Annotated in this window: 74 protein-coding genes (1 of these 74 cut by a window edge); 29 read left to right on the forward strand and 45 right to left on the reverse strand. The window is 62.4% G+C overall.

The features are described from left to right. The 11 genes from FHX03_RS24575 to FHX03_RS24625 all read right to left on the reverse strand — a co-directional run. Positions 1-524: the 5' portion of a fumarylacetoacetate hydrolase family protein gene (locus FHX03_RS24575; protein ID WP_183855866.1), read on the reverse strand. It extends 349 nt beyond the left edge of the window; only the first 524 of its 873 coding nucleotides appear in the window; its start codon is at positions 522-524; the stop codon falls past the left edge of the window. Between the two features lie 25 nt (positions 525-549). Next, positions 550-2,001: an NADP-dependent succinate-semialdehyde dehydrogenase gene (gabD, locus tag FHX03_RS24580; protein WP_097626232.1), complete on the reverse strand. Its 1,452-nt coding sequence runs from the start codon at positions 1,999-2,001 to the stop codon at positions 550-552. Positions 2,002-2,059: 58 nt separating this feature from the next. Continuing rightward, positions 2,060-3,040, reverse strand: coding sequence for a 3,4-dihydroxyphenylacetate 2,3-dioxygenase (hpaD, locus tag FHX03_RS24585; RefSeq protein WP_183855868.1), 981 nt, complete (start codon positions 3,038-3,040; stop codon positions 2,060-2,062). 133 nt (positions 3,041-3,173) lie between these two features. Then, complete coding sequence (gene hpaE / locus FHX03_RS24590; RefSeq protein ID WP_183855870.1) at positions 3,174-4,691, reverse strand: 5-carboxymethyl-2-hydroxymuconate semialdehyde dehydrogenase; 1,518 nt, start codon at positions 4,689-4,691, stop codon at positions 3,174-3,176. 45 nt (positions 4,692-4,736) lie between these two features. Further along, on the reverse strand, positions 4,737-5,123 hold the full coding sequence (locus FHX03_RS24595) for a 5-carboxymethyl-2-hydroxymuconate Delta-isomerase (protein WP_097626235.1): 387 nt from the start codon (positions 5,121-5,123) through the stop codon (positions 4,737-4,739). Positions 5,124-5,175: 52 nt separating this feature from the next. After that, positions 5,176-6,195 carry a phosphotransferase gene (locus FHX03_RS24600; protein WP_097626236.1) on the reverse strand — a complete coding sequence of 340 codons (1,020 nt, stop codon included), beginning with the start codon at positions 6,193-6,195 and terminating at the stop codon, positions 5,176-5,178. 7 nt (positions 6,196-6,202) lie between these two features. Beyond that, a complete protein-coding gene (locus tag FHX03_RS24605) occupies positions 6,203-7,477 on the reverse strand; it encodes an aspartate aminotransferase family protein (protein ID WP_097626237.1) in 1,275 nt (424 codons plus the stop codon). A gap of 2 nt (positions 7,478-7,479) precedes the next feature. Next, a complete protein-coding gene (locus tag FHX03_RS24610) occupies positions 7,480-8,835 on the reverse strand; it encodes an aspartate aminotransferase family protein (RefSeq protein ID WP_183855872.1) in 1,356 nt (451 codons plus the stop codon). Positions 8,836-8,850: 15 nt separating this feature from the next. Beyond that, the gene (locus tag FHX03_RS24615) at positions 8,851-9,501 is read right to left on the reverse strand and encodes an HAD family hydrolase (protein WP_097626239.1); all 651 of its coding nucleotides are present in this window, start codon (positions 9,499-9,501) and stop codon (positions 8,851-8,853) included. Then, a complete protein-coding gene (locus FHX03_RS24620) occupies positions 9,498-10,751 on the reverse strand; it encodes a Tm-1-like ATP-binding domain-containing protein (RefSeq protein ID WP_183855874.1) in 1,254 nt (417 codons plus the stop codon). The genes FHX03_RS24615 and FHX03_RS24620 overlap by 4 nt, the downstream gene beginning before the upstream one ends. Next, positions 10,751-11,536 (reverse strand): IclR family transcriptional regulator, encoded by a 786-nt coding sequence (locus tag FHX03_RS24625; RefSeq protein ID WP_183780182.1) that lies wholly within the window; start codon positions 11,534-11,536, stop codon positions 10,751-10,753. Before FHX03_RS24625 ends, FHX03_RS24620 begins: the two co-directional genes overlap by 1 nt. A gap of 324 nt (positions 11,537-11,860) precedes the next feature. On the opposite strand from FHX03_RS24625, the gene FHX03_RS24630 reads away from it, so the two are divergent. Both FHX03_RS24630 and FHX03_RS24635 read left to right on the forward strand, forming a co-directional pair. After that, entirely contained in the window at positions 11,861-13,315 is a 1,455-nt protein-coding gene (locus FHX03_RS24630; protein WP_183780185.1) for an APC family permease, read from the forward strand. 58 nt (positions 13,316-13,373) lie between these two features. Then, positions 13,374-14,852: an aldehyde dehydrogenase gene (locus FHX03_RS24635; protein WP_097626243.1), complete on the forward strand. Its 1,479-nt coding sequence runs from the start codon at positions 13,374-13,376 to the stop codon at positions 14,850-14,852. Positions 14,853-15,119: 267 nt separating this feature from the next. Here the strand turns inward: FHX03_RS24635 and FHX03_RS24640 are convergent, their stop codons facing one another. Beyond that, a complete protein-coding gene (locus FHX03_RS24640) occupies positions 15,120-15,632 on the reverse strand; it encodes a flavin reductase (RefSeq protein ID WP_183855876.1) in 513 nt (170 codons plus the stop codon). Between the two features lie 10 nt (positions 15,633-15,642). Next, a complete protein-coding gene (locus FHX03_RS24645; RefSeq protein ID WP_183780188.1) occupies positions 15,643-17,205 on the reverse strand; it encodes a 4-hydroxyphenylacetate 3-hydroxylase N-terminal domain-containing protein in 1,563 nt (520 codons plus the stop codon). Between the two features lie 95 nt (positions 17,206-17,300). Here FHX03_RS24645 and FHX03_RS24650 point away from each other — a divergent pair, with 95 nt between their 5' ends. After that, positions 17,301-18,176, forward strand: coding sequence for a helix-turn-helix domain-containing protein (locus tag FHX03_RS24650; protein WP_097626245.1), 876 nt, complete (start codon positions 17,301-17,303; stop codon positions 18,174-18,176). 25 nt (positions 18,177-18,201) lie between these two features. Here the strand turns inward: FHX03_RS24650 and FHX03_RS24655 are convergent, their stop codons facing one another. Both FHX03_RS24655 and FHX03_RS24660 read right to left on the reverse strand, forming a co-directional pair. Beyond that, positions 18,202-19,095, reverse strand: a complete 894-nt coding sequence (locus FHX03_RS24655) for a DMT family transporter (protein ID WP_097626246.1) — start codon at positions 19,093-19,095, stop codon at positions 18,202-18,204. Between the two features lie 247 nt (positions 19,096-19,342). Beyond that, positions 19,343-20,218 (reverse strand): GNAT family N-acetyltransferase, encoded by an 876-nt coding sequence (locus FHX03_RS24660; RefSeq protein WP_183780191.1) that lies wholly within the window; start codon positions 20,216-20,218, stop codon positions 19,343-19,345. A 239-nt stretch (positions 20,219-20,457) separates the two neighbouring features. On the opposite strand from FHX03_RS24660, the gene argE reads away from it, so the two are divergent. The 3 genes from argE to FHX03_RS24675 are packed head-to-tail and all read left to right on the forward strand — an operon-like array spanning position 20,458 to position 22,895. Continuing rightward, positions 20,458-21,585, forward strand: coding sequence for an acetylornithine deacetylase (gene argE / locus FHX03_RS24665; protein ID WP_183855878.1), 1,128 nt, complete (start codon positions 20,458-20,460; stop codon positions 21,583-21,585). 15 nt (positions 21,586-21,600) lie between these two features. Next, positions 21,601-22,524, forward strand: coding sequence for a 2-hydroxyacid dehydrogenase (locus FHX03_RS24670; RefSeq protein WP_097626249.1), 924 nt, complete (start codon positions 21,601-21,603; stop codon positions 22,522-22,524). 14 nt (positions 22,525-22,538) lie between these two features. Next, positions 22,539-22,895, forward strand: a complete 357-nt coding sequence (locus FHX03_RS24675) for a cupin domain-containing protein (protein ID WP_097626250.1) — start codon at positions 22,539-22,541, stop codon at positions 22,893-22,895. 106 nt (positions 22,896-23,001) lie between these two features. Here the strand turns inward: FHX03_RS24675 and FHX03_RS24680 are convergent, their stop codons facing one another. Beyond that, positions 23,002-23,712, reverse strand: a complete 711-nt coding sequence (locus FHX03_RS24680) for a cupin domain-containing protein (RefSeq protein WP_131711255.1) — start codon at positions 23,710-23,712, stop codon at positions 23,002-23,004. A gap of 278 nt (positions 23,713-23,990) precedes the next feature. Here FHX03_RS24680 and FHX03_RS24685 point away from each other — a divergent pair, with 278 nt between their 5' ends. The 3 genes from FHX03_RS24685 to FHX03_RS24695 all read left to right on the forward strand — a co-directional run bounded on the left by FHX03_RS24685 (position 23,991) and on the right by FHX03_RS24695 (position 28,668). Further along, positions 23,991-25,268, forward strand: a complete 1,278-nt coding sequence (locus FHX03_RS24685) for an NAD(P)/FAD-dependent oxidoreductase (RefSeq protein ID WP_183855880.1) — start codon at positions 23,991-23,993, stop codon at positions 25,266-25,268. Between the two features lie 107 nt (positions 25,269-25,375). Next, positions 25,376-26,830 carry an aldehyde dehydrogenase family protein gene (locus FHX03_RS24690; protein ID WP_183780197.1) on the forward strand — a complete coding sequence of 485 codons (1,455 nt, stop codon included), beginning with the start codon at positions 25,376-25,378 and terminating at the stop codon, positions 26,828-26,830. Between the two features lie 380 nt (positions 26,831-27,210). Beyond that, on the forward strand, positions 27,211-28,668 hold the full coding sequence (locus FHX03_RS24695; RefSeq protein WP_183780200.1) for an NAD-dependent succinate-semialdehyde dehydrogenase: 1,458 nt from the start codon (positions 27,211-27,213) through the stop codon (positions 28,666-28,668). 180 nt (positions 28,669-28,848) lie between these two features. On the opposite strand, the gene FHX03_RS24700 is transcribed toward FHX03_RS24695, so the two are convergent. Then, entirely contained in the window at positions 28,849-29,517 is a 669-nt protein-coding gene (locus FHX03_RS24700) for a haloacid dehalogenase type II (protein WP_183855882.1), read from the reverse strand. A gap of 409 nt (positions 29,518-29,926) precedes the next feature. On the opposite strand from FHX03_RS24700, the gene FHX03_RS24705 reads away from it, so the two are divergent. Continuing rightward, a complete protein-coding gene (locus FHX03_RS24705; protein ID WP_183855884.1) occupies positions 29,927-30,763 on the forward strand; it encodes a GNAT family N-acetyltransferase in 837 nt (278 codons plus the stop codon). A 13-nt stretch (positions 30,764-30,776) separates the two neighbouring features. Beyond that, positions 30,777-32,153, forward strand: a complete 1,377-nt coding sequence (locus tag FHX03_RS24710) for an aspartate aminotransferase family protein (protein ID WP_183855885.1) — start codon at positions 30,777-30,779, stop codon at positions 32,151-32,153. Positions 32,154-32,248: 95 nt separating this feature from the next. Here the strand turns inward: FHX03_RS24710 and FHX03_RS24715 are convergent, their stop codons facing one another. After that, the gene (locus FHX03_RS24715) at positions 32,249-32,725 is read right to left on the reverse strand and encodes an Lrp/AsnC family transcriptional regulator (protein ID WP_003577877.1); all 477 of its coding nucleotides are present in this window, start codon (positions 32,723-32,725) and stop codon (positions 32,249-32,251) included. A 198-nt stretch (positions 32,726-32,923) separates the two neighbouring features. Beyond that, positions 32,924-33,997, reverse strand: coding sequence for a tartrate dehydrogenase (locus tag FHX03_RS24720; protein ID WP_097626257.1), 1,074 nt, complete (start codon positions 33,995-33,997; stop codon positions 32,924-32,926). 138 nt (positions 33,998-34,135) lie between these two features. Here FHX03_RS24720 and FHX03_RS24725 point away from each other — a divergent pair, with 138 nt between their 5' ends. Further along, complete coding sequence (locus FHX03_RS24725; protein ID WP_097626258.1) at positions 34,136-35,050, forward strand: LysR family transcriptional regulator; 915 nt, start codon at positions 34,136-34,138, stop codon at positions 35,048-35,050. Between the two features lie 435 nt (positions 35,051-35,485). Here FHX03_RS24725 and lpdA read toward each other — a convergent pair whose 3' ends face one another. The 7 genes from lpdA to FHX03_RS24760 all read right to left on the reverse strand — a co-directional run bounded on the left by lpdA (position 35,486) and on the right by FHX03_RS24760 (position 43,556). Then, a complete protein-coding gene (gene lpdA, locus FHX03_RS24730; RefSeq protein ID WP_183855887.1) occupies positions 35,486-36,883 on the reverse strand; it encodes a dihydrolipoyl dehydrogenase in 1,398 nt (465 codons plus the stop codon). Positions 36,884-36,886: 3 nt separating this feature from the next. After that, positions 36,887-38,122, reverse strand: a complete 1,236-nt coding sequence (locus FHX03_RS24735; protein WP_183855889.1) for a dihydrolipoamide acetyltransferase family protein — start codon at positions 38,120-38,122, stop codon at positions 36,887-36,889. 3 nt (positions 38,123-38,125) lie between these two features. Next, entirely contained in the window at positions 38,126-39,139 is a 1,014-nt protein-coding gene (locus FHX03_RS24740) for an alpha-ketoacid dehydrogenase subunit beta (protein ID WP_131711263.1), read from the reverse strand. Between the two features lies 1 nt (position 39,140). Beyond that, entirely contained in the window at positions 39,141-40,373 is a 1,233-nt protein-coding gene (locus tag FHX03_RS24745) for a 3-methyl-2-oxobutanoate dehydrogenase (2-methylpropanoyl-transferring) subunit alpha (RefSeq protein ID WP_183855891.1), read from the reverse strand. Positions 40,374-40,435: 62 nt separating this feature from the next. Next, positions 40,436-41,563: an acyl-CoA dehydrogenase family protein gene (locus FHX03_RS24750; RefSeq protein ID WP_097626263.1), complete on the reverse strand. Its 1,128-nt coding sequence runs from the start codon at positions 41,561-41,563 to the stop codon at positions 40,436-40,438. Between the two features lie 14 nt (positions 41,564-41,577). Next, on the reverse strand, positions 41,578-42,765 hold the full coding sequence (locus tag FHX03_RS24755) for an acetyl-CoA C-acyltransferase (protein ID WP_183855893.1): 1,188 nt from the start codon (positions 42,763-42,765) through the stop codon (positions 41,578-41,580). A gap of 23 nt (positions 42,766-42,788) precedes the next feature. Then, on the reverse strand, positions 42,789-43,556 hold the full coding sequence (locus FHX03_RS24760; protein WP_018246760.1) for a 3-hydroxyacyl-CoA dehydrogenase: 768 nt from the start codon (positions 43,554-43,556) through the stop codon (positions 42,789-42,791). A gap of 130 nt (positions 43,557-43,686) precedes the next feature. On the opposite strand from FHX03_RS24760, the gene FHX03_RS24765 reads away from it, so the two are divergent. The 6 genes from FHX03_RS24765 to FHX03_RS24790 are packed head-to-tail and all read left to right on the forward strand — an operon-like array spanning position 43,687 to position 50,676. Beyond that, the gene (locus tag FHX03_RS24765; RefSeq protein WP_183855895.1) at positions 43,687-44,721 is read left to right on the forward strand and encodes an AraC family transcriptional regulator; all 1,035 of its coding nucleotides are present in this window, start codon (positions 43,687-43,689) and stop codon (positions 44,719-44,721) included. 43 nt (positions 44,722-44,764) lie between these two features. Beyond that, positions 44,765-45,910: an isovaleryl-CoA dehydrogenase gene (locus tag FHX03_RS24770; protein WP_183855896.1), complete on the forward strand. Its 1,146-nt coding sequence runs from the start codon at positions 44,765-44,767 to the stop codon at positions 45,908-45,910. Continuing rightward, positions 45,907-47,517, forward strand: coding sequence for a carboxyl transferase domain-containing protein (locus FHX03_RS24775; protein WP_183780229.1), 1,611 nt, complete (start codon positions 45,907-45,909; stop codon positions 47,515-47,517). Before FHX03_RS24770 ends, FHX03_RS24775 begins: the two co-directional genes overlap by 4 nt. An 8-nt stretch (positions 47,518-47,525) precedes the next feature. Continuing rightward, complete coding sequence (locus FHX03_RS24780; RefSeq protein ID WP_183855898.1) at positions 47,526-49,391, forward strand: acetyl/propionyl/methylcrotonyl-CoA carboxylase subunit alpha; 1,866 nt, start codon at positions 47,526-47,528, stop codon at positions 49,389-49,391. Next, entirely contained in the window at positions 49,391-49,843 is a 453-nt protein-coding gene (locus tag FHX03_RS24785; protein ID WP_183780233.1) for a MaoC family dehydratase, read from the forward strand. Before FHX03_RS24780 ends, FHX03_RS24785 begins: the two co-directional genes overlap by 1 nt. Continuing rightward, positions 49,840-50,676 carry an HpcH/HpaI aldolase/citrate lyase family protein gene (locus tag FHX03_RS24790; RefSeq protein WP_183780235.1) on the forward strand — a complete coding sequence of 279 codons (837 nt, stop codon included), beginning with the start codon at positions 49,840-49,842 and terminating at the stop codon, positions 50,674-50,676. Before FHX03_RS24785 ends, FHX03_RS24790 begins: the two co-directional genes overlap by 4 nt. A gap of 10 nt (positions 50,677-50,686) precedes the next feature. Here FHX03_RS24790 and FHX03_RS24795 read toward each other — a convergent pair whose 3' ends face one another. The 3 genes from FHX03_RS24795 to FHX03_RS24805 all read right to left on the reverse strand — a co-directional run bounded on the left by FHX03_RS24795 (position 50,687) and on the right by FHX03_RS24805 (position 54,232). After that, positions 50,687-52,138 carry an efflux transporter outer membrane subunit gene (locus FHX03_RS24795; RefSeq protein ID WP_183855900.1) on the reverse strand — a complete coding sequence of 484 codons (1,452 nt, stop codon included), beginning with the start codon at positions 52,136-52,138 and terminating at the stop codon, positions 50,687-50,689. Between the two features lie 115 nt (positions 52,139-52,253). Further along, positions 52,254-53,543: an ATP-binding protein gene (locus tag FHX03_RS24800; protein WP_097626272.1), complete on the reverse strand. Its 1,290-nt coding sequence runs from the start codon at positions 53,541-53,543 to the stop codon at positions 52,254-52,256. 2 nt (positions 53,544-53,545) lie between these two features. Continuing rightward, positions 53,546-54,232: a response regulator gene (locus FHX03_RS24805; RefSeq protein WP_183855902.1), complete on the reverse strand. Its 687-nt coding sequence runs from the start codon at positions 54,230-54,232 to the stop codon at positions 53,546-53,548. A 320-nt stretch (positions 54,233-54,552) separates the two neighbouring features. Between FHX03_RS24805 and FHX03_RS24810 the strand changes: the two genes are divergently transcribed. Further along, a complete protein-coding gene (locus tag FHX03_RS24810) occupies positions 54,553-55,653 on the forward strand; it encodes an efflux RND transporter periplasmic adaptor subunit (RefSeq protein ID WP_183855904.1) in 1,101 nt (366 codons plus the stop codon). Then, on the forward strand, positions 55,653-58,805 hold the full coding sequence (locus tag FHX03_RS24815) for an efflux RND transporter permease subunit (RefSeq protein WP_183855905.1): 3,153 nt from the start codon (positions 55,653-55,655) through the stop codon (positions 58,803-58,805). The genes FHX03_RS24810 and FHX03_RS24815 overlap by 1 nt, the downstream gene beginning before the upstream one ends. Positions 58,806-59,404: 599 nt before the next feature. On the opposite strand, the gene FHX03_RS24820 is transcribed toward FHX03_RS24815, so the two are convergent. From FHX03_RS24820 to FHX03_RS24865, 10 genes are all read right to left on the reverse strand, one after another. Then, a complete protein-coding gene (locus tag FHX03_RS24820) occupies positions 59,405-60,826 on the reverse strand; it encodes a mandelate racemase (RefSeq protein WP_183780247.1) in 1,422 nt (473 codons plus the stop codon). Next, positions 60,823-61,839: a hydroxyacid dehydrogenase gene (locus tag FHX03_RS24825; RefSeq protein ID WP_183780250.1), complete on the reverse strand. Its 1,017-nt coding sequence runs from the start codon at positions 61,837-61,839 to the stop codon at positions 60,823-60,825. Before FHX03_RS24825 ends, FHX03_RS24820 begins: the two co-directional genes overlap by 4 nt. Before the next feature lie 4 nt (positions 61,840-61,843). Continuing rightward, positions 61,844-62,662: a sugar phosphate isomerase/epimerase family protein gene (locus tag FHX03_RS24830; RefSeq protein WP_183780329.1), complete on the reverse strand. Its 819-nt coding sequence runs from the start codon at positions 62,660-62,662 to the stop codon at positions 61,844-61,846. Between the two features lie 11 nt (positions 62,663-62,673). Beyond that, positions 62,674-64,542: a GH39 family glycosyl hydrolase gene (locus tag FHX03_RS24835; protein ID WP_183855907.1), complete on the reverse strand. Its 1,869-nt coding sequence runs from the start codon at positions 64,540-64,542 to the stop codon at positions 62,674-62,676. Between the two features lie 69 nt (positions 64,543-64,611). Then, complete coding sequence (locus FHX03_RS24840; RefSeq protein ID WP_183780255.1) at positions 64,612-65,445, reverse strand: 5-deoxy-glucuronate isomerase; 834 nt, start codon at positions 65,443-65,445, stop codon at positions 64,612-64,614. Further along, positions 65,445-66,503: an ABC transporter ATP-binding protein gene (locus FHX03_RS24845; RefSeq protein ID WP_183855909.1), complete on the reverse strand. Its 1,059-nt coding sequence runs from the start codon at positions 66,501-66,503 to the stop codon at positions 65,445-65,447. Before FHX03_RS24845 ends, FHX03_RS24840 begins: the two co-directional genes overlap by 1 nt. Then, positions 66,503-67,567: an ABC transporter ATP-binding protein gene (locus tag FHX03_RS24850; RefSeq protein WP_183855911.1), complete on the reverse strand. Its 1,065-nt coding sequence runs from the start codon at positions 67,565-67,567 to the stop codon at positions 66,503-66,505. Before FHX03_RS24850 ends, FHX03_RS24845 begins: the two co-directional genes overlap by 1 nt. Further along, positions 67,542-68,675 (reverse strand): ABC transporter permease, encoded by a 1,134-nt coding sequence (locus FHX03_RS24855; protein ID WP_183855913.1) that lies wholly within the window; start codon positions 68,673-68,675, stop codon positions 67,542-67,544. Before FHX03_RS24855 ends, FHX03_RS24850 begins: the two co-directional genes overlap by 26 nt. A gap of 12 nt (positions 68,676-68,687) precedes the next feature. Continuing rightward, the gene (locus FHX03_RS24860) at positions 68,688-69,674 is read right to left on the reverse strand and encodes an ABC transporter permease (protein WP_064841534.1); all 987 of its coding nucleotides are present in this window, start codon (positions 69,672-69,674) and stop codon (positions 68,688-68,690) included. 103 nt (positions 69,675-69,777) lie between these two features. Continuing rightward, positions 69,778-71,703 carry an ABC transporter substrate-binding protein gene (locus FHX03_RS24865; protein ID WP_183855915.1) on the reverse strand — a complete coding sequence of 642 codons (1,926 nt, stop codon included), beginning with the start codon at positions 71,701-71,703 and terminating at the stop codon, positions 69,778-69,780. Between the two features lie 188 nt (positions 71,704-71,891). Here FHX03_RS24865 and FHX03_RS24870 point away from each other — a divergent pair, with 188 nt between their 5' ends. Both FHX03_RS24870 and FHX03_RS24875 read left to right on the forward strand, forming a co-directional pair. After that, positions 71,892-72,899 (forward strand): LacI family DNA-binding transcriptional regulator, encoded by a 1,008-nt coding sequence (locus FHX03_RS24870; protein ID WP_183780273.1) that lies wholly within the window; start codon positions 71,892-71,894, stop codon positions 72,897-72,899. Positions 72,900-72,925: 26 nt separating this feature from the next. Next, positions 72,926-74,263 carry an alpha-L-fucosidase gene (locus tag FHX03_RS24875; protein WP_183855917.1) on the forward strand — a complete coding sequence of 446 codons (1,338 nt, stop codon included), beginning with the start codon at positions 72,926-72,928 and terminating at the stop codon, positions 74,261-74,263. Between the two features lie 60 nt (positions 74,264-74,323). Here the strand turns inward: FHX03_RS24875 and FHX03_RS24880 are convergent, their stop codons facing one another. Continuing rightward, entirely contained in the window at positions 74,324-75,382 is a 1,059-nt protein-coding gene (locus tag FHX03_RS24880) for a LacI family DNA-binding transcriptional regulator (RefSeq protein ID WP_183780279.1), read from the reverse strand. 144 nt (positions 75,383-75,526) lie between these two features. On the opposite strand from FHX03_RS24880, the gene FHX03_RS24885 reads away from it, so the two are divergent. From FHX03_RS24885 to FHX03_RS24905, 5 genes are all read left to right on the forward strand, one after another. Beyond that, positions 75,527-77,845 (forward strand): alpha-L-rhamnosidase, encoded by a 2,319-nt coding sequence (locus tag FHX03_RS24885; RefSeq protein ID WP_183855919.1) that lies wholly within the window; start codon positions 75,527-75,529, stop codon positions 77,843-77,845. A gap of 37 nt (positions 77,846-77,882) precedes the next feature. Then, complete coding sequence (locus FHX03_RS24890; protein ID WP_183855920.1) at positions 77,883-79,166, forward strand: ABC transporter substrate-binding protein; 1,284 nt, start codon at positions 77,883-77,885, stop codon at positions 79,164-79,166. A gap of 67 nt (positions 79,167-79,233) precedes the next feature. Further along, positions 79,234-80,112 (forward strand): carbohydrate ABC transporter permease, encoded by an 879-nt coding sequence (locus FHX03_RS24895; protein WP_183855922.1) that lies wholly within the window; start codon positions 79,234-79,236, stop codon positions 80,110-80,112. After that, positions 80,109-80,936, forward strand: a complete 828-nt coding sequence (locus FHX03_RS24900) for a carbohydrate ABC transporter permease (protein WP_183855924.1) — start codon at positions 80,109-80,111, stop codon at positions 80,934-80,936. The genes FHX03_RS24895 and FHX03_RS24900 overlap by 4 nt, the downstream gene beginning before the upstream one ends. Before the next feature lie 3 nt (positions 80,937-80,939). Beyond that, entirely contained in the window at positions 80,940-81,917 is a 978-nt protein-coding gene (locus FHX03_RS24905; RefSeq protein WP_183855926.1) for an ABC transporter ATP-binding protein, read from the forward strand. A 36-nt stretch (positions 81,918-81,953) separates the two neighbouring features. On the opposite strand, the gene FHX03_RS24910 is transcribed toward FHX03_RS24905, so the two are convergent. The 5 genes from FHX03_RS24910 to FHX03_RS24930 all read right to left on the reverse strand — a co-directional run bounded on the left by FHX03_RS24910 (position 81,954) and on the right by FHX03_RS24930 (position 96,204). After that, positions 81,954-83,102, reverse strand: a complete 1,149-nt coding sequence (locus tag FHX03_RS24910) for a UDP-galactopyranose mutase (protein ID WP_183855928.1) — start codon at positions 83,100-83,102, stop codon at positions 81,954-81,956. A 6-nt stretch (positions 83,103-83,108) separates the two neighbouring features. Continuing rightward, positions 83,109-85,178 carry a glycosyl transferase gene (locus tag FHX03_RS24915; RefSeq protein ID WP_409565153.1) on the reverse strand — a complete coding sequence of 690 codons (2,070 nt, stop codon included), beginning with the start codon at positions 85,176-85,178 and terminating at the stop codon, positions 83,109-83,111. Positions 85,179-85,360: 182 nt separating this feature from the next. Continuing rightward, entirely contained in the window at positions 85,361-93,253 is a 7,893-nt protein-coding gene (locus FHX03_RS24920) for a beta strand repeat-containing protein (RefSeq protein ID WP_183855931.1), read from the reverse strand. A gap of 259 nt (positions 93,254-93,512) precedes the next feature. Next, on the reverse strand, positions 93,513-94,805 hold the full coding sequence (locus FHX03_RS24925) for an NAD(P)/FAD-dependent oxidoreductase (protein WP_183855934.1): 1,293 nt from the start codon (positions 94,803-94,805) through the stop codon (positions 93,513-93,515). 1 nt (position 94,806) lies between these two features. Further along, complete coding sequence (locus FHX03_RS24930; RefSeq protein ID WP_183855936.1) at positions 94,807-96,204, reverse strand: PLP-dependent aminotransferase family protein; 1,398 nt, start codon at positions 96,202-96,204, stop codon at positions 94,807-94,809. Positions 96,205-96,442: 238 nt separating this feature from the next. On the opposite strand from FHX03_RS24930, the gene FHX03_RS24935 reads away from it, so the two are divergent. Both FHX03_RS24935 and FHX03_RS24940 read left to right on the forward strand, forming a co-directional pair. Next, positions 96,443-97,525 (forward strand): ABC transporter ATP-binding protein, encoded by a 1,083-nt coding sequence (locus tag FHX03_RS24935; protein WP_183855938.1) that lies wholly within the window; start codon positions 96,443-96,445, stop codon positions 97,523-97,525. A gap of 47 nt (positions 97,526-97,572) precedes the next feature. After that, the coding region (locus tag FHX03_RS24940) for an extracellular solute-binding protein (protein ID WP_409565155.1) at positions 97,573-98,148 on the forward strand (576 nt) is incomplete at its 3' end.

The following is a 98,148-nucleotide window of genomic DNA, read 5'->3' on the forward strand; positions in this document are numbered from 1 at the left end:
AACTTGGCATGGCGCACCCAGTCGCGAATCGTGCCCTCGTTGCAGAGCGACAGGGCGGCGATGTGGGAGAAGGCGTCCGCCTCGGCAATCCGCCGGCCGCCCTTGCCGATGACGATGACGATCTCGCCTTCATAGTCGAGCTGCGGGCTTTCCGGCGGCCGGATCAGCGGTTCGCCATGGCCGGTGAAGGAACGGGGAAAACGGATGAACAGCGAGGGGTTGGAGGGTGCTGCCTGACCGTCCTTATATTCCTCGTTGCGGTCGGGGAAGTTGACCCCGACGCAGATAATCTTTTCCGGCGACGGAATAGGAATTTCGAAGCGGATGTCGTCGAGCGCGAAATCCGGCTTTAATGATCTGCTCTCCTCGGCGAGCTGAACGAGGCGGCCCGCCTCGATCACTTCGCGAAGGCTCGCCCAGCTTGCGCCGTGGCGAGCCGACAGGTCGATGACGCCGTTCTCGACGGCAAGCCCATAGCCATGATGGCCGTTTCTGGAAAAGGACAGGAATCGTGGATGGGTCATGCTTGTCTCGGGCCTTCTCTTGGCCTCAGGCGATACCGCCGAGGCAGACATATTTGATTTCGGTGAATTCCTCGATGCCGTATTTCGAGCCTTCGCGGCCGAGGCCAGAAAGTTTGACGCCGCCGAATGGGGCTTCGGCCGTCGAGATCAGCCCGGTATTGACGCCGACCATGCCGTATTCCAGCGCCTCGGCGACCCGGAAGACCCGGGCGAGATCCTTGGCGTAGAAATAGGAGGCAAGACCGAACTCGGTGTCGTTGGCCTGAGCGATCACATCGGCTTCGTCGTTGAAGCGGAAGAGCGGCGCCACCGGCCCGAACGTCTCTTCCTTGGCGACAGCCATGGCAGGGGTGACGTCGGCCAGCACAGTCGCCTCATAGAAGCGCCCGCCGAGTGGGTGGCGGTGGCCGCCGGCAACGACACGGCCGCCCTTGGACAGCGCATCGGCGACATGCTCCTCGACCTTGGCAAGGGCGGACTCGTCGATCAGCGGGCCGAGATTGATGCCCTCGTCGAAGCCGTTGCCGGTCTTCAACGCGCCGACGGCCTTCGAGAGCTTCTCGGCAAAAGCGTCATAGACGCCCTCCTGCACATAGAGGCGGTTGGCGCAGACGCAGGTCTGGCCGTTGTTGCGGAATTTGGCGATCAGCGCGCCTTCCACGGCCGCATCCAGATCGGCGTCGTCGAAAACGATGAAGGGCGCATTGCCGCCGAGTTCCAGCCCGAGCTTCTTGATGGTCGGTGCGCTCTGCCGGTAGAGTTCGGCGCCGACTTCGGTCGAGCCGGTAAAGGTCAGCTTGCGCACGATGGGGCTTGCGGTCATTTCGCCGCCGATTGCGCGGGCCGAACCTGTGAGAACGCTGAACAGGCCCTTGGGGAAACCGGCGCGCTCGGCGAGGATCGCGATGGCGATCGCCGAAAACGGCGTCTGCGAGGCCGGCTTCAGCACCATGGCGCAGCCGGCGGCAAAGGCGGGTCCAGCCTTGCGGGTGATCATCGCATTGGGGAAATTCCACGGGGTGATGGCGGCAACGACGCCGATCGGCTGCTTCATCACCAGGATGCGCTTATCCTTCTGATGGCCGGGAACGATGTCACCATAGACCCGCCGCGCCTCCTCGGCAAACCATTCGATGAAGCTCGCGCCATAGGCGATCTCACCCTTAGCTTCGGCCAGCGGTTTGCCCTGTTCTGCCGTCAGGATGCGGCCGAGATCGTCCTGATTGTCCATCATCAGCTGGAACCAGCGGCGCAGGATGACCGACCGCTCCTTGGCGGTGCGGGCGGCCCATTCCTTCTGCGCAATCTCGGCCGCGGCAATCGCCGCCTTGGTCTCGGCTGCGCCGAGATTGGGAACGCGGCCAATGATCTCGCCGGTCGCGGGGTTGTCCACCGCGATCCCATTGTCCCCCGCCTCGATCCAATCGCCGCCGACCAATGCAGCCTGCCGGAACAATGTTGCGTCTTTCAATTCCATGACTCTATCCTCGCCAACGTTGAAAAGCGGGCGATTTCGCCCGCTTTCGGGTAAACGTTCAAGGCGCGATGATCGGCTGTGCCTTCAGATCAGGCTCGACCACATTCGCGCCGGCAAACAGGCTACCATGTTCGAACCAGGATTTGGGAGCTGGTGCGCCCCAAAGTGTCTGGCGCTGCGGATCCTTGAGGTCCCACTTGATCGGCTCCAGATCGGGATCGACCGTCTGGTAATCCGAGCAGTAGATCTCGATGCGGTGGCCGTCGGGATCGAGGATATAGAGGAAGAAGGCGTTGGAGATACCGTGGCGGCCTGGGCCGCGTTCGATGTTGGCGACCCAGCCGGTGGTCGCCATCAGGTCGAGCAGGTCGATGATGTTGAGCGGCGTCGGCACCCAGAAGGCGGTATGGTGTAGGCGCGGGCCGCGGCCGTTGGTGAAGGCGATGTCGTGTACGCCGCCCTTGCGGTGCGTCCAGGCGGCCCAGAGGCGGCCGGTCTCGGCATCCTCGGTATATTCGGTGACGCGGAAGCCGAGCTCGTTATAGAAGGCGACGCTCTCGTCGACATTCGGCGAGAAGCAGTTGAAGTGGTCGATCCTGAGCGGCTTGACGCCCTTGTAGAGCGCATATTTCTGATGGATCGGTGGCAGGCGATCCATCTTCGAATAGAATTCGAGCGGAATGCCGTGCGGATCGCGGGTGCGGAAAGTGCGCGCCTGGTAGGGGCGCTCGACCCACTCGACCGGCAGGCCCTTATCCTTGAAGAAATGGGCGGCCTTGTCGAGATCCTCGTCGCCGAAGACCTTGAAACCGAGGTCGCGGGCTTCGGCCTTGCCGGATTTCTTCAGCACGATGCAGTGATGGCCGCGTTCTTCGAGCGCCCTGAGATAGATGATATCGGCGGTCTCATCCGTCACCTGCAAGCCGAGCGTATCGACATAGAAGGCGCGGGACTTGGCGAGATCGGTGACGCCGAGTTCGACATGGCTGAGACGCACGATGTTGAAAGGCGGATAGAGATTGGGTGTCGGCAGGGGCATGGGTTCCTCCTCTTAGAGCAACTTCCAGGAAAAGTGCGAAGCAGTTTTCCGTCCGGAATTGCGTAAAAACGAAATGTAAGAGCGGTTCCATGCTTTCTTGAAAAGCTGACCCGCTCTTATGCGCGCGGTCGGCTCAGCCGCCGAGTTTCTGGATGGCGTGCGACTTGGTGGCAAAGGCGACGTTCTTGGTTTCCATGTAGAAATCGAAGGACCAGTCACCGCCGTCGCGGCCGATGCCTGAGTTCTTGACGCCGCCGAAAGGCGTCGGCAGGTGGCGGACGTTTTCCGAGTTCACCCAGATCATCCCGGCTTCGAGATGGTCGGTGAAACGGAAGGCGCGGGTGACGTCTGATGTCCAGAGGTAACCGGTCAGGCCGTACTGGACGTCGTTGGCGAGCGCCAGCGCATCGGCTTCGTCCTTGAAGGGGATGGCTGTCAGCACCGGCCCGAAGATTTCCTCCTGGGCGATGCGCATCTTGTTGTCGGCGCCGGTAAAGAGGGCGGGGGAGACATAGCAGCCGCCGCCCGGGCCATCGAACTTCTCGCCGCCGGCCGCGAGCGTCGCGCCCTCGGAGCGGCCGATCGCAATATATTCCAGCACCTTCTTTTCGTGCACGGGATGGATAAGCGGGCCGATGACCGTTTCGGGATCGAGGGGATGGCCGACCTTGATGCGCCTGGCCTTTTCGGCGACGAGGGCGGTGAACCTGTCATAGACGCTGTCTTCGACCAGCAGGCGCGAGGACGAGGTGCAGCGCTCGCCGTTCAGCGAATAGATCATGAAGACGGCGGCGTCGGCGGCGCGTTCGAGATCGGCATCGGCGAAGACGACGACCGGGTTCTTGCCGCCGAGTTCGAAATGCACCCGCTTCAGTGTGTCGGCGCCCTGTTTCATGATCATCGAGCCGGTGCGGCTTTCGCCGACGAAGCCGATCGCCTTGATCAGCGGATGCTCCGTCAGCGCCTTGCCGGCGTCCTCGCCGAAGCCGTTGACGAGGTTCCACACGCCCTTGGGCAGGCCGGCCTCTTCGGCGATTTCGACGAGCAGGCGGGCCGTCAGCGGCGAGAATTCGGCCGGCTTGTGGACGATGGTGCAGCCAGCGGCCAAGGCCGGCGCGATCTTCCAGGTCGACAGCATGAAGGGCGTATTCCACGGCGTGATGATGCCGACCGGGCCGATCGGCACGCGCGTCGTCACGTTCACCTGACCGTCGGCGCGCAGCGCCTTGCCGTCACGAGCCTCCGGCGCGCGATCTGCGAAGAAGCGGAAATTTTCCGCACCGCGCAGCGCCGCCTTCGCCATGAATTTCAGCGACTGGCCGGTATCCATGCATTCGACGAAGGCGATTTCCTCGGCGCGCGCGACGATCGCGTCGGCTATTTTGTGCAGCAGCTTCTTGCGCGCATCGCCGGGCATGGCGGCCCATTCGCCAAAGGCTGATTTGGCGGCCTTGGCCGCACGGTCGATATCGGCGGCATTGCCGCGGGCGACGGTGGCGAGCGGCTTCAGATCGACCGGCGAGAGGGTCTCGAAGGTTGCGCCGTCACCGCCCCCCACATCCTCGCCGCCGATGCGGTTGAGGACGCCACGCTCCTTGAAGCGAGCAAGGTAGGTTTCCGCCTTTGCGATGTTTTCCTGCAGTTTGGACATCGTCTGTTTCCCTGATGTTGTCTCGTCCCGCGATACGGGGTTTTGTCACTTGCCGCGCAGCCGCGGATGAATGGCGTTCTTCTTCCAGCTCAGCTCCGCATCGATCTCGCGGATCTCCAGCGACAACGCGAAATGCGGCGTCTCGAAGAGGGGGGCGAGGACTTCCGCCGCACCCGCAAGGATCGCTTCGCCGGTGCGCTTCTTTTCCTCGGTCGTGCGGCCCTTGCCGATGCGGAAGTTCAGGTCGACGAAGGCGTTTTCGGCAAGCCGGTCGGCGATCGCATAATGATCGGCGCGAAGGGCGCGCACCCGCACCGCACCGATCTCGAAAAGCCCAGTCTCGAGCACGGTGTTCAGCAGCGTCTCGCAGAGCGCACCAATGTCGGCGCGGCCGTCGAGATTGGCCGAATATTCGATGGTGAGATGTGGCATCCGTCCTCCCACGGCTTATTTACTTAACACGTTAATCAATTTGTGAGGGATGTCAAGCGTCGATATCGAGCTTTCTTGCAAGCTCCAGACTTTCGGCGACATAACGCGACAGCCGCTCGGGAGCGTTCGGGATCTCGGGCCGCTCGGCAAGCCAGCTGATATAGGTGAGGCTCCTCAGCGCCATGAAAAGCGGCAGGCTTTGCAGCGCCGCATCGGAAAGGCCGCGCCTGTTGCGATAGCCGGCGATCAGGGCGTTTTCGATTTCAGGGTAGGCCGGTTCTTGGCGGTTCTTCAGCAGGGCCGTGGCGAGATCGAAAAGGCGGAAGCCATATCCCGCATCGTCGAAGTCGATGAAGGCGATATCGTCTTCGCTTCCCGTCAGGAAGATGTTCTCGCGCACCAGATCGGCATGGATCAGGCCGTAGTCGAGGCCGTGTCGCTGCGCATTGGCAAGACGGTCCCGCAAGTCGTCGCGCAATGCCGAAAGCGACGAGGCCTCGCCGCGTGAAAGCCCCGGGCAATCCCAGAAGCGGCCCCAGAGAGGCCTTTCTCCGAGGAGACCCTCGGCATCCCATGCCGGGCGGCGGAAGCCTGTTGGCGGCGCCCATGCGTCGGCAAGATCATGCATCGTCGCCATGACATGGCCGATGCGGAAGAAAATATCCGCCTGCGTCTCGGCCGATTCCGACAGCGGCGTGCCGGTCTGCCCGAGCGCCGTGCCGTCGATCCAGCTGACGACGTCGGCATGCTGCTCGGGAAACTTTCGGTTTGCCGGCAGTCGGACAAGGTTGCGCCCGTCGCCTGTTGGTACGGGGCTCGGCACGTCGAGACCTCCGCGCCGCAGTCCTGCCATGAAGGCGAGTTCCGAGTGCAGGCTCGTTTCGTCATGATAGCCCGGCCGATGCAGCCGCAAGGCGGCGGATTGCCCGTCGGCAAGAGTGATGCGGAAGACGGCGTTTTCCCGGTATTTCAGCAGGACCGGTTCATCCGCCCGCACCGCCCAATGGTCGAGCGCTTCCAGCGCCCGTTCCTGCAGGGCATCCCGGATGGTTTGCGGCAATTGATCGGTCATCTCAGCCTCACAGCCCCGACAGGACGTCGTCGAAGACCGACAACATCAGATCGGCATTTTCCCGGGAGAAGGGCATCGGCGGGCGGATCTTGGTGGCGCATTGATGGATGCCGATCTTGCCCATCAGCACGCCGCGCTCTCGCATTTCATTGACGATCCGGCTCGCCTCAGCGACGGCCGGCTCCTTCGTCGCCCGGTCCGCCACGAATTCCATGCCCATGAAGAGACCGCTGCCGCGCACGTCGCCGATGATCGTGTGTTTTTGCGCCAGACTCTTGAAGGCATCGCGCGTATATTCGCCGACGTCGCGGGCATTCTCGACGAGTTTCTCGTCCTCGATCACGTCGAGAACCGCCATGGCGGCCGCGCAGGAGACCGGATTGCCGCCGAACGTATTGAAATAGCGGAAGGCCTTGCGGAAGGCGTTCAGCACATCGGCATTGGCAACGACGCCGCCGACGGGATGGCCGTTCGCCATCGGCTTGCCGAGCGTCACGATATCGGGAACGATGCCGGCGCGCTGATGGCCCCACATATCAGAGCCGGTGCGGCCGAAACCGGGCTGCACCTCGTCGGTGATGACGAGGCCGCCGGCCTTGCGCACCGCCGCCACCGCCTTGTCGAGGAAGCCCCGCGGCAGATCCGGAAAGCCTTCATTAGCAAAGAAAGGATCGATGATCAGTGCGGAAAAACCATGCGGGCTTTCCTGCAGCGAGGCGATCGCCGCCTCGACTGCGGCCGCGAAGGCCGCGGCAAAGGCTTCGCCACCGAGCGGGCGGTAGCTGTCGGGCGCCGGCACGTGCCTGACATGGCCGCCGAAGCCGCCGACCGGCGGCATGCGGGTCGAGAGCTGCGACACGGCGGCGGTATTGCCGTGATAGGTATGGTTGGTGGCGATCACACCGGTCCTGCCGGTGACGGCCTGGGCCATGCGCAGCGCCACGTCGTTCGCCTCGCTGCCGGTGCAGGTCAGGATCGCGGCGTCGAGGCTGCTGTCGAAGGTCGCCGTCAGGCGTTCGACATAGTCGAGAATGCCCTCGTGCAGATAACGCGTGTGGGTGTTCAGCGTCGACGCCTGCCGGGTGATCGCTTCGACCACGCGTGGATGGCAATGGCCGACATGTGGCACATTGTTGTAGCAATCGAGATATCGCCGGCCGTCGGCATCCCAGAGCCAGACGCCTTCGCCGCGGACCAGATGGACCGGATCGTCATAAAAGAGCGACATGTTGCGGCCGAGAAGCCGCTCGCGGCGCGCGATAAGGGCAGCGTTGTCGGACATGATCAGGCTCCCGCGGCGGCAAGGCCGGCATCGAGCGCCGTCAGGATCGTCTGCACATCGCCCGCCGTGACGATCAGCGGCGGCGACATGATGACGTTGGCGCCGGAAGTGCGCACCAGCGCGCCGGCCTCATAGGCGGCATCCTGAACCTTCTGCATGACATCCTTCGATGCGGCGCTCTTCTTCTCCCGGTTGCTGACGAGTTCGAGCGCGCACATCAGGCCCTTGCCGCGCACGTCGCCGATCAGCTCATGCTTGTCCTGCAGCTTTTTCAGGCCGGCAATGAGTTCTTCTCCGCGAGCCGCAGCATTTTCGGCGACGTTGAGCCGCATCGTCTCCTTGAGCGTCGCAAGCGCGGCGGCCGCGCCGGCGGGATGGCCGGAATAGGTATAGCCGTGCCCGATGCTGCCGAAAGCGCCCTTGCCGGCTTCGAACACCTCAGCCACCTTGTCTGAGATCATAACGGCGCCAAAGGGGAAATAGCCGTTGGTGATCGCCTTGGCGGTCGACATCAGATCCGGCTTGACGCCCCAGAGGCGCGACCCCGTCCAGGCGCCGGTGCGGCCGAAGGCGGTGATGACCTCGTCAGCGATCAGCAGGATGCCGTGGCGGTCGCAGATCTCGCGCATCAGCGGCAGGAAGGTCTCGTGCGGGACGATGACGCCGCCGGCCCCCAGCACCGGTTCGACGATCAGCGCGGCGACGGTGTCGGCCCCCTGGAAGGCGATCTCGTCCTCGAAGAGCCGGCCGATCGCGGCGGCAATCTCCGCGCCATCCGTCGTATTGAACGGGTTGCGATAGGCGAACGGCGCCGGCAGATGGATGACGCCGGGCAGCAGCGGTTCGTAATTGCGGCGGAAATTCTGGTTGCCGTTGACGGAGGCGCCGCCGAAATGCGTGCCGTGGTAGCCCTTCTTCAGCGCGACGAATTTGGTGCGCTCCGGCTGCCCGTTGATCTTGTGGTACTGGCGAGCCAGCCGCAGGCAGGTCTCGACCGAATCCGAGCCGCCCGATGTGAAGAAGGAACGGCTCAATCCGTCCGGCTTGAACCATTCGGCAAGCTCGTAGGAGAGTTCGATCAGCGGCGAATTGGTGGTGCCGCGGAATGTCGAATAATAGGGCAGCTCGTCGAGCTGGTCGCGGATCGCTTTCTTCACCGGCTCGCAGGAATAACCGAGATTGACGTTCCACAGGCCGCCCACGGCATCCAGCACCTTCTTGCCCTGGATATCGACGATCTCGACGCCTTCGCCTGAGTTGATGATGCGCGGCGGCTGCGCCTGCATTTCGGCCGGATGGGCCATCGGGTGCCACATGTGGCGGGCGTTGTTTTCGATTATGAAGTTGGTTTCACGCATCTCAATTCCTCTCGTTCAGAGGCCCAGCATCGCAAGGGCGCGGGCATAGCTTTCGGCAGGGCGGGTGACGTCGAAATGCACATGCGGCAGTCCGACGGCTTCGGCGCCTTCGATGTTTTTCTTCTGGTCGTCGACAAAGACGCAAGCCTCGCGCGGCAGGCCGAGTTCGGAAAGCACCTGCTCATAGGCGCGCGGGTCGGGCTTGAGGATCTTGGTGTAGGTGGCATCGACGATGACGTCGAAGAGGTCGATCAGCGGGAAGCGCTTGCGGAATTCGGCTCCGTAGAAAAGGTCGAGTTCGTTCGACAGGATCGCGAGCTTCAAGCCTGCTTCCTTGGCCCGCAGGATGGCGTCGCGGGCCTCAGGGCGCAGCACCAACTCCGGCTCGGCGCCGCGGGCGCGGCGCACGAAAGTCTGCATATCGGTCCAGCTCTCTCTGACCATTCGGCCGATCTCGCCGGCCCGCGTCAGCCAATAATCGCGTTCGCTGATCTCGCGGTTCTGCATCGCCACCCAGAGCGGGTCGGTCGCCGTGTCGAACGGCCCAAGCCAGGTCAGCGAGCCTTGGGGAAGGCCGAGCGTCCGCTCGGTGATGTCATGCGTCTCGAACAGGGTGCGGGTGACCACGCCGCCGAAATCGAGGATGAGGGCGCGTTCTCTTGTCATGGCCGTCCTTCCGGAATGATGCCTTCGGCAACCCAGCTGTCGAAAAGGGCAAGGGCTGCGGCGGAAAAGGAGGGAGAATTGATGTGGGCGTCGACTTCCCGGAAGGTGACGGAGGGCGGAACAGCGCGGCGCATTTCGTCGAGGAAGGCGGCGAGGCCTTCCGGATCATGCAGCGGCTCGTCCGGCTTGTCCCATTCCTGCAACCCTTCGGTCGGCAGCAGGAAGGCGACCTTCGCATCGGCCCGTTCCAGCTTCTGACCGATCAGCCGCGCCACTTCCCGCCGGCCTTCCGGCGAGGTCGTCACCGACCCGATCAGCCGGTTATGGGCATGATAGGGGCGCTCGGCGAAAATGTCAGGCAGGGCCTGCCACGCCTGAAGATCGACCATGTCGACGGCGCCGGGGGCGACGATCTGCGGAATGCCGGCGCGGCCGGCACATTCGAGCCTGTCCGGCCCTGAGGTCACCACCGTGCCATAGCGGTGATTGCTGACCTCCTGGATGCAGAAGTCGAAGACGGCGGCAAAGCCGGATTGCGCGGCGATGGCTTCGAAGGCGCGGCCGCCCATGCCGGTGGAATGAAAGACGGCGACGTCATAACCGCGCTTTTCCAGCTCGGGCCGCAGATACTTCATATATTTCAGGCAGGAGGAACCGAGCGAGGTCATGCCGATCAGCGGGCGGGTGCGATCGGGTTTGGTTCCGTGCCTTGCGGCGCCGACGACCGCGCCGCAGGCCTGCGACAGCACCGAGCGGCAGATGCTGTTGAGGCCGTAGAGGCCGCCGGCCCACAGGATCATCATCAGGTCGGGGGCGATTCGTTCCGGCGGAATCAGGTGGGAATAGGCGATGGTCGAGACCACGAATTTCGGCACGCCGAGCGGCAGAACGGCGGCGACGTCGAGGGCGAGATCCGTACCCATGGAGCCGCCGAGCACGATGATGCCATCGACAAGCCCGTCCTCGTAAAGCCGGCGGGTCAAGGCCGCGGCGCCCCTGGCCATGGCGGCCATCGCACTGTTTTCATCGCCGTTTTCGGTGATCGCCGCAATCGAGGTCGCGGCCGCCTTGGCGATGTCGTGCTTGGAATGGTCGGGAATATAGGGCGGGTCGCCGAGAATGCTGACATCGACCATAACAGGCCGGCCGCCGGCTTCGGTGATGACCGACGCCATGAATTGCAGTTCGTCGCATTTGGTGTCACCGGTTCCGATGACAAGTATCTTTGGCGAGGGAGCCGCAGGGCTCATCAATCTCTCCTCCTGGTTTTTGGACTGGTTCCCGTGAGCCTTTCCGACCCGTAGTATTTTTCTGAAATTCCGTCGGCAGCGGCGATCGCCTGCGCGCCGAATTCGTAAATGGCGGTCTTGGTGGTGCGCGAGAGCGGGGCGGCGACGGCCACGCAGCCGATCGGCCGGCCGTCAGGCGCACGCACGGGTGCGGCGGCACTGATGACGCCGGCCTCGAGACCCTGATGACTGATGGAAAAGCCGCGCGCGGCCGTCTCGTCGAGCAGGCCGCGGACCAGCTGCGGGTCGACGACGGTATGGTCGGTGAATTTTTCGAGCGGCTTTCGCAGCGCCGCGTCGATCTCCGTCGACGGGCAGAAGGCGAGGAAGGCAAGGCCGGACGCGGTGGCGTGAAAGGGCAGGATGCTGCCGACATCGACGATGATGCGGTGCGCCCGCTGTGGATCTTCCACATGGATGGTCGACAGCCGGCCGCCTGAAAATTCGGAAAGATGCACCGTCTCCGCCGAGGATTCGGCAAGTGTCCTGATGAAGGGCACAGCGACCCGCAGGAAGGGATAGCGGGCCTCGCGGATGCGGGCGAGCCGAACTGGCGCCGAACCGATCCGATAGCGGCGGCTGTCAGGGTCCTGCTCGACGAAACCGTGTTTTTCCAGTTCCACCAGAAAGCGCCGTGCCGTCGCCTTGTCGAGCGAACACAGGCGGGCGATGTCGGTCAGACCCACCTCCTTGCCCAGCCGTGACAGGGTGTCCAGCAATGAAAGCGCCTTTCCGATCGTGCTCATCGTTCTTCCTCTCGGGGAGTAGGGTTCATGTCCCGGGCTTGTTGCATCCGGCTTTACGCCATCCGTCAAATCAGCCCGCAAACCCTGTACCGCGGCACGATAGCAGCGACCCAAGATACTTAACATGCGAATTAACTTGACAGAGCCCGGGATTGTTTGCAAGTCTATATTTGAAGCTGCGGTTCAAATAATGAACCATAAGCGCTGACGGCGGCAAAATCAACAAAAGCCAAAAACACCGTTTGTAAGTCCGGTTCTGGTGGAGGTCGCGTGCGCGCATCGCAGCGATGATCGGATGTCCTTAAACAAGGGGAACGAAGGCAGATGAATATGCAAAATTCGCAAAGCGCCGCAGAGAACCAGCTGCGCAAAAACAGTCTCGGCGTCGGCGCCGTGACCTTCCTGGTGGTTTCGGCCGCCGCACCGCTGACGGCGGTTGCCGGCGGCGTGCCGCTGTCGATGATGCTCGGCAACGGAGCGGGCATTCCGCTAACCTTCCTGCTGGTCACCGGCATTCTGTTGCTGTTTGCCGTCGGCTATGTCGCCATGGCGCGCCATATCCGCAATGCCGGCGCCTTCTACGCTTATACGGCTCAAGGCCTCGGCGGCCTGATGGGCGGGGCGGCGGCGCTGATCGCGATCCTCGCATACAACGCCATGCAGGTCGGCGTCCTCGGCCTCTTCGGCGCAGCGACCAGGGGCTTTTTCGCCGAGCAGCTCGGCCTCGACCTTCCCTGGTGGGTCTGGAGTTATATCGGCATCGCCTTTGTCGCCGTCTTCGGCTACCGGCGAGTCGATCTTTCGGCCAAGGTGTTGATGGTTCTCGTCATTCTCGAATATCTCGTCGTCCTCGTCATTGACGCTGCGATCCTGGCCAAGGGCGGTGACAGCGGCCTGTCCGCCACCCCCTTCACGCCCACCGCCTTCTGGAGCGGAACGCCGGCGATCGGCATCCTCTTTTGCTTCGCCGCCTTCATCGGCTTCGAGGCAACGACCATCTACAGCGAGGAAGCCCGCGAACCGCACAAGACCGTGCCGCGCGCCACCTATATCTCGGTTCTGATCATCGGCCTCTTCTACATGCTGACGTCATGGCTAATGGTGAACGGCGCCGGCGCCGACAAGCTCGTGCCCGAACTGCAGGGCCTCGCCGATCCCACGACTTTCCTCTTCGGCCTTGCCGAGCGCTATGTCGGCCACTGGATCACCGTCGTGATGAGCGTTCTCTTCATCACCAGTCTGTTTGCCGGCGTCCTTGCGTTCCACAACGGCGTTGCACGCTACATGTATGTCGCCGGCCGCGAGGGTCTGCTGCCGAAGTCGGTCGGCGTTACGCATCCGGTCTTCCAGAGCCCGCATGTCGGCTCCATCATCCAGACGGTCATCGCGGTTCTTGTCGTCGCGCTCTTTGCTATGACGGGCCAGGATCCGGTGCTCGCATTGTTTTCGTGGCTCACCAATGTGGCGACGCTTGCGATCATCCTGCTGATGGCCTTCACCGCCTTTGCGATCGTCGCCTTTTTCAGCCGCAACCCGGGGCTCGAGCGGAATGTGCTGGCCGTCAAGGTGCTGCCTGTCGTCACCGGCCTGATCTTGCTTGCGCTCGTCTATTATATCTCGGCGAATTTTGGCGCCATCGCCGGCGCCAATGGCGCGCTCGGCGTATTCCTGCCGGGTCTCGTGCTGATCGCCGGGATCGTCGGATTGCTAGCCGCAGCGCGCCTGAAGTCTGCGGATGCCGTCGGTTTTGCCCGGCTTGGCGCCGGGCAGGAAGCCTGACCGAACCCTATCAACGGTGGCGGATCATCTCCGCCACCCTTTTTCGTGAGAGCATGAGATGCAGGACAAGATCGATCAGTTGCGGACGCAGCCCGTTCCTCCCCAATCGCTGTTTATCGACGGTGCCTGGCGCCTGGCCGTCAGCGGAGCGGCGATGGACGTCATCTCCCCGATCGACGGAACCAAGCTAACGACGATCGCCGATGCCGGCGCCGAAGACGTCGATCAGGCGGTCAAAGCCGCGCGGCGCGCCTTCGAAAAAGGCGGCTGGTCGCGGGCAGCCCCTGCCGAGCGCAAGAAGGTGCTGCTGAAGATCGCCGAACTGATCGAGAAGAACGCGCTTGAACTCGCCGTGCTCGGCGTGCGCGACAACGGCACCGAAATCTCCATGGCGCTGAAGGCCGAGCCGGGCAATGCCGCCGGCACCTTCCGCTACTATGCCGAGGCGATCGACAAGGTCTATGGCGAGATCGCCCCGACAGCCGACAACATTCTCGGCCTCGTTCACCGCGAGCCGGTGGGCGTGGTCGCCGCCATCGTGCCGTGGAATTTCCCGATGATGATCGGCGCCTGGAAGATTGCGCCGGCCCTTGCGGCCGGCAATTCGGTGGTGCTGAAACCGGCCGAGGGCGCATCGCTGACCCTGCTGCGGCTCGCCGAACTTTGCACCGAGGCGGGATTACCCGATGGCGTGCTCAACGTCGTCACCGGCCGCGGCGCCGTCAGCGGCGAAGCGCTCGGACTGCATATGGATATCGATGTGCTCGCCTTTACCGGCTCCGGCCCGATCGGCCGCCGGCTGCTGGAATATTCGGCGCGCTCCAACCTGAAGCGCGTCTATCTGGAACTGGGCGGCAAATCGCCGAACATCGTCTTTGCCGATGCGCCGGATCTCGATCAGGCCGCCAAGATTTCCGCCTACGGCATCTTCCGCAATTCCGGTCAGGTCTGCGTCGCGGGTTCCCGCCTGCTGGTGGAAAAATCGATCCATCAGGAATTTTCGGAAAAGGTCGCCGGCATCGCCGCCTCCATGAGGGTCGGCGACCCCTTGCAGCTTTCCACCGAGGCCGGCGCAATCTCAAGCGAGATCCAGCTGCGGAAAGACCTCGGCCATGTCGCCCAGGCGGTGTCGGAAGGCTCTTTGCTGCGCACCGGCGGCACCCGCATCCTGGAGGAGACCGGCGGCTATTACATGCGACCGGCGGTCTTCGACGTGACGCCATCGATGACGCTTGCCCGCGAGGAAGTCTTCGGGCCGATCCTGTCGATCATTCCGTTCGAGACGGAGGCCGAAGCTCTGCAGATCGCCAACGCCACGGAATATGGGCTGGCGTCCGCTGCCTGGACATCGAACCTGTCGCGCGCCCATCGGATGGTCCGCGGCATCCGCGCCGGCGTCGTGCACGTCAACACCTATGGCGGCGCCGACAACAGCGTGCCGCTCGGCGGCGTCAAGCAATCGGGCAACGGCCACGACAAATCGCTGCATGCGCTGGATAAGTATGTCGATCTGAAAACCGCGTGGATCCAGCTCTGAGAGGAACGGCGCCAACCGAACTGCCGGTCAGCCGCTGATCCGCCTGCCGACACCTTCGCCCCGCTAGCGGGGCGAAGGGAGATAGCCGCAACCTCTCCGTTGCTCTCTCACGCCTAGCACCCCTCGTTCTGTTTACGGGGGTCCGAAGGACGAGTCGAGACGAGTGACTCGGCCCGGATCGGTAAGGGGCAGGCCACTGGCCAGAGCCGTTGGGGCGACAACAAGTCGGCTTTCCCATCGGTGGTCGGCAATGGGGAAGCCGACCGCCTATCCCCCGAAACTGCCCACCTGCGTCGGCACGTTGATATAGTTGCGGTCGAAGTATAGCAGTGCATTGCCATCCGCCCGCGCACGAATGCCGATCACCTGGCCGATGAAGATATGATGTGTGCCGACCAGGCGCGCCTCGGTGAGCCGGCAGTCGAAGGAAACCATGGCGCCGGCCAGCGCCTGGCTTCCCGACGGCATGTCGACCCATTCCGCCGCGGCATAGCGTGCTGCCATATCCGCCTGGCGGCCGGCGAAATAGCCGGCGAGCTCCTGATGGTCATCGGCGAGTACGTTGACGCAAAAGCGGTGGTTTTCGAGAAAGATGCCGCATTGGGCCGAGCGACCGTTCATGCAGACCAGCAGCGTCGGCGGTTCGTCGGTGACGCTGCACATGGCGGTGGCGGTGAACCCGCCGCGCCCGGCGGGTCCGTTGGTGGTGATGACGTTGACCGGGGCACAGACCCTGGCCATCGCGTCGCGGAACTCGATTTTCGAGACTTGCTCCTCCATGGCCGTCTCCTCACTCGGCCGCGTTGCGGACGGCGGATGCCTGATCGAGCGGCGGCAGCCAGGTGTCGCCGGTCCAGCCGGTTTCGTCGTAATCGCTCATGCATTGGTCAACGAGCGCTTCCATCTCCCTCAGCCGCCCGCCGCGCTCGGCGCCCTTCAGCACCTGCAGCCGGACCTCCTCAGGCGCACCGGCATAGTTGAGTTCGTAAAGCGCGTGGCGGCCGCCGAATTCGGTGCCGATGGCATCCCACAGCAGTTTCATGATCTTGATGCGCTCGATATGGCCCATGTCGTTGGAGCCGCGCACATATTGGGCGAGATAGCGGTCGATCTCGGGATTGCCGAAATCCTTGGCGGAGGAGGGGAGATAGATCAGCCCCGAGGCGACGACCTTGCGCACCGTCTCGATTACGCGCGGATAGGCCTCCGACATGAAGGTGCGGTAGGAAAGGGCTGCCTCCATGTTGGGCAGCACGGCGCCATTTGCCCATGGCTGGGGATTGTGGGCCATGGCGTTGGAGAAGGACCAGAACATGTGGCGCAGCGCGATGACCTCGCCGAGTGCGGCCTGATTGCCGCGGAAGGCGTCGCCGCCGGTGGCGCGCAGCGCCTTGGCGAGCAGCCCCGCCATAAAGTCGAGCTTGACGGCAAAGCGCGTGCAGCCCTGGAAGCAGTAGCCGTGCATGAAGCCGGAAGCCGGGTGAAACGACAGGATCTTGGCCGCATCGCGCAACACCAGCACGTCCTCCCAGGGCACGAAGACGTTGTCGAGCACCAGGATCGCATCGTTCTCGTCAAAGCGCGACGACAAGGGATAGTCGAAAGGCTGACCGACCGTGTTGGCGGTCTGCTCGTAGGAGACGCGGCAGAACATCTTGATGCCAGGCGCATTCATCGGCACAATGAACATGACCGAGAGCGAGGGATCTTCCGTCACCGTCGCCGAGCTCTGGGCGAGGAAGTTGTAATGTGTCAGCGCCGAGGAAGTCGCCACCACCTTGGCGCCCGAGACGTAGATGCCGGCATCGGTTTCCTTGGTGATGTGAACGAAGACATCCTTGACGGCATCGGCCGGCTTGTGCCGGTCGATCGGCGGATTGACGATCGCATGGTTCATGAACAGCGCTGCTTCCTGGGCGCGTTTGTGCCAGGCGAGCGCATTGTCCTTGAACGGCCCATACCAGTCGGCATTGGCGCCGAGCGTGTTCATCAGAGCCGCCTTGTAGTCGGCGGTGCGGCCCATCCAGCCATAGGACATGCGGGCCCAATCGGCGATGGCGCCTTGCTGGGCGACGAGCTCGGCCGAGGATTTCGCCACCCGGAAATATTTATGCGTATAGCCGCCATTGCCGGTATCGGTCGGCGATGTCAGGCGGTCCTTGGTCTTCTCTGCGTGCAGCGCATCATACATCCGCGCGATCGAACGGGCGGAATTGCGCATCGACGGATGGCTGGTGACGTCGGCGATGCGCTCACCGTTGATATAGACCTCGCGTCCGTCGCGCAGGCTGGCGAGATATTCGGCGCCGGTGAACGGACGGGTCTTGTCGCCGCGGTGGTCTTCAGCTCGCATGTCAGGTTCCTCCCTTGGAATATTGATAGAAGCTAAAACGGGAGCGGCGGGCACACCATGGACAAAGAAGGGAATTCGCTGGTACTTTTTCCGCTATGGCGACACGAAACGATGTTCCGAATTTTTTCGTCTATGGCGAGCCGAGCCGCTCGCTCGATGTGGGATTCCTGCACGTCGAAACGGTGATGGAGCGAAAAAACCTGCATTTCGGCCATGTCTCGCCGCACAAACATCCGCTGATGGGACAGATCACCTATTGGTTTCAAGGGGGCGGAACCTATCGGATTGAAGACGAAACTTGGAATTTTTCCGCTCCCGCCGTGAGCTTCGTGCCGAGCAACGTGGTGCATGGTTTCGATGTCGACGAACAGTCCGACGCGATCGTCGTATCGGTCTCGGACGACATGCTGAAGGCGATCGTGCCGCAGATCGCGCTCAATCTCGACGTGCCGACCTTCCTGACCGGCCAGCCTGCAGATCCGGTATGGACCAAGCTCGCAACACTGCTCGACATGGTCTCCGAGGATTATCGCGATCGAGGTGCGTACGGCGAACAGGTGCTTTGCGGCCTGATTTCGGTCGTGCTGTCGCTGATGGGCCGCATCGGCGGCCGGGTCGCCCTGCCGTCGACCTCGGCGACTGTCTCACTCGGCCTCGCGCTGCGCCGTCTCGTCGATCTTCACTACAGAAAGGATTGGCCGGTGAGAGCCTATGTCGATCTGCTTGCGACCACGCCGCATCTGCTCGACAAGGCCGCCCGCGAAGTCTTCAGATTATCCGTCAAGGAATTGCTGCTGGAGCGGCGCCTGTTGGAAGCCAAACGCCTGCTGATGTTCACCGTCCGCTCGGTGGAAGATATTGCCGGCGAGATCGGTTTCGACGATCCCGCCTATTTCTCTCGCTTCTTCCGCAAACGCACCGGCGAGGCGCCGGCCGCCTGGCGCCGGCGGCATTTGCAGGCGGCATCGTGACGAGCGACGGAACTGTCGCTATCGGTCATCGAAGAAAGATCAAAGCCATCCCGACGACAACAAGAGCGGCGCCGGCCCAGGCGCCGCCGGCCGGGCGTTCGCCGGTTTTCAGCCACAACAGCGGTAGAATAATCGCGGGCGATGTTGCCGACAGTGTCGAAACGATACCGACCTTGCCGCCAGCCAGCGCAAAGAGCAGGAGTGTCATGCCCATGCCGAGGGCGATGATCCCGGTCAGGGCGGTCAATGCCGCGACCTTGAAGGTGAGCGGTCCCTTCGGTTTGACCGACTGGACAGGCAACTGGATCAGGATGCTGAGGCAAAGGGCCGCCATGGCGACACGCAGCAGGGACGCGACGAATGGATCGATACCGCTGACCATGACCGGTCGCGCGATGATGGAACCGACCGCCTGGCCGGTTGCGGCGCCCAGCCCAAGCAGGACGCCGATCCACAGTGGCCCCTTGATCCTCTCCCATTGATGGATCTGCGATCGGCTCTTGCCGAACACGATGGCGAGAAAAACGCCTGCGGCCGTCAAAGCAATCCCCACCACCGCGGAAAACGATAGAACCTCCCCCAGCACCAGCCAGCCGAGCAGTGAGGCAATCGGAGCGTTGAGGGCGAACAGGATGCCGGCACGACGCGGGCCAAGCCGGTTCAGGGCGGCAAAGAGCAGCGTATCGCCGATGAAGATGCCGATCAGTCCGGACAAGAGCAGCGGACCGACGCTTGCCTCGTCCAGTTGGCGCCAGGATCCGGTAAAAATCACATAAAGCGCCAAAAGACCGGTGACGAAAACCTGGCGGACCCTGTTGAAGGCCGGCGCGCCGAGATGGCCGGATGGACCCGCCGCGATCAAACCCGTAAAGGCCCAGCACGTTGCCGCTCCGAGCGCGGCAAGTTCATGAATTGGCATCTTGCTTCGATCCTCAATGCATGTCGTCCGGAATGTGCAGCGGTTCCGGGTAACGACATGCATATAACAAAGGACCAAAGCGCGGCGCATGGATCAAGTTTGATGCGACGCGCTTTGGAATCCGGGCGCGAAGCGTTTAAACGTGATTGAAGAGCAACTGTCGAGGGCTGTTCGATGCGACGCCACGGACGGCTTCTCAGCCACCGTCATCGACAGGACATCGAGCAACATTTGTCAGTGTCATTCTCTAGCTGACGGCATGGCCGGCCAGGCCGTAAACCGCCGGCTCCCCATTCTTCCTGTTCAGGAAACGCCGCCCCTTGGACATGGTCGTCACGGTTTCCGAGACGGCCAGCCGGCTTTGTTGAAGGAACTCGGCGAAGAGGCCTTTTTCCCGCGTATCGACGCGCGCGAAGCGGCCAGCCAGATCCTTGAGATGCACGGCGGTAAGATGGATCGCGTCCTGATCATTGCTTGCCACGATCGGGCCGACCACATGGCCGCGTCCGAACTCGCGGCACATGGAATAGCCGACGATTTCGTCACCCCGCCGGAGTGTGCAAACGGAAGCACCTTCGGCAAGTAAAGCCAGCAATTTGCCGCGATCGGTGCCGAAAGCGCGCGTATCGAGAGCGTTGATCTCCTCGACATTGTCATTTGACAATTCGCTCAATTGCCCGTTCAGCTCCGGCAGGGGAGGGAGCTTGGGCGCGACATCTCCCTGGTATTGATAGACAATCGCTTCCTTGGTGAAGCCGAGCGAAACATAGAGTCTGTAAGCCGCATGGGTTGAATTCAGGCTCAGATCGCGGTCGCCGCACTGCTCGAACACCTGCTCCATGAGCCATCGGCCGGTCCCTTGCGCCTGCGTGCGCGGCGATGTGATCACCAGCCCGATCGTGGCGAAATCGTCCCCATGCGGAAACCACATCGCGCTTCCGAACACGCGTCCGATCCCATCGACGGCAACGATGCCGCGGCCCGCACGCCGCAGGATATCCCAGTCCTTCGGCCGGTGCGGCCAGCCGACGCCGATCGACAATGCGTGAAGCAGGCTGACATCGACACTGTTGATATCCTGCGCAATCAATTCGAACGATTTCAGCCGCACTGATTTTTGCATTTCGGGTATCCGTTCCGTTCGCCAGATCACCAGACTCCACTGGAAGTGAACAGCGTCTTTGATCCTGCGCCGATTGCAACCGAGTCACAATATCGCACACCAAGGCCGGCAGGATTGGCTTGTTCGCCGCAACAATTCGAAATCTTCAGCTGAACCGAGGCCCCACTCAGCAGGCAAAACTCCTGCCTTTGCTTAGGCTAGTTAGCATCTCGACCACTCCAAAGGCAACTTGGTCACCCATGGACGTCATAGATATTCTTGCGAGGCTGATCGCGTTCCCTTCCGTCGTCGGAACGACGAACGGCGCGATTGCCGACTGGATAGCCGACTATTGTCGGAAGGCGGGAGCCGAGGTGACGGTCCACCCCGGCCCGGAAGGTGACCGATACAACCTTTTCGCGACCGTCGGACCACGCGAAGGCCGAGGTTACATTCTGTCCGGACACATGGATGTCGTGCCGGCCGGTGAACGGGAATGGAGTTCGGATCCTTTCGTGCTACGCGCGGCGGGAGACAGGCTTTACGGACGCGGCGCCACCGATATGAAAGGTTTTCTCGCCTGCGCACTGGCCGCATTGCCGAAGCTTGCCGCCATGAATTTGCAGCGGCCAATCCACTTTGCCTTCTCCTATGACGAGGAGGCAGGCAGCCGCGGGGTGCCGCATCTGATCGCGGCGCTGCCGAAGCTGTGCAACGCCCCGCTGGGTGCAATCATCGGCGAACCGAGCCGGATGCAGGCGGTGCGGGGGCATAAGGGCAAGGCAGCGGTCCGGCTGGAGGTGATCGGGCGATCAGGTCATTCCTCTCGTCCTGATCTCGGATTAAACGCCATTCATGCCATGGCCAATCTCATCACAGAGGTCGCCGAATACGGCAGGTCCCTGACGAGCGACCCTTTCCACCACGATTTCGCGCCACCCTACTCGTCATTGCAGGTCGGTGTCATTGCCGGCGGCCAGTCGGTCAACATCATACCGGATCGCTGCACCGCCGATATCGAGGTTCGCGCCGTGCCGGGTATCTCGCCGTCATCGCTGCTCGAGCCGGTAAAAGCCAGGCTCACGGCCCTCAGAGACCAGGGATTCGAGGTCGGCTGGCATGAGTTGAGCGCCTACCCAGGTCTTGCGCTCCCCGAAGGCAGCGAACTCGCAGCGCTGCTGACGGAATTGACGGCGCAGAAGCCGCTGGCCGCGGTCAGCTACGGCACGGAAGCCGGGCTCTATCAGCAAGCCGGCATCGATTCGATCATTTGCGGACCGGGGGATATCGCCCGTGCGCACCGGCCCGACGAGTATATCGAGATCGGCGAGCTCGCCGCATGCCAGACGATGATCGAGAAACTCGGCGCCTCCCTTGCCGAAGGCTGAAAGAAGGCGATTTCCATGGCGTTTCTCTTCAACTCCGATGCCACACGCGGCGCGATTTTCAAGGAAGCTTTTGCCCGCGAGCTTCCGGATCTGGAATTCGTCGGACAGGGCCAACCGGTAGATCCGGACAAGGTGCGCTATCTCCTGACCTGGACGGTCCCCGGCGACATCGCGCGTTACCGCAATTTGGAAGTGCTGTTTTGTATCGGCGCCGGCGTCGATCAGCTCAAACAGGACAGCCTGCCGGACCATGTGGCGCTCGTCCGTATGGTCGAGGATGGCATTATCCGGATGATGCAGGAATACGTCACTCTTGGGGTCCTGACGCTCCACCGGGAGATGCTCGCTTACCGGGACCTGCAGAAACAGTCTGCATGGCAGACGCTGGCCGCCCCGCAGGCCACCGCGCGCAGAATAGGTTTCCTCGGCCTCGGCATTTTGGCGCAGGCGGCGATCGAGCGCTTGAAGCCGTTCCAATTTCCGCTCGCCGGATGGAGCCGCAGCAAAAAGCAAATCGATGGTGTCACCTGCCATCATGGCCCGGATGGACTTGCCGATTTTCTGGCCGAGACGGACATTCTGGTCTGCCTGCTGCCGCTGACCGATGAGACGCGCGGCATTCTCAATGCCGAGCTCTTCTCCCAGCTGCCGGCCGGTGCCAGGCTGCTGCATGTGGGCCGCGGACCGCAGCTCGACCAGACGGCGCTGATCGAGGCGCTCGATAGCGGCCGCTTGGCCGCCGCAATGCTCGACGTCACCGATCCCGAGCCGCTGCCGGCAGACCATCCGCTCTGGCACCATCCAAAAGTGGCGATCACGCCGCACATCGCCTCCGTCACCCAGCCGGAAACGGCGGCGCATTCGGTCATCGAAAATATCCGGCGCCACCGCGCCGGCGAAACCCTGATCGGCCTGGTCGATCGGACACGTGGTTATTAAACGAGGAAAATGACATGTCGCTTCTGCAGACCATCGACACAAATCCGAACTTTACTCCAAAGCAGGCCGTACCGGATGCGGAACGGCTGATTTCAGGAAATCCGGCCTACAAGACCTGGGCACAGGATGCCTCAAAAGGCGAAAAAGTGCTCACCGGCATCTGGGAAGCAACCCCCGGCGAGCACCATTCCATCAAGGGCACGGTCTACGAATTCTGCCACATCATTTCCGGTGTCATTGAGATCGACGAAAAAGACGGCGAGACAAAGATGTATCGCGCCGGCGACAGTTTCGTGATGAAGCCTGGCTTTGTCGGCGTCTGGCGCACCATCGAAACCGTGCGCAAGATCTACGTCTGCGTTTACGACTGAGAAGCCGCCGGCGCGCGCCCGAAGAACGGCACGCCGCTTATATCCGGCAATCACGTGCTGAAAACACGAGGCGGCTGAACCGCCAACTCTCTAAAGCGCGCACGCATTAGCCTTCGGCGATAGCAAAGATCTTCTTGAGGTTGCCCTGAATTGAAAGACGGTTCACCGTCCCCCGGCCGACGAAGATCGCGTCTCCCGGGCCAACCGATGTTTGCGTCCCGTCGCCATCGGTCACATCAGCCTGCCCCTCCAGGATGTACATCAATTCATGGACGGGATGAGAGCGCGACATCCGGATGTGCGGCGTCGTCGCCCAGACACCAGCCCGAAAGCCGGCCTCTTCGTCGGAAAATGCCCTGAAGAGACGGCACTGAGGCGTGTCCCCTTCCACGAACTGCGCCGGAGGCGGCGGGGAGGGGGCAAGCGCCACATCCCTGTCGATCGCCACGACGCCCTGCGCGCTTGATGTCGCCGCGGTCGTTGCGCAGAAGATCCACTGCGTGCCGTTTTCCGCTTCCGCCGTAATGTCCTCGCCCTGGCCGATGACCACGCTGTCGCCGGACGTGAGATGAAACGTCGAGCCGCCCGAATGCAGGACAAGACGGCCTGCCACGACGACCAGGCATTCCGTGTGGGGAAAGCCGGCGATCGAGGCTTTTCCATTCCAATGGACCGATCCGGCGAAAACGCCGCCCGAGGCGCTCCAGACGATATCGCGGCCGACCGCGAATATGTCGTCTGGTCCCAAGGCTTTTCGTTTGCCTTCAGGGGCGGATCCGCTTTTCGCCTCGAAGAGGAGAATGGTTTTACCGGTCATGACGTCACTCCCATTTTTGGTGAGATATTCATAGGCTGATGCTGTTGCCTATGGGCCGAGGGCTAATCTGCCAGGCACTGGCTCGAATTCTGCATAGATCCTAATCGGTGGCTTCAAGGGGCGCGCTGCGGAGTTGGCGCTTAAACAGAATATCCTTTGGTTTGCTGCCCCCAACACAGGCAATTGTTGCGAAACAAAGCCGCCTGCGCCGCACCTCTCCAGCGCAAGCAGGCCTATACTTCCTGCATTGGATCAGACGAGCATAAAGGCATGCGCCAATGAAATTTGCGTCCTACTGGCATGATACCTCGATCCCATTCGCCGCAGGCATCGCCGACCCCGTCTCGGGAGATTTCGACGTTGCGGTGATCGGCGCCGGTTTCACCGGGCTCAACGCCGCGCGCACGTTGGCGCAATCCGGTGTGAAGGTCGCTCTGCTGGAAGCCGAACACGTTGGCTATGGTGCGTCCGGCCGCAATGGCGGGCACCTCAACAGCGGCCATTTCGCAAGCTTCGGCGCCGCCAGGCAGCATCTCGGGGAAGACCGGGCGCGCCGCTTGTGGCGGGCCTATGACGACTCGATCGACATGATCGAACGCATCGTCGAGGAGGAAAAGATCGCCTGCGACTTCCGCAGGAGCGGCAAGCTCAAGCTTGCCTCGAAGCCCTCTCATGTCGGCAAGCTGCAGGCAATGGCCGAAGAAATCCGCCGCGAGGTCGACCCGTCAGCCGAATGGCTGACGCGCGAGGACCTCCGCAACGAGGTGGTATCGGATGCCTTCCATGGCGGGATCCTCTATCCGAAATCCGCCATGATGCACATGGGGCGCTACGCCAACGGCGTGGCGCAGGCGGCCCACCGCCATGGCGCGGCGATCTGGGAACACAACCCGGTGACCGCCCGCGAGCCCGTCCCGAATGGATGGCGGCTAACCACGCCGACCGGCTCGCTGACCGCCCGCCAGGTCATCCTGGCGACCGATGCCTATACGCCAAGCGTCTTTAACTATTTCCGCCGGAGGCTGATGCCGATCGCTTCCTTCATCATTGCGACACGCCCGCTCACCCCGCAGGAGGTCGCGGCGACAGTTCCGGGCAACCGCAACTTCACCAACTCCCTCAACATCGCCAACTACTTCCGCCTGACGCCAGACAACCGCATGCTGTTTGGGGGGCGGGCGAGATTTTCGGCGGTATCGAACCAGAAAACCGACGTCAGCTCCGGGCAGCTTCTGCGCCAGCAGATGCTCGGCATGTTTCCGCAGCTTGCAGACGTCGAGATCGACTATTGCTGGGGCGGCCTCGTCGGCTGCACGCAGGATCGTTATCCCCGCGCAGGCAGCGCCGAGGGTGTGATTTACAGCATGGGCTATTCCGGCCACGGCGCCCAGCTATCGACCTTCATGGGCAGCGCGCTGGCCAATATGGCGATGGGGCGCAAGGACGCCAATCCGCTCGACGGCTTCGCGTGGCCCGCCGTCCCGATGCATACCGGAAACCCGTGGTTTCTGCCCATCGTCGGCACCTATTACCGCATGAAGGACCTGCTGCCCTGACCGATCCTGGCGCCGCGCCCCGCGCGGGCACCGATGGCCTAACGCAGGACGGCCACCCCTGATTCCCTGCCGATCCTCCGTGCCTGTTGCCGCATAAGGACTTTGCAATGATCACACCTCTCGAACATCTGTCCCGCAACGGTCGTCTGGGCAAGTTCTTCATCGACGGTCAATGGCTCGAACCCAAAGGCAGCGCCAAGGGCGTCGTAGTCAATCCTGCCACGGAAGAGACGGTGACCCAGTTTGCGCTCGGCAACGGCGAGGATGTCGACGCGGCGGTTTCCGCCGCCCGGCGGGCCTTCGCGACCTGGAGCCGGACCAGGCCGGAATACCGCGCGGGTCTGCTCGATCGCCTGCGGACGCTGCTCGAAGCGCGCAGCGAACTGTTCGCGCAGTGCCTGAGTCTCGAAATGGGCGCGGCGATCGGATATGCGCGCAGCGCTCAGGTGCCGCTGGCGATCGCCCATGTGAAGGTCGCCCGCGATCTCCTGGAAGCCTTCCCCTTCGTCAAGCAGCGCGGCCACACCGCCGTCGCCCAGGAACCGATCGGAGTCTGCGCACTGATTACGCCCTGGAACTGGCCGCTCTACCAGATCACCGCCAAGGTTTCGCCGGCACTCGCCGCAGGCTGCACGGTCGTGCTGAAGCCCAGCGAGCTTTCGCCTCTCGGCGCGCTGCTGTTTGCAGAAACGATTGAGGAAGCCGGCTTCCCCAACGGCGTCTTCAACCTCGTCAATGGTGACGGCTCCTGCGTCGGTTCGGCTCTCGCGTCCCATCCGGATGTCGACATGATTTCGATTACCGGCTCTACCCGTGCCGGTATCGCTGTGGCCCAGGCAGCCGCGCCGACCGTCAAGCGCGTCGCGCAGGAGCTTGGCGGCAAGTCGCCGAACGTGATCCTGCCGGACGCCGATCTTGACCGCGCCGTTGCCATGGGCGTAGCGGCTGCCTTCCGCAATCTCGGCCAATCATGCAGCGCGCCGACGCGTATGATCGTGCCGCGCGCGATGCTCTCCAACAGCGAGTCCATCGCCAAAAGAACCGCAGATGAGATCGTTGTCGGTGATCCCCTTTCAGAAGCCAGCACCCATGGCGCGATCGCCAACCGGGCCCAGTTCGATCGGATCCAAACCATGATCGGCGTCGGAATTGCGGAAGGCGCGACGCTCGTCACCGGCGGCGAGGGTCGTCCCGCCGGTCTGAATGCCGGCTTCTACGTCAAACCGACAATTTTCTCGGACGTGCGCACGGATATGCGTATCGCCCAGGAGGAAATCTTCGGCCCGGTTCTCTGCCTCATTCCTTACGACACGGTGGAGGAAGCCATCACCATCGCCAACCATACCGTCTACGGTCTGGGTGCACATGTGCAGGGTAAAAATACAGACGTCGTCAGGGACGTCGCGTCACGGATCCGCTGCGGTCAAGTGCATCTCAACTATCCAGCCTGGGATCCACACGCGCCTTTTGGCGGCTTTAAGCAATCTGGAAACGGACGCGAATTCGGCATTGAGGGCATGCTGGAATACCTCGAGGTCAAATCCATCCTTGGCTACTTCTAAAGCAAGTCGCGCAAAAGTGTGCAGCGGCTTTGTGATAACGACATGCGTAAAAACAAAGACCTAAAGCGCGTGGAGCGAAGCTGAAAGATCGCGACGCGCTTTAGCATGACGCCGAAAGGCGTGAGGGGGTGTTGGTATCCGTCGGAAGCGCACCGCCCAGGAGGAAAAAACGCGTCCCTTTCATCAGCCGAAGATGACTGTCTCATCACTCAAAACATTATTTTCCACCGCCCCGGCACCCACTGTCGATGCATGCTGCTTGTTCAGTTTCGGTAGGCTTTGGTCGGGAACACGTCGAGGCCGGCGATAACGACCAAGACGGAATTCATTCCAGACGCTGGCTTTTGCAGCCAGCGACCAATGGTCAGAGAGGAAACGATATGCTCGATTTGAACGACAACGACCTTTTCCAGCAGGCCGGACTGATCGACGGGATCTGGTCGCGTGCGGCGTCGGGCAAGACGGTAAACGTCGTCAATCCCGCCACTCAGGATAATCTCGGCACCGTTCCCGACATGGGCACAGCCGAGACCCGGGCGGCGATCGACGCAGCTAATGCCGCCTTCAGCTCGTGGAAGAAGAAAACGAATGCCGAACGCGCCGTTCTGCTCGAGCGCTGGTATGCCCTGATGATCGAAAATCTCGAGGATCTGGCGCTGCTCATCACTCTTGAACAGGGCAAGCCTCTCGATGAATCGCGTGCCGAAATCCGTTACGGTGCTTCCTTCGTCAAATGGTTTGCCGAAGAAGCTCGCCGCATCGGCGGCCATACCATTCCCTCGCCGACGCCGGATCGCCGCATCGTCGTGCTCAAGGAAGCGGTCGGCGTCTGCGCCATCGTGACACCCTGGAATTTCCCGATCGCCATGATCACCCGAAAGGTGGCGCCCGCCCTGGCGGCCGGCTGTACGGTTGTCGTCAAGCCTTCGGAATTCACCCCCTATTCGGCGCTCGCCATGGGTGTCCTTGCCGAGCGCGCCGGCATTCCGGCAGGTGTGATCAATATCGTCACCGGCATGCCGACGGAGATCGGCAACGAGTTCATGGCAAACGCGACGGTGCGCAAGATCTCCTTCACCGGTTCGACCCGGATCGGCTCGCTTCTGATGCGCGGCGCTGCCGACAGCGTCAAGCGGCTCTCCCTCGAACTCGGCGGCAACGCGCCGTTCATCGTTTTCGACGACGCCGATCTCGATCTCGCTGTCGAGGGCGCAATCCTGTCCAAGTTCCGCAACGGCGGCCAGACCTGCGTCTGCGCCAACCGCATCCTGGTGCAGGCCGGTGTCTATGATGCCTTCGCCGAAAAACTCGGCGCTCGCGTCAACGCCATGAAGGTCGGCCCCGGCACGGAACCCGGCAACGTTATCGGCCCGATGATCAATGCAGCGGCGATCGACAAGATCACCCGCCATGTCGAAGACGCTCTCTCCAAAGGCGCCAAGATCGCCGCACAGGGAAGCTCCGTGGCGGAGGGCTCGCAATACGCCGCGCCGATGGTGCTGACCGGGGCGACGACCGACATGCTGCTTGCCAGCGAAGAAACCTTCGGCCCGGTTGCTCCGCTCTTCCGCTTCGAGACGGAAGACGAGGCGATCGCAATCGCCAACGGCACGCCCTTCGGCCTGGCTGCCTATTTCTACACCGAAAACCTCAAGCGCTCCTGGCGTGTCGGCGAAGCGCTCGAGTTCGGCATGATCGGGCTCAACACCGGCGCGATCTCAACCGAAGTCGCCCCGTTCGGCGGCGTCAAGCAATCCGGCCTCGGGCGCGAGGGCGCGCAGGCGGGCATCGAAGAATATCTCGAGATGAAGAGCTTCCATATCGGCGGACTGAGCTGAGCCGGAAGCGATTACGGGACGAGAACCAGCAATGTGGCGCACGCGGGGTGCGCCATTTTTTTTTACAACCACCGCAACACACGAGGGTTGGCAACCCTTCGGCTTCAGTCGGTCCGCAAGCACAGCCGATCACTTCAAAAGAAGCGCGGGCGGAAACGCCCGCGCTTTTCCTCGTACGGTTCAGAGACCGAAAACGCCCGGCAGGCCGGAAATGTCGGGGATTTCGACATAGCCATAGAACGGGTTGGCGGGTTCATGGCGGCGGTTGACCCACACCTTGTTCTTGATGCCGATATCGTTGGCCGACATATGGTCATAGCGGAATGACGAGGAGCAGTGCACGACATCTTCGGGCGCGCAGCCGAGCATATCGAACATATATTCAAAGGCCTGCAGGCGCGGCTTGTAGGCTTGCGCCTGTTCGGCCGTGTAAACCGCATGGAACGGAGCGCCGAGCTTTTCGACATTCGACATGATCTGCGAAATCATCGCATTCGACAGGATCACCAGCGGGATCTCCTTGGCGACCTTCGCGAGGCCAGCCGGCACATCCGCATGCGGACCCCAGGTCGGCACGCGCTCATAGACCATCCGGGCGTCTTCGTCCCTGAACTTGATGCCGTTGCGTTTGCAGCTGCGCTCGATCGAATTGTGAACGACCTCGGCATAGGGCTTCCAGTCGCCCAGAACCTCATCGAGGCGATAGGCGGCGAAGTTGCGGACGAACTCGGCCATGCGCGGCTCGTCGAGCTGATTGCCGTAAAGGTCGCGGGCCGCCTCCGCCATCTGGAAATTGGTCAGCGTGCCGTAGCAGTCGAAGGTGATGTATTTCGGGCGCATGAGGGTCATGAACATATCCTTTGGAGCGTGGACCGGGGCGTAGTCATGATAGGCGCGGCCCACCCCGCGGCTCGCCTGAATGTAGCTGCGATCGAAGCAGATTATTGCGTATCGAAAGGCGGCTTTGGCAGATGGTAGTAGGTGCCCCGCTCGCTGGCGGTGGCTGAACGACGGCGAGGATGGCTATGTCGGCCTCTATGATGCTTGTTGATTTGATCGGCTCGCCGCACTCACTCACCCGGCTTGCCGACGTGCAGCGAATGTTGCTCGCGATCCGCCCGGTGGCGCCCACATGCCAGCATAAGATGCGGCAGGCGACAAAGGGAAAACGATAAGATACTGCTCAGGGCGCAGCCTTCAGACGATTAGCCAACCCGCACTCCTTCACACTTCCACTCAGGAGAATAAGGGAAGTGTCATGCAGACAAGCCAGATCGACTTTGCCGCGTTCGGCAGCGAACACCTGGGTGCCGCCCTCACGCTGTCGCGGCAGGCGGGCTGGCCCCATCGGCCTGAAGACTGGGAAATGGCGCGTGCCTTGAGCGAGGGTGTCGTCGCCATCGAGGGCGACCGGGTGGTGGGCACCGTGCTCGTCACCCCCTACAAGCAAGACTGCGCCACGATCAACATGGTCATCGTCGATCAAGCCATGCGCGGCCGCGGCCTTGGCCGCAAGCTAATGCATGCCGCAATGGAGCTTGCCGGCGATCGCCCGCTCCGGCTTGTAGCGACCGCCGATGGCCTTCCACTCTACGAGAAGCTCGGCTTCCGCCAGACCGGCCGCATTCTGCAGCATCAAGGCATCGCAGCAGAACGCGCCGCGCCGACGGCAACGTCAGCCGCCGCGATGACCGATTTCTCGGCAATCACCGAACTCGATCGACAGGCCTTCGGCGCCGATCGCGCCGATCTGATCGCATATCTCGCCAAGGTCGGTGAACTCGCCGTGGTACGCCGCCGCAATGGACGCGTCAGCGGTTTCGCGGTCCTTCGCAGCTTCGGCCGGGGCGAGGTCATCGGCCCCGTCATTGCGGGCAACGTGGATGACGCCAAGGCGCTCGTCACGCATTTCATCGCACGGCGCCCCGGCGGGTTCCTCAGGGTCGATACCACGACTGCCGCCGGCCTGTCCGGCTGGCTGGCCGAACAAGGCTTCGCCCATGTCGGCGGCGGCATCGCCATGATGAAGCCATCGATCCCAGCCGTCGATTCCGTCGCCACCATCTTCGCCCTCGCCAACCAGGCACTCGGCTGATCCGGAGAGCATTATGTACAGCAATTCCCTTGTCGAACTCGACCGCGCCCATCTCGTCCACCCCGTCGCCTCCTACCGCAACCATGAAAAGCTCGGTGTGCGTGTGCTCGCTTCGGCAAAAGGGGCGACGGTGACCGATGCTTCGGGCAAGCAGTTGGTCGACGGCTTTGCCGGCCTGTGGTGCGTCAATGCCGGTTACGGTCATGAATCGATCGTCGAGGCGGCGGCGCGGCAGATGCGCGAACTGCCCTATGCCACCACTTATTTCGGTCTCGGTTCGGAACCGGCGATCCGGCTTGCCGCGGAATTGGCCGAACGGGCGCCGGGCGATCTCAATCATGTTTACTTTACCTTGGGCGGATCCGATGCCGTCGACAGCACGATCCGGTTCATCCGCTATTACTGGATCGCCCGCGGCCAGCCGCAACGCGACCAGTTCATCTCCATCGAGCAAGGCTATCACGGTTCATCGACTGTCGGGGCAGGACTGACGGCGCTTCCTCTGTTCCACGCCGGCTTCGGCATTCCCTTCGACTGGCAGCATAAAATCCCCTCGCACTACGCCTACCGCAACCCGGTAGGTGAGGATTCGCAGGCGATCATCAACGCCTCGCTCGCGGCACTGCGCCGCAAGGTTGAAGAGGTCGGCCCCGAACGCGTCGCCGCGTTTTATGCCGAACCCATTCAGGGGTCGGGCGGTGTACTGGTGCCGCCGAAGGGCTGGATGAAGGCGATGCGGGCGCTCTGCGGCGAACTCGGAATCCTCTTTGTCGCCGACGAAGTCATCACCGCTTTCGGCCGCACCGGCCCGCTCTTTGCATGCGAGGACGACGGGATCGTTCCTGATTTCATCACCACCGCAAAGGGTCTGACCTCGGGCTATGTGCCGATGGGCGCGGTTTTCATGGCCGATCATGTCTACCAGGCCATCGCGGATGGCGCCGGAGGCGCAGCCGTCGGTCACGGTTATACCTATTCGGCCCATCCCGTCAGCGCAGCCGTCGGTCTCGAAGTGCTGAACCTTTACGAAACCGGCCTCCTGGAGAACGGCCGGAAAGCCGGTGCACGGCTGATGCAAGGGCTTGAAAGCCTCAAGGACCATCCGCTTGTCGGCGACGTGCGCGGCCGTGGCATGCTGGCCGCCATCGAACTGGTGGTCGACAAGGAAAAAAAGACGCCGTTGCCGTCGACCGCCGATCCGGCGCGCCGGGTCTTCGACCGCGCCTGGGAAAACGGCCTGGTCATCCGTGCCTTCGCCAACGGCGTGCTGGGTTATGCGCCGCCGCTCTGCTGCACCGACGCCGATATCGACGCCATCATCGAGCGCACGCACAAAACGCTTGATGACACCCTGACCGACCCCGATATCCGCGCGACCCTGAAGGGCTGACCGCGGCCCGCTGCGGTTTCATAGCAATGCTATAACAAGGGCGATGCCACGCGCATTCCCACCTTGTTGCCGCCGCGGCCGGGCCGACGATCGAACTAAAGCGGAAACAGGCTCGTCAACGGCATGTGCGATTTGACGATGGGCGATTTCAGGACGACGAAGCTGAAATACTTGTCGATGCCGATCTCCATATCGGAGAGTCGCTCCATGATCGTCTGGTATTCGCCGATCCCGGCCGTCACGAATTTCAAGAGATAGTCATAGCCGCCGGAGACCAGATGGCATTCGATCACCTGGTCGATCTTCTCGACCGTTGTCAAAAACCGGGCGAAATCGATCTGCCGGTGGTTTTTCAGGGTGATCTCCGTGAACACCGTCAGCGTCTGGCCGAGTTTGGCGACGTTGATCTGCGCGGAATAACCCTCGATATAACCTTCAGACTGCAGCTTCTTCACCCGCATCAGGCAGGGGCTCGGCGACAGGTTGACGAGCTCGGCGAGCTCGACATTGGTGACGCGGCCATTCTTCTGCAACTCATGCAGAATTTTTATATCGATCCGGTCGAGTTTCATCGCTTCACTCCGCCTGTCGAACCTGCCAGCGCCGCAGCATATTATGCCGCTACTCTGCCAACACTACCACATCGAAAGCGCGAGTCGATCGCGTTTCTTGGGCTCCTGGCGGGACGAATAGTATACGTCCTGGCCTGCGACAGCATTTTATGCTGTCCGCCGGCGAGGCGATGGTGCGTGACATCACGCAGCCCTGTTCTAAACATTGGAGGAATGGATCGCGTCGCAAACCGCATCGGTAACCTCTTTGGTCGTGGCAGTACCGCCGACGTCGGGGGTGAGGATACCCGCGCCTGTCACCGCTTCGAAGGCGCGCATGAGACGGGCCGAAGCCTCCTGCTCGCCGAGATGGTCGAGCATCTGCGCGGCGGTCCAGATGGTTGCGATGGGGTTGGCGATGCCCTTGCCGGCAATGTCGAAGGCCGAACCATGGATCGGTTCGAACATCGAGGGAAACCGGCGCTGCGGGTCGATATTCGCGGTGGGCGCGACTCCGATGCTGCCGGCGAGCGCGCCGGCAAGGTCGGAGAGGATGTCGGCATGCAGGTTGGTCGCGACGATCGTGTCGAGGCTCTGCGGTTTCAGCGTCATCCGCACCGTCATGGCGTCGACCAGCATCTTGTCACAGGTGACATCAGGGAATTCTGCGGCCACCTCGGCGGCGATCTCGTCCCACATGACCATGCCGTGCCGTTGGGCATTCGATTTCGTCACGACCGTCAGCAATTTGCGCGGCCGCGCCTGCGCCAGCTTAAAGGCGTAACGCATGATGCGGGTGACGCCGACGCGGGTGAAGATGGCAACCTCTGTTCCGACTTCCTCTGGCATGCCGCGATGGGCGCGGCCGCCATGGCCGGAATATTCTCCTTCGGAATTCTCGCGGACGATCACCCAATCGAGATCGCCGACGCCGCAGTTGCACAGCGGAGGAGTAATGCCCGGAAGGATCTTGGTCGGCCGCACATTGGCATATTGATCAAAGCCCTGGCAGATCGGCAGTCTGAGCCCCCAGAGGGTGATATGATCGGGAACATCCGGCGCGCCGACGGCGCCGAAATAGATCGCGTCGAATTTCTTCAGCCGTTCAAGCCCGTCGGAAGGCATCATTACGCCATGTCTTTTGTAGTAGTCGGAGCCCCAGTCGAAGTGTTCGATGGCAAATCTCACATCGCCGAGACGTTTTTCCAGACTTGCGAGCACCGTTCGCCCGGCGGCAATGACTTCGGGCCCGATCCCGTCCGCAGGAATAGCGGCGATAGAATATTCACGCATTGATTTGCTCCGGCAACCTCTTCCGCGCCAGTCCACCCGATGCGGCCTACGCGTTCTACCTTAAGCCTAGTGCCGAGCTCTCGGTTTACTCAACGATGAAAGAATTATATAAATTATGGATATAATAGGAGGCTGCCTGTGGAGCTGGAGCAGTTGAGGTGCTTCGTTGCCGTTGCCGAGGAGCTTCATTTTGGAAGGGCGGCGCAAAGGATCGGGTTGCTTCCGGGATCGCTCGGGCGCCATGTGCGCCTGCTGGAAGAGTCGGTCGGAAGTCAGTTGCTGAGCCGCACGACCCGGAGCGTCTCGTTGACCGAGGATGGAGTAGCGCTGCTGGAGGAGGTCAGGCCGCTTCTCGCCCGGCTCGATGAACTCGGTCAAAAATTTCGTGCCAGGCATCACCGGCGCAGCCGCATCCTTCGGATCGGCGCGATCGATAGCGCCGCCGCCGGCCTCCTTCCGACACTGATCCACGACTTTCGAGCCATCGCCCCCGATGTCAAAATCCAGCTGATGGAGGGCAAATCCATTCGGCTCGTGCCCAAACTGCTGGCCGGCGGGTTGGATCTGGCTTTTATCAGGCCGCGTCCGGGAATGAGCCGTCATCTTGCGGTCGAGGATCTGTTTTCCGAGACGACCGTCGTCGCAGTCCCGGCCTCTCATGAACTCGCTGACCATAAGAACGTCTCCGTCCTCGATCTGGCGAATGCGCCGCTGATCGTACCGGACAGGCGATCCCGGCCCCACAGCTACGATTTGACGATGAACCTGTTTGCCGCAGCCGGCCTGCACCCTGATATCGCCCAGGTCGCCGATGAAAAGCAAACCATCGTCAGCATGGTCGCCGCCGGCCTCGGCCTCGCCATCGTCCCGCGGTGGACATCCTCTCTCGCCTCTGCCGGCGTTCGCTTTCTGCCGGTGCAGGAGGGAGCAGGGCAGACGACGCCGAAACTGCCGCTAGCTGTCGCCTGGATGAAAGCAGTCCGTGATCCCGAACGAGACGCGCTGCTTGATCTCCTGAGGCGGAATCTCGAAATATATTCGGCAGCGGCCTGAGACGCCGGCTCTCGATCGCCCCGGCTTGAATGCCGCTGAAGGCGCTCGGAGGTCTTGCGTCCCGCATTGCAGCGAAAGGCGGTATCAGGGACAAACTGTGTCAAAGATGCCGAAGAAAGCATGCTCCGATTTCAAATGAGCGGGATTCGTTAGTTCCATAATTCAGCTTATGCAAGATTTAAAATTTATAATTGAATATATCAGGTTTCCCTCCTGACGGACTGCCGATTTATCGTTATAATTTTGATTTAATATCCCAATTTTTCCGTTTCAAGGCACAATACTCGGTGCGATCACTTCTTCCCCGGGAATGGTAGATGTTGCTATTTTACCAACTTATGGCTGTTGTATCCAGAAATGCTGCACGTGAAGGTGATGTCCCCTGAGGAGCCGCGACGGCTTCCAGGATCGTCAGAATCCGGATCGGGCTTCGCCTCAGATATGCAGAGCGCTTCCCAACGCTTTCAGCGCCGCCTCCATGACCGCTTCGCTGCGGGTCGGATGCGCGTGGATCGTGCCGGCGATGTCTTCCAGGCGCGCGCCCATCTCGATCGCCAGCGCAAAAGCCGCCGAAAGCTCGGAGACGCCTGCCCCCACCGCCTGGATGCCGAGAACGAGGTTCGTGTCGGCGCGGGCGACGACGCGCACGAAGCCCTCTTCCGATACCATGGTCATCGCCCGGCCGTTGGCGCTGAACGGAAACTGGCCGGTGCGGATTTCATAGCCTTGCGCTTGCGCTTCGGCCGGCGAGAGACCGGCGCTGACGATCTCGGGATCGGTAAAGCAGATGGCGGGGATGCAGCGCTTGTCCCAGGCACGCTTCTTGCCGGCGATGATCTCCGCCACCATCTCGCCTTGCGCCATAGCCCGATGGGCTAGCATCGGTTCGCCGGTCACGTCGCCGATCGCATAGATGCCGCGCATCGAGGTGCGGCAGCGATCATCGATCCTGAGATAGGGACCGGCGCGATCGAGATCGAGCTCCTCGAGACCGGATCCCGCCGTCCGCGGGCGGCGACCGACGGTCACGAGAATGCGGTCGGCCGACAGGCTTTCTCGCCGGCCATCGGAGGTTTCGACAAGCAACGCCGCACCGTTGTCGGCAAGGCCCATCGCCTTCGCGCCTATCAGCACCCGGATGTCGCTTTCGGTAAGCTTGCGCATGACAGGCCGCACGAGTTCGGCATCGTAGAGCGGCAGCACCTGCGGCGTCGCCTCGACGACCGTCACTTCCGATCTCATCTTGGCGAAGGCCATTCCGAGCTCCAGGCCGATATAACCGCCGCCGACCACGACCAGCTTTTTCGGCAGCTCCGTTAGCGACAGCGCCTCCGTCGAGGAAATGACGCGGCCGCCGAATGGCAGGTTGGATAGCTCCACCGGGTCGGAGCCGGTGGCGATCACCACGGTCTCGGCGCGGATGATCTGCTGGCCGGTTTCCGTCTCGACCTCCACCGTCTTGCCGTCACGGAAGTGGGCCCGGCCGTGGACGATCTTGACCCGCGCCTTCTGCAAGAGGCCCGAAACCCCGTTCGTCAGCCGGCCGACAATACCGTCCTTCCAAGCGACCGTCCTGCCAAGATCGATCGAGGCGCCTTCGACACGGATGCCCATCGGGTTCTTGCCGGCAAGCATCCTTTGCGTGGCGGCGAATTCCTCGGCGGCATGGATCAGCGCCTTGGAGGGAATGCAGCCGACCGTCAGGCAGGTGCCTCCCGGCTTTCCGGCTTCGACGATCACCGTATCGACCCCGAGCTGCCCGGCGCGGATGGCGCAGACATAACCGCCCGGACCGGCGCCAATAACGAGGAGCTTGCAGACAATCTCTTTCATGGATCAGCCTTCGATGAAAATGAGCGCCGGGGTTTCGAGGAGCGTACGGACGCGCTGCACGAAGGTCGCCGCATCCCAGCCGTCGATAATGCGATGGTCGAAGCTCGAGGAGAGGTTCATCATCTTGCGCGGCACGAATTGCGTTCCGTCCCAGACCGGACGCGTGGCGATCTTGTTGACGCCGATGATCGCCACTTCGGGATGATTGATAACAGGCGTCGAGACGATGCCGCCGAGCGCGCCCAGAGAGCTGATGGTGATGGTCGAGCCGGAAAGTTCGTCGCGCGTCGCGGTCCCCGTCCGCGCCGCCCCCGCCAGCCGGTTCATTTCGGCGGCGCAATCCCAGATGCCGCGCGCTTCTGCGTGCCGCACCACCGGCACGGTCAGACCCGCGGGCGTCTGGGTGGCGATGCCGATATGCACGGCGCCATGGCGCGTGATGATGCCGGCATCGTCGTCGAAGGTGGCGTTGACCTCGGGCTGCTCGGAAATCGCCTTGACCAGCGCCCGCATCAGGAAGGGCAGGACCGTCAATTTCGGGTGCGCTTCGCGGCGTTCGCTGTTCATGGTGGCGCGCAATTCTTCGAGCGCGGTCATGTCGACTTCCTCCACATAGGTGATGTGGGGAATGCGCGAGGTGGACAGCACCATCTTCTCGGCGATGCGGCGGCGCAGGCCGGTCAGCTTGATCTCCTCGGTCGCCGTCTTTCTGGCGAGACCATTCTTTACCGTTGCGGGCGCTGCTCCCTGAGACAGAAACTGCTCGACATCCTCGCGCAGGATGCGACCGGCAGGCCCCGTGCCCTGCACTTGCCGGAGATCGACCCCGCCTTCCCTGGCGAAGAGCCGGACGGAGGGCGCGGCAAGCGGCTTTTCCGCCGGCGCCGCCGCCGGCACTGGCGCTGCCGCAGGGGCAGGCGCCGCAGGGGCAGGCTTCGCAATCTCGACTTTCGTCGTTTCTGCAACACGCGCCTGCGGCTGAGCCTCGTCGGCCTCGCCGGCTGTCTCGATCCGCACCAGCGGCGCCTTGACCGCGATACGGTCTCCGATCTCACCAGCGAGCCAGATGACGGTGCCGCTGACGGGTGAGGGAATTTCGACTGTGGCCTTGTCGGTCATGACGGCGGCGATCACCATGTCTTCGCGGACCGGATCTCCTGCCTTCACGTGCCACTCCACAAGTTCGGCCTCGGCGACCCCTTCCCCGACATCCGGCATCTTGATGATGAATTCGCCCATGGCTCAGGCCTCCATGACTTCGGCAAGCGCCCGCCCAACCCGGCCGGGACCGGGGAAATAATCCCACTCCTGCGCATGCGGATAGGGCGTGTCCCAGCCGGCGACGCGCACAACAGGCGCTTCGAGATGATAGAAGCAATGCTCCTGCACCAGCGCCACGACTTCGGCGCCGAAGCCCGACGTCAGGGTCGCCTCATGCACGACGACGCAGCGCCCGGTCTTGGTAACCGATTTGACGATCGTATCGAGATCGAGCGGCAGCAGGCTTCTAAGATCGATCACCTCGGCGTCGATGCCGGCATCTTCGGCGGCGGCAAGTGCCACATGCACCATCGTGCCGTAGGCGACTACAGTCACCGCCGATCCCACGCGCCGTACTTCGGCTTTGCCGATCGGGATGGTGTAGTGGCCGTCGGGCACCTCCCCGAGCTCATGCTTCGACCAAGGCGTCACCGGCCGCTCGTGATGGCCGTCGAAGGGGCCGTTATAGAGCCGCTTCGGCTCCAGGAACATGACGGGATCCGGATCCTCAATCGCGGCGATCAGCAGGCCTTTAGCGTCATAGGGGTTCGACGGCACGATCACTTTCAGCCCGCAGACATGGGTGAAGAGCGCTTCCGGGCTCTGGCTGTGCGTCTGGCCGCCGAAGATGCCACCGCCTGTCGGCATACGCACGACGATCGGGCAGGTGAAATCGCCGTTGGAGCGGTAGCGGATGCGCGCGGCTTCCTGCGTCAGCTGGTCATAGGCGGGATACATGTAATCGGCGAACTGGATTTCGACACAGGGCTTCAGCCCATAGGCCGCCATGCCGATCGCCGTGCCGACGATGCCGGATTCGCTGATCGGCGTGTCGAAGCAGCGCGTCCGGCCGTATTTTGCCTGCAGCCCTTGCGTGGAACGGAAAACGCCGCCGAAATAGCCGACATCCTCGCCGAAAACCACGACATTGTCGTCCTTCGCCATCGAGACGTCCATGGCGCTGCGCACCGCCTCGATCATCGTCATCCTGGTCATGTCAGTACCCCGCCTTCTGCCGCTGACGGCGGATATGCGGCGGCATCTCGGCATAGACGCCCTCGAAAATATCGCGCACCGAAGGCCTGCCGCCGGCATGCAGCGTACCATGAGCCTCCGCTTGGCGCTGCGCCTCGATCACCTCGTCCATGATTTCGGCTTCGGCCTGCACATGTCGCTCTTCCGACCATGCGCCCGTGACGATCAGATGTTTCTTCAGTCGCAGCACCGGATCGCCGAGCGGCCAGGCCTCCGATTCCGTCTTCGGCCGATAGGCGCTCGGATCGTCGGAGGTCGAATGCGCGCCGACACGGTAGGTCACATATTCGATCAGCGTCGGGCCGAGATTGCGCCGCGCGCGATCCGCCGCCCAGCGGGCGACGGCATGGACGGCGAGATAGTCGTTTCCGTCGACACGCAGCGCCGGAATGCCGAAGCCAAGGCCGCGGGCAGCGAATGTGCCGGAGCCGCCGCGGGCGATGCCCTGGAAGGTGGAGATCGCCCATTGATTGTTGACGATGTTGAGGATGACGGGCGCCTTGTAGGTCGAGGCGAAGACGAGCGCCGAGTGGAAATCCGATTCCGCCGTCGATCCGTCACCGATCCAGGCGGCGGCAATGCGGCTGTCGTTCTTGATCGCCGAGGCCATCGCCCAGCCGACAGCCTGGACATATTGGGTGGCGAGATTGCCCGAGATGGTGAAGAAGCCGTGCTCCTTGGAAGAATACATGATCGGCAGCTGCCGGCCGCGCAGCGGATCACTCTCGTTCGAGTAGATCTGGTTCATCATCTCGACCATCGGATAATCATCGGCGATCAGCAGGCCCGCCTGGCGATAGGTCGGGAAGTTCATATCTCCCTTGTTGAGCGCTTTGCGGAAGGCGCAGCTGACGGCCTCTTCACCGAGATGCTGCATATAGAAAGATGTCTTGCCCTGGCGCTGCGCCATCAGCATGCGGGCGTCGAAGGCGCGCAGCTTCATCATGTTGCGTAGCCCGGTCAGCAATTCCTCGTCGGAGAGCGACCCCGCCCAGGGACCGACCGCCTCGCCGTCGCGGTTCAGCACGCGGATGATCGAATAGGCGAGGTCGCGGATTTCCTCCGAGGCGACATCCACCTCCGGCCGCGGCACGGAGCCGGCCTTGGCGATCTTGACGTTGGAAAAATCGGGCTGGCCGCCCGGACGGACGGCGGGTTCGGGGACGTGCAGGCTCAAACGAGCGGAATCCACCATGCTTTTTCTTTCCTCCCTTTGCCGGCCACGCCCCTCTCCCGGGGGCAAGGCCGGTATGGTTCTTATAGATTGCGGGCGATTACCATGCGCTGCACGTCGCTCGTTCCCTCATAGATCTGGCAGATGCGCACATCACGGTAGATGCGCTCGACCGGATAATCGGCCATGTAGCCGTAGCCTCCATGGATCTGGATTGCGTCGGAGCAGACGCGCTCGGCCATCTCCGAGGCAAAGAGTTTCGCCATCGAGGCTTCCGACAGGCAGGGCATTTCGGCCTCCCTCAACGCGGCCGCGTGAAAGACCAGCTGGCGCGCCGCCTCGATCCGCACCGCCATATCGGCAAGGCGGAAGGCGACGGCCTGGTGCTCGAAAATCGGCTTGCCGAAGGCCGTGCGTTCCCTAGCGTAATCGCGCGCTGCCTCGAAGGCAGCCCGCGCCATGCCGACCGCCTGCGCTGCAATGCCGATCCGCCCGCCCTCGAGATTGGCGAGCGCGATGCGATAGCCCTCGCCTTCCGCCCCGAGCCTCAATTCTGCAGGAATGCGCATGGCGTTGAAGGCGATCTGACAGGTATCGGTGGAATGTAGACCGAGCTTTTCCTCGACGCGGATCACCTCGTAGCCCGGCGTCTCCGTCGGCACGACGAAGGCGGTGATGCCCTTCTTGCCGGCATCGGGATCGGTGACGGCAAAGACGATGATGACATTGCCGTTTTTTCCCGAGGTAATGAACTGCTTGGCACCGTCGAGCACATAATGATCGCCGTCACGCCGCGCCCGGGTCTTCAGGTTGGAGGCGTCGGAACCGGCCTGCGGCTCGGTCAGCGCAAAACCGCCGATCCATTCGCCGCTTGCCAGTTTCGGCAGGAAGCGCTGCCGCTGCTCCTCGGTGCCGAATTTCAGGATCGGCACGCAGCCGACGGAGCTGTGCACGCTCATGATCGTCGAACAAGGTCCATCGCCGGCGGCAATCTCCTCGAGTGCCGCGGCATAGGCAACGACGCCCGTATCCGAGCCGCCATAGGCCTCCGGCACCAGCATGCCGAGCAGGCCGAGTTCGCCCATCTCCTTCAGTTCCTCGCGCGGGAACAGATGCTCCCGGTCGCGTTTAGCGGCTCCCGGCGCCAGCCGGTCGCGGGCAAAATCACGGGCGAGATCTGTGATCTGCTGTTGGAGGTCGGAAAGGATCATCTGCTCGCCCCCCGCTAGTGCCGCTCGATGGCGACAGCCGTCGCCTCGCCGCCGCCGATGCAGAGCGCGGCCATGCCGCGCTTTAGTCCGTATCGCTGCAGCGCCGAAAGCAGTGTCACCAAAATTCGAGCCCCCGATGCGCCGATCGGATGGCCGAGCGCGCAGGCGCCGCCATGCACGTTGACCTTTTCATGCGGCAGGTCGAGATCGCGCATCGCCGCCATGGCGACGACGGCGAAAGCCTCGTTGATTTCGAAGAGATCGACGTCGGAAAGCGCCAGGCCGGTCCGGTCGGAGAGCTTCTGCAGCGCGCCGATCGGCGCGGTGGCGAAAAGATTGGGTGCCTGCGAATGCGTGGCGTGGCCGAGGATTGTGGCGAGCGGCGTCAGGCCGCGCCGCGCCGCCTCGGAGCGGCGCATCAGTACCAGGGCTGCCGCGCCATCGGAGATCGAGCTGGAATTCGCCGCGGTCACCGTGCCGCCGTCGCGGAAAGCCGGTTTCAGCGACGGGATCTTGTCGAGCCTGGCCTTTCCCGGCTGTTCGTCGCGGTTCGCCACCTGCTCTGATTTGCCCGATTTCACCGTGACCGGCACGATCTCGCTTTCGAAACATCCGTCCGCGATCGCCTTCTGCGCCCGCGTCAGAGAGGCGATGGCGTAGCTGTCCTGCGCCTCGCGCGTGAACTGATAGGCCTCGGCGCAATCCTCCGCGAAGCTGCCCATCAAGCGCCCCTTGTCATAAGCATCCTCCAGCCCGTCGAGGAACATGTGATCCACGACACGCCCATGGCCGAGCCTGTAGCCGCCACGGGCCTTGTCAAGAAGATAGGGCGCATTCGTCATGCTTTCCATGCCGCCTGCAATCGCCGCTGAGGCGCTGCCGGCGGCAATCAGGTCATGCGCCATCATCACCGCCTTCATGCCTGAGCCGCACATCTTGTTGACGGTGCTCGCCGCAGTCGCGAAGGGCAGACCGGCATGGATCGCCGCCTGGCGCGCCGGCGCCTGCCCCTGCCCCGCCGGCAGCACGCAGCCGAAGACGACCTCCTCAATCGCCTCGGCCGCGATGCGGCTGCGCTGCAGCGCTGCGCGGATCGCCGTCGCTCCGAGCTCCGGCGCTGTCGCCTCTTTCAGCTCTCCCTGAAAGCTGCCGATCGGGGTGCGCGCTGCACCGGTGATGACGATGGGATCCTGCAAAACCATCTTTCCTCCTTGGGGCGAAGCGTTCACCGCGCGCCCATCCGCAATGCGCCATCGAGGCGGATGACCTCGCCGTTCAGCATGTTGTTTTCCAAGATATGGCGTACCAGCCCGGCAAATTCCGCCGGCCGACCGAGCCGCGGTGGAAAGGGCACGCTCTTACCGAGCGCCGCCTGAACCTCGGCCGGCATATCAGCCATCATCGGCGTCTCGAAAATGCCGGGTGCGATCGACACCACGCGAATGCCGTGACGAGCAAGCTCGCGGGCGATCGGCAAGGTCATGGCCGCCACCCCGCCCTTGGAGGCGGCGTAAGCTGCCTGGCCGATCTGGCCGTCGAAGGCGGCAACCGAGGCCGTATTGACGATGACGCCACGTTCGCCTTCCGCATCCGGCTCGGTAGTCTGGATCGCCGCCGCTGCCAGCCGGATCATGTTGAATGTGCCAATGAGATTGATGCTCACCGTGCGGGCAAAACTCTCCAGCCGGTGCGGCCCGTCGCGGCCGATCACCTTTTCGGCCGGAGCGACGCCTGCGCAATTCACCAATCCGCGCAAGCCGCCGAAGGCTTCGATGGCAGCGGCAACCGCCGCCGCCCCTTCCTCGCCATCGGTCACGTCGGCCCTGACGAAACGGGCATCGCTTCCGAATTCCCGGACGATTTCCTGTCCGGCTTCCGCGTTGAGATCGGCGATCGTCACCCGCCCGCCCGCCTCCACAAGCATGCGCACTGTTGCCGCGCCGAGGCCGGAGCCGCCGCCGGTCACGATGAAACTTGCACCTCGGATCAGCATGGACCTGTTCCTCCTGCCGGCCACGCCTCCTCCAGGCTCAGCCGAATGACAGGATTCTATTCCGTCGACCTATTGCAAGCGATGACAGAACTGCTCCATTATTTCGGACAGTTTTGCCATAGAGGGCGCGATGGCCGAAATCGAGCGACGCATGATTGCACCGGCCTTTGTCGAGGAGGCCCTTGACAGCCTTCGGCGGCTGGACAAGCCGACAGAGCCTATTCTTGCGCGTGTGGGACTGCCGCCGCTGGTCGATCAACCGGTGTCGGCCGAGACCTATGGCGCGCTCTGGCTGGCAATCGCCGCCGAGCTCGACGACGAATTCTTCGGCATGGGTGGCCGACCGATGCGCGGCGGCAGCTTCACGCTGCTCTGCCACTCTGTGCTGCATGCGCCAACGCTAGGCCACGCCCTGCGCCGAGCGCTGCGTTTCCTCGATGTCGTGCTCGACGATCCCAGGGGACGGCTCGTCATCCGCGACGGCCTGGCCGAGGTCGAGCTCACGGATGCCGGCGGCCCGCGTTCAGCCTTCGCCTATCGCACCTATTGGATCATCCTGCACGGCATCACCTGCTGGCTGGTCGGCCGGCGCATTCCGATCCGGCTCGTCGATTTCCGCTGCGCGGAGCCCAAACAAGGCGCCGACTATCGGCTCTTCTTCGGCGCGCCAGTGCTTTTCTCGCAAACCATCAGCCGGCTCGGCTTCGACAGCGCCTTGCTCGACCTGCCGGTGGCGCGCAGCGAACAGGCGCTCAAACAGTTCCTGCGCGGCGCGCCCGCCAATATTCTGGTGCGCTATCGCTATGATGCCGGTATCGCCGCCGCCGTCCGCCGCCGCCTGAATCTGGCCACGCCGGCTGCCTGGTCGCGCTTTACTGAGCTTGCCGCCGATATGCGAATGCCGCCCTCCACGCTACGCCACCGTCTGCACGACGAGGGACAAAGCTATGCCGCCATCAAGGACGACATCCGCCGGGATCTCGCCGTCGAACTGCTGCTGAACACTTCGATGTCCATCGGTGAGATTGCCGTGCAGCTCGGCTATTCCGAGCCGAGCGCCTTCTTCCGAGCCTTTCGGAAATGGATGGGCAAGAGCCCCGAGGTCTTTCGCCGGGAGGAAGCTCTCTCGCAATTGGATGGGCCATTGCAATCAAGGACACTTTGAACCTTCCGCAACCCGCGCTACATATTTCAGCGGGAGGAGTGCCATGTTTGATTTTTCGCTCGGCGACACCGCGGACGCGATCCGTGAAACGACGGCGCGGTTTGCGGCCGATCATATCGCTCCGCTGGCCGCGGAGATCGACGAAAGCAACACGTTTCCGCGCCAGCTCTGGCCCCAGATGGGGGCGCTCGGCCTGCATGGAATCACGGTCGAGGAAGAATTCGGCGGCGCCGGTCTCGGCTACCTCGAACACGTTGTCGGCATGGAGGAAGTCTCCCGCGCCTCGGCCTCGGTGGGCTTGAGTTACGGCGCCCATTCCAATCTCTGCGTCAACCAAATCCGCCGCTGGGCCTCGCCGGAACAGAAACACCGCCATCTGCCGAAGCTGATCTCGGGCGAACATGTCGGCTCGCTCGCGATGTCGGAGGCTGGCGCCGGTTCCGATGTCGTCTCGATGCGCCTACGGGCCGAGAAAAAGGGCGACCGCTATATCCTGAACGGCACCAAGTTCTGGATCACCAATGCGCCGCATGCCGACGTGCTCGTCGTGTATGCCAAGACCGAACCGGCGGCTGGTCCGAAAGGCATTTCCGCCCTCATCATCGAAAAAGGCCTGCCTGGTTTCAGCGTCTCGAAAAAGCTTTCCAAGCTCGGCATGCGCGGCAGCGACACGGCCGAACTGGTGTTCCAGGATTGCGAAGTGCCGGCCGAGGCGCTGATGGGCCGGGAGGGGGAAGGCGTGAAGATCCTGATGTCCGGCCTCGACTACGAGCGCGCCGTGCTTGCCGGCGGTCCACTCGGCATCATGCAGGCCTGCCTCGATGTCGTGCTGCCCTATGTGCGCGATCGCAAGCAGTTCGGCAAACCGATCGGCGATTTCCAGCTGATGCAGGCCAAGATCGCCGACATGTATGTCGCGCTGAATTCGGCCCGCGCCTATGTTTATTCCGTCGCCCGGGCCTGCGACGCCGGCCGGGCGACACGCACCGACGCCGCCGCCGCGATCCTCTTTGCCAGCGAGAATGCGGTGAAGGTTTCGCTGGAGGCGATCCAGGCGCTCGGCGGCGCCGGTTATACCAGGGAATGGCCGGTCGAACGCTTCCTGCGCGATGCCAAGCTCTACGATATCGGCGCCGGCACCAACGAGATCCGCCGCTACCTGATCGGCCGGGAGCTCATTGCGTCATGACGGTGATTTCGACTGCGATCGATCCCGACAGCGACAGCTTCAAGGCCAATGCCGTCAAGAACAGAACCCTGATCGACGAGCTCCACGCCCGTTCGGCGAAAGCGCGTGAGGGCGGATCGCAATCGGCACGCGAGCGCCACACAAGCAAGGGCAAACTCCTGCCGCGCGACCGCATCCAGCTGCTCATCGATGCCGGCAGCCCCTTCCTGGAGATCGGCACGCTGGCTGCCAACGGCATGTATGGCGACGAGGCGCCGGGCGCCGGCATCATATCAGGCATCGGCCGCGTTTCGGGCCGTGAGGTGATGATCGTCGCCAATGACGCGACCGTGAAGGGCGGCGCCTATTACCCCCTGACGGTGAAGAAACATCTGCGGGCGCAGGAGATCGCCCTGCAGAACCGGCTGCCCTGCCTCTATCTGGTCGATAGCGGCGGCGCCAATCTTCCGCATCAGGCCGAAGTCTTTCCTGACCGCGACCATTTCGGCGCGATCTTCTACAACCAGGCCCAGATGTCGGCCGAAGGCATTCCGCAGATCGCCTGCGTCATGGGAAGCTGCACCGCCGGCGGCGCCTATGTGCCGGCCATGTCGGACGAAACGGTCATCGTGCGCAATCAGGGCACGATCTTCCTGGCCGGCCCGCCGTTGGTGAAAGCCGCCACAGGCGAAATCATCTCGGCCGAAGAACTCGGCGGCGCCGAGACCCATGGCCGCCGCTCCGGCGTCGTCGATCATGTCGCGGAGAACGACGAACATGCGCTGCTCCTGGTCCGCGATATCGCAGCCAGCCTCAACAGCGTCAAATCCGTCGATATCGACGTCACGCCGCCGCGCCCGCCGAAACTCGATCCCGAAGATCTCATCGGCCTCATTCCGGATGATGTGCGCTCGCCCTATGACGTGCGCGAAGTGATCGGCCGGATCGTCGACGGCTCGGAACTGCATGAGTTCAAGCCGCTCTACGGCACCACGCTCGTCTGCGGCTTCGCCCGCATCTGGGGCATGCCGGTCGCTGTCATCGCCAATAACGGCGTGCTGTTTTCCGAAAGCGCGCTGAAGGGCGCCCACTTCATCGAGCTCGCCTGCCAGCGCCGCGTGCCGCTGCTCTTTCTGCAGAACATCTCCGGCTTCATGGTCGGCGGCCGCTATGAGGCCGGCGGCATCGCCAAGGATGGGGCGAAGCTGGTGACGGCCGTTGCGACCGCCACCGTGCCGAAAGTCACCGTCATCATCGGCGGCAGCTTCGGGGCCGGCAATTACGGCATGTGCGGCCGCGCCTATCGCCCGCGTTTCCTCTTTACTTGGCCGAACAGCCGTATCAGCGTCATGGGCGGCGAACAGGCGGCCTCGGTGCTCGCCACCATCCGCCGCGACGCGATGGAGGCGCGCGGTGAGGATTGGTCGGCCGCCGAGGAGGAGGCCTTCAAGGCACCGATCCGCGCCGGCTACGAGGCGGAGGGCAATCCCTATTTTGCCACGGCCCGTCTCTGGGACGACGGCATCATCGACCCCCGCCAGACGCGCGATGTGCTGGGTCTCGCCTTTTCGGCCTGCCTGAATGCGCCGATCCCGAAAGGGCCGCGCTTCGGCCTGTTCAGGATGTGAGGCGCGGTATGATGGAAAGTCTCCTCATTGCCAACCGGGGCGAGATCGCCCGCCGCATCATCCGCACGGCAAAGATGCTCGGCATCCGCACCATCGCCGTCTATTCCGAGGCCGATGCCGGCCTGCCCTTTGTCAGGGAAGCGGACGAGGCGATCGCCATCGGCCCGCCGCCGGCCCGAGAGAGTTATCTCTCACAGGAGCGCATCCTGGAAGCCGCCCGAAAGTCAGGTGCTGCCGCCATCCATCCCGGTTACGGGTTCCTGTCGGAAAATGCCGAATTCGCCGAAGCGGTTGAAGAGGCCGGCATTATCTGGGTCGGCGCGCCGCCGGCCGCCATCCGCGCCATGGGACTGAAGGACGCCGCCAAGCAATTGATGCAGGCGGCGGGCGTGCCCGTCACCCCCGGCTACCTCGGCTCGGACCAGAGCGAAGCAAGGCTCGCGGCCGAAGCCGATATCATCGGCTACCCCGTGCTGATCAAGGCCGTCGCCGGCGGCGGCGGCAAGGGCATGCGTCGCATCGACCGGCCGCAGGATTTCGCCGAAGGTCTCGCCTCCTGCGGGCGTGAAGCGGCTTCCGCCTTCGGCGACGACCGCGTTCTGATCGAGCGCTATATCGCCAATCCGCGCCATATCGAGGTGCAGGTATTCGCTGACAAGCTTGGAAATTGTGTCCACCTCTTCGAACGCGATTGCTCGCTGCAGCGCCGTCACCAGAAAGTCATCGAAGAGGCCCCTGCCCCCGGCCTCGATGCCGCCACCCGGGCGGCGATCTGCGAGGCGGCGGTAAAGGCCGCAAGAGCGGTCAACTATGTCGGCGCCGGCACGATCGAATTCATCGCCGATGCCTCCTCGGGCCTCGATCCCGACCGTATCTGGTTCATGGAGATGAACACGCGCCTGCAGGTGGAACATCCGGTCACCGAGGCAATCACGGGCGAAGATCTGGTCCTCTGGCAGCTGACGGTCGCAAGCGGCGAGCCGCTGCCGAAAAGCCAGGAAGAGATCACAATGAAGGGCTGGGCCTTCGAAGCCCGGCTCTATGCCGAAAACCCCGCCGCTGGATATCTGCCCTCGATCGGCCAGCTCGACCATCTCAAACTGCCGATGACGACCCGCGTCGACAGCGGCGTCGTTGAGGGCGATGAGATCACCGCCTTTTACGATCCGATGATCGCCAAGATCATCGCGCATGGGCCGAACCGTGAGGCCGCCCTTTCGAAGCTCGCCGCCGCCTGTGCCGGCATCGAGGTCTGGCCGGTCAGATCCAATGCCGGCCTCATCGCCCGCATCGCCAATGATCCGGATTTTCGCGCCGCGCGGATCGATACCGGCTTCCTCGACCGCCACGGCGAAAACCTCGTCGCCAGCGAGCCCGATGAAACCGTCATCGACAAAGCGGCCGCGGCACTTTCGAAGGACATGGATGGCGACCCCTGGTCCGCGCTGACCGGCTTCCGCATCGCCGGGCCAAACGACGGCCGCGTGCGCGTGCGCATTGACGGTCATCTCCATTGGGGCCGTGCCCGCGCCGACCTCGAGGCGAATGCTGTCGAGATGAACGAGGCGACGGTGCTTTTCGATGCGGGCAATGCCTGGTCGATCGGCCTGCCCCATGCGGGGGAGGTCGAGGCAAATCACGGCGTGGGCGACGGCGCCATTCTTTCACCCATGCCGGGCCTTGTCATTTCGGTGGATATCGCCGAAGGCGATCCGGTCGCCAAGGGGGACCGTCTGTTGACGGTCGAAGCGATGAAGATGGAGCATACGCTGCGGGCGCCCTTCGACGGCATCGTCGGCAAACTGCAGGTTTCCCCCGGCGCCAGGGTCTCGGAAAACCAGCTGGTCGTCACCGTCATGAAGGGAGAGGAGTGATGGCCGGCCGCTATTTCGACGAATGGGCAATCGGCGACCGCATCGCCCACGACATCCGCCGCACGGTCACCGAGACCGACAACCTGCTGTTTACGACGCTCTCCCACAATCCGCAGCCGCTGCATCTCGATGCCGAATATGCGGCCGGCACCGAATTCGGCCGGATCGTCGTCAACGGCACCTTCACCTTTGCGCTCACCGTCGGCCTTTCGGTCGGCGACTCCACGCTCGGCACGCTCGTCGCCAATCTCGGCTACGACAAGGTGACGATGCCGAAACCGGTCTTCATCGGCGATACGTTGCGGGTGGAAACCGAGGTGACGGAGCTGCGCCGCTCCAACTCCCGCTCCGACGCCGGCATCGTGACCTTCCGGCACATCACCCTCAACCAGCGCGATGAGATCGTCTGTCAGTGCCTGCGCACGGCGATGCTGAAGGTGAAGCCGTCATGAGGCTGCGCTCGCTGCTCTTCGTGCCCGGCGACCGGCCGGAACGCTTCGAAAAAGCCCTCGCCTCGGGCGCCGATGCCGTCATTCTCGATCTGGAGGATTCGGTTTCGCTTGCGAATAAGCCGAGGGCACGCGAGAGCGTGCACGAATTCGCCCTGCACCATTCCGGCGAAACCGCTCTCCTGATCCGCATCAATCCCCTCGCCTCGCCTGAATTCGAAGACGACCTTGCCGCCCTGACCGGCCTCCAACCTTTCGCTCTCATGCTGCCGAAGGCCGAGGGGGCCGCTTCCGTGCTGAAGCTCGCAAACTCCCTCGCATCGGCTATTCCCATCCTGCCGATCGCGACGGAAACGCCGTCCGCCATCTTCGAGATCGGCAGCTATCGGGAGGTTTCGGCCAGCCTCTGCGGGCTGACCTGGGGGGCCGAGGATCTGCCGGCCGCCATGGGGGCTACGACCGCGCGGAGGACCGACGGCCGTTATACGCCGCCTTACGAGCTTGCCCGCTCGCTCATGCTATTTGCAGCGCAAGCCGCCGCCGTTCCGGCGATCGAAACCGTCTATCCCGATTTCCGCGATCACAACGGTTTGAGGGCCTATGCCGGCCGCGGCCGGCGCGACGGTTTTTCCGGCATGATGGCCATCCATCCGAGCCAGATCGAGACGATCAACCACGCCTTCACGCCGGATGCGTCCGAAATCGCCTGGGCAGAGAAAGTTGCGGCCGCCTTTGCCGCCAGGCCCGACGCCGGCGTCATCCAGCTTGACGGGCGCATGCTTGACCTGCCGCATCTCAAGCTCGCGCTCCGCCTTTTGAAGAGCGCCGGACAATAGCCTCTGCCGATCAGCCCGACTTTGCGGCTGGTCTGGTGGCGACCTGCTGCGGCTCCAGGTAACCGGCGCCGATAGCGACGTAGAGGTCGACGTAGTCCTTGGCGACCTGCTGCACGGTGCCGGCAAGGCTTGCCTCGGCATCGGAGACCGAACGCTGCGCCTCCAGGATATCGAGTAGCGACGAGGCGCCGTCCTTGTAGCTCGTGGTCGAAAGCGCCAGCGATTCCTGCGCCGTCTGCACCTGCCGGCGCAGCGGCTCCAACGTCTGCGTGTCGCGGCGAACGGCCGACAGAGCGTTTTCGACCTCCTCGACGCCGTTCAGCACTGCCGCCTTCCAGGCGAGATACTGTGTCTTCGCGTCGGATTTTTCGATATCGACATTGGCGCGCAGCGTGCCGCCGTCGAAGATCGGTAGGTTAAGCGAGGGTCCGAAGGACCAGCTGGTCAGACTTGCGCCTTTGGCGCCCGATGATTTGACCCAACTCGGCGAGATCGAGCCGGAGAGCGAGATCGACGGGTAGAGCTGGGCTTCGGCTGCACCGATATCGGCAACGGCGGCCGCCAGTTCGCGTTCGGCCTTGCGAATGTCGGGACGGTTGCGGATCAGATCGGCCGGAATGCCAGCGCGAAGATCGCCGCGGAACACCGGCTGGCCCGCACTCTTCTGCAGCTCTCCCATCAGCGCGGATGCCGGCATTCCAATGAGGGTGGCTATGTGATGGGCCGATTCCGTGAAGCTCTTTTCCAGGCCGGGAATGTCGGATTTTGTCGACTGTACCAGGCCCTCCGCCTGCACGACGTCGAGGCGGGAGGCGGCACCGGCTTTCAACTGCAGCTGCGTCAGTTCGTAAGTCTGCTGGCGGGATTTCAAACTCGCTTTTGAAAGCACAATGCGCTCCTGGTAGTAGCGGGCGTCGATATAGCTCTCGACGAGGTCTTTCAGAAAAGTGAGCTTGGCGTTATCTGCGGTCGCATAGGCGGCCCCCAACGAGGCAATTGCGCTCTCCCTGGAGCGACGATATTGGCCGAAGAAATCGAGCAGCCAGGAGAGGCTGGCCTCGCCACCCGTCGTGTTCGTGGTGCCGACGGTCGTGCGCAGCCGGCCCTTCTCGCCGGATAATGTGTGCGAAGCGTCGACAGTCAGGCTCGGCAAGCCGCCGGCGCCGGCAACGGTGACATTGGCCGAAGCCGAGTTGATGCTTTCGAGCGCCTGCAGCACGTCGAGGTTCTCGCTGAGGCCGTGCGCCACCAGACCGTCGAGCCGCTTGTCGCGATAGGCCGTCCACCACTCGGCCGTCACGACATTGCCGTTGCTCTTGTTGCCCCCTTCTTCGAATTTGACCGGAAGCGGCATTTGCGGAGGAACATGATCCGGGCCGCTGACGCAGCCGGTCAGCAGAAACGTCAGTGCGGATGCGGCGTAGCGGAGGGATGATAGTCTTGTGCGAAGCGACGTACTCACGGGCGAGCCTTCTGAACCGGGATCGTGGGTTCAGGCTTAGCGAGACCAGCGTTAATGGCGGTTAAGAAACTGTAAAGTTAGGTAAAATCCGGCACCGCCCGTCGAGCGGTCTAAATCAGCTTTCATCGCCGGCCACACCATAGGGCATCGGCCGCCTCGGAAGCTCCAGCATGATCGCCAGGCCGCCGGCCTCCGGCAGCGAGGCATGCACGCGCCCGCCGTGACGTTCGATCGCCTGCCGGGTGATGGCAAGTCCCAGGCCGTATCCGCCTCTCGGCACGGCGTCCTTGCCGCGGGAAAACGGCTGGAAGATGCGTTCGAGTTCGTCCCGGCCGACACCTGGCCCCTGATCCCCAACGCGGATCGTAAGGCGGTCGGGCCCTACCTCGCAGGATACTGATATGCGCGAATGCTCGGCCGTATATTTGACGGCGTTGCGGACGACGTTTTCGAGCGCCCTGTAGATCAGTTCGCCTTCGACCTCGGCCCGGAAGACGCCGTCGACACTCGTCGTGATCGTCACCTCGCGGGCCTGGGCCTCGAATGCCGCGTCGCCGAGGATTTCATTCAGCAGCTCGATGACGTCGAGGGTCTGCGTCTTCAGCGGCCGACCGGAACCCGCCGTCAGCCTGGCAAGGGTCAGAACCTCGCCGACCAGCGTATCGAGCCGTTCGACTTCCCGGTCCATACGGTCGAGCATGGCGCCGAGTTTGGCCGGGCTTTGCCTGAGAACGCCGACGGCCGCCTGCAGGCGGGACAAAGGCGAACGCAGTTCGTGGGAGACGTCGTGGAACAGCCTCTGCTGCGCATCCTGCAATTCCTGAAGGCGGGCGGCGCTCGCATCAAAATCATAGGCGAGTGCCGTCACCTCATCCTTTCGGCCAGCCATCTTGTCGCCGATGCGAAAATCGAAGCGGCCATGGGCAAGAGCGCTCAGACCGTCGCGCAGATGCACGACGGGGCGAATGAGATATCGCGCCAATGCGCCGGCCGCGATCGTGCTGGCGATCAGGATGGTGAACCACGGCATGAACGGACCAAGATTGTCGAAGATGGAACTGGCTGGAGCCGACACGGAAAGCCGATAGCACACGCCATCCTTCAGCACGGATCGGGTGGTCACCGTGTTCTTCCCGGCGCAGGCATCGGCTTGCGCAGGTTTCGCAAGGCTGAGGCCCAGTGGCTGAGTCTTCTCGCTTGTGCTGACAAAACGGGCCGCGGCGTCTTCGCCGTCCTCAACCAGAATATTTGCCGTCAGGTTCAGCACGAGCGCCCGCCGCTCCTGTTCCAGCTCACCTGCGAAGGGAACCGCCTGAAGCAGTTTGACGATAAGGATGATGACAGCGAGGCTTGCGGCCAGCGTCAGCCAGATGATCCTGAAGAATTTCCAGAAAAGCCGGGGCATGGTCAGTCCACGAGAAGTTGATAGCCCTGACCGCGGACGGACTGGATCCAGGATTGTCCGTCCTCCCTCAGGCCGAGCTTCTGGCGAACGCTGCTGATATGGACGTCGATACGGCGGTCGAACGGCGTGAGCGGCTTGCCGAAGGCCCGCTTTGAAATATCCTGCTTCGACACCAGCTGACCGGCGCTGCGGGCGAGGACTTCGAGCAGGCTGAATTCGGTGCCGGTCAGCTCCAAAGTCTCGCCGCGCCATTCAGCACTTCTGCTGCCGGCGTGAATCACCAGCTGCCCCGCCCTGATCGTGTCGGTCGATGCGCCGGCTGCCGGCTGCCCCGCGCGGCGCAGGATGGCGCGCAGCCTCGCCGCCAATTCACCCGGCGAGCATGGCTTCGGCACATAATCGTCGGCACCGAGATTGAGGCCCGATATCCTGTCCACGTCGTCGCCTCTTGCGGTCAGCATCAGTACGGGAACCTGGCTCAGTTTCCGGATTCTCTGCAAAACTTCGATCCCGTTCATCCGAGGCATCATGATGTCGAGCACGATGATATCGACCGTATTGCCGGCGGCAGCGGCAATGGCGGCGCGACCGTCGGTATCCGTTGCGACGTCATACCCTTCTTCGATCAGATATTCCTGCAGAAGCGTCGTCAGCTCGGCATCGTCGTCGATGAGGAGAACCTTGTTCATTCACTTCGTCCGTCATTAGAACAGGATGATTTTAGGCCTGGTCGGCCTAAAATCTGAATCCTGTTCTACATTAAAGAGTTAGAGCATGATGTCTTGAGAAAACCGCTCACACTTTTCGGCATCATGCTCGGATCCCGGCAGCCATACAGCACATGCACAGTCGCGCGGCCAAGTTTTACCCAACTTAACACTAACTTGACCGCACTTAACGTTCGGTCCGTTACTTAACCTGCCATGACATCGACGCGAGCCGGGATCGGATTGCCGTGCATGAGCCGCAATCCGTCATCGAGTTGATCGCGGATCGGGAAAAGGCAGCGATGCCTTTGACCACAAGGAGTGCATCGTTGAGAAAACCATCCAGGCTATGCGCCGCCGCTCTCGTGGCGGCCGCGCTTTTCTTCCCCCTGCGCAATGCCGCGGCCGAGCAGGCGGCGGCGCCCGCCCTCACCGTCTCTCTGACGGCGCCGGCGCAGCGGAACTGGCCGGAGACCGTTCCCGCGAGCGGCTGGCTGAAGCCCTGGCAGGAAGCGGTCATCGCCTCCGAAACCAGCGGCCTGCGCATAACCGATGTCCTGGTCGACGTCGGCTCCGTGGTCACCAAGGGACAAACGCTCGTCCAGCTTTCCCAGGAGATCGTGCTCGCCGATCTCCGCAAGCAGGAGGCGGCGGTCGAAAACGCCAAGGCAAGCCTGTCGAAGGCCAAGGCCAATGCCGACCGGGCGCGACAGCTGCAACCTTCCGGCGCGCTTTCCGACGAGAAGATCGTCGAATATCTGGCCGATGAGCAGACGGCGACGGCAAGTGTTGCGTCCGAAGAGGCCGCGCTCGACACCGAAAAGATCAAGCTTGCGCAGACGACAATCACGGCCGTCGACGACGGGGTGATCACGTCGCGTTCCGCCAATCTCGGCGCCGTCGTCTCCGCCGGCACCGAGCTGTTTCGCATGGTTCGCCAGCAGCGTGTCGAATGGCAGGCCGAAGTGTCAGCACGCTACCTCCCGCGCATTTCTGAAGGCTTGAGCGTCAGGATCAACGGACCGGACGGCCAGGTCATCGACGGCAAGGTGAGACTTGTCGGGCCTTCGGTCAGCACCGATACCAGCCGGGCAATCGTCTATGTGGCGCTTCCCACCGATGTCCGGCCGCGCACCGGTCTCTATGTCACCGGCAATATCGAATTGCAGACCTCGCCGGCACTGACCGTTCCGGAGACGGCGATCGTGTTCCGGGACGGCATCAGTTACCTCTTCACTTCAGGTGAGGATCAGCGGGTCAGAAAGGTCAGAGTGGAAACCGGCCGCCGCAACAATGGCGAGGTGGAAATCGTCTCCGGCATCGATCGCTCGGCGAAAGTGGTGAACTCGGGCGGCGCGTTCCTGTCCGACAACGACCTCGTGAAGATTGCGGAGACAAACTGATGAACTTCTCAGCCTGGTCGATCCGCAACCCCGTACCGGCGATATTGCTGTTTGTGATGCTGACAGCCGGCGGGCTCTTGGCCTTCAAACAGCTGCCGATCCAGAATTTCCCGGATATGGATCTTCCCACGATCAACGTCACCGCGACGCTTGAGGGCGCCGCGCCGACGCAGCTCGAAACCGAGGTCGCCCGCAAGATCGAGGATGGCCTTGCCGCGCTCAGCTATCTCGATCACATCACCACGACGATCACCGACGGCACCGTCTCGATCAAGGTGTCCTTCGAGCTGGAAAAAGACAGCGAAACGGCCCTGAACGAAGTCCGCAATGCCGTCGATAGCGTCAAGGGCGATCTGCCGGCGCAGATGGAAACACCGAGCGTCACCAAGGTCACCGTACAGAGCTCCGCACTGGTCACCTATGCCGTCCGCTCGACCGCTCTCAACGAGACCGAGCTTTCCTGGTTCGTCGACAATGATCTGACCAAGGCACTGCTTTCGGTGCCCGGTGTCGGGCAAGTCAACCGCATCGGCGGGATCGACCGCGAGGTGCATGTGGATCTCGATCCCGCGACGATGGCGTCGCTCGGCGTCACCGCGGCCACCGTATCGTCGCAGCTGAAGGCCGTGCAGACGGATACGTCGGGTGGCCTCGGCGAAATCGGCGGCACCCGCCAGACCTTGCGCACGCTCGGTGCCCTGCCATCGGTCGAGGCGCTGAAGGGGCTGAAAATCCCGCTGGCGAACGGCCAGCAGGTTCGCCTCGACGACGTCGCATCCATCAGCGACAGCTTCGCCGAGCGCTCCTCGATGGCCTATCTCGACGGCAAGCCGGTGATCGCGGTCGAGATCAAGCGCTCGAACGGATTTTCCGACAGCGGTGTCGCCGCCGATGTCGACAAGGCGATCGGGGAGTTCGCCGCCAAGCATTCCAACGTTGAGATCGAAGAGGCTTACAGCACGATCGGTCCGATCATCGGCAACTACGATGGCTCGATGCACATGCTCTACGAAGGCGCGATCCTGGCGATCATCGTCGTCTGGCTTTTCCTCCGGGACTGGCGGGCGACGATCCTGTCGGCCGTGGCGCTGCCCTTGTCCGTCATACCGACCTTCCTTGTCATGTATCTCGCCGACTTCAGCTTGAACATCGTCACACTGCTTGCGCTGTCGCTGGTGGTCGGCATCCTTGTCGACGATGCCATCGTCGAGATCGAAAACATCGCCCGCCACCTGCAGATGGGCAAGCGGCCGATCGATGCCGCTCTCGAGGCAGCCAACGAGATCGGGCTTGCCGTCATCGCAACCACATTCACGCTGGTTTCGGTGTTCCTGCCGACAGCATTCATGAGCGGCATACCGGGCCTTATCTTCCGCCAGTTCGGCGTCACCGCTGCCGTCGCCGTTCTCGCCTCGCTGGTCGTCGCTCGCCTGCTGACGCCGATGATGGCCGCCTATTTCATGAAGGCCCATCCGACCGAGGAAAAGGACGGCCGAATCATGCGTGCCTATATATCAATCGTGAAGGCCGCCATGCACCGCAGGAAGACGACCGTGGCCGTCACCGCCGTCATCGTGGCGCTCTCGCTTTCGACCATTTCCCTGTTGAAATCTGGCTTCCTGCCCGCGTCCGACGACGCGCGGACCCAGATCACGCTGACCATGCAGCCGGGCGCCACCATCGAGCAGACCGACGCCACCAGCAGGAAGGCCGCGGATATCATCGGCAAGCTTCCCGACGTGACCCATGTCTTCTCCGCCGTCGGATCGGTGTCCTCGGGCGGCGGTCCCGACGCCGGCACCACGAGCGATGTCGGATCGGCGACGATCGTTGCCGTGCTGCCGCCCATCGACGAGCGTGACCGCAAGCAGTCGGAAATCGAAAACGATATCCGGCAGGCGCTTTCCATCCTTCCCGGCGTGCGCGTGGAGGTCGGCGGCGGCGGCAATGGCACGAAACTCGAGATCACGCTGGCTGGCGACGATGCAAATGTCCTCGATAGCGCCAGTACGGCGCTCGAGGAGCAGCTCCGCTCACTGCAGGGCATCGGCGCTGTGACATCGACCGCAGCCCGACAGGCGCCCGAGATTCAGATCACGCCCGACTTTGCGCGCAGCGCCGCACTTGGGGTAACGTCGAGCGCCATCGCCGAGGCCGTGCGCGTAGCGACCAACGGGGAATATTCGGCCGACCTGCCGAAGCTCAACCTGCCTCAGCGGCAGATTCCGATCGTCGTCCGCTTCTCGCCCGAGGCGCGTACCACTCTGGACGACATCAAGAACATGCGGGTGGCGGGAACCAACGGCAACGTCGATCTCGGATCGATCGCCGACGTGAAGATCGGCGGCAGCCCTTCGGAGATCGACCGCATCGACCGGATGCGCAATGTCACCCTTTCCGTCGAACTCAACGGCCGCATCCTCGGCGACGTCAACCGCGAGGCGCAGGCGCTGCCGACACTTCGTCATCTGCCATCGGGCGTCACCCTGGTCAACCAGGGCGAACTTCAGCGCAGTTCGGAGCTGTTCCAGAGTTTCGGGCTGGCGATGGCGATCGGCGTGTTCTGCATCTATGCGGTCATGGTGCTGCTCTTCCACGATTTCCTGCAGCCGCTGACGCTTCTGATGGCCTTGCCGCTCTCGCTCGGCGGCGCGTTGGTGCCGCTGGTGGTGACCGGAACGAGCTTCTCCATGCCTGTTGTCATCGGCCTGCTCATGCTGATGGGCGTGGTGACGAAGAACTCCATCCTGCTCATCGAATATGCGATCATGTCGCGTCAGCGTGGCATGTCGAGATTCGACGCCTTGGTGGATGCCTGCCACAAGCGCGCACGGCCGATCGTCATGACCACCATTGCCATGGCCTCGGGCATGCTGCCGGCGGCACTCAGCCTGATGGGCGGTGATTCGAGCTTCCGCCAGCCGATGGCAATCGTCGTGATCGGCGGCGTGGTGATGTCGACGCTGCTCAGCCTCATCGTCATCCCCGTCATCTTCACTTTCGTCGACGATCTGGAACAGATCCTCAAACGGGTCCTGCGCCGGATCGGACTGGCCGAGGACATCGCCGGGGATAAGCCGCATGCGTCCAACGATCACGCGGCGATCGCCTTCCAGCCTGAGATTTCGAAACGGGGACAAGCTCAGAGATGATGCCCCACAGGTGATTGGGCAGACGCTGCCCCACCGCACAAGGCCGGCGACGGCACCCTCTTCGGTCGCGTTCCCCTCCCCCGGAACAAGACCGCGGGACGTATTCCCCCGCAGGCGGCCACAAGCCGCCTGCGCGTCCTGCATCTTCTGGAAACGCTAGTCCGAGCACTCATCCTGATTGCAGTTTCCCCGTCTCGATCGACTGCCAGCAGCGCAGCGCGCACGTCGCCACGAGAACCTTTACCAAACTTTACACTTCCTTAACTGCGCTTGACATCCGCACAGCTATTACAGATCGACCTCAGCTCAATCCGGAGGGTCGTGTGTCCAAGGCACCTCGAAATATTCTGCTTGGCCGCTTCGCGGAGGGGAAAGTCATACTCGCCGCGATTTCGCGGAGGGCGCGTCCGTTTCACTCGATATTTTACGACTATAGAATTGCCAAAGTTCTTCGACTTTGCCTGCAAGATAATTACGTCTTGCTCTCTCATCTTCTGAGCGAAGCGATTGAACCAGGCCGTGCGGAGAGCCTTCGCAAAGAGTGTGATGCTCTGTCGGAAGACATTTCAATTGGCGGAACGGGGTGATTCATCGCGCGCTCACGACAGCGGTTTCATCGCCTCGAAATCGGGCAAGGCGCTGCTGGCGTAGCCGATCGCCCCCAGCGAAGCGATAGAGATCCTTCCGTCGCGGATCGACAACAGCGGTCCTTCGGCACCCTGCTCGTAAATATCCGGGTGGGCCGCCGCAAAACGCGCCATCTCCGCCTGCGGCGCACCCTGCATGCCGGCTACATAGTGATGGCCGTTACGCTCGACATGGGAGAGACCGAGCAGCGAAACCAGCGCCAGATCCTGCTGCACGGCAAGCCCGGCCTGACAGGTCAGGTCTTCGCCGGAGAGGAACAGGCCCGGCACACCTGTCGTCCTGATGCGGATCGCCTTGAGAAGCGAGCGATAGACGCCCTTGCAGGTTTTCGAGGAGACGCCGGTATAGCCAAGCTCACGGGCGTGGGCGAAGGCCTCGTCGCCATCGTCGCTCTCATCGATCAGGAAGGGCAACTGCGCCGCCAGAGCCCCGAGCGGTGTTTCCATGGTGATCGCGCGCGAGAACGGCTGTTCGACAAAGGCAATGGCCGCACGCAACCGTGCCAGCGGCGGCATCCCCGCGATGCGCGCCAGTAGGTCGGCAAGCGGTTCGGCAGCGCTGAATTGTTCGTTGCCGTCGACCGTCAGCCGATAGTCCGGCAGGCGGTCCAGCACGACGGCGATCCGCGCCAGCCGGTCTATATCGGCATCGACCACGCCAGAAAGCTTGATCTTGAACCAGCGGTTGCCATAACGCGCAATCACCGCCTCGAGGCTTTCCGGCAGACCGTCATCAACGGGATGGACGATATCGCTCTCGGTAATCGGGTCGAGCAGCCCGATCGTATGCCGGGCTGCAATCGAGTCTGCGGGGCGAAGGCCGGCGAGCACCGCGGAGGCGGCATTCGTATCGATATCGCCGGGTAGCATCGGGCCGCCGATGCCGACCAAGTTGCCACGCACCGCATCGAAGAAGGAAATGCCGGCAAGACGGCAATAGGCATCGAGTGCCGCGCGGGCGATCAGCGAAGGGCCAAAACCAGCGACCAACGGATTTCCGGGCAGGCGCCGCGCGGTTTCCATCTCGTTCAGGCGGGCAGCGCCAAACAATGTCGCCGGCGCGGATGCCTCGAGCGACGCAGCGGCCGAAACACGGATCGAGCCGCGCAATTGATCGACGTTCTGCGCCGGCGTCAGCGCCGGGTTTTTGTCGAACCATTTCGGCACCATCATTTCGGCGGCCGCGCCGATGGCGATTTTCCCTGTCTCATCCTCGAGACGCACCCTGAGAAAGGCCTGCGGCGCCCTTTCGAGGGTCGCTACGCCGAAGCGGAACGGCAGACGCAGGCGGGTATCGCGCTCGAAGGCGTCGATCTCGACAATTCTAATGCGCGGCGCCGTCACGCGACCTCCGATGTTTCTGTTCATGCTCATGCCATCCGCGCAAGCATGGCTCGCGACACTTCATGATGGAGCGGCTCCCGGCGCAGCAGCCGGCCGATCTCATCTACCATGGCCCGGCCTTGGGCGAAATGTGCCTCTTCGGTGTGGCCGGCGGCGTGCGGCGAAATGGTGACATTGATAAGTCCGGGGTCGCGGAAGGGGCTGTTCGGCGGCAGCGGCTCCTTGTCGAAGACATCGAGAGCCGCCTCGATACGGCCGGAGCGGATCTCCGCCAATAATGCGGCCTCGTCGATCAGTTCCGCGCGTGCCGTATTGATGAACAATGCGCCAGAGCGCAACAGCGCCAGTTCGCGGGCGCCGATCATCCCACGTGTTTCGGACAGGACGGGCGCATGCAGGGAAATCACATCGCTCTTCGCCAGCGCCTCGTCCAGTTCTGTCCTGACGACGCCGAGTGCCGCGGCCTCGCCGTCGCTGAGATAGGGATCGACAACCAGCACGCGGCAGCCGAATGGAACGAGCAGGCGCATGACCGCCCGTCCGACATATCCGGCGCCGACGATGCCAACCGTTCTGGCGCCCAGCAATCTTTGCGGCACGGCGGCGCGGACGTCGAGCCATTCGCCGCCGTCGCGCAATGCATGATGCAACCGGTGAATGCCGCGCATGGCGAGCAGCGCTTCGGCGACGACGAACTCGGCAACCGAGGCGGCGATTTTCGAGGCGGCATGGCTGACACGAAGGCCGTCGTCGAACAGCCGGGCGGGAACGAGCGTGCGGACGCTGCCGGCCGAATGGGCGACGAGGGCAAGTTGCGGATGACGCTGGCGCGCGGCGGAATCGAAGGGCGGCGTGCCCCATCCGGTCAGGCAGGCCGTGGCGCCCTGCAGCAGGCGGTCGGCATCGGCAGCGTCGATCGTGGCGCCGGCCGGCCAGCGGACGTCGCCCAGCGCATTCAACTCAGCGGTCGCCGCATCGTCCAGCATCATACGGCGGGTCTTTTCGGTCAAAAGGACGGCAATGACGGGCGGTTGTTCACGCATGCTTCTACTCTTTCGCTGCGGCGACCAGGCGCCTGAGATGGGCGAGATCGGCGCGGGCCTTGTCGAGCGCCTGTTCGCGGGGAACCCGGTATTGGGAATGCATGGAGAGCACCCCGGCAAAACCGGTGGCGATGAGATGCGGGATGATGTCGTTCCAGGGCACCATGCCGTCGTCGAGCCCATACCAGTCCGAATGCCAGGCACGCTGGCCCAGCGCCCCATAGGCGCCGGGAAACCAGCCGCAATTCTTGACCCCCATGCAGCAGAACCACGGGTCGAGAAGGTCGAGGGTCAGACGCCAGTCCTCGCTTCCCTCGCGGATGATCTGGTTGGCCGGATCGGGATAGGCGCCGATCCCGACGGGATCGCGCCCGGCCAGCAATTGCATCGCAAGCGCGCCGGAGCTGTGCAGGGTTCCGCCGTGCAGCTGGATCGTCAACTTCATGCCGAAGCATTCGGCGAGACGCTCGAAACCATCGAGGCCACGCCGCGCCTCATCGACCTGCACCTTCCAGCGCCGCAAGGGATCATAACGCCAGAAGCCGAGCCGGACCTGACCGATGCCGGCCTCGCCGCAAAAGCCGAGAAGCCGCGACGTGGCATCATCAGGCCGCGTGGAATCGATGGTCGCCATCGGGATGCGGAGGCCGGTTGCGGCAAAGAGCTTCGCCGCCTTGATGATTTCCTCTGGCCGGTCTGGAGAAACGGTGTGGCCGTCTCGAACGAGAAGATCGGCACAATCGAACCCGAGGTCCGCCGTGATCTCCGCCGCCTTCTCCAGCGGCAGACCTTCCAGGGTCTTGGTGAAATAGGCGATATCCATAATATCGCGGCTCATCGACTGGAAACACAGAGCTCGCTTTCGCGGCCGAAGGCATCCCGAGCGCGCACCGCATATTGCGCGCCCTCCGGCGGCGACATGTGCAGGAATGCCGTCGAGATCAACGGCACCGGACTGACCTTTTCAAAAGCCTCGCCGTCGGTGCTGGTAAGGACATCGTAGAAGATGGCGGGGCTCGCATCGCCGGCAGCCCAGAAGAGCATGCGCTCCTCCCGGCCGCCGAGACCGAGGTAGCGCTCGACGACGAGGCCGGTGGGTGCTGCCGGCGGTGCGCCGATATCGGGGACGACGAGCACCTGCGTCAGCGACGGCAAGGGCACGTCGAGATCGACGCTGACCCGGCCGTCGTCGCAGGCGACGGTGCTGATCGGGTGCAGCAAGGCCGGCTCCTGGGCGCGGCGCAGTTCGGCAAACTGCGCTTCATCAGGCACGGGCGGCGCGCCGACCGGCTCGAAGGGCCCGCGCGGGTTGCTTTCGTCGCGCTGGGCCTCCCATACCTCCATCGGATTGGTGAATTCCTCGTCGATGCGCAGCAGGCAGAGCGCATGGCGGCCGGGAACCAGCCCGCCGACCTCGAGCCGCACGGCGGTCCGGCCCGAACGATTGATGGCATCGACGCTGTGGATGAGGCTGATGGAAACGCCACCGCCCGGCAGCCGTGTCGGCAGGATCGCCAGGCCATCCTGATCGGGCGTCAGGGGCGGCTCGGCCGTCACCTTGCAGACGGTGTCGCCGAGCGTCGCCAGCAGCTCCATCGATGTGAGACCGGGCTTCTTGATGATGTCGAAAGGCGGCGCGCTGTCGATGTCGGTCACCAGCCTGTCCAGATCGGTCTTGTGCTCCCACTGCGCCTTGGTGAAATTGCGCGAGCCGAAATAGGCAAAGATCGTGCGCTGGCTCCAGCCGCCGATGAAGGCGTGGTCATTGCTGAGGAAGGTGAAATTCGCCGCCTTCGGCGCGATGATGCGCCGGTCGTGCTGCTCGATGATACGGGCGATGATCCCGGCATAATAGGCCTTGCCGTGCCAGCTGTGATGATCGCTCCAGCCGAGCTGCGGGTCGCATTCGTCGTTGGCGATCGGCAGGTCGGCGAGGCGCGGGTGATGCTCCTTGAGATAGTCGACGACCAGCAGGGTGCGGTCGACGATGGCATTCGTCTTCGGCGTCAGATCGTCCTTGCTGCCGTTGACGCCCTTTTCGTGGATCGAGATGTAGTCGAGGCGCGGCGGGCCGTCGCCGGTCAGGCAGCTCGTGCCGCTGTCGCAATGGGCCATCAGGGCGCGAAAGATCGGGGAGAGCGTACGGGCGGTGCCGGGGCCGCCCATCGGCAGGCCGGGATCGACGGCGTCGAGGCCGGCGACGCAGGCGTCGTAATAGTTGGTGTAGCCCTTGATGCCATAGGTCCACCAGCCGGAATCGGCTTCGTTCGTCGTTTCGAAATACCATGTCCGCAATTCGTCCATGCCGTAGCGCGCGCCGTAGCGATCGGCCGTCGCCGTCACGAGATCCCGCCAGCGCCTGACCTGATCCATGTCCTCGTAATCGGTAAAGAGGCCGGAGGGATTGCCCATCAGCTCGAAGAACGGCTTCAGGCGGTGCTCGATCATCACGTCGAGCGCCCGGTCGAGCAGCGACCAGTCGTAGCCGCCAAGACCCCCGGTCGAACGCAGCAGATTGTAGAGATAATGGACGCGCAGGAACCGGATGCCCTCGTTCGGCAGGCCGCCGATATAGGCAAGCATCTGGCGCATCTCGGGTTCGAGCAGCAGCTCGGCAGGCGAAAAGCCGGTGCCGCGCCAGAACCTGTCGAAGGGGCGCACCGTTTGGTTGGCATCAACATTTATTCGCGTCCGTTCACGCATGGGATCGTCTCTCCTTGAGCGGAAGTCTGGCAGTGCCCGCAAAGCCGGCATGGAAGGCCAACAGCCTGATTATTTGAACTTTTCACGCATCGCATCGATGCCGGGGATAGTTTTGGTCAGATGCTGGTGGGCAGGATCGAAGCGCTGGATCAGCCCGCGGCGGTGCTTGCCGACAAGGATGGTAAAGATGTAGCCCCGGTGGCCGGGCGAGGTAACGGTCGGATGGTAACCCCGGTCGACCAGGACAGTATCGCCGTTGCGGGTCATCAGGATCTTGACCGGGCCGTTGTCGTCATAGGTGATCTGGCTGCCGAAGCCGGTCTCGGGCTGGAAACGATAGTGATAGAGCTCTTCGTGCAGGGTCTCGGCATCGCCGTCTTCGGTATCGTGCTTATGGGGAGGATAGCCCGACCAGCAGCCTTCGCCGGCATAGAGCTCGCTCACCAGCAGATTGCCGCAGCGCCCGTTCTGCCGTTGGCCAAGCAGGTGGGCGATCCGCCGCTGGCTATGCGTGTCGGGCGAACCGACATTGACCGCGTCGACCTCGTCGGGGGTCACCCGGAACGGCGCATAGCGCGTGTCGCAAAGGCCGCCGGCGATGGCGACTTCCGCCGGTCCGCCAGCGGCCGATATCCGGACATTTGCGTCGACGGGCGCGTAAACCGAATCCGCATCGCCTCCCCAGATATCGGCTCGCCGGCCCACCGCTTCGAACGTGACCTCATCCACCGCGATATCCACCTGCCCCGACAGCACGACGTAGAGGCTTTCGTGCAAGGGCAGCCGCCGCGTGTCCCGGCCATCGGCCGGAAGCGTGACGAGGTCGAAGTAGATGAGATCGAGCGTCCTGGAGGAGGTATCCACGATGGGACGCTGCTCGGAGCGGGGAATGAATTCGGGCATCAATTGAACTCCGCAACGGTACGGTCGGCAAAAGGGTTGAGGGTCAGGGTTTCGGCGTGATGGCAGGCCACCGCATGTCCATCGGCGGTGACGGTGCGCAAAGCCGGCACCTCCTGCTTGCACAGCGCAGTGGCGTAGCGACAGCGCGGATGAAAGGCGCAGCCGGGGGGCGCGTGCGCGGGGTCGGCGACCTCGCCCGCCAACCGGATGCGCCGGCCGTGGCGGCGCAGCCTGGGATCGGCGATCGGCACGGCCGAGAGCAGCGCTTCGGTATAGGGGTGACGCGGACGCGAAAAGATCTGCTCAGTCGGCGCCTTTTCCACGACCCGACCGACATACATGACGGCGATATTGTCGGAGATGTGCCGGACGACCGAGAGGTCGTGGGCGACGAAGAGATAGGTCAGGCCGAACTGTTCCTGCAGGTCCTGCAGGAGGTTGATGGTTTGCGCCTGCACGCTGACATCGAGCGCCGAGACGGCCTCGTCGGCGATCACCAGGCGCGGATTGGAGGCCAGCGCCCGGGCAATGCCAATGCGCTGGCGTTCGCCGCCGGAAAAAGCATGCGGGTAGCGGCGCATATATTCAGGCCGCAGGCCGACACTCTGCATCAGCTCGGCGACCCGGTGCTCGAGTTCCCGGCCCTTGGCGATGCCGTTGACACCAAGCACCTCGCCGATGATGTCGATGACGGGAAGACGCGGATTGAGCGAGGATTGCGGATCCTGAAACACGATGCGCAGGTCGCGGTGGATTTCCTTGAGGGCGGATCCGGACAGGGCCGCGAGATCAACCGTGCCACCGCTGCGGTCGCGGTAGCGGATCTCGCCGCTCGTCGGCCGATAGATGCGCAGCACGGTGCGGGCAAGGGTGGACTTGCCGCAGCCGGATTCGCCGACAATGCCGAGCGTCTCGCCGTCCTCGACGCGAAGCGAAACGCCGTCGACCGCCTTGACATGCCCGACGACCCGTCGGAACGCACCCTTGCGGATGGGAAAGTGCATCTTGAGATCGTTGAGTTCCAGCAGCGGGCTTGGCTGCATCACGGGATCGCCCATCACTGTCTCTCCTCGTAAAGCAGGCAGCTGGCGACGTGCCCGTCACCGATGACGACGGATCCGGGGTCCTTCCGATCGCAGAGGCCTGCTCTCGCCTCTCTGCATCGGGGATGAAAGCTGCAACCCTCCGGCCGCTCGAAACGCGAGGGCACCATGCCCTCGATGGTCGCGAGCCGTTCGCTCGGTTGCCCGTGCATACGCGGCACCGATTGCAGCAGGGCCTTAGTGTAGGGATGAACAGGTGCATGGAAGATCGTGTCGACATCGCCCGCCTCCACCACCCGGCCGACATACATGACGACCACCTCGTCGGCGATTTCGGCAACCACGCCGAGATCATGGGTGACGAACAGTACCGAGAGCCCGAATTCCGCCTGCAGCGAGGCGAGCAGGTCGAGGATATTGGCCTGGGTGGTCACATCGAGCGCCGTGGTCGGTTCGTCGGCGATCAGCAATTTCGGGCGACAGGCGAGAGCCAGCGCGATGCAGACGCGCTGGCGCATGCCGCCGGAAAACTGGAAGGCGTAACTTTCCATGCGCTCGGCCGGCCTGGGAATGCCGACCAGAGCCAGCGTCTCGATGGCATGTTCGCGCGCTTCCTTCTTTCCCATCTTCAGATGCAGGCGGATCACCTCCATCATCTGGTTGCCGATGGTATGGACAGGGGAAAGTGCCGCCATCGGCTCCTGGCTGATCAGGCCGATCTGAGCGCCGCGGATCGCCCGCATGTCGCGGCCACGCGGATCGAGCGCGGCGAGATCGATGGCGGCGGCTGCCGGATTCGGCCGGTAGCGGATCGCGCCCGAGACGATCCGTCCACCGCGCGGCACTTGGTTGAGAATCGAGCGTCCGGTGATGCTCTTGCCCGAACCGGATTCGCCGACGACGCAAACCGTCTTGCCGCGCGGGATGGAAAAGGAGACGCCGTCGACTGCCCTGATAGTCCCCGCGCCGCCGAAGAAATGGGTCCTGAGGTCGTCGACCTCGATCAGCGCGTCGCGATGCGGGCTCCGGCCGCCGGCGGCGGCGAAATTGGCGTCAGTATTCATAGGGATCTGCAGCATCGCGTAATCCATCACCGAGGAAATTGAGGGCAAGCACCGTGACAATCACTGCCAGGCCCGGAAGAAACAGCCAGGGCGCGCTCGAGACCGCGAGAATGTTCTGTGCTTCCTGAAGCAGCACGCCCCAACTGACGACCGGCGGCCGCAGGCCGATGCCGAGGAAGGAGAGCGCGGTCTCGGCGAGGATCATCGTCGGAATGGCGAGCGTGACCGAAGCGATGATATGACTCATGAAGGACGGCACCATATGCCGCCAGATGATCCGCATCCGCGAGCAGCCATCGAGATGGGCGGCGATGACGAAGTCTTCCGTCTTCAGCGACAGGAAACGTCCGCGCACCACGCGCGCAAGGTCGGTCCAGCCGATCAGCGACAGGATGATCGTGATCCAGAGATAGACCAGGATCGGGTCGGCGCTAATCGGAACGGCAGCCGCAAGGCCCATCCACAGCGGGATGGTGGGGATGGAGTTGATGAGCTCGATCGAACGCTGGATGACATCGTCCACCCAACCGCCGTAAAGTCCCGAGATGCCGCCGAGGATGATGCCGAGGACGAGGCTGATCGCGACGCCGATCAGACCGACGGACATTGAGACACGGGTGCCGTGCACCGTCCGGCTGAAGACGTCGCGGCCGAGGCGATCGGCGCCAAAGAGGTAGAAGGGTTTGCCCGTTTCGACCGGGCCGATCAGGTGACGGTCGAAATCGAACAATCCCCAGAACCGATAGGGCTCGCCTTTGACGAAGAAGCCGACGGGAATGACGACCGCCGGATCGGGCACGTAAGTGCGGCTGAGCGCGATCGGATCGACCTTCATCGAATAGCCGTTGACGTAGAGCAGATGAAACTGCCCCGTTGTGTCGTAACCGGCGACTTTGAGCCGCTGGGGCGGCGCATAGGTGTAGCGGGAATCGTAGGTCTGCGATGAAACCGGGGCGATGACTTCGGCAAACAGGGCGACCAGGTAAATCAGCAGGATGACGACGCCCGCCCCCAGCGCCAGCCGGTGGCGGCGGAAACGGCGCCAGATGAGTTTCCACTGGCCGGCGACCGCATCGGAATTGCGAACACGTTCAGGTATCAGTGCGATGGCTTGATCGGTCATATCTATCGTCCTTCAGCCATTGCGAATGCGTGGATCGAGCCAGGCGAGCAGCAGATCGGAGATCAGCGTGCCGATCAGCGTCAGCATGCTCATCAGCAGGATGAAGGTGCCGGCGAGATACATGTCCTGGGCAAACAGGGCGTTGAGCAGCAGCGGTCCCGTGATCGGCAGGCTGAGGACGATGGAAACCACCACCGAACCCGAGACGAGGTGCGGCAGCACCCAGCCGACCGTAGAGACGAAGGGGTTGAGCGCCACCCGCACCGGATATTTGAGCAGCAGCCGGATTTCGCTCAGGCCCCGGGCGCGCGCCATGTCGACATAGGGCTTGTTGAGTTCGTCGAGCAGATTGGCGCGCATGATGCGGATCAGCGCCGCCGTCGCACCCGTGCCGAGCACGACGACCGGGATCCACATATGCGAGATGAGATCGCCGAGCTTGGCCCAGCTCCAGGCGGCATTGATATAGAGTGGCGAAAACAGCCCGCCGACGCTCTGGCCGAAATACTGCGCCGAGACGAACATCAGCACCAGCGCCAGCAGGAAGTTCGGAATGGCAAGCCCAAGAAAGCCGAAGAAGGTGGCGAAGTAATCGCCGACCGAATATTGCCGCACCGCCGAATAGATGCCGATCGGAAAGGCCACCGCCCAGACGAAGAGCAGTGTGGTGACCGAGACCACCATCGTCAGGCCCATGCGCGCCCAGATCAATTCGCTGACCGGTTTGTTCCAATCGAGGGACTGACCGAAATCGCCACGCAGCAGGATGCCGCTGATCCATTTCCAATATTGCACCGCCCAGGGCTGATCGAGGCCATATCGCTCGCGCAGGCCGGCGATGACGCCGGGATCGATGGTCTCGTTCTGCGAAGCAAGACGCGCCGTCATCGCGGTCAGGAAATCGCCCGGCGGCAGTTGGATGATGATGAAGGTCACGACCGAGATCGCGAACATCATCGGGATCATGTACAGCAGACGTCTGATGATGAAGCCGGCCATTTTCAAGCTCCTTCAACCGGCAATTGCCGATCGCATTGGGTGATGGGGCGAGGCTGTGCTTTTGGAATGGCGCCGAGGACGCCATTCCGCCGATCGTGTGTCGTTACTGCTGGTAGTAGAAGGTCTCGGGCTTGGCCGGTCCCGGCGTCATGTAAAAGGACGTGCTCGGAATGACCTTCGGAACGTTGTGCATATTGGTCTTGACGATGCCGACGCGGTCCGGTTCCAGGTTGGTGCCGATGACGTAGAACTCGTCCCGGGTGATCGCCAGCAGCTCTTTCATGGCTTCAAGCTGCTTTTCGAGCGTCGGGGCCTCCTGCACCTGCCGGTACAGGTCCATCTGCTTCTTGGCGGCCGGGCTCGGTTCCTCAGCGTTCGGATCCTTGGGATTCTGGTAATAGAGACCCCATGCGGTCGCAAAGCTCGACTCGTATTCGTGCGGGAAATACCATTTGGGATCGAGCAGGCCGAGGAAGTCGTAGCCGCCGCCGCCCACCCATCCCAGGCCGTCATTGTCGTTGTTCTGCAGGCGGGAGAAGATCAGCGACCGTTCGGCCGGGCGAGGCTGCATGTCGATACCGACCGCCCGCCAATAGCGTTGGATCATTTCCAGCGCGTCGACCTGGATCGGGCTGCCGGTCAGCGCATCGATCGCGAAAGTGATGCGCTTGCCGTCCTGGCCGAGGCGATAACCTTCGCCGTCTTTCTTGGTCAGGCCCGCCTTGTCGAGATATTGATTGGCGAGGTCGACGTTATATTCGAGGTACTGCGTCGCCATCTTCTCGTCGTAGAGCGCGCTGCCTTCGCGGGGCGCGGCCTGATAGGGCTTGGCCTGCCCGGCATAGATCAGCTGGTTCAGCTCCTCGCGGTTGATGGCGTAGCTGAGGCCGATGCGGAAATCCTTGTTGGAGAAGACGGCACGCAAGGCCGGGTTCTTGTGGGTCTGGTTCAGCGTGATCAGCAGGGCGTTCGACCAGGCCGGCCGGGCGATGAACAGGCCGTAACCACCCTTCTGCTGGTTCTGCACGATGACCGTGCGGGCGTCCGTCGTCTCGATGAAGCGGTTCTGCATGTCGATTTCACCGCTGATCGCCTTCAGGATGATCGCCTGCGTATCCTGCATTACATCGATGGTGATGCGATCGAAATAGGGCAGCTGGTTTCCCGCCGTATCGACCTTGGCATAATAGGGATTGCGTTCGGCGACGACCTGGGTGGTGCCGTTATAAGGCGCGGTCAACACCCAGGCATCGAGCGTCGGCCGGCCGAGATCGCGCCAGCGGCCGGGAAAGCCGATCTTGTTGTTGAAGAGCTGGACCCAATCGGTCGCACCGGCCGCCTTCACCAGGGCGTCGACGCCGTCCGGATTGAAATCCTTGTGGAACTGCTTGAGATAATGCGCCGGCGCAGCCGCCAGGATATCGGAGCCGCGCACCGTCGCCATGTTCATCAGGAACAGGCCGTTCGGCGCGGCGAACTTGAAGACGACCTTGTTGTCGGCGAGCTTTTCGACCTTGACGGTCTCTCCGCCCGCGGTCAGCCAATCGGGTGCAGCCGGCGTGATCTTGGTGTTGCGCAGCACATTTTCGTTCCACCACACCAGATCGTCGGCGGTGAAGGGCTCGCCGTCCGACCAGCGCGTGCCCTCCCGCAGGGTAAACGTATATTCGGTGGCGTTGTCGTTGACCTCGACGCTTTTGGCAATGTCGGGGATCACCTCGGTCCATTCCGGATTCCAGCGGACCAATCTCGTATAGCCGATCGAACGCTCGATCTCACTGTCGCCGCCGCCGAAGGTGGCGGTGCGCCAAGTGCCGCCATAGGTGCCGACCGATTCAAGCGGCGTCAGGACGAGCGGCTCCTTGGGCAGCCGCTTGTCCACCGGCGGCAGCTTGCCGGCATCGGCTAGCGCCTTCAGTTCGGGTGATTCCTGAAAGCTGAAAGCGGCGCCGGCCCAGCCGGCACCGATGAGGATGGCCGCGGCAACTGTGGAAACAACCTGCCGCCGTAGAATTCTGACGTGTTGCATTCTCTCCTCCCGGTGTTCTAATTACGTTATCGTTAACGTATTCTCCTCAATTCCGAACGTTAACGTTATCGTTCAGTCTTGTCAAAAAGATTCGCATCTGCGTGGAGTAAACCCGTAAAGGCTTGGCTTTCACCGAAACTATGTTAGTTATCGTTATCGTAAATTTCTCGCCATCTTAGAGACAGCCCTTGAGCAGCCCCAAAGAACCGGACTCCAAAATAACCATCGCCGATGTCGCCCATGCCGCAGGCGTGTCGCCGATGACGGTATCGCGCGTGCTGAACGGCCGGGGCGGCGCCAGTGCCGAAACCAGTCAACGCATTCTCTCAGCGGCAAACGAACTCAATTATCGCCCCAACCCCTTTGCGCGCGGGTTGCGCTCCGACCGGTCGAAGACCATCGGCCTACTTGTTCCCGACATCACCAACCCGTTCTTTCCCGAGGTCATCCGGGGCGCCGAGGATGCGGCGAGTGCGGCCGGCTACAACCTGCTGCTGTCCAACGTCGTCGAAAACAGCAAACGGGAAGAGGAACTCATCGAAGCGCTGCTCAGGCATCGGGTCGACGGGATCATCGTCTGTAGCGCCCGGCTGCCCGATGCCGCGCTTCATAAGGCGCTCGCACCCCACCGCGCCGTCGTGCTCATCAACCGAGAGGCTCCGAACGAAATCGCCGGAACCATCGTCACGGACTACGAGACCGGCGCGTCGCGGGCGATAGACCATCTGGTCGAACGCGGCCGCCGCAAGATCGCGATCGTCGCCGGGCCGCGCAGTTCCTTCGGCGGCAAGAGCCGTCTCGTCGGCTTCCGCAAGACGCTGACGGCCCATGGGCTGAAGGCGTATGGCATCGTCTACTGTGATCCGACGGCGGCGGGCGGACAGACGGCGGCGGCGCAATTGCTGGCGGAAACGCCCGATATCGATGCCCTCATCTGCTACAACGACCTCAATGCGATCGGCGCCATGAAGGCCTGCCGGGCCGCCGGCATTTCGATCCCCGGGCAGATCGCCCTGATCGGCTTCGATGACATCCCGACGGCCGAACTACTGTCTCCGGCGCTCACGACGCTGCGGGTGCAGAAACGCGAAATGGGAGAGGAAGCCGTGCGCCTGCTGCTCAGCCGCATCGCTACCAAGAACCGTCAGCACGGCATCGTCATCGTACCCGAGCTCATCGTCCGCGAAACAACCTGATCGACGTTAAACAGGAGGGATATCCAATGGATGGCGACAATCTGCAGTCACTGGCCTTGCCCGAGGAGAAGAAGGCCTGGTTCGTTCATGACCGGTTCGGCATGTTCGTGCATTGGGGGCTCTACGCCCTGCCGGCACGCCATGAATGGGTGAAGAGCCGCGAAGAACTGACTGATGACGACTACCGGAAATATTTCGATCATTTCGACCCCGATCTCTACGATCCCCGCGAATGGGCAAGGCGTGCCAAGGCCGCGGGCATGAAATATGTGGTGCTGACCACCAAGCACCATGAAGGCTTCTGCCTCTGGGACACCAAGGCCACCGACTTCAAGGTGACCAACACGCCTTATGGCAAGGATCTGTTGCGCCCCTTCGTCGACGCCTTCCGCGCCGAAGGCCTGAGGATCGGCTTCTATTATTCGCTGATCGACTGGCATCACCCCGACTTCACCGTCGATCCGCGCCACCCGCAGCGCAATCATCCCGATGCAGCGAAGATCAACGAAGGCCGGGATATGCAGCACTATGCCGCCTTCATGCGCGAGCAGGTGCGCGAGTTGCTGACCGAGTTCGGCCGGATCGACATCATGTGGTTCGATTTCAGCTATCCGCAGTGGAAGCTGGGCGAACTTGTCGGAAAGGGCCATCGGGACTGGGAAAGCGAGAAACTCGTGCGCCTGGTGCGCGAGCTTGCCCCCGACATCATCATCAACAACCGGCTCGACCTCGCCGGTCTGCAGCCAGACATCGTCACGCCGGAACAATATATGCCGCGCGCCTGGCCGAAACGCGACGGCCGGCGCGTCGTCTGGGAAGCCTGCCAGACGCTCAGCGGCTCCTGGGGCTATCACCGCGACGAGGACACCTGGAAAAGCACGGAGCAGCTGGTGCAGATGCTGGTCGGCACCGTTGCGATCGGCGGCAATCTCTTGATGAATGTCGGGCCGACGGCGCGCGGCACGCTCGACCATCGGGCAATATCAGCGCTCGCCGCCTATGAGGAGTGGATGGCGCTGCACGAGCGCAGCATCGTCGGCTGCACCCAGTCCGATTTCACCGCTCCGCCCGACTGCCGCCTGACCCAGAGCGGCGACCGCCTCTACATCCACCTGTTCAACTGGCCCTATAAGCATCTGCATTTCGATGCCCTGGCCGGCAAGATCGAATATGCGCAATTCCTGCACGATGCCAGCGAGGTCACCTGGCTGCGCCCGTCCGCCAATACGCTGTGGACGAACACCCAGTTCCCCGTCGGCGACGACGAACTGACATTCGTGTTGCCGGTGCGCCGCCCCAAGGTCGTCGTCCCGGTCATCGAGGTCAAGCTGAAGGCGGGGAGCGCTGCTGGCGTTCAGGACTAAAATGCAGTGCCCTGAGCGGGCACGACATGGTGCCCGCTCAGGAGACCGGCTCGGTCGGCATCAGCCTTGTCTCGCGTCCTCAGACCCGATCAGACTGTTGCGGCTGACGAGCGATGGTATCTGGAGAATATGCTCGGCCGCGGTGCGGCCTTCAATTCTGGAGATGAGGGCCCGCGTCGCGATCTGGCCAAGCTCCCTGCCCGACTGATCGATGCTGGCGAGATTGACGAGGCCGAGGGCTGCGGTCGACGAATTGTCATATCCGATGACCGCGAGGTCCTCGGGCACGCGCACGCCCATTTCCATCGCCAGGCTCAGCAGCGTGATCGCGTCGAGATCGCTCCAGCAGAATACGGCGCGCGGCCTGTCTTTCCTCGCGAGGAATTTTCGGATCGCGGCTTCCCGCTTCGGCGGGGCGATCGGAATTTTGCCGATCGGCGCGGAGGCGCCGAGCCCGCCGCGCTGCATCGCTCGGCGGTACCCGATCTCACGCTGGCGGACGACGGAAACCGCATGCCCTTCGCGCTCGCCGAGACTGAGCATTTCGATGTCGCGATAGCCGCAGGCAAGCAGCGCTTCCACCGCGATCTCCGCGCCGCGCTGATCGTCGGCATTGACGGTGTCGAAGGCCGTGGCGCCGGCATCGTGGTAGCCGACCGCGACGATCGGGATCTGAGCCGCGAACTTGGCGAGGATTTCCGAGGGCAGGCGCGGCGCCACGAGAACGAGCCCGTCCATCTTGTAGTCGATCATCGACTCGATCAACGACGTCTCCAGCTGCACGCGCGCATCGCTGACGCCGATCATCGCCTGATAATGCGAAGGCGCCAGTACCCCGTTAACGCCGGCGATCACTTCCGGGAGGAAAGGATTGCGGATGTCGATCAGCAGCACGCCGATGGTGAAACTGCGGCCGCGCAGGCCTCTTGCTGCCCGCGAGGGACGATAGCCGAGCGTCTCGATGGCATCCGTCACCTTGGCGCGCAGCGCCTCACTGACGCCGTAGGCGTTTCGCATCACCTTGGAAACCGCTGCGACCGAGACGCCTGCATGGGTTGCCACTGTTCGGATCGTCACGCGATCGTTTCGTTGCGGCTTCTGTTTGTCTTCGACTGACATGGACTCTCTGGCTTGCGGCTGCGAGCCGTCATTAATCGCCCGCGAAACCACCATGGCAGACTGGCGATGAAATTTCTATTGCGCTTCCGAAGAAAATGTAGAACGTTATATGGAGAACGTTCTACATTTCATCGGGAGGATTTGATGAACTTTCAGCCGGCAGCCATGAGCGGCAATCTCGTTTCGCGCGCCTGGTTGGGAGAGATGATCGCGCCCCTGTCGGACGGCGGCCAGGGAACCGCCGCAAGCTTCGTCTCCAAAAGCTTCGAACATGATGGCGCCGGGCTTCCCGTCGAACTGTTCATCTCCGCCCTCGGCCTTTACCGCTGCTTCATCAATGGCGCGCGCGTCGGCGACGACCTGTTGACGCCGGGCTGGACGAATTACGACGATCGCATCGCCTATCAGCGCTACGACATTTCCAGTCTGCTTAAACCGGGCGTCAACCGCATCGAGATCTGGCTTGCCGACGGATGGTACCGGTCGCCCCTGATGTGGGGCACCAAGCCGATTCCGAACTGCTGGGGCGACAGGATCGGCGCCATCGCCGATCTGGTTGGCCCGGGCGGTGTGCTTCTTTCCACCGACACGACCTGGCGCAGCGGCAGGCTGCCGATCCTGAAATCGGGGATCTATTTCGGCGAGATCTATGACGCGCTGCTAGAAAATCCCACGGAAACGCACGGCACCGAAAGATTGCCGTTCAACACGGCGCTGCTCGTCGCGCATGAGACGGCAGCGGTGCGGGAATTGCAACCGCTCGCCGCCGTCGAAAGCTGGACCGACGACGGCAGAACGATCTATGATTTCGGCCAGAACGTCGGCGGCTACGTCAGATATACAGTCCGTGGCGTCGGCGGTGCCGAAGTGCGGGTGGAGCACTCGGAAGTGCTCGGCCCCGACCGGCATTTCGACAATCGCAACTATCGCACGGCCGCGGCGCACACGCTCTACACATTGCGCGGCGACGGCGACGAGACCTATGCGCCGCATTTTACCTTCCACGGCTTCCGTTATGCCAGGGTGACGATCACGGGAAATGCGAAGATTCTTGAAATCGCATCCATCCCGATCTCATCGGTGCCGGAACCGGCCGGCGGGTTCACCTCGGGCAATCCGCTCGTCAACCGCCTCGTCCAGAATACCATCTGGTCGCAGCGCGCCAATTTCGTCGAAGTGCCCACAGATTGCCCCCAGCGCGACGAACGCCTGGGCTGGACCGGCGACGCCCAGGTCTTTGCCGCAACCGCCTGCTGGCTGAGCGACAGCCAGTCGTTCCTGAGGAAATATCTGCGCGATGTGATGGCCGATCAGCGCGAGGACGGCGCCGTCTCGCATTTTTCGCCGGACCCGACGCGCCTGCACCCCGCCAATTTTCCGGGTTATGCGGGCTCGACCGGCTGGGGCGATGCGATCGTCGTGATCCCCTGGGTGCTTTACACCCATTACGGCGACCGGACGGTTCTGGCGGAATGCCTAGCCTCAATGGTGCGCTGGGTCGATTTCGTCTGGTCCATTTCGGATGGCCCGATCGTGCATCCGCCGTCGCATTGGGGCGCCCGCGGCTTTACCTTCGGCGACTGGCTGCAGCCGGTCGGCGACAACCGCAAGCCGCGTCCGACGATTGCCGACGACTGCGCGGCCACACTCTACCACTTCATCTCCACCGACCTTCTTGCAAGGATCGCCGCCGTTCTCGGCGAGCAAAAACTTGAAGACGAGATGAAGCGGCGCGCCGGCGAGATCCGGCGGGCTTTCGCCGACGAGTTCATCACCCCCGCGGGGCGGCTCGCGCACAACGACCAGACATCCTATGCGTTGGCCTTCCTGCACAATCTGATCCCACAGGAACATCATGAGGCTGCCCGGCGGCATTTCCGGCAGGTGGTCATCGATGCCGATTACCGGATCGGCACCGGCTTCATCGGCACCCCTGCCCTGCTGCCGGCTCTGACGAAGCTCGGGATGGACGATCTCGCCGAAAAGGTCTTCCTGCAGGAGAATGTGCCGGGCTGGCTCTATCAGGTTTCGAAGGGGGCGACGACGATCTGGGAGCGCTGGGATTCGATGGCGCCTGACGGCACCATCTACGAACCCGACATGAACAGCTACAACCACTACGCCTATGGCGCCGTCTGCCAGTGGCTGTTCGAATGCGTCGCCGGAATTTCGCCGAACCCGAGCGCGCCCGGCTTTGCCGAGGTGATCGTCGATCCCGCGCCGATCCCCGGCCTCTCGCCGGTTGCGGCCTATCATGACGTCAGCCAGGGCCGCATCGAGGCCGGCTGGCATTGCACCGGCAGCGAGGTCACCTATGTGCTGACCCTTCCGGAAGGCTGCATCGGCCGCTTCCGGCCCGGACGGCGGCATCAGAACCCCTCGCTGAACGGAAAGCCCGTCGGCGAGGAGGCCGTTCTCCCCCCGGGAACGCACCAACTGGTCTTTTCTCTACCCGGATTTTGAGGAGCATAAACGTCACACCGTTCAGAGGAGGAACGTCATGACACATCGGATAAAGCGCATTCTTGTGGGCGCATCCACGCTTCTGGCGTTGGCAGCGGCCGGTCCATCGCATGCAGAAACCACGCTGTCTTTCCTGATTGACAACAATCCCGACACGGTCGCAGCAGCCGAGGCCCTGGTTGCCGCCTATCAGACCAAGGCGCCCGACGTGACGATCGAAATCGAACAGCGGCCGGGCGGCGGCGAGGGCGACAACATCATCAAGACGCGCTTGGCGACAGGGGAGATGTCCGATGTATTCCTCTATAATTCCGGTTCGCTCTTACAGGCGCTCAAGCCCACGCAGAAACTTGTCGATCTGAGCGGCCTGCCGTCACAGGCAAAGGTGGACGAAAGCTTCAAGGCGGTGGTCAGCGCCGGCGATAAACTCTACGGCGTTCCTTTCGGCACGGCGATGGCCGGCGGGATCCTCTACAACAGGAAGATCTATCAGGATCTCGGCCTCTCCGTTCCGAAGACCTGGGCGGATTTCATGGCGAACAACGCCAAGGTCAAGGCATCCGGCAAGGTCGCCGTGGCGCAGACCTATCGCGATACCTGGACTTCGCAGTTGTTCGTTCTGGCCGATTATTACAATCTGCATGCCGCCGTGCCGAATTTCGCCGCGGACTATACCGCCAACAAGGCGAAATATGCGGAGACGCCGGCGGCCATGAAGGGCTTCGAACGGCTGAAGGACGTTCACGACGCCGGCCTGATGAACGAAGACTTCGGCGCGGCAAGCTACGACGACGGCTTGAGAATGGTATCGACCGGCGAGGCGGCGCATTATCCGATGCTGAGCTTCGCGGTCAGTGCGCTCAAACAGAATTATCCGGAAAACCTCGCAGATGTCGGCTTCTTCGCCCAGCCGAGCGACGATGCGGCAACGAACGGCCTGACGGTCTGGATGCCGCCGGGCCTTTACATTCCCGCGACCAGCCAGCATACCGAGGAAGCGAAAAAATTCGTCGACTTCGCCGGAAGCGTCGAGGGCTGCAAGATCATGGTGGAAACCAACGCGGTCCAGGGCCCCTCCCTGGTCGACGGCTGCGATCTGCCGGCCGACGTGCCGCCTGCGATCAAGGACATGCTTCCCTATTTCGAGGCCAAGGACAAGACGACTCCCGCCTTGGAATTCGTGTCGCCCGTCAAGGGACCGGCGCTCGAGCAGATCACCGTTGAGGTCGGCTCCGGTATTCGCCAACCCGCCGAGGCGGCGAAACTCTATGACGAGGATGTGCGCAAGCAGGCCAAGCAGCTCGGCCTGCCCAACTGGTAGAGCGGTCTTTCGGGCCAGTCAGCCTCGCCCGCAAAGGGCGAGGCTTCACCCGATCGAAGAGGGAGTCATGATCGAGACACGCCGCCCCGCGCGCAAGTCGCCCTATCCGCTGTGGTTCTTCATTCCTGCCGCCGTCATATACGGCGTGCTGTTTCTCGTTCCGACGGTATCGTCCCTCTGGTTCAGCCTGACGCGCTGGGACCTTTCGACGGCCGAATTCATCGGGCTCGAAAATTTCCGTCAGTTCTTTTCCGAACCCTTCCTGATCCAGGGGCTCGTCAACACGCTGATCTATGCCGTGACGACGTCGGGCCTGAAGACGGTCTGCGGTCTGTTGCTCGCCGTGCTGCTGACCAGCAATATTTTCGCCCGCGGCTTCCTGCGCACGCTGGTCTTCTTTCCCGTCCTAGTGTCGACGATCGGCATCGGCATCACCTTCACGGTGATGATGCATCCGACCAGGGGCATCATCAATGTCACACTCGAAGCGCTCGGCATTCCGGGGCCGGGATGGCTCACCAATCCGGCGCTCGCGCTTTTTTCGGTGGCCCTGGTCGATGTCTGGAAGGGCGTCGGCCTCGCGACCCTGATCTTCATCGCCGGCCTCGCCGCGATCAGCCCCGATTATTATGAGGCTGCGAGAATAGACGGCGCGACGCGGCTTCAGCAATTTATCCGGATCACCCTGCCGCTCGTGCGTCCCGCCACTATCGTCGTGGTGACATTGTCGCTGATCGGCGGGCTTCGTTCGTTCGACCTGATATGGGCCATGACCCGCGGCGGCCCGGGTTTCTCCTCGGATGTGATCGCCTCGGTCATCTACAAGCAGTACCAGGCCGGTTTTTATGGGCTGTCGACCGCCGGAAACGTGATCCTGTTTGCGCTGATCGCCGTGATCATCCTGCCCATCTCCCTGTGGTTCAACCGGCGCGAGGTCGAAGAATGAGAAGCGTCCGCCCTTACGTGACCGGCGCGATCGCCCTGGCCGTCGCGGCCGTGATCTTCGTGATGCCCTTCGTTTTCGTCGCTCTTCAGGCAGTCAAATCGAAATCCGAAGCCTCCCGCCTCGATTTCGAATTGCCCGGGCAGTGGCTGTTCTGGGATAATCTGACCGCCGTCTTCAAGGCTCGCGACTACCAGCTCGCGCTGGCCTATTTCAACTCGACACTGATCACCGTCGTCTCCGTCAGCATCCTGCTCCTGCTGTCGGCGATGGTCGGATATGTGATGCAGCGCCGCAGGACCGTCTGGAACAAGGTGGCTTCGGTTGCGCTGTTCATGGGTCTGATGATGCCGCCGGCCGTCGTGCCGACCATCGACCTTTTGCAGGAGATCGGTCTCTTCAAGACCATGACCGGAATGATCCTGATCCAGGTCGCCTACAATCTCTCCTTTTCGATCTTGCTCTACCGGTCATTCATCTCGACCATACCGCGCGATCTCGACGAAGCGGCGCTGATCGACGGCGCCAAGCCGCGGCAGATCTTCTTCAGGGTCATCCTGCCGCTTCTGAAACCGGTGACGGTAACGAATATCGTCGTGCAGTCGATCGCGATCTTCAACGATTTCACCAACCCGCTTTATTACCTTCCCGGCAAGGAGAACGTCACGGTGCAACTGACGCTCTATAATTTCCAGAGCATGTACACGAGCCAGTACAACCTGCTCTTCATGAATATCCTGCTCGTGACGATCCCCCCGCTGATCGTCTTCATCTTCTTCAACCGGCAGATCGTCGCGGGCATGACATCAGGCGCGGTCAAAGGCTAGAAAATGGCTGAGCTCACTCTGAAACAGGTCCGCAAGAGCTTCGGCGCCCTCGAGGTCATCAAAGGCATCGATCTGGAGGTTGCCTCCGGCGAGTTCGTCGTTTTCGTCGGCCCGTCGGGATGCGGAAAATCGACGCTGCTGCGCATCATCGCCGGTCTGGAGGAGACGACGTCGGGCGTTCTGACGATCGGCGGCAAGGATGTGACCCATGCCGAACCCTCCGAGCGCGGCATCGCCATGGTGTTCCAGAGCTATGCGCTCTACCCGCATATGACGGTTGCCGAGAATATCGGCTTCGGACTTTCGCTCGCCCGCCGTCCGAAGGCGGAAATCACAGCCAGGGTCAACGCAGCCGCCGAAACGCTGCAGCTCACTCACCTCCTGCAGAGAAAGCCGAAGGCGCTCTCCGGCGGCCAGAGGCAGCGCGTCGCCATCGGCCGCGCGATCGTGCGCGACCCCAAAGTCTTCCTGTTCGACGAGCCGCTTTCCAATCTCGACGCTTCGCTCAGAGCCCAGATGCGCCTCGAGATCGCCGATCTCCACGCTCGGCTGAAATCGACGATGATCTATGTCACCCACGATCAGGTCGAAGCCATGACGATGGCCGACAAGATCGTCGTCCTGAACGGCGGGGCGGTTGAGCAGATCGGCAGCCCGATGGAACTCTACCGCAATCCCGCCACACCCTTCGTCGCCGGCTTCATCGGCAGCCCGAAGATGAACCTCTATGGCGGCGAGACGGCGCGGCGATTCAACTGCACGACCTACGGCGTGCGCCCGGAACATATCAAACTCTCGCAAGATGCCGGACAATGGCAGGGCACGATCCGGCATGTGGAACGGCTCGGCGCCGACGCGATCCTCTACCTCGACGTTCCCGATTTGGGAGAAATGGTCGTGCGCGCCGAAGGCGAGACACCGTTTGCACCTGGCATGACGATCTGGGCAAATCCGGTCGATGGAGCGGAGCATCGGTTTTGAGGGGGAAACCAAGCCCCCTCGAGGAGCGTAAATTAGCTAGAGCGGCCGATGCAGGAATGCCGGCATCGCGGCCCCGGCGGATAGATATAGCCGTACCGTGTCCAGCGCCTCGCGGATCGTGACGTCCATGTCGAGATAGCGGTATGTCCCGAGCCGGCCCACAAAGGTGACGGCGGCCTCCCGCAAGGATCTTGCCACATATTGGGCAAGCTGCTCTTTTTCCTCCATCAGGCGGATCGGATAGTAGGGAATGTCGTCCGGACCACAGGCCCTGGAGAACTCTCGATAACAGACCGAGCCGGAATGGTCTTCCCATGGGGACAGATGCTTATGTTCCGTCACACGCGTATGGGGTACCGAAACGTCCCCGTAGTTCATGACCGCGCACCCCTGATAGTCACCCTCATAGGTAAAGCGCTCGAAATCCAGCGTACGATATCCCAAACGGCCATATTCATAGTCGAAATAGCCGTCGAGCGGACCGGAATAGAATATGTGGTCGAAGTCCTTGCGGAGACCGCTGTGAAACCGTGTTTCCAGATGAACTGCTATATTTGTGTGGTCGAGAATTCGCCCGATCATCTCGGTATAGCCGTGTTCCGGCATTCCCTGATGTTTATGGAAGAAATAATTGTCGTCGTAGTTGAAACGGACCGGTAGCCGTTTCAGGATGGAAGCCGGAAGCTCGGCTGGAGAACATCCCCATTGCTTCTGTGTGTATCCTTTGAGGAACGCCTGGTAGAGGTCCTTGCCGACGAAGCGCAGCGCCTGCTCCTCGAAAGTCTTCGGATCCCCTATGGTCTTGTCCGCGCATTCGTCGATGAACGCCCGCGCCTCCTCGGGCCTGAACGCCTTGCCAAAAAACTGATTGATCGTGTGAAGATTGATGGGCAAGGAATAGATCTGCCCTGAACTCGTCGTCTTGACACGGTTTTTATAGGGCAGGAATGTCTGAAAGCGGTTCACATAATCCCAGACTTCTTGGTCGTCCGTGTGAAAGATGTGCGGGCCGTAGACATGAACCATGACGCCGGTGGCGGGGTCGCGCTCCGTATGGCAATTTCCGGCAATATGGCTTCGCGTGTCGAAGACATCGATCTGGTGACCTGCCAGGGCGAGTTCACGCCCGATGACCGCCCCTGAGAAGCCGGCACCGACAACGGCAATCTTTTTAATCCGGGGCATTCCCGATCAGCTCTTTCCAGTTGCGCAGGCTGCCGCAAACCCCTCCGCTGCCATTCGGCTGTCGGGCGGAAAAGGCGCATGATTGTGCCACTCGATCAGCTTGTTGCGGTAAGCCTGCCTGTAGGCCCGATCGTCCGAAAAGGCGATATTTTCCTGAACGAGTTCCACCCCGATGTCATAATAAATGTCCAGATTGCGTAGGTCCGGCACCGGCGTTTCGCCGCGTTCGCATTCTGCCTGCATCTGCCAGAAAAGTTCTTCAAGCCGAGAAGCGAGCGCCGGAATGTCGCGCAATGCGGAGGTCTCCCGTTTTGCGCGCAAGGATTCCCTGATCTTCTCGAGGCTCTTGGGGTCGTTTGCAAAGCCGATAGCGCTTTCGATATAGGCTTGCGGGCCCGAGCAGATCAGTTCCGGAACGCCGGCGGCGGCAACAATGCTGTGGCAGAAGCGTGCTGCAAAACTCTTGCCGGGGAATGTGAGGACAGGCAGCCCAACGGTCAGGGCGTCAGCTGCCGTCGAGTGTGCTCCATAGGGAAACGTGTCGAGGAACAGATCGGCGAGTCCGATCCGGGCAAGATGTTTTGCATTCGGCGCCTTGGGCGCGAAAATGAGACGTTCGGCCGCGACACCGGCATTCTCGGCCGCCTGGCGCAGACGTTGATCCACATCGTCACTTCCAGCGAGCAGCCAGAGCACGCTGCCAGGCTTCGCAAGGAGAATTTTCATCCAATGGGCAAACGTTTCTTGCGTGACTTTCTGCGTGCCGTTGAAGCAGGCAAAAACGAAAGCGCCTTCCGGCAGCCCCGCTTCCGCTCGTGACGGCCTTTCGGCAATCACCCTCTTACGATCGACCGGCTGGCTGCAGGGAATCCGGAGAACTTTTTCCGAGTAATAGATCTCGTTCTCCGGCGGGATGATGTGCTCGTCTGCGATGATATAGTGGTGGAACGGGCTGCCCATCGTTCCCGGATAACCGCAAAAATTGACCACGACCGGTGCCGGCCGATAGGCAAGGATCTTTGTTCGCGCATGCTTGGTGTAACCGTTGACATCGACAAGAATGTCGATGTCGTCGTCGGCGATCTGCCTTGCAGCTTCCGCATCGCCAAGTGCTGCAATGTCGCGCCAGCAATCGACGGCAGCTTTCATGCGCAGCTGGGTCGCATCTCCTTCTACCGGCTCGCCACAATAATAAGCGTAGATTTCAACACTATGCTTGTTATGCAGCTCCAGAACTTCTCTGAGCGCAAAGCCGACAGCGTGGTCGCGCAGATCCGAGGACACATAGCCCACGCGAAGTCGCTGACCGGTTCCCGTCTTCTGCTTCGCCACCTTGCGCGGGAAGCCGCTGGTATCCGGACGCCCGACGAAAGCCTTGTTGTAGCGGTCGGCCTTGGCGAGCTGGAACAAGGGATCGTCGGAAAAGCAGGCAAGCGCCAGCGGCGACATGGCGTCGAGTTGTTGACGCATGGAGACATGGTCCGATGGCGCGAGCGTTGGCCACTTGCACTGGCGCTGGCGCAGCGCACTCCAATGCTGCCCGGCTTCGGTCTTGTCGGGCCGCAGTTCCATTGCTTGCCATAACGCGGTTTCGGCTTCCTCCAGGAGACCTGCATTTTCCATGACGCGTCCGACGTGCTGAAGCGCCAAGAGGCGATGCGTAAGCGCGTCAGCCGTTATCTCCCCGGTCATCTCCACGAAGCTGCGCCATTGCAGAATTGCTCCCGCGGCGATGCCGCTGTCTTCCAACGCACGGCCAAGATTGATGTGTGCCGGCCCGAAACGCGGCTCAAGTTTCAAGCATGCGCGCAATGCATGAATCGATCCCGAAACATCGCCCAGCTGCCGCAGAGTGACGGAATAATTGAAATAGACGAGGTGCAGGAACGGATGGGCGTCGTTGAATGCGATCCAGACCTTGTAGACCTCTGCCGCCTCCAACATTCGTCCGGCGGCGCTCCGGCCTTCGGCGAACTGAAATAGCTCGGTGAAGGAAAGGCGCTGGGTGCGCGCAAGCTCCAATATTCCGGCAAGAGATGGAACTGGAATTTGAACTGATGCATCGTTGGTAACCATGGACATCCCACGAATCGACGGCCGGCATTGCAACCATTTGCGAATGGCTAAAGACGGTTAACCGGGTTAGCTTGCTCTAAACATGTGTCGAGCGCTGCGTGCAGGCTGGTTTGGGACCATCGCTCGAGATCGACGAGGAACTACCCCGACGCGCTCGGGTTGGACGCTACACGGGATTGCGCTTACGCCGTAAGATAGGCCGAGATGACGGCCGCTATCTGATCCGAACTCAGATACCCCATCTGCGACTTCATCAGAGCATCCAACTGCGTGCTCGACATGCTGGCAATGTCTTGCGTAGACAGTCCCGCTATGCCGCTCGAACTGAACGCGGCAATGTCCTTGGTCGAGAAGGTCGCGACCTCCTGTGTCGTCAACGCCGCAACTTGCACCGACGTCAGCCCGCTGACTTGGGCTGACGTCAGGGCTTCGGCTTGTTCCGTTGTCAGCGAAGTGATGACGCTTGTGGTCAATCCCGCTATCGCATTCGAGCTCAAGGCGGCGATGTCATCCGTCGTGAAGACGGCGATGTCGCCAGGATCCAGCGCGGCGACCTGCAGCGCGTTCAAGACGGCGATCTGCGCGGTGGACAGAGCAACGATCTGATCGGTGCTCATTGCCGCTATCTGGTTGTGGGTCAGCGAGGCAAACTGGGCCGTCGTCAAGGTCGCGACCTGGTCGTTGGTGAGGGCTGCGACGACCGCGGTCGACAAGCCTTGAATCGAGTCCGAGCGGATTGCTGCAAACTCTGTGGTAGAGAGGGTCTCCAGATCCGCCGTGGTCAATCCCGCAACTCCAGACGAACTCAATGCTGCGATCTGGGTTGTTGAAAGCGCTTCGAACTGTTCGACCCCGAGAGCTCCGATCTGAGCACTGCTCAGGCCAGCGACACTGCCCGTCGCCAGCGCGGCGATTTGGGCCGTCGATAGCGACGCAACAAAAGCCGTGGACAGACCCTGTATGGCGCCGGAACCGATCGCTGCGATATCGGCGGTCGAGAAAGTCGCAAGGTCGGACATGCTCAGGCCGGCGATGCCTGCCGAACTCAACGCGGCGATTTGAGTGCTCGAAAGGGCAGCGACCTGGTCCACGCTCAGAGCAGCAACCTGAGCGCTGCTCAGGCCGGTGATGCCGGCCGTGCTCAAGGCCGCGATCTGTGCCGTAGACAGGACCGTCAGATCGTCAGTGCTCAACGTGGCAATCTGCTTGGAGCCGAGTGCCCCGATCTGTGCGGTCGTTAGAGCCTCGACCTGATCGGTGCTGAGCGCGGCAACCTGCGCCGTCGTCAATCCTGCAATGCCCTTTGTTCCCAGAGCCGCAATCTGGGCCGTCGTCAGCGCTGCGACAGTAGCAGTCGACAGGCCCGATATGCCGGTCGCGCTGATCGCCGCAATGTCGGCCGTCGATAGAGCTTCAAGTGCAGCAGTTCCGAGAGCCGCAATCTGCGACGAACTGAAAACTGCGACTTGCGTGGGCGTCAATGCCGCCGCCTGATCCGTGCCGAGCGCTCCGAGTTGATCGGTGGTCAAACCTGTGATGCCGGCGGTGCTCAGCGCGGCGATCTGCGCGGTCGACAGGGCTGCGATCACAGCGGTGGACAAGCCCGTTATCGAAAGCGAGCCAATCGCTGCGATATCGGCGGTCGAGAAGGTTTCGAGATCGTCGGTCCCAAGGCCTGCCATTTGTTTGGACGTCAGGATGCCGACCTGGACAGATGTCAGGGCCTCGGCCTGGTCGGCGCTGAGCGTGGCGATCTGATCGGTGGTCAAGCCGGCAATACCAGCTGTGCTGAGTGCGGCAATCTGAGCGGTAGAGAGCGCTGCAATGCCGGTCGTCCCGATTATCGCAGTCTGCTTGGAACTGAGGGCGCCAATCTGAGCGGTGGTCAAAACTTCCAACTGCTCGGAGTTCAGCGAGAACACCTGCGCCGTGGTCAGACCGGCAATGCCGGTCGTGCTCAGCGCGGCAATCTGGCTCGTCGAGAGGGCCGCGATCGTGCTCGTCGACAAACCCGATATTGCGCTTGTGATGGCCGCGATATCCGCGGTCGAGAAGGTTTCCAGATCATCGGCTCCCAAAACCGCTATCTGGGTCGAGGTCAACGTGCCGACCTGGGCTGAGGTCAGAGCTTCTGCCTGGTTGGTGCTCAAGGTCGCGATCTGCACCGTCGTCAGACCGGAAACACCACCGGTATTAAGAGCCGCAACCTGCGCGGTCGACAGAGCCGCGATATCGGCGGTACTCAGGGCAGCGACTTGCTTGGAGCCGAGAACGCCGATCTGGCTTGTCGTCAAGGCTGCCACCAGCGTGGTGCCGAGCGCCGCAATCTGCGCTGTGGTCAAGCCGGCAACGCTGGCCGTGCCGAGCGCCGAAACCTGCTCCGTCGAGAAGGCGGCGACAGTGGTCGTTGACAGGCCAGAAATGGCGCTTGAACTGATTGCCGCGATATCAACTGTCGAAAAGGTTTGCAGATTGGCGGCGTCCAAGGCCGCAATTTGCGCCGAACTCAAAGAGGCGACCTGAACCGATGTCAGGGCCTCGGCCTGGTCGGTACTCAACGCCGCGATCTGAACGCTGGTCAGACCCGCAATGCCGACGCTGCCAAGTGCAGCAATCTGCGCAGTTGTCAGGACCGCAATATCGGCGGTCGGCAGGGCGGCGACTTGCGTTGAGCCGAGAACGCGGATCTGTGCCGTCGTCAGGGCTTGCACCTGAGCAGTCCTCAGAGCGGAAATTTGCAGACTGCTGAGACCGACTATGCCGGAGGTGCTGAGCGCTGCGATTTGCGCAGTCGACATCGCAGCGATATCGGCGGTGCTGAGTGCTCTGACCTGCGTGGAACTCAGAGCCGCAAGCTGCTTGCCAAGCAGAGCTTTGGCCTGACTGGTGTCCAAGGCAGCGATCTGCCTAGTGGACAGGCCGGAGATCCCCAACGTGCTGAGCGCGGCAATCTGGGCTGTCGTCAATGCCGCAATCGCCGCGGTGGACAGGCCGGATATGGCACTGGAACCGATTGCGGCGATATCCTGGGTCGAGAAGGCCGCTATATCGGCGGTCGGCAGTCCTGAAAGTTGCGTTGAACTGAGCACCGCGACCTGGGTGCTCGTCAATGCCTCGGCTTGATCGGTGCTCAGGGCAGCGATCTGCTTGGTGGTCAGGCCGGAAACGCCTGAAGTGCTGAAAGCTGCAATCTGATCCGTCGACAGGGCCGATACGACCGCCGTGGACAGGCCGGATATAGCGCCGGAACCGATTGCCGCGATGCTCCTGGTTGACAAAGCCGCTATATCGGCGGTCGTCAGCACCGAAAGCTGAGCCGAACTGAGGGAGGCGATCTGCGTTGTTGTCAGAGCCTGAAGCTGGCCGGTACTCAACGCGCTGATCTGCTGAGTGGTCAGGCCGGTAACGCCGGATGCGCTGAGGGCTGCTACCTGTGTCGTCGACAAGGTTGCAATAGCGTCCGTCGACAGGCCGGAAACGGCGCCCGATCCGATTGCCGCGATTTCTTTGGTCGAAAACGTGGCGATATCGGCCGCGCTCAGGCTGCCTATTTGCTTGGAGCTAAGGGCCGCCACCTGGGCCGAAGTCAGAGCTTCGGCCTGGCCGGTGCTCAAGGCCGCGATCTGCGTTGTGGTCAATCCGGCAATGCCGGCGCTGCTCAGGGCCACAATCTGTGCGGTTGAAAGGGCCGCCACAGCGCTCGGGCTCAGGACGGAGACCTGCGTCGAGTTCAAGGCCGCCATCTGCTTGGTCGTCAGGGCGCTTATCTGGCTGCTGTTCAAAGCGAGAATCTGATCGCTCGTTATGCCAATGACGCCAGCGGCACTGATGGCGGCGATCTGAGCCGTCGACAAGGCGGCGATGGCCGCGCTGGACAGGGCGGAAATGGCGGTCGAACCGATTGCTGCGACATCCGCAGTCGAGAAGGCGGCTATGTCGTCCGTGGTCAACACGCCCACCTGCGCGGAACTCAATGCCGCGACCTGGCTCGTCGTGAGTGCGGCGACCTGCGCGCTGTTCAAGGCATTGACTTGATCGGTGCTCAAGCCGGAAATCCCCGCCGTACTAAGGGCTGCGATCTGATCTGTGGCAAGCGACGCGACAATTGTCGTGCTGAGAGCTGCTACCTGGACCGAACTCAGCGCCGCGATACGCGTCGTCGCGAGGGCGGCAAGCTGCGCCGCGCCGAGTGCGGCAACCTGATCGGTCGACAAGGCTTTAACGGTGGTCGTGCTTAGGGCCGCGATCTGAGCGGTCGAGAGCGTTGAAATGACTGAAGTGCCGAGGCCCGACACCGCTTTGTTCGAAATCGCAGCGATGTCGGCAGTCGAAAAGGTGGCGATGTCTTCCGTGCTGAGCGCAGCAAGTTGGGTCGAATTGAGGACCTTCACCTGCGAGGCAGTGAGTGCTTCGGCCTGCGCAGTGCCCAATGCGTCAATCTGTGTCGTTGTCAGGCCGGCAATGCCGGATGTGCTGAGGGCGGCAATTTGTGCAGTGGAGAGCGAAGCGACAACATCTGCATCCATTGTGGCAATTTGCGATGAGCTTAAGACCGCAATCTGGTTCGTAAGCAGGGCATCGACCTGACCCGTACTCAACGCGTCAATTTGCGTGGTGCTGAGCCCGGCAACGCCCGCCGTGCTCAGAGCGGCAATCTGGCTGGCCGATAGAGCTTTAATCGCGGCCGTCGATAATCCCGATATCGCGGTTGAACTGATCACCGCAATGTCGGCAGCGGACATCGCGGCGATATCATCCGTTCCCAGAGCGGAGAGCTGGGCGGATTTCAGGGCCGCGACCTGGCTTGTCGTCAAAGCCGCGATCTGCGTTATGCTCAGCGCATTGACCTGATCGGTCGTCAAACCGGTAATGCCTGATGTGCTTATGGCAGCGACCTGGGCAGTCGATAGAGAATCAATGACGCCGGTATCAAATGCAGCAATCTGGGTTGAGCTCAGAGCCGTCATCCATGCTGCGGGCATGGTGGCAATCTGCGCTGTGCTCAGCGCGGTGATCTGGTTCGTGGTCAATCCGGCGATGCCGGCCGCACTCAACGCGGCGATCTGATTTGTCGAAAGGGCTGCAATGACCTTCGTGCCCAAGCCCGTGACGGCCTTGTTCGAGATTGCGGCGATTTCGGCGGTTGTGAAGGTCGCAATATCGTCGGCTCCGAGCGCAGAGACCTGGGTGGAACTCAGCTTGGCGATCTGGGCAGCCGTCAATGCCTCGGTCTGAACAGTGCTTAAAGCCGAAATCTGATCGGTGGTCAGGCCCAGGACGCCGGATGCACTAAGCGCTGCGATCTGCGCAGTGGAGAGGGATGCGATGATGCCCGTGTCGAGAACTGCGACCTGGTTCGACGTCAAAAGCGCAATTTGCGTTGGAGCCAGCGCCGAGACCTGATCGGTTCTCAAGGTGGCAACCTGACCGGTGGTCAAGGCCGCAACTACGCTCGTGCTCAGGGCGGCAATCTGGCTGGTGGAAAGAGACGCGATAACGTCCGTGCTCAAAGCTTTTATGGCATTGCTGGCAAGTGCCGCCATGTCCGCGGTTGAGAAAGCCGCTAAATCGTTCGCCGTCAGGACTGCCGTTTGAGTCGAACTCAATGCTGCAATCTGGCTGGTCGTCAGACCTGCCAGTTGAGCGATGCTCAGAGTTGAGATCTGATCGGTCGTCAGGGCCGTGATCGCACTCGTCGCCAGCGCGGCAACCTGATCAGTGGAAAGCGATGCAATGTGGCCGGTCGTCAAGCCGCTGACGGCTTTGCTGGAAATCGCCGCCATTTCATCGGTCGTAAAGGTCGCCAGGTCCTCCGAACTGAGGGCAGCGAGTTGCGTCGAACCCAACGCTTTGATCTGGGTAGACGATAGCGCCGCAATCTGTGCCGTGCTTGCGGCCGCAACTTGACTGGTGGTCAGGCTTGCGATCGCGCTTGTGGTGAGTGCAGCGATCTGTGCGCTTGAAAGGACCGAAACGTCACCCGTCGTCATGGCCGCAATCTGCGCTGCTTTCAACGCGCTGACCTGGGTGATCGTCAACGCCGTAACCTGTGCGGTGCTCAGGCTCGAGATCTGGCCTGCCGTCAAGCTTGCAACGGCAGCTGAACTCAGGGCGGCAATTTGCGTGGCTGAAAGTGCTGCAACCTGGCTCGTCGTCAGTCCGGCAGCGGCGCTAGCAGTGAGCGCGGCGATTTGATCAGGGGAGAGAGATGCGACAACGCCGGTACTCAATCCGGCTATGGCACTACTGGTGATCGCTGCTATTTCCGCGGTGGAGAACGTGGCGATGTCGTCGGCAGACAATACGGAAAGCTGCGTCGAGCTCAGCCCCGCAATCTGTGCTTTCGTCAAAGCTTCGGCCTGCTGCGTGCTCAACGCGGCGATCTGGCCGGTCGTGAGCCCTTTGACGCCGGCTGTGCTCAGGGCGGCCACCTGCGCGGTCGAAAGCGTCGCGACTTCATCCGTGCCCAGCGCCGCAATCTGCTTGGAGCTCAGCACGGCGATCTGCGCCGTGGTCAAAACGCCCGTCTTCTCCGTGGTCAGGACGGCAATCTGATCAGTGCTTAGACCAGCAATTCCTTTCAAGCTCAAAGCGACGACCTGAGCCGTCGAGAGAGCGACGACCGCAGCCGTGCTCAGGCCCGATATCGCGACACTGGTGATCGCCGCAATGTCGTCAGTCGAGAGGCTGGCGACATCGTCCGTTCCCAAGGCGGACATCTGGGTCGAAGTCAAAGCGGCGACCTGTGCTGTCGTCAGCGCTTCCACCTGCGTTGTCGTGAGTGTGCCGATCTGCCCCGTGGCAAGGCCCGATACGCCGCTCAGACTGAGGGCAGCGATCTGCGCTGTTGAAAGCGCCGAGATCTCGTCCGTGCTCAAGACCGCTGTTTGCGTCGCTTTTAGTGCGGCGACCTGAGTTGTCGTCAAAGCAGAGATCTGCATTGTGCTCAAAGCAGCGATCTGGACCGTCGTCAAACCGGAAATGGCAGCCTTGCTGATGGCGGTAATCTGTCCGGTTGTCAGCACCGCGATATCGTTCGTGCCTATGACCGCAATCTGCGTCGCCTTAAGGGCCGTAACTTGCGCCGTCGTCAGGGCGCCGATCTGTGCCGTGCTCAACGCGTCTATCTGAGCTGTCGTCAGGCCGGAGACGGCGGCGGTGCTCAGGGCCGCAACCTGGTCCGTCGACAGAGAGGAAAGAACTGAAGTCGACAGGCCCGAAACGGCAGAAACCGTGATCGCCGCAATATCTGCGGTGGAAAATGTAGCAATGTCGTCCGCGCCCAGGATGGACAGCTGAAGTGAAGTCAGTGCTTTCACTTGATCGGAGCTGAGCGCCTCGGCTTGCGCCGTACTCAAGGAAGCGACTTGAGCCGTGTTCAGGCTGGCGGTCGCGCCGGTGCTCAAGGCAGCAATCTGCGCGGTCGAAAGCTCCGTGATAGCGTTCGTGCTCATGCCGGCGATTTGCGCGGCTTTGAGTGCAGCGATCTGCGCAGTCGCAAGGGCGCCAATCTGCGCCGTTCCCATGGCCGCGATCTGAGCGGTCGTAAGATTGGAAATGGCGCCGGTGCTTAGAGCGGCGACCTGGTCCGTCGAAAGAGCCGCAACCGCTGATGTCGACAGGCCTGTTATCGCTTTGCTGATAATTGCCGCCATATCGGCGGTCGAAAACATTGTCACATCCGCAGTGCTCAGAGCCGCAATCTGCAGCGAACTGAGGGCGCCGACCTGGGATGATGTTAAAGCCTCTGCTTGCGCCGTCGTCAGCGCGCTGATCTGCTTGGTCGTGATTGCGGCGATCTGCAGGGAGGTGAAACTTTCGATGGCCGATGTCGACAGTACGGCCAATTGATCAAGCGTGAGGCCGGAAACGGCACCTTGCGAAATCGCGCTCAGCTGCTGAGAGCTGAGGACCTCTACATCTTCGGTATCCAATGCGGCGATTTGAGCCGACGAGAGGACACTGATCTGCTTCGTTGAAAGAGTTGCCACGTCTTCCGTCGTCCAGGCAGCAACGGCCGCCGTCGAAAGCGACTTGATCTGAGTGAGACTGTAGGAAGAAACTATCGAAGTCATGGCAAGACTCTTTCAGTAGCCAATATGAATAGGACCGGAAGGCCGCAGCTTGGCTAAGCCGTCTTCCCGAATCGAAAAAATGAATGTCCCCACAATCGCTGCCAGCCTAGGTTGGCTGGCTTGCGTGAAGCTGTGATTTTTCACGCCGCGGCCCTGCTCAAGGCGTGGTCCCGACCCAACCGGAAGCCGTCAATATTCAGCGATTCAAATGATTTGAGCGTCCTCTGCGCGTCTGAAAAGACGCGGACGCGATAATGGCTCAGAACCTGTGAGGACGCAGTGGCGCCAGGTCGATGACCGGATCCTGCCCGGCAACGAGCTGAGACACGAGATAGCCGGTCAAGGCCGACAGCGTCAGGCCGAGATGGCCGTGGCCGAAGGCATAGGTGAGGCGGGGCAAGCGGCGGGAGCCGCCGATAACCGGCAGCGAATCCGGCATGGACGGCCGGAAACCCAGCCACTCGTCGCTGCCCTGTCCGGCGGCCGGCAGCAGCATTTTCACGCCGTCACGGATCATCGCCGTCCGCCTGGGGTTCAAGGGAGCGGCAAGCCCGCCGAGTTCGACGGTACCCGCGGCACGCAATCCATCCGACATCGGCACCATGTAGAAGCCATGTTCGGGATAGCAGACCGGGCGCGACAGAAGATCGCCCGCCTGCCGGAACAGAACGTGATAACCGCGCTCGGTATCGAGCAGGACATGATCGCCTGCCGATGCCGCAAGCTTGCGGGAATGAGCGCCGGCGGCCAGGACGGCGTGGTCGGCAAGCATTGCCTTGCCCGCGATCCTGAGACCGATGCCGTCGTTACGTTGCTTGATTGCCGAGACTTCGCCGCGGATGATCTCTCCTCCGCCATAGACGAGCGCTTGCGCCAGCGCGAAGGCGAGCTGCCTGGGGCTCGAAAACACATAGGCGTCCCGGAACAGCACGCCCTTATGATAGAGCGGCGCAAGATTGGGCTCCAGGCTTTGGATATCGGCGCGGCTGAGCTGCTCCATGGCGACGCCATGGCGTTGACGCAGCGCGTATTCGGCATCGGCCGCCTGGAATTGCGCTTCGGTCTTGTAGAGATAGAGGCAGCCGTCATGCCGCTTCAGCCGTTCGGCGCCTGCCTGCATCACAAGCGGCTGCCAGGCGGCATCGGCATGGGACAGCAGCGCCGCCAGTGTCGTGGCGATGCGCTCGACCTCGGCTTTCGTGCTCGATGCCAGGAAGGCGCAGAGCCACGGCGCCAGTTGCGGCAGGTATCTCCAGACAATCGCCAGAGGACCGAGGGGATTGAGCAGCATTCCCGGCACACGCCAAATGACGCCTGGCGTTGCGACGGGAACGACGCCGTGCGGCGCAAAGGTGCAGGCGTTTCCATAGGAACATGCCTGCCGGTAGGATGCATCGTCCAGTGGCGGTGCCGGATCGATCATCGTGACCCGATGCCCCGTTCTCTGCAGCCAGAGGGCCGAGCAGAGGCCGACCAATCCCGCGCCGACAACAGCCACATGCCGGCGCTCGGCGTCGGGCAAGGGCTGAAGCTCGGGGAGCGGCCTGTTCATCCTAGACCAGGCCGGCCAGAGCGCGGGGACGGTCGTTCAGCGTCGCGGCGATGATACGCAGGGCCGTTGCCAGTTCCTCCCGCGACGATGCGCAGCCGACATTGACGCGCACGGCATGTTCGACGGGCTGGCGATCACAGGCAAAGGCGGTGGCAGCCATGACGGCAACGCCATGGGCGCGCAGATTGGCGGCGAAATCCTCGCAGCGCCATGGCGCCGGCAGTCTGAGCCAGAGGAACATGCAGCGCGGATCGGCGGAGAAAGAGTGGCCGGCCAGGATCGTCGTCACGATCGCATGGCGGGCGCGCAGCTCTGCAAGCTGGGCCTTCAGGATCGCTTCAGCCGTGCCGTCCTCCAGCCAGCGGGTGGCAAGCAGCAGCGGCAGCGGCGAAGGCATCCAGGCGGTCGTACGTACCGCCTCCGCGGAGAGCAGCGCACGGCCGGGCGGGCAAGTGAGATAGCCGACGCGCAGACCCGGCGCCAAGGCCTTGGAAAGCGCCGAGATATGGTAGGTCCTGGCCGGAGCGAGCGTGATCAGGGCGCTTGCCCGGGTCCCGAGCATCGGTCCATAGACATCGTCCTCGATGATGACGAGATCATGCTTTTCCGCGACTTCGACCAATTCCTTCCGACGCGCCTCGCTCATGGTGACGACGGTCGGATTGTGCATCGACGGAACCGTGAAGACGGCGCGCACCGGCTCCCGGCTGCAGATATCGTCGAGCTCCGCCGCCGACATGCCCTGTTCGTCACTTCCGATGCCGATAATGTGGAAGCGGAACATCTGGGCAAGCGCAATCAGTCCGTAATAGGTCAGCCGATCGCAGACGATCGTGTCGCCGGGCTCGATCAGGCTGCTGATGACAGCGAGAAGAGCGTGCTGGGCGCCGCTGGTGACGACGATATCGTCTTCGGACGGGTCGAAGCCGTTGAGCGATATCCATTTTCTCGCAGCAAGGCGCGCCCAGGCCGGCCCTTCCGGCGGCTGGTACTCCTGCATCTGGCGGAAGCGCGGATCGGACGAAAGATCCGGCAGGGATTGGGCGAGACGCTGCTGGAAATCGTCGATGGCCGTTCGGTTGACCGTCAGGTCGATGACCCCGGCAGGGCTCGCCGCCCGATCGACCCGCGGCATGGCGCCGTCGCCTGTGACGATCGTACCGCGCCGGGTGCTGCCCATGACAAGATTGAGGTTCTGCAATTCGCGGTAAGCGCGCGTGACTGTGGAGACGTTAAGCGAGCGCTCCCGTGCGAGATCGCGTTGCGGTGGGAGTTGGCTGCCGGGCGGCAGGGCGCCCGAGCGGATTCGCGCCTCGAGCTCGCTTGCGAGTTCGAGATAGGCCGGCATGCGCGTTTCCCGCTCCTGGTTTGTCTGGCTCAGTTCCGATCGTTCAGACATACAATTCCTGCAATCCGTGTAGAATTCCGTTAGCTTGGCGCGGCCCAGTTGATCGTTGGCTCTACGATTCAGCATGATTTCTTGCGACATAACACGCTTTCCCAGTGTTTTCGAGGCCTTCGACCGTCGCCATACAAAATTATTTGTGTGGCTTGACAAACGGAAATTGACCGAGACAATATGGCCTAGCATCGAGACAAAGAGGCAGGGACCCGGCCGGTGCAAACAGGAGGAATTCATGAGCGAGCGCTTCATTGCTTTCGAAGGCGTGCGTAAATCCTATGACGGCGTCAGCTATGTCGTGCGCGGTCTGGATCTCGACGTCGCAAAAGGCGAGTTTCTGACCCTTCTCGGCCCTTCCGGATCCGGCAAGACCACGACGCTGATGATGCTGGCCGGCTTCGAGGCTCCGAGCAGCGGGACCATTACTCTGGCCGACAGCAGGATCGACAGCGTTCCGCCGCATCGCCGTAATATCGGCGTGGTCTTCCAGAATTATGCCCTTTTCCCGCATATGACGGTCGGCGAAAATGTCGCCTTTCCCCTGAAGATGCGCCGGCTCGGCAAGGTGGAGATTGCCGAACGGGTTCGCCGCGCGCTCGACATGGTGCGCATGGCGAGTTTCGAAGCGCGGCGGCCCAACCAGCTTTCGGGCGGACAGCAGCAGCGCATCGCGCTTGCCCGCGCGCTGGTCTTCGAGCCGCAGCTCGTGCTGATGGACGAGCCGCTCGGTGCGCTCGACAAGCAGCTTCGCGAACATATGCAGCTCGAGATCAAACACCTGCATGCCCGCCTCGGCATCAATGTCGTCTACGTCACCCACGACCAGGGAGAGGCGCTGACCATGTCGGATCGGGTCGGTGTGTTCAATGATGGCATCCTGCAGCAGATCGCGGCCCCGCATGCGCTCTACGAGGCGCCGGCAAATCCCTTCGTCGCAACCTTCGTCGGCGAGAACAATGCGATATCGGGTGAAGTCGTCGCAATCGATAATGCCCTCTGCCGGCTTCGCTCGCCCGACGGTTCAATCATCACCGGCCAAGCCGGAGAAGGGCTGAAGGAAGGCGCACGGGCAACCCTGGTCTTACGGCCCGAGCGAATTCAGCTGACACCTGGTGCCGACATTCCGAACCGGTTCACCGCCATGCTCAAGGAAATCATCTATCACGGCGATCATGTGCGGTTACGTGTCGCCGCCTGCGGCTGTGACGACGTTTTTATAAAGGTCGCCGCCGCACAGGATATTCCGGTTCGGTCGCTCGGCTCCAGCACCGTCATCGGCTGGGCGCCGGAGGATTGCCGCGCGCTCGCACTCTCCTGACCCAGTGCTCATTCTTTCGTAACGCAGCAACAAAAAGGGGAACCACCATGATGCGTTTAAACTGCATGTTTCTCAGTTCCGTCATGGCTCTTGCAACCGCGGGAGCAGCATTTGCCGAGGATACGCTGACCGTCACATCCTGGGGCGGCGCCTATACGAAGAGCCAGGAGGAGGCCTTTTTCAAGCCATTCGCCAAGCAGACCGGCACCAAGATTCTCCAGGACGAGTGGGACGGCTCGACCGCCAAGCTGAAAGGCATGGTCGAGACCGGCCAGGTGACCTGGGACATCGTCGACGTCGAACCCAGCCATGCACTGCAAGGCTGCGACGAAGGCTGGCTTGAGACGATCGACTATTCGAAACTCGGAGGCAAGGACGCCTTCATCGACGGCGCGGCGATGGATTGCGCGGTCGCCACCATCGTCTTCGGCACCATCTATGCCTATGACGCCGCAAAGTTCCCGAATGGCGGGCCGACGACCATGGCCGATCTCTTCGACACCGCCAAATTCCCCGGTCCGCGCGCCTTGCGCAAGTCGCCGAAGACCACGCTGGAATTCGCTTTGATCGCCGACGGCGTCAAACCGTCTGAGGTCTACGACGTGCTCGGGACGCCAGCGGGT

The organism is Rhizobium sp. BK456, from assembly GCF_014194045.1.
GTDB classification, from domain to species: Bacteria; Pseudomonadota; Alphaproteobacteria; order Rhizobiales; family Rhizobiaceae; genus Rhizobium; species Rhizobium redzepovicii.

What these genes read in the sequence shown, in the direction of transcription:
- gabD (WP_097626232.1), bottom strand. Translation starts at nt 2,001, where the DNA reads ATGGAATTGAAAGACGCAACATTGTTCCGGCAGGCTGCATTGGTCGGC.
- hpaD (WP_183855868.1), bottom strand. Translation starts at nt 3,040, where the DNA reads ATGCCCCTGCCGACACCCAATCTCTATCCGCCTTTCAACATCGTGCGT.
- hpaE (WP_183855870.1), bottom strand. Translation starts at nt 4,691, where the DNA reads ATGTCCAAACTGCAGGAAAACATCGCAAAGGCGGAAACCTACCTTGCT.
- FHX03_RS24595 (WP_097626235.1), bottom strand. Translation starts at nt 5,123, where the DNA reads ATGCCACATCTCACCATCGAATATTCGGCCAATCTCGACGGCCGCGCC.
- FHX03_RS24600 (WP_097626236.1), bottom strand. Translation starts at nt 6,195, where the DNA reads ATGACCGATCAATTGCCGCAAACCATCCGGGATGCCCTGCAGGAACGG.
- FHX03_RS24605 (WP_097626237.1), bottom strand. Translation starts at nt 7,477, where the DNA reads ATGTCCGACAACGCTGCCCTTATCGCGCGCCGCGAGCGGCTTCTCGGC.
- FHX03_RS24610 (WP_183855872.1), bottom strand. Translation starts at nt 8,835, where the DNA reads ATGCGTGAAACCAACTTCATAATCGAAAACAACGCCCGCCACATGTGG.
- FHX03_RS24615 (WP_097626239.1), bottom strand. Translation starts at nt 9,501, where the DNA reads ATGACAAGAGAACGCGCCCTCATCCTCGATTTCGGCGGCGTGGTCACC.
- FHX03_RS24620 (WP_183855874.1), bottom strand. Translation starts at nt 10,751, where the DNA reads ATGAGCCCTGCGGCTCCCTCGCCAAAGATACTTGTCATCGGAACCGGT.
- FHX03_RS24625 (WP_183780182.1), bottom strand. Translation starts at nt 11,536, where the DNA reads ATGAGCACGATCGGAAAGGCGCTTTCATTGCTGGACACCCTGTCACGG.
- FHX03_RS24630 (WP_183780185.1), top strand. Translation starts at nt 11,861, where the DNA reads ATGAATATGCAAAATTCGCAAAGCGCCGCAGAGAACCAGCTGCGCAAA.
- FHX03_RS24635 (WP_097626243.1), top strand. Translation starts at nt 13,374, where the DNA reads ATGCAGGACAAGATCGATCAGTTGCGGACGCAGCCCGTTCCTCCCCAA.
- FHX03_RS24640 (WP_183855876.1), bottom strand. Translation starts at nt 15,632, where the DNA reads ATGGAGGAGCAAGTCTCGAAAATCGAGTTCCGCGACGCGATGGCCAGG.
- FHX03_RS24645 (WP_183780188.1), bottom strand. Translation starts at nt 17,205, where the DNA reads ATGCGAGCTGAAGACCACCGCGGCGACAAGACCCGTCCGTTCACCGGC.
- FHX03_RS24650 (WP_097626245.1), top strand. Translation starts at nt 17,301, where the DNA reads ATGGCGACACGAAACGATGTTCCGAATTTTTTCGTCTATGGCGAGCCG.
- FHX03_RS24655 (WP_097626246.1), bottom strand. Translation starts at nt 19,095, where the DNA reads ATGCCAATTCATGAACTTGCCGCGCTCGGAGCGGCAACGTGCTGGGCC.
- FHX03_RS24660 (WP_183780191.1), bottom strand. Translation starts at nt 20,218, where the DNA reads ATGCAAAAATCAGTGCGGCTGAAATCGTTCGAATTGATTGCGCAGGAT.
- argE (WP_183855878.1), top strand. Translation starts at nt 20,458, where the DNA reads ATGGACGTCATAGATATTCTTGCGAGGCTGATCGCGTTCCCTTCCGTC.
- FHX03_RS24670 (WP_097626249.1), top strand. Translation starts at nt 21,601, where the DNA reads ATGGCGTTTCTCTTCAACTCCGATGCCACACGCGGCGCGATTTTCAAG.
- FHX03_RS24675 (WP_097626250.1), top strand. Translation starts at nt 22,539, where the DNA reads ATGTCGCTTCTGCAGACCATCGACACAAATCCGAACTTTACTCCAAAG.
- FHX03_RS24680 (WP_131711255.1), bottom strand. Translation starts at nt 23,712, where the DNA reads ATGACCGGTAAAACCATTCTCCTCTTCGAGGCGAAAAGCGGATCCGCC.
- FHX03_RS24685 (WP_183855880.1), top strand. Translation starts at nt 23,991, where the DNA reads ATGAAATTTGCGTCCTACTGGCATGATACCTCGATCCCATTCGCCGCA.
- FHX03_RS24690 (WP_183780197.1), top strand. Translation starts at nt 25,376, where the DNA reads ATGATCACACCTCTCGAACATCTGTCCCGCAACGGTCGTCTGGGCAAG.
- FHX03_RS24695 (WP_183780200.1), top strand. Translation starts at nt 27,211, where the DNA reads ATGCTCGATTTGAACGACAACGACCTTTTCCAGCAGGCCGGACTGATC.
- FHX03_RS24700 (WP_183855882.1), bottom strand. Translation starts at nt 29,517, where the DNA reads ATGACCCTCATGCGCCCGAAATACATCACCTTCGACTGCTACGGCACG.
- FHX03_RS24705 (WP_183855884.1), top strand. Translation starts at nt 29,927, where the DNA reads ATGCAGACAAGCCAGATCGACTTTGCCGCGTTCGGCAGCGAACACCTG.
- FHX03_RS24710 (WP_183855885.1), top strand. Translation starts at nt 30,777, where the DNA reads ATGTACAGCAATTCCCTTGTCGAACTCGACCGCGCCCATCTCGTCCAC.
- FHX03_RS24715 (WP_003577877.1), bottom strand. Translation starts at nt 32,725, where the DNA reads ATGAAACTCGACCGGATCGATATAAAAATTCTGCATGAGTTGCAGAAG.
- FHX03_RS24720 (WP_097626257.1), bottom strand. Translation starts at nt 33,997, where the DNA reads ATGCGTGAATATTCTATCGCCGCTATTCCTGCGGACGGGATCGGGCCC.
- lpdA (WP_183855887.1), bottom strand. Translation starts at nt 36,883, where the DNA reads ATGAAAGAGATTGTCTGCAAGCTCCTCGTTATTGGCGCCGGTCCGGGC.
- FHX03_RS24735 (WP_183855889.1), bottom strand. Translation starts at nt 38,122, where the DNA reads ATGGGCGAATTCATCATCAAGATGCCGGATGTCGGGGAAGGGGTCGCC.
- FHX03_RS24740 (WP_131711263.1), bottom strand. Translation starts at nt 39,139, where the DNA reads ATGACCAGGATGACGATGATCGAGGCGGTGCGCAGCGCCATGGACGTC.
- FHX03_RS24745 (WP_183855891.1), bottom strand. Translation starts at nt 40,373, where the DNA reads ATGGTGGATTCCGCTCGTTTGAGCCTGCACGTCCCCGAACCCGCCGTC.
- FHX03_RS24750 (WP_097626263.1), bottom strand. Translation starts at nt 41,563, where the DNA reads ATGATCCTTTCCGACCTCCAACAGCAGATCACAGATCTCGCCCGTGAT.
- FHX03_RS24755 (WP_183855893.1), bottom strand. Translation starts at nt 42,765, where the DNA reads ATGGTTTTGCAGGATCCCATCGTCATCACCGGTGCAGCGCGCACCCCG.
- FHX03_RS24760 (WP_018246760.1), bottom strand. Translation starts at nt 43,556, where the DNA reads ATGCTGATCCGAGGTGCAAGTTTCATCGTGACCGGCGGCGGCTCCGGC.
- FHX03_RS24765 (WP_183855895.1), top strand. Translation starts at nt 43,687, where the DNA reads ATGGCCGAAATCGAGCGACGCATGATTGCACCGGCCTTTGTCGAGGAG.
- FHX03_RS24770 (WP_183855896.1), top strand. Translation starts at nt 44,765, where the DNA reads ATGTTTGATTTTTCGCTCGGCGACACCGCGGACGCGATCCGTGAAACG.
- FHX03_RS24775 (WP_183780229.1), top strand. Translation starts at nt 45,907, where the DNA reads ATGACGGTGATTTCGACTGCGATCGATCCCGACAGCGACAGCTTCAAG.
- FHX03_RS24780 (WP_183855898.1), top strand. Translation starts at nt 47,526, where the DNA reads ATGATGGAAAGTCTCCTCATTGCCAACCGGGGCGAGATCGCCCGCCGC.
- FHX03_RS24785 (WP_183780233.1), top strand. Translation starts at nt 49,391, where the DNA reads ATGGCCGGCCGCTATTTCGACGAATGGGCAATCGGCGACCGCATCGCC.
- FHX03_RS24790 (WP_183780235.1), top strand. Translation starts at nt 49,840, where the DNA reads ATGAGGCTGCGCTCGCTGCTCTTCGTGCCCGGCGACCGGCCGGAACGC.
- FHX03_RS24800 (WP_097626272.1), bottom strand. Translation starts at nt 53,543, where the DNA reads ATGCCCCGGCTTTTCTGGAAATTCTTCAGGATCATCTGGCTGACGCTG.
- FHX03_RS24805 (WP_183855902.1), bottom strand. Translation starts at nt 54,232, where the DNA reads ATGAACAAGGTTCTCCTCATCGACGACGATGCCGAGCTGACGACGCTT.
- FHX03_RS24810 (WP_183855904.1), top strand. Translation starts at nt 54,553, where the DNA reads ATGCCTTTGACCACAAGGAGTGCATCGTTGAGAAAACCATCCAGGCTA.
- FHX03_RS24815 (WP_183855905.1), top strand. Translation starts at nt 55,653, where the DNA reads ATGAACTTCTCAGCCTGGTCGATCCGCAACCCCGTACCGGCGATATTG.
- FHX03_RS24820 (WP_183780247.1), bottom strand. Translation starts at nt 60,826, where the DNA reads ATGAGCATGAACAGAAACATCGGAGGTCGCGTGACGGCGCCGCGCATT.
- FHX03_RS24825 (WP_183780250.1), bottom strand. Translation starts at nt 61,839, where the DNA reads ATGCGTGAACAACCGCCCGTCATTGCCGTCCTTTTGACCGAAAAGACC.
- FHX03_RS24830 (WP_183780329.1), bottom strand. Translation starts at nt 62,662, where the DNA reads ATGGATATCGCCTATTTCACCAAGACCCTGGAAGGTCTGCCGCTGGAG.
- FHX03_RS24835 (WP_183855907.1), bottom strand. Translation starts at nt 64,542, where the DNA reads ATGCGTGAACGGACGCGAATAAATGTTGATGCCAACCAAACGGTGCGC.
- FHX03_RS24840 (WP_183780255.1), bottom strand. Translation starts at nt 65,445, where the DNA reads ATGCCCGAATTCATTCCCCGCTCCGAGCAGCGTCCCATCGTGGATACC.
- FHX03_RS24845 (WP_183855909.1), bottom strand. Translation starts at nt 66,503, where the DNA reads ATGGGCGATCCCGTGATGCAGCCAAGCCCGCTGCTGGAACTCAACGAT.
- FHX03_RS24850 (WP_183855911.1), bottom strand. Translation starts at nt 67,567, where the DNA reads ATGCTGCAGATCCCTATGAATACTGACGCCAATTTCGCCGCCGCCGGC.
- FHX03_RS24855 (WP_183855913.1), bottom strand. Translation starts at nt 68,675, where the DNA reads ATGACCGATCAAGCCATCGCACTGATACCTGAACGTGTTCGCAATTCC.
- FHX03_RS24860 (WP_064841534.1), bottom strand. Translation starts at nt 69,674, where the DNA reads ATGGCCGGCTTCATCATCAGACGTCTGCTGTACATGATCCCGATGATG.
- FHX03_RS24865 (WP_183855915.1), bottom strand. Translation starts at nt 71,703, where the DNA reads ATGCAACACGTCAGAATTCTACGGCGGCAGGTTGTTTCCACAGTTGCC.
- FHX03_RS24875 (WP_183855917.1), top strand. Translation starts at nt 72,926, where the DNA reads ATGGATGGCGACAATCTGCAGTCACTGGCCTTGCCCGAGGAGAAGAAG.
- FHX03_RS24880 (WP_183780279.1), bottom strand. Translation starts at nt 75,382, where the DNA reads ATGTCAGTCGAAGACAAACAGAAGCCGCAACGAAACGATCGCGTGACG.
- FHX03_RS24885 (WP_183855919.1), top strand. Translation starts at nt 75,527, where the DNA reads ATGAACTTTCAGCCGGCAGCCATGAGCGGCAATCTCGTTTCGCGCGCC.
- FHX03_RS24890 (WP_183855920.1), top strand. Translation starts at nt 77,883, where the DNA reads ATGACACATCGGATAAAGCGCATTCTTGTGGGCGCATCCACGCTTCTG.
- FHX03_RS24895 (WP_183855922.1), top strand. Translation starts at nt 79,234, where the DNA reads ATGATCGAGACACGCCGCCCCGCGCGCAAGTCGCCCTATCCGCTGTGG.
- FHX03_RS24900 (WP_183855924.1), top strand. Translation starts at nt 80,109, where the DNA reads ATGAGAAGCGTCCGCCCTTACGTGACCGGCGCGATCGCCCTGGCCGTC.
- FHX03_RS24905 (WP_183855926.1), top strand. Translation starts at nt 80,940, where the DNA reads ATGGCTGAGCTCACTCTGAAACAGGTCCGCAAGAGCTTCGGCGCCCTC.
- FHX03_RS24910 (WP_183855928.1), bottom strand. Translation starts at nt 83,102, where the DNA reads ATGCCCCGGATTAAAAAGATTGCCGTTGTCGGTGCCGGCTTCTCAGGG.
- FHX03_RS24915 (WP_409565153.1), bottom strand. Translation starts at nt 85,178, where the DNA reads ATGGTTACCAACGATGCATCAGTTCAAATTCCAGTTCCATCTCTTGCC.
- FHX03_RS24920 (WP_183855931.1), bottom strand. Translation starts at nt 93,253, where the DNA reads ATGACTTCGATAGTTTCTTCCTACAGTCTCACTCAGATCAAGTCGCTT.
- FHX03_RS24925 (WP_183855934.1), bottom strand. Translation starts at nt 94,805, where the DNA reads ATGAACAGGCCGCTCCCCGAGCTTCAGCCCTTGCCCGACGCCGAGCGC.
- FHX03_RS24930 (WP_183855936.1), bottom strand. Translation starts at nt 96,204, where the DNA reads ATGTCTGAACGATCGGAACTGAGCCAGACAAACCAGGAGCGGGAAACG.
- FHX03_RS24935 (WP_183855938.1), top strand. Translation starts at nt 96,443, where the DNA reads ATGAGCGAGCGCTTCATTGCTTTCGAAGGCGTGCGTAAATCCTATGAC.